Annotated in this window: 100 protein-coding genes, 2 tRNA genes and 1 pseudogene (1 of these 103 running past the window's edge); 42 read left to right on the forward strand and 61 right to left on the reverse strand. The window is 34.8% G+C overall.

Annotation, left to right across the window (positions count from 1 at the left end; genetic code table 11):
• Together QL232_RS12305 and QL232_RS12310 are read right to left on the reverse strand one after the other, a co-directional pair.
• A tRNA-Pro gene (locus QL232_RS12305) sits at nt 1-75 on the reverse strand.
• 6 nt (nt 76-81) lie between these two features.
• Nucleotides 82-166 (reverse strand) — tRNA-Ser (locus QL232_RS12310).
• Between the two features lie 245 nt (nt 167-411).
• On the opposite strand from QL232_RS12310, the gene QL232_RS12315 reads away from it, so the two are divergent.
• Complete coding sequence (locus QL232_RS12315) at nt 412-1386, forward strand: VWA domain-containing protein (protein WP_168881930.1); 975 nt, start codon at nt 412-414, stop codon at nt 1384-1386.
• Nucleotides 1387-1443: 57 nt separating this feature from the next.
• Here QL232_RS12315 and prmC read toward each other — a convergent pair whose 3' ends face one another.
• Nucleotides 1444-2274, reverse strand: a complete 831-nt coding sequence (gene prmC, locus QL232_RS12320) for a peptide chain release factor N(5)-glutamine methyltransferase (protein WP_281614346.1) — start codon at nt 2272-2274, stop codon at nt 1444-1446.
• A gap of 201 nt (nt 2275-2475) precedes the next feature.
• Between prmC and QL232_RS12325 the strand changes: the two genes are divergently transcribed.
• Nucleotides 2476-2964 carry a hypothetical protein gene (locus QL232_RS12325; RefSeq protein WP_168881928.1) on the forward strand — a complete coding sequence of 163 codons (489 nt, stop codon included), beginning with the start codon at nt 2476-2478 and terminating at the stop codon, nt 2962-2964.
• A 435-nt stretch (nt 2965-3399) separates the two neighbouring features.
• On the opposite strand, the gene QL232_RS12330 is transcribed toward QL232_RS12325, so the two are convergent.
• Complete coding sequence (locus QL232_RS12330; RefSeq protein WP_281614347.1) at nt 3400-4701, reverse strand: Y-family DNA polymerase; 1302 nt, start codon at nt 4699-4701, stop codon at nt 3400-3402.
• Nucleotides 4702-5337: 636 nt separating this feature from the next.
• Between QL232_RS12330 and QL232_RS12335 the strand changes: the two genes are divergently transcribed.
• The 3 genes from QL232_RS12335 to QL232_RS12345 all read left to right on the forward strand — a co-directional run bounded on the left by QL232_RS12335 (nt 5338) and on the right by QL232_RS12345 (nt 6529).
• On the forward strand, nt 5338-5703 hold the full coding sequence (locus QL232_RS12335; RefSeq protein WP_168881926.1) for a hypothetical protein: 366 nt from the start codon (nt 5338-5340) through the stop codon (nt 5701-5703).
• Between the two features lie 128 nt (nt 5704-5831).
• Nucleotides 5832-6332 carry a DinB family protein gene (locus tag QL232_RS12340; protein WP_168881925.1) on the forward strand — a complete coding sequence of 167 codons (501 nt, stop codon included), beginning with the start codon at nt 5832-5834 and terminating at the stop codon, nt 6330-6332.
• Nucleotides 6293-6529 carry a hypothetical protein gene (locus QL232_RS12345; RefSeq protein WP_168881924.1) on the forward strand — a complete coding sequence of 79 codons (237 nt, stop codon included), beginning with the start codon at nt 6293-6295 and terminating at the stop codon, nt 6527-6529. Before QL232_RS12340 ends, QL232_RS12345 begins: the two co-directional genes overlap by 40 nt.
• On the opposite strand, the gene QL232_RS12350 is transcribed toward QL232_RS12345, so the two are convergent.
• The 4 genes from QL232_RS12350 to QL232_RS12365 all read right to left on the reverse strand — a co-directional run bounded on the left by QL232_RS12350 (nt 6518) and on the right by QL232_RS12365 (nt 9943).
• Nucleotides 6518-7792, reverse strand: a complete 1275-nt coding sequence (locus tag QL232_RS12350; protein WP_281614348.1) for a SpoIIE family protein phosphatase — start codon at nt 7790-7792, stop codon at nt 6518-6520. The two genes, QL232_RS12345 and QL232_RS12350, sit on opposite strands and share 12 nt — an antisense overlap.
• A 255-nt stretch (nt 7793-8047) precedes the next feature.
• Nucleotides 8048-8344, reverse strand: a complete 297-nt coding sequence (locus tag QL232_RS12355) for a DUF6787 family protein (RefSeq protein WP_168881922.1) — start codon at nt 8342-8344, stop codon at nt 8048-8050.
• A 58-nt stretch (nt 8345-8402) separates the two neighbouring features.
• Nucleotides 8403-9200: a hypothetical protein gene (locus tag QL232_RS12360; RefSeq protein WP_168881921.1), complete on the reverse strand. Its 798-nt coding sequence runs from the start codon at nt 9198-9200 to the stop codon at nt 8403-8405.
• Nucleotides 9200-9943 carry a ThiF family adenylyltransferase gene (locus QL232_RS12365; protein WP_281614349.1) on the reverse strand — a complete coding sequence of 248 codons (744 nt, stop codon included), beginning with the start codon at nt 9941-9943 and terminating at the stop codon, nt 9200-9202. Before QL232_RS12365 ends, QL232_RS12360 begins: the two co-directional genes overlap by 1 nt.
• Nucleotides 9944-10210: 267 nt before the next feature.
• Here QL232_RS12365 and lepA point away from each other — a divergent pair, with 267 nt between their 5' ends.
• The gene (gene lepA / locus QL232_RS12370) at nt 10211-12004 is read left to right on the forward strand and encodes a translation elongation factor 4 (RefSeq protein WP_168882097.1); all 1794 of its coding nucleotides are present in this window, start codon (nt 10211-10213) and stop codon (nt 12002-12004) included.
• Nucleotides 12005-12080: 76 nt separating this feature from the next.
• On the opposite strand, the gene QL232_RS12375 is transcribed toward lepA, so the two are convergent.
• Both QL232_RS12375 and QL232_RS12380 read right to left on the reverse strand, forming a co-directional pair.
• On the reverse strand, nt 12081-12392 hold the full coding sequence (locus QL232_RS12375; RefSeq protein WP_168881919.1) for a hypothetical protein: 312 nt from the start codon (nt 12390-12392) through the stop codon (nt 12081-12083).
• Nucleotides 12393-12523: 131 nt separating this feature from the next.
• Nucleotides 12524-12892 carry a hypothetical protein gene (locus QL232_RS12380; protein ID WP_281614350.1) on the reverse strand — a complete coding sequence of 123 codons (369 nt, stop codon included), beginning with the start codon at nt 12890-12892 and terminating at the stop codon, nt 12524-12526.
• A 170-nt stretch (nt 12893-13062) separates the two neighbouring features.
• On the opposite strand from QL232_RS12380, the gene QL232_RS12385 reads away from it, so the two are divergent.
• Together QL232_RS12385 and QL232_RS12390 are read left to right on the forward strand one after the other, a co-directional pair.
• The gene (locus QL232_RS12385) at nt 13063-14685 is read left to right on the forward strand and encodes a glycosyltransferase family 39 protein (protein ID WP_281614351.1); all 1623 of its coding nucleotides are present in this window, start codon (nt 13063-13065) and stop codon (nt 14683-14685) included.
• A gap of 9 nt (nt 14686-14694) precedes the next feature.
• On the forward strand, nt 14695-15267 hold the full coding sequence (locus QL232_RS12390) for a phosphatase PAP2 family protein (RefSeq protein ID WP_168881916.1): 573 nt from the start codon (nt 14695-14697) through the stop codon (nt 15265-15267).
• Here the strand turns inward: QL232_RS12390 and QL232_RS12395 are convergent.
• From QL232_RS12395 to QL232_RS12455, 13 genes are all read right to left on the reverse strand, one after another.
• Complete coding sequence (locus tag QL232_RS12395) at nt 15264-16115, reverse strand: hypothetical protein (RefSeq protein WP_281614352.1); 852 nt, start codon at nt 16113-16115, stop codon at nt 15264-15266. The genes QL232_RS12390 and QL232_RS12395 overlap by 4 nt on opposite strands.
• Nucleotides 16090-16893 (reverse strand): EI24 domain-containing protein, encoded by an 804-nt coding sequence (locus QL232_RS12400; RefSeq protein ID WP_281614353.1) that lies wholly within the window; start codon nt 16891-16893, stop codon nt 16090-16092. Before QL232_RS12400 ends, QL232_RS12395 begins: the two co-directional genes overlap by 26 nt.
• 5 nt (nt 16894-16898) lie before the next feature.
• Nucleotides 16899-17498: a YigZ family protein gene (locus tag QL232_RS12405; RefSeq protein WP_168881913.1), complete on the reverse strand. Its 600-nt coding sequence runs from the start codon at nt 17496-17498 to the stop codon at nt 16899-16901.
• A 4-nt stretch (nt 17499-17502) separates the two neighbouring features.
• Entirely contained in the window at nt 17503-18336 is an 834-nt protein-coding gene (locus tag QL232_RS12410) for an alpha/beta fold hydrolase (protein ID WP_281614354.1), read from the reverse strand.
• 413 nt (nt 18337-18749) lie between these two features.
• A complete protein-coding gene (locus QL232_RS12415) occupies nt 18750-20618 on the reverse strand; it encodes a DNA topoisomerase IV subunit B (RefSeq protein ID WP_168881911.1) in 1869 nt (622 codons plus the stop codon).
• Nucleotides 20619-20770: 152 nt separating this feature from the next.
• Nucleotides 20771-21277, reverse strand: coding sequence for an NlpC/P60 family protein (locus QL232_RS12420; protein WP_168881910.1), 507 nt, complete (start codon nt 21275-21277; stop codon nt 20771-20773).
• A 48-nt stretch (nt 21278-21325) separates the two neighbouring features.
• A complete protein-coding gene (locus tag QL232_RS12425) occupies nt 21326-21952 on the reverse strand; it encodes an NlpC/P60 family protein (RefSeq protein WP_168881909.1) in 627 nt (208 codons plus the stop codon).
• A gap of 284 nt (nt 21953-22236) precedes the next feature.
• The gene (gene rnc, locus QL232_RS12430; protein WP_168881908.1) at nt 22237-22980 is read right to left on the reverse strand and encodes a ribonuclease III; all 744 of its coding nucleotides are present in this window, start codon (nt 22978-22980) and stop codon (nt 22237-22239) included.
• A gap of 211 nt (nt 22981-23191) precedes the next feature.
• Nucleotides 23192-24445: a beta-ketoacyl-ACP synthase II gene (gene fabF / locus QL232_RS12435; protein ID WP_168881907.1), complete on the reverse strand. Its 1254-nt coding sequence runs from the start codon at nt 24443-24445 to the stop codon at nt 23192-23194.
• A 125-nt stretch (nt 24446-24570) separates the two neighbouring features.
• A complete protein-coding gene (locus QL232_RS12440; protein ID WP_168881906.1) occupies nt 24571-24807 on the reverse strand; it encodes an acyl carrier protein in 237 nt (78 codons plus the stop codon).
• A 136-nt stretch (nt 24808-24943) separates the two neighbouring features.
• Nucleotides 24944-25369, reverse strand: coding sequence for a hypothetical protein (locus tag QL232_RS12445; RefSeq protein WP_168881905.1), 426 nt, complete (start codon nt 25367-25369; stop codon nt 24944-24946).
• A 16-nt stretch (nt 25370-25385) separates the two neighbouring features.
• The gene (locus tag QL232_RS12450; protein ID WP_168881904.1) at nt 25386-25793 is read right to left on the reverse strand and encodes a phage holin family protein; all 408 of its coding nucleotides are present in this window, start codon (nt 25791-25793) and stop codon (nt 25386-25388) included.
• A gap of 113 nt (nt 25794-25906) precedes the next feature.
• Nucleotides 25907-26374 carry a hypothetical protein gene (locus QL232_RS12455; protein ID WP_281614355.1) on the reverse strand — a complete coding sequence of 156 codons (468 nt, stop codon included), beginning with the start codon at nt 26372-26374 and terminating at the stop codon, nt 25907-25909.
• 62 nt (nt 26375-26436) lie between these two features.
• Here QL232_RS12455 and QL232_RS12460 point away from each other — a divergent pair, with 62 nt between their 5' ends.
• The 3 genes from QL232_RS12460 to QL232_RS12470 all read left to right on the forward strand — a co-directional run bounded on the left by QL232_RS12460 (nt 26437) and on the right by QL232_RS12470 (nt 32665).
• Nucleotides 26437-29976 (forward strand): caspase family protein, encoded by a 3540-nt coding sequence (locus QL232_RS12460; protein WP_281614356.1) that lies wholly within the window; start codon nt 26437-26439, stop codon nt 29974-29976.
• Between the two features lie 101 nt (nt 29977-30077).
• The gene (locus QL232_RS12465; RefSeq protein WP_281614357.1) at nt 30078-32048 is read left to right on the forward strand and encodes a 1-acyl-sn-glycerol-3-phosphate acyltransferase; all 1971 of its coding nucleotides are present in this window, start codon (nt 30078-30080) and stop codon (nt 32046-32048) included.
• Nucleotides 32049-32050: 2 nt separating this feature from the next.
• A complete protein-coding gene (locus QL232_RS12470) occupies nt 32051-32665 on the forward strand; it encodes a GDSL-type esterase/lipase family protein (RefSeq protein WP_281614358.1) in 615 nt (204 codons plus the stop codon).
• Between the two features lie 40 nt (nt 32666-32705).
• Here the strand turns inward: QL232_RS12470 and metE are convergent, their stop codons facing one another.
• Nucleotides 32706-35021, reverse strand: a complete 2316-nt coding sequence (metE, locus tag QL232_RS12475) for a 5-methyltetrahydropteroyltriglutamate--homocysteine S-methyltransferase (RefSeq protein WP_281614359.1) — start codon at nt 35019-35021, stop codon at nt 32706-32708.
• Nucleotides 35022-35179: 158 nt separating this feature from the next.
• Here metE and QL232_RS12480 point away from each other — a divergent pair, with 158 nt between their 5' ends.
• The gene (locus QL232_RS12480; RefSeq protein ID WP_168881898.1) at nt 35180-35641 is read left to right on the forward strand and encodes an Lrp/AsnC family transcriptional regulator; all 462 of its coding nucleotides are present in this window, start codon (nt 35180-35182) and stop codon (nt 35639-35641) included.
• A gap of 49 nt (nt 35642-35690) precedes the next feature.
• On the opposite strand, the gene QL232_RS12485 is transcribed toward QL232_RS12480, so the two are convergent.
• The 3 genes from QL232_RS12485 to QL232_RS12495 all read right to left on the reverse strand — a co-directional run bounded on the left by QL232_RS12485 (nt 35691) and on the right by QL232_RS12495 (nt 37405).
• A complete protein-coding gene (locus QL232_RS12485; RefSeq protein ID WP_281614360.1) occupies nt 35691-35993 on the reverse strand; it encodes a hypothetical protein in 303 nt (100 codons plus the stop codon).
• Nucleotides 35994-36111: 118 nt separating this feature from the next.
• Complete coding sequence (locus tag QL232_RS12490; protein ID WP_281614361.1) at nt 36112-36261, reverse strand: DUF2256 domain-containing protein; 150 nt, start codon at nt 36259-36261, stop codon at nt 36112-36114.
• A 10-nt stretch (nt 36262-36271) separates the two neighbouring features.
• Complete coding sequence (locus tag QL232_RS12495) at nt 36272-37405, reverse strand: FAD-binding domain-containing protein (protein ID WP_281614362.1); 1134 nt, start codon at nt 37403-37405, stop codon at nt 36272-36274.
• Between the two features lie 175 nt (nt 37406-37580).
• Here QL232_RS12495 and QL232_RS12500 point away from each other — a divergent pair, with 175 nt between their 5' ends.
• The 7 genes from QL232_RS12500 to QL232_RS12530 all read left to right on the forward strand — a co-directional run bounded on the left by QL232_RS12500 (nt 37581) and on the right by QL232_RS12530 (nt 58504).
• Nucleotides 37581-38393 (forward strand): hypothetical protein, encoded by an 813-nt coding sequence (locus QL232_RS12500; protein ID WP_281614363.1) that lies wholly within the window; start codon nt 37581-37583, stop codon nt 38391-38393.
• An 89-nt stretch (nt 38394-38482) separates the two neighbouring features.
• On the forward strand, nt 38483-39103 hold the full coding sequence (locus QL232_RS12505) for a TerD family protein (RefSeq protein ID WP_281614364.1): 621 nt from the start codon (nt 38483-38485) through the stop codon (nt 39101-39103).
• A 272-nt stretch (nt 39104-39375) separates the two neighbouring features.
• The gene (locus tag QL232_RS12510; RefSeq protein WP_281614365.1) at nt 39376-39939 is read left to right on the forward strand and encodes a TerD family protein; all 564 of its coding nucleotides are present in this window, start codon (nt 39376-39378) and stop codon (nt 39937-39939) included.
• 669 nt (nt 39940-40608) lie between these two features.
• A complete protein-coding gene (locus QL232_RS12515; RefSeq protein ID WP_281614366.1) occupies nt 40609-48744 on the forward strand; it encodes a type I polyketide synthase in 8136 nt (2711 codons plus the stop codon).
• A gap of 181 nt (nt 48745-48925) precedes the next feature.
• Complete coding sequence (locus tag QL232_RS12520) at nt 48926-55861, forward strand: beta-ketoacyl synthase N-terminal-like domain-containing protein (protein ID WP_281614367.1); 6936 nt, start codon at nt 48926-48928, stop codon at nt 55859-55861.
• A 204-nt stretch (nt 55862-56065) separates the two neighbouring features.
• Entirely contained in the window at nt 56066-57697 is a 1632-nt protein-coding gene (locus QL232_RS12525; protein ID WP_281614368.1) for a PfaD family polyunsaturated fatty acid/polyketide biosynthesis protein, read from the forward strand.
• Nucleotides 57698-57856: 159 nt separating this feature from the next.
• Entirely contained in the window at nt 57857-58504 is a 648-nt protein-coding gene (locus tag QL232_RS12530; protein WP_281614369.1) for a hypothetical protein, read from the forward strand.
• A gap of 102 nt (nt 58505-58606) precedes the next feature.
• On the opposite strand, the gene QL232_RS12535 is transcribed toward QL232_RS12530, so the two are convergent.
• Complete coding sequence (locus QL232_RS12535; protein WP_281614370.1) at nt 58607-59161, reverse strand: transposase; 555 nt, start codon at nt 59159-59161, stop codon at nt 58607-58609.
• 211 nt (nt 59162-59372) lie between these two features.
• On the opposite strand from QL232_RS12535, the gene QL232_RS12540 reads away from it, so the two are divergent.
• Complete coding sequence (locus tag QL232_RS12540; protein ID WP_281614371.1) at nt 59373-59771, forward strand: hypothetical protein; 399 nt, start codon at nt 59373-59375, stop codon at nt 59769-59771.
• 444 nt (nt 59772-60215) lie between these two features.
• Here the strand turns inward: QL232_RS12540 and QL232_RS12545 are convergent, their stop codons facing one another.
• From QL232_RS12545 to QL232_RS12560, 4 genes and pseudogenes are all read right to left on the reverse strand, one after another.
• The gene (locus QL232_RS12545) at nt 60216-60368 is read right to left on the reverse strand and encodes a DUF3817 domain-containing protein (RefSeq protein WP_348646745.1); all 153 of its coding nucleotides are present in this window, start codon (nt 60366-60368) and stop codon (nt 60216-60218) included.
• Nucleotides 60347-60508, reverse strand: a complete 162-nt coding sequence (locus QL232_RS12550; RefSeq protein ID WP_281614372.1) for a DUF3817 domain-containing protein — start codon at nt 60506-60508, stop codon at nt 60347-60349. Before QL232_RS12550 ends, QL232_RS12545 begins: the two co-directional genes overlap by 22 nt.
• 284 nt (nt 60509-60792) lie before the next feature.
• Complete coding sequence (locus tag QL232_RS12555; protein WP_281614373.1) at nt 60793-61332, reverse strand: hypothetical protein; 540 nt, start codon at nt 61330-61332, stop codon at nt 60793-60795.
• 105 nt (nt 61333-61437) lie between these two features.
• Nucleotides 61438-61677, reverse strand: a pseudogene (locus QL232_RS12560) (prolyl oligopeptidase family serine peptidase); the annotation flags it as partial.
• A gap of 246 nt (nt 61678-61923) precedes the next feature.
• On the opposite strand from QL232_RS12560, the gene QL232_RS12565 reads away from it, so the two are divergent.
• Both QL232_RS12565 and QL232_RS12570 read left to right on the forward strand, forming a co-directional pair.
• A complete protein-coding gene (locus tag QL232_RS12565; protein WP_281614374.1) occupies nt 61924-62760 on the forward strand; it encodes an AraC family transcriptional regulator in 837 nt (278 codons plus the stop codon).
• A 98-nt stretch (nt 62761-62858) separates the two neighbouring features.
• A complete protein-coding gene (locus QL232_RS12570) occupies nt 62859-63323 on the forward strand; it encodes an SRPBCC family protein (RefSeq protein ID WP_281614375.1) in 465 nt (154 codons plus the stop codon).
• A 360-nt stretch (nt 63324-63683) separates the two neighbouring features.
• Here QL232_RS12570 and QL232_RS12575 read toward each other — a convergent pair whose 3' ends face one another.
• Complete coding sequence (locus tag QL232_RS12575; protein ID WP_281614376.1) at nt 63684-64238, reverse strand: transposase; 555 nt, start codon at nt 64236-64238, stop codon at nt 63684-63686.
• A 283-nt stretch (nt 64239-64521) separates the two neighbouring features.
• Nucleotides 64522-65409, reverse strand: a complete 888-nt coding sequence (locus QL232_RS12580; RefSeq protein ID WP_281614377.1) for a LysR family transcriptional regulator — start codon at nt 65407-65409, stop codon at nt 64522-64524.
• 114 nt (nt 65410-65523) lie between these two features.
• Here QL232_RS12580 and QL232_RS12585 point away from each other — a divergent pair, with 114 nt between their 5' ends.
• Nucleotides 65524-66258 (forward strand): SDR family oxidoreductase, encoded by a 735-nt coding sequence (locus tag QL232_RS12585; RefSeq protein WP_281614378.1) that lies wholly within the window; start codon nt 65524-65526, stop codon nt 66256-66258.
• Between the two features lie 149 nt (nt 66259-66407).
• Here the strand turns inward: QL232_RS12585 and QL232_RS12590 are convergent, their stop codons facing one another.
• From QL232_RS12590 to QL232_RS12600, 3 genes are all read right to left on the reverse strand, one after another.
• Nucleotides 66408-66698 (reverse strand): DUF3817 domain-containing protein, encoded by a 291-nt coding sequence (locus QL232_RS12590; protein WP_168881884.1) that lies wholly within the window; start codon nt 66696-66698, stop codon nt 66408-66410.
• A 200-nt stretch (nt 66699-66898) separates the two neighbouring features.
• Entirely contained in the window at nt 66899-67558 is a 660-nt protein-coding gene (locus QL232_RS12595) for a hypothetical protein (RefSeq protein ID WP_281614379.1), read from the reverse strand.
• Nucleotides 67558-68070, reverse strand: a complete 513-nt coding sequence (locus QL232_RS12600) for a sigma-70 family RNA polymerase sigma factor (protein ID WP_281614380.1) — start codon at nt 68068-68070, stop codon at nt 67558-67560. Before QL232_RS12600 ends, QL232_RS12595 begins: the two co-directional genes overlap by 1 nt.
• Nucleotides 68071-68410: 340 nt before the next feature.
• On the opposite strand from QL232_RS12600, the gene QL232_RS12605 reads away from it, so the two are divergent.
• The 3 genes from QL232_RS12605 (at nt 68411) to QL232_RS12615 (ending at nt 72788) form a co-directional block, all read left to right on the forward strand.
• Nucleotides 68411-69841: an MATE family efflux transporter gene (locus QL232_RS12605; protein ID WP_281614381.1), complete on the forward strand. Its 1431-nt coding sequence runs from the start codon at nt 68411-68413 to the stop codon at nt 69839-69841.
• Between the two features lie 197 nt (nt 69842-70038).
• Nucleotides 70039-71187, forward strand: coding sequence for a toxin-antitoxin system YwqK family antitoxin (locus QL232_RS12610; protein ID WP_281614382.1), 1149 nt, complete (start codon nt 70039-70041; stop codon nt 71185-71187).
• A gap of 245 nt (nt 71188-71432) precedes the next feature.
• Nucleotides 71433-72788, forward strand: a complete 1356-nt coding sequence (locus QL232_RS12615) for a hypothetical protein (protein WP_281614383.1) — start codon at nt 71433-71435, stop codon at nt 72786-72788.
• A 17-nt stretch (nt 72789-72805) separates the two neighbouring features.
• Here the strand turns inward: QL232_RS12615 and QL232_RS12620 are convergent, their stop codons facing one another.
• Nucleotides 72806-72958, reverse strand: a complete 153-nt coding sequence (locus tag QL232_RS12620; RefSeq protein ID WP_281614384.1) for a hypothetical protein — start codon at nt 72956-72958, stop codon at nt 72806-72808.
• A 162-nt stretch (nt 72959-73120) separates the two neighbouring features.
• Between QL232_RS12620 and QL232_RS12625 the strand changes: the two genes are divergently transcribed.
• Complete coding sequence (locus QL232_RS12625; protein ID WP_281614385.1) at nt 73121-73822, forward strand: hypothetical protein; 702 nt, start codon at nt 73121-73123, stop codon at nt 73820-73822.
• A gap of 7 nt (nt 73823-73829) precedes the next feature.
• On the opposite strand, the gene QL232_RS12630 is transcribed toward QL232_RS12625, so the two are convergent.
• Together QL232_RS12630 and QL232_RS12635 are read right to left on the reverse strand one after the other, a co-directional pair.
• Complete coding sequence (locus QL232_RS12630; protein ID WP_281614386.1) at nt 73830-74213, reverse strand: nucleoside 2-deoxyribosyltransferase; 384 nt, start codon at nt 74211-74213, stop codon at nt 73830-73832.
• A 182-nt stretch (nt 74214-74395) separates the two neighbouring features.
• Entirely contained in the window at nt 74396-75253 is an 858-nt protein-coding gene (locus QL232_RS12635) for a hypothetical protein (protein ID WP_281614387.1), read from the reverse strand.
• A 259-nt stretch (nt 75254-75512) separates the two neighbouring features.
• Here QL232_RS12635 and QL232_RS12640 point away from each other — a divergent pair, with 259 nt between their 5' ends.
• Complete coding sequence (locus QL232_RS12640) at nt 75513-75908, forward strand: hypothetical protein (RefSeq protein WP_281614388.1); 396 nt, start codon at nt 75513-75515, stop codon at nt 75906-75908.
• Nucleotides 75909-75990: 82 nt separating this feature from the next.
• Here the strand turns inward: QL232_RS12640 and QL232_RS12645 are convergent, their stop codons facing one another.
• The 5 genes from QL232_RS12645 to QL232_RS12665 all read right to left on the reverse strand — a co-directional run bounded on the left by QL232_RS12645 (nt 75991) and on the right by QL232_RS12665 (nt 82243).
• Nucleotides 75991-76869, reverse strand: coding sequence for a pirin family protein (locus QL232_RS12645; RefSeq protein WP_281614389.1), 879 nt, complete (start codon nt 76867-76869; stop codon nt 75991-75993).
• A 91-nt stretch (nt 76870-76960) separates the two neighbouring features.
• Nucleotides 76961-77818, reverse strand: coding sequence for a helix-turn-helix domain-containing protein (locus QL232_RS12650; RefSeq protein WP_281614390.1), 858 nt, complete (start codon nt 77816-77818; stop codon nt 76961-76963).
• Between the two features lie 76 nt (nt 77819-77894).
• The gene (locus QL232_RS12655; protein ID WP_281614391.1) at nt 77895-80543 is read right to left on the reverse strand and encodes a glycoside hydrolase family 19 protein; all 2649 of its coding nucleotides are present in this window, start codon (nt 80541-80543) and stop codon (nt 77895-77897) included.
• 149 nt (nt 80544-80692) lie between these two features.
• Entirely contained in the window at nt 80693-81610 is a 918-nt protein-coding gene (locus QL232_RS12660; protein ID WP_281614392.1) for a zinc-dependent peptidase, read from the reverse strand.
• A gap of 117 nt (nt 81611-81727) precedes the next feature.
• Complete coding sequence (locus tag QL232_RS12665) at nt 81728-82243, reverse strand: hypothetical protein (RefSeq protein ID WP_281614393.1); 516 nt, start codon at nt 82241-82243, stop codon at nt 81728-81730.
• Between the two features lie 182 nt (nt 82244-82425).
• On the opposite strand from QL232_RS12665, the gene QL232_RS12670 reads away from it, so the two are divergent.
• The 3 genes from QL232_RS12670 (at nt 82426) to QL232_RS12680 (ending at nt 85546) form a co-directional block, all read left to right on the forward strand.
• Complete coding sequence (locus tag QL232_RS12670) at nt 82426-83136, forward strand: Crp/Fnr family transcriptional regulator (protein ID WP_168881869.1); 711 nt, start codon at nt 82426-82428, stop codon at nt 83134-83136.
• 145 nt (nt 83137-83281) lie between these two features.
• On the forward strand, nt 83282-83953 hold the full coding sequence (locus QL232_RS12675; RefSeq protein WP_168881868.1) for a recombinase family protein: 672 nt from the start codon (nt 83282-83284) through the stop codon (nt 83951-83953).
• A 189-nt stretch (nt 83954-84142) separates the two neighbouring features.
• The gene (locus QL232_RS12680; RefSeq protein WP_281614394.1) at nt 84143-85546 is read left to right on the forward strand and encodes an MFS transporter; all 1404 of its coding nucleotides are present in this window, start codon (nt 84143-84145) and stop codon (nt 85544-85546) included.
• 557 nt (nt 85547-86103) lie between these two features.
• On the opposite strand, the gene QL232_RS12685 is transcribed toward QL232_RS12680, so the two are convergent.
• Both QL232_RS12685 and QL232_RS12690 read right to left on the reverse strand, forming a co-directional pair.
• Nucleotides 86104-87588 (reverse strand): Do family serine endopeptidase, encoded by a 1485-nt coding sequence (locus QL232_RS12685; RefSeq protein WP_348646740.1) that lies wholly within the window; start codon nt 87586-87588, stop codon nt 86104-86106.
• 222 nt (nt 87589-87810) lie between these two features.
• Nucleotides 87811-87969, reverse strand: coding sequence for a hypothetical protein (locus tag QL232_RS12690; RefSeq protein WP_168881866.1), 159 nt, complete (start codon nt 87967-87969; stop codon nt 87811-87813).
• 204 nt (nt 87970-88173) lie between these two features.
• On the opposite strand from QL232_RS12690, the gene QL232_RS12695 reads away from it, so the two are divergent.
• Nucleotides 88174-88503: a thioredoxin family protein gene (locus tag QL232_RS12695; protein WP_281614395.1), complete on the forward strand. Its 330-nt coding sequence runs from the start codon at nt 88174-88176 to the stop codon at nt 88501-88503.
• Nucleotides 88496-88636, forward strand: coding sequence for a hypothetical protein (locus QL232_RS12700; protein WP_168881864.1), 141 nt, complete (start codon nt 88496-88498; stop codon nt 88634-88636). The genes QL232_RS12695 and QL232_RS12700 overlap by 8 nt, the downstream gene beginning before the upstream one ends.
• A gap of 27 nt (nt 88637-88663) precedes the next feature.
• Here QL232_RS12700 and QL232_RS12705 read toward each other — a convergent pair whose 3' ends face one another.
• The 6 genes from QL232_RS12705 to QL232_RS12730 all read right to left on the reverse strand — a co-directional run bounded on the left by QL232_RS12705 (nt 88664) and on the right by QL232_RS12730 (nt 98804).
• Entirely contained in the window at nt 88664-90094 is a 1431-nt protein-coding gene (locus QL232_RS12705; protein ID WP_281614396.1) for a PepSY domain-containing protein, read from the reverse strand.
• Between the two features lie 2 nt (nt 90095-90096).
• Nucleotides 90097-92391 carry a TonB-dependent receptor gene (locus tag QL232_RS12710; RefSeq protein WP_281614397.1) on the reverse strand — a complete coding sequence of 765 codons (2295 nt, stop codon included), beginning with the start codon at nt 92389-92391 and terminating at the stop codon, nt 90097-90099.
• A gap of 230 nt (nt 92392-92621) precedes the next feature.
• A complete protein-coding gene (locus QL232_RS12715) occupies nt 92622-93017 on the reverse strand; it encodes a hypothetical protein (protein ID WP_281614398.1) in 396 nt (131 codons plus the stop codon).
• Between the two features lie 214 nt (nt 93018-93231).
• Entirely contained in the window at nt 93232-93516 is a 285-nt protein-coding gene (locus tag QL232_RS12720; RefSeq protein WP_168881860.1) for a hypothetical protein, read from the reverse strand.
• Nucleotides 93517-93680: 164 nt separating this feature from the next.
• A complete protein-coding gene (locus QL232_RS12725) occupies nt 93681-94460 on the reverse strand; it encodes a porin family protein (protein ID WP_281614399.1) in 780 nt (259 codons plus the stop codon).
• A 330-nt stretch (nt 94461-94790) separates the two neighbouring features.
• Nucleotides 94791-98804 (reverse strand): AAA domain-containing protein, encoded by a 4014-nt coding sequence (locus QL232_RS12730; protein WP_281614400.1) that lies wholly within the window; start codon nt 98802-98804, stop codon nt 94791-94793.
• Nucleotides 98805-98949: 145 nt separating this feature from the next.
• Between QL232_RS12730 and QL232_RS12735 the strand changes: the two genes are divergently transcribed.
• Complete coding sequence (locus QL232_RS12735) at nt 98950-99984, forward strand: FAD:protein FMN transferase (RefSeq protein ID WP_281614401.1); 1035 nt, start codon at nt 98950-98952, stop codon at nt 99982-99984.
• A gap of 122 nt (nt 99985-100106) precedes the next feature.
• Here the strand turns inward: QL232_RS12735 and QL232_RS12740 are convergent, their stop codons facing one another.
• Nucleotides 100107-100514, reverse strand: coding sequence for a DoxX family membrane protein (locus tag QL232_RS12740; RefSeq protein WP_168881856.1), 408 nt, complete (start codon nt 100512-100514; stop codon nt 100107-100109).
• 268 nt (nt 100515-100782) lie between these two features.
• On the opposite strand from QL232_RS12740, the gene QL232_RS12745 reads away from it, so the two are divergent.
• Nucleotides 100783-100962 carry a hypothetical protein gene (locus QL232_RS12745; protein WP_281614402.1) on the forward strand — a complete coding sequence of 60 codons (180 nt, stop codon included), beginning with the start codon at nt 100783-100785 and terminating at the stop codon, nt 100960-100962.
• Here QL232_RS12745 and QL232_RS12750 read toward each other — a convergent pair.
• Nucleotides 100959-102014 (reverse strand): MBL fold metallo-hydrolase, encoded by a 1056-nt coding sequence (locus QL232_RS12750; protein ID WP_168881854.1) that lies wholly within the window; start codon nt 102012-102014, stop codon nt 100959-100961. The genes QL232_RS12745 and QL232_RS12750 overlap by 4 nt on opposite strands.
• 39 nt (nt 102015-102053) lie before the next feature.
• The gene (locus QL232_RS12755; protein ID WP_281614403.1) at nt 102054-102974 is read right to left on the reverse strand and encodes an oxidoreductase; all 921 of its coding nucleotides are present in this window, start codon (nt 102972-102974) and stop codon (nt 102054-102056) included.
• Nucleotides 102975-103182: 208 nt separating this feature from the next.
• On the opposite strand from QL232_RS12755, the gene QL232_RS12760 reads away from it, so the two are divergent.
• Nucleotides 103183-104370 (forward strand): phosphoglycerate kinase, encoded by a 1188-nt coding sequence (locus QL232_RS12760; RefSeq protein WP_168881852.1) that lies wholly within the window; start codon nt 103183-103185, stop codon nt 104368-104370.
• A 63-nt stretch (nt 104371-104433) separates the two neighbouring features.
• Here the strand turns inward: QL232_RS12760 and QL232_RS12765 are convergent, their stop codons facing one another.
• Both QL232_RS12765 and QL232_RS12770 read right to left on the reverse strand, forming a co-directional pair.
• Complete coding sequence (locus QL232_RS12765) at nt 104434-104919, reverse strand: GNAT family N-acetyltransferase (protein WP_281614404.1); 486 nt, start codon at nt 104917-104919, stop codon at nt 104434-104436.
• Nucleotides 104897-105376: a YciI family protein gene (locus QL232_RS12770; RefSeq protein WP_281614405.1), complete on the reverse strand. Its 480-nt coding sequence runs from the start codon at nt 105374-105376 to the stop codon at nt 104897-104899. Before QL232_RS12770 ends, QL232_RS12765 begins: the two co-directional genes overlap by 23 nt.
• A gap of 203 nt (nt 105377-105579) precedes the next feature.
• Between QL232_RS12770 and QL232_RS12775 the strand changes: the two genes are divergently transcribed.
• Nucleotides 105580-106122, forward strand: a complete 543-nt coding sequence (locus QL232_RS12775; protein WP_168881849.1) for a DUF308 domain-containing protein — start codon at nt 105580-105582, stop codon at nt 106120-106122.
• A 60-nt stretch (nt 106123-106182) separates the two neighbouring features.
• Here the strand turns inward: QL232_RS12775 and QL232_RS12780 are convergent, their stop codons facing one another.
• Nucleotides 106183-106311, reverse strand: a complete 129-nt coding sequence (locus tag QL232_RS12780; protein ID WP_262889525.1) for a hypothetical protein — start codon at nt 106309-106311, stop codon at nt 106183-106185.
• A gap of 259 nt (nt 106312-106570) precedes the next feature.
• Here QL232_RS12780 and QL232_RS12785 point away from each other — a divergent pair, with 259 nt between their 5' ends.
• Entirely contained in the window at nt 106571-107182 is a 612-nt protein-coding gene (locus QL232_RS12785; RefSeq protein WP_281614406.1) for a response regulator transcription factor, read from the forward strand.
• 37 nt (nt 107183-107219) lie between these two features.
• A complete protein-coding gene (locus tag QL232_RS12790; RefSeq protein WP_281614407.1) occupies nt 107220-109049 on the forward strand; it encodes a 7TM diverse intracellular signaling domain-containing protein in 1830 nt (609 codons plus the stop codon).
• Here the strand turns inward: QL232_RS12790 and QL232_RS12795 are convergent, their stop codons facing one another.
• On the reverse strand, nt 109050-110255 hold the full coding sequence (locus tag QL232_RS12795; protein ID WP_281614408.1) for a DEAD/DEAH box helicase: 1206 nt from the start codon (nt 110253-110255) through the stop codon (nt 109050-109052). It lies immediately after the preceding gene.
• Nucleotides 110256-111054: 799 nt separating this feature from the next.
• On the opposite strand from QL232_RS12795, the gene htpG reads away from it, so the two are divergent.
• The 3 genes from htpG to QL232_RS12810 all read left to right on the forward strand — a co-directional run bounded on the left by htpG (nt 111055) and on the right by QL232_RS12810 (nt 114111).
• A complete protein-coding gene (gene htpG, locus QL232_RS12800) occupies nt 111055-112929 on the forward strand; it encodes a molecular chaperone HtpG (protein WP_281614409.1) in 1875 nt (624 codons plus the stop codon).
• Between the two features lie 183 nt (nt 112930-113112).
• Nucleotides 113113-113607 (forward strand): TlpA disulfide reductase family protein, encoded by a 495-nt coding sequence (locus tag QL232_RS12805; protein ID WP_168881844.1) that lies wholly within the window; start codon nt 113113-113115, stop codon nt 113605-113607.
• Nucleotides 113608-113694: 87 nt separating this feature from the next.
• Nucleotides 113695-114111 carry a secondary thiamine-phosphate synthase enzyme YjbQ gene (locus QL232_RS12810; protein WP_211093228.1) on the forward strand — a complete coding sequence of 139 codons (417 nt, stop codon included), beginning with the start codon at nt 113695-113697 and terminating at the stop codon, nt 114109-114111.
• Here QL232_RS12810 and QL232_RS12815 read toward each other — a convergent pair.
• A protein-coding gene (locus QL232_RS12815; RefSeq protein WP_281614410.1) for a DUF748 domain-containing protein crosses the window boundary here: on the reverse strand, nt 114098-115343 show its 3' portion. It continues 443 nt past the right edge of the window; only the last 1246 of its 1689 coding nucleotides appear in the window; the start codon falls outside the window, past its right edge — the gene reads right to left on this strand; the stop codon is at nt 114098-114100. The genes QL232_RS12810 and QL232_RS12815 overlap by 14 nt on opposite strands.

Raw genomic sequence — 115343 nt, forward strand, 5'->3', positions numbered from 1 at the left:
TCGGGATGGCAGGATTCGAACCTGCGACCCCCTGGTCCCAAACCAGGTACACTAACCGGACTGTGCTACATCCCGAACTTGCGGAGAGTATGGGATTCGAACCCATGCATCGGTTTCCCGATGACGGTTTAGCAAACCGCTCCATTAACCACTCTGGCAACTCTCCTGGCACAACTTAGGCCGTCATTTCTGACTGCCTTTCTGTTTAATGCGATGCAAATATGTTCGATGAGGTCGATTAATCCAAATCGTTTTAAATAAAAAAGTGTTAATTAAATTTATGTTTTATGCATTGTATTGATTGTCAATTATAAAAAACTTCAATTTTTTTTAGCATTTTCCTTTACATCAATAAATCTTTTAAATTAGCATACATTTTTACTGAAACAGGGTAAACACTTTATAACAAACATGACATTTGCAGGAGAGCTCAGTAGTGTAGAATTGCTTTTAATTGCAGTTTTTATCGTGCTTTATGGATTGTATCTGGTTCGAATCATCAGAGCTAGAAAATCTTTTAGAGCAAAAGGCGGCGCCACTTTATATAAATTGATCTTAAGATCGCTTTATTTTTCATTATTCATTTTTGCTCTTTTAGGTCCATCCTTTGGAGAGATGAAAAAAGAAGTAAAAGCGATTAGCAAGGATATTTACATATGTGTTGATTTATCTAAGTCGATGGATGCTGTAGATGTAAAGCCTTCGAGGTTGGCCAAATTAAAATTTGAATTAAAGCAGATCGTTAAGTCATTCAATTCCGATCGTATCGGTTTAATTGTATTTACCAGCGACGCTTTTTTACAATGTCCATTGACATACGATGGTAATGCACTCAATATGTTTATTGAAACAATGAGTACATCACTTATCTCGAATACAGGCACTGACTTCGCTCCACCACTTGAAATGGCAATTACTAAACTTAATGATGCAGAAGAAGGACTTCCAAGTGCTAAAAAAGCATCGAAAGTAATTATCTTAATTAGCGATGGAGAGGATCATGGTAAAAATACCAATGATGCGGTGTACAACATCAAAGAAGAAGGCGTTCGTCTATTTACTTTGGGGATTGGTACAGAAGAAGGAAGTAAGATTCCTGCAGGTTACCGCTTTAAGAGAGATAAAATGGGAAATGATGTAATTACGAAACTCAACTCAGCTTCTTTAAAAGAATTAGCTAAAGAAACTGATGGTAAATATTTTGAGATTAGTGATAAGCAGAATGATATAAACCGTTTGATTTCGTCGATTAATGATATCGAAGGAGAGCTAAAAAGTTCTAGAATGGCCGATGTGGGTGCCAATAAATATTATTACTTTTTATTAGTTGGCTTATTATTGCTTGCATTGGATGTGATGCTGGCTGTAAGAGTGATTAAAATATAACCTAAGAGAAGGATAAAAAAAGGGTAAGCTTTTCAATTGAAGCTTACCCTTTTTTTATTACAGAATACCTTTTACTATTCTATCTTTTCCTTGGAAGTCTTTGATAATTTCGATGTTTTTAAATCCATCTTTTTTCATCAAGTCTGCGGTTTCTTTACCGAACTGCTCATTGATTTCGAAATATAGCTTTCCTCCCTCTGTAAGTTTTTGTGATGCTAACATTGAAATCCGTCTATAAAAAATCAAAGGATTGTCATCTTCTACATAAAGGGCTAATTCTGGTTCGAACTCTACTACATTTTTATCCATCACCTCTTTTTCTTTATAAGTAACATACGGTGGGTTACTTACGATAATATCTAATGGATCAAATGAGCTTAGGTCTTGTTCTAGAATGTCTAGTAATTGAAATTTTGTAGTGCTATTTAAGCTATGGGCGTTTTCTTTTGCCTTAGTTAAAGCAGATTCGCTCACGTCTATACCGAACGTAGTGATGTCGCTTTCAAGCCCTATTGTAATAGGAATACACCCCGAACCTGTGCCAATATCTAACAACTGACCGGATTTATTTTCTTGTAAGATCAGATGAACTAATTCTTCAGTTTCAGACCTAGGAATCAAAGTGTCTTTATTCAGTTGAAATACCCGCCCATAAAAGTCCCCTTCTCCAATTATATACTGTATTGGCTCATGTTTTTGAAGTCTTTCAAGGTCTTGTTGAAATAGTTCTTTATTAAAATCGATGGCCTCTTTTTGTAGAATCACATCAGTACGGCTTAGCTGAAGCCTTTTTTCTAACCATAAATAAGCAATGCTATTTGCTTCATTCTCATCATATACTGTTTCAAGTGATGTATATATTAATTGATGTATTTCTTTCGCGGTCATTCTTTTTTCTTTACTGTTGATGTTCCAATCCCCTATACAATGCTAGTTGTAGCAAAGTACAATAATGATGTTTTTAACAAAAATATTCTTTAGTAATGGTGTTTTTTTACATAAATTAAATGATATTTGAAACAATGTTTCATTTAATCTAATGAAAAGATACAATAAGACAATACGATTATCTAATATACCTAATTGATTATGTTAAAAGTAAGAAAAAACGCTGCTCCTACTAAGGATGCTATGATTGAAATGTCAATTCAATACATTCTTGATGGTGGCGAGTGGTCGTTAAGAAAACTAGCAAGCCACTGTGGTACTACAACTAAAGTTTTTTATACTAGATTCGACGGAGAATACGGCCTTGTTGATTCTATTGTAAAACTTATTGGTGAGAAAAAAGCGAAACAATATAGAGAATTGGATCAGACTATTGAGTCATTCTACCGTTTTGAAATCGACTTTTTTTATGAGTACTCTACAATTATCCAATTTTTAGAATCGAAGGGTAGAGGTGGAAACCCTTTTATGCTTTATGTAAGGGATGCTTATATGAGCCTTTTTGATAATGATACTAATAAGATGATTTTTGCCGGTACTGTAATGCTCGGTGTACAATCTATGCTGTCTAAAGATATTGATGTTGATCACGATCTCATCGTCAACTATATGACAAAAGGTTTAGCGTAATAGCTCTCTAAAAAAATAGGTATAAAAAAAGAAAAAGGTCGTGCTCATAGAGCAGGACCTTTAACAACTTAGCTAAAAACTAAAACCAATTAAAAATGAGTTCTTTATAAATATCCTTTCAATTTCTTGAAAGTACGTTTATGACTTGTTTCATATTGTACCTATCTAACTAGATTAATCTCCTTTTTGTTCCGTTTTTATCAAAACATTAGAAGCTATTAACCACTTCTTTGATAAGTACATCACAAAAGTGAGAAAAATCCTATGAAAAACAATGATTTTATACGAAAAAAAAGGAGGTATGTGATATTTCTGCGTTTTTTTAAGATTATCACAGCATATTATTGGGTAATTAAGCTTTTATCACTCTAATTTTTAACTAAAATTTTACAGGTAGATGTACTTTGTTATTCTGATTAAACCGAAGTAATTCAATTATCTAACAGACAGTAATTCATCGATTTTTGTTGTAAAACCTGCCGATTTGTGCTCCTGCTTCATGTCAAACGCATTTCTGCTTTCTATACGCTGAGAACCAAAGACTACTGTATTTTTTCCCATTTTTCGGTTAAGCTTGTCAAGTGTGTCTAACAATTTACTTCGCCGTGTAAGAATTTCCTCAGAACAGTAATTTTCTATAGATAACTGGCGAGAATAATTAGGAGTAATGTCCATAATATAGATACCAGCCTTTTTATAATTGTGTTTTTCGAAAAAAATCGACTTTAAAAGTGGGATAGCTACTTTTATCAATAAAGCGGTATCGTCTGTGGGTATATCGAGTTTTATACTTTTACTTCCGTAATAGGGATGTTGCTCCCTATGTTTGTCTGTTGATACAAAAACGGAGATGCGTTGGGTACAAGAGTTTTGTTTACGCAGCTTTTCCGCCACCAAGGCGACAAAGCCAGAGAAAATTTCTTTTAGCTTATCCCAATCATTGACAGGTTTAGAAAATGTCCTGGCTGTACCGATCCCTTTTTTAGCGGCGACTTTAGCAGAAAATTCATTACATCGTACCCCTTGAAGTTCCTTATAGATACGCCATACTGGAATATGCCATTGATTTTTGATTTTCCCTTCAGGAAGATCCATAAAGCTACCGATAGTTCGTACATTATATTCTTTTAGAGATAAGGTATGTTGCCGGCCAATCCCCCAAAGCTCGTCGACACTCCAATGAGCAATGTACTGTTTGTCTTTGTAATAATTCTCAAACTCACATACTCCATTAAAGCGATCGTCTTTTTTAGCAACATGATTGGCCAGTTTTGCAAGTGTTTTGGTAGTACCAATACCCACAGCGACAGGAATTCCCGTTTCTTCCCAGATACGATGACGTATAAGTTGTCCGATTTCCTCGCTGTTCTCTGTAGCTGTTAAATCTAAGAAAGCCTCATCAATGGAGTAGACTTCAATTGCATGAGCGTACTCTTTAAGGATGCTCATTACTCGTTTAGAAAGGCTGGCATATAATGCATAGTTAGACGAAAAGACAGATACCTGATGTTTATGAATGATATTTTTGACCTTAAAGAAAGGTGTTCCCATTTTTAGTCCAAGCTTCTTTGCTTCTTTACTACCGGCGACAACGCATCCATCGTTATTAGAAAGTACTACTACAGGTAGGTGAGAAAGGTCGGGACGGAAAACTTTTTCACAGGAAGCATAAAAACTATTACAATCCACAAGAGCATATTTACGTTGTGCTCTTCCTAGGGTATCTACTTTTGTCATTTCTTACTATCAAACATATTCTGAAAAAAAACTCAAAAAGGTAGGGAGGGGTGTATTTACCTATTTTGATAATTATTTAAACAAAAATATGTATTATAGTTTAAAAAAACATCATAGACCGGAATTTAATGTTTAAAATATTGTCAATTTTATAATCTATTTGTGAAATGTTATAGTGTTGCTTTTATTTTATGTAATCAATTTAAATTTTAACAAATTTTTAAATACTGAAAAGTAGGGAGAGTTATAATTGAGGTGTATAAGTTATGTAATCAGATAGAAATAGTACTCAATTAAGTTTGAGTTGTAAAAATATTAGAGATGAGATAATGTAGTAATTATCTCTATCCAAAGAGTATAGCAATGAGAAATAGTTAGTTTTTGGGTTGGAAAAGAGCTTTGCCTTGTGGAGCTCTTTTTTTTATTCCCTATTTTATCGGTTAAAAAAGTAAGACAACATATACTATGTTCTGAAATTCGGAGTTAATACAATAGAAACTGCGAAAAATAATACTTTTATATTGCATTGTTAATACAGATTAATAAACCGAACAGAAAACGATGAGATCAAGTTTAACTAATAGAAAGAAGATCAATCAGTCTTACAAATTATTGTTGCTTAAAAATTCTAATACTATGAATATCTCATCATCCTTTCTTGTTGAAGTTCTGAAAGAAAAATTCACAGAATATAGTCAAACAGCAGATTTAGTTGAAGGTCTAAAATTAGCTCAGGTAGCTCATGAGGGTCTTTCGTACGATGATCAGGAAGAGTTGAAGAAATATATCAAGGACAATAAGTTTCCACATTTAGATGCTATTATTGAAGAAATGGAGCGTCGAGTGACATTAAAAAGTAAATTGGCAGAATTACAACAAGAGTTGGATCGATTAGTCAATATACAGTTTAATAAAGACTTAGATTACGATGTAGAAAACGAAATAAACTTATTTATGGATAGGATCATTTTACTAGAAACATGCAAGATGAATGAAAACTAGTGAATTGATATTCAGTTAAAAAGCCTTCATTATTTTTGATAATGAAGGCTTTTTTATGTCCTAAAAAATTAGATGTAGAAAATAATTTTTGTACTTTAGACACTTGTAAAGTATAACCTCTATATCTTATGTTTAACACATCTAGAAAGCTGCGTAAACGCTTTATTTCTTTAGTAGAAAGTATGTCTATTGAAGATCTTAACTACATCCCAGAAGGCTACAATAATAATATTATCTGGAACTTTGGCCATAATATTGTTACCCATCAATTATTGTGTTACAACAAGTCCGGGCTTACCCCAAGAATCGACGAAAAATGGATCAAACTATTCAGGAAAGGTAGCAAACCCGAAAGAGACCTTACCGAAGATGAGATCCACGAACTAAAGAAACTCTCGATTACATTGCTTGAAAAACTGGATGAAGACCTTGTAAAAGGCGTTTTTAGAAAGTATGAAAAGTACGTATCTGGACTTGGAGTGACGATTACTACAGTTTCAGAAGCGATCAAATTTAATAATGTACATGAAGGTGTACATATTGGATATGCTTTAGGGATGAAACGCGTTATTGAGCATCAAAGAAAATCATGGGAAAATCAAACTCCGACAATAGCTATCGCCCAATAAGTTGTACAGTGTACGACCATTATGAAATATGGGCCATGAGAGGAACTCTATTGGCTATCTCGTACAACAACCACTCTGTGCAAACGAAAATCCATACCTTAAAAGTAGTGGATAAAGTGGAATATGCTGTTTTGGACAACGGTGATACAGTGCGTTTGGATGAAATCGATAAAATAGCACCTGTATCAGAATCTTAAACCCATAACCAACACATCATCAACTTGGAAGGATGCTTTTGATGGGGTGTCCTTCCATTGTTTGAATTCTTGTTCAAGCATTATTTTTTGTTCATAGCAAGACTTGTGAGAAATGTCTTGAAGCAAAGTTCTAAACTGAGCAGCTTTATATTTTTTATTCTTTTCCCCACCAAACTGATCTTCAAAGCCATCAGAATACATATATACAAGCATATCTTTTTCGATATTGACGGTATTGTTATGGCATTTTTCATGAAGGTCGATATCTCCACCTATATAGTATCTACTGCCTCTGAAGAATTCAACTTTCTCATTTTTTATGATTAACAAAGGACTTTTGGCTCCTGCAAATGTGAGTGTATTCTTTGTGGTATCAAGTGGTACACAGATGATTGATAAAGCCATGCCATCATTGTTGTGCTCTGTGTTTTTAAGTAAGTGATTGATCTCTCTGTGCAGTCTTTCGATAATCACTTTAGGGTTATCCACTTTTTCTGTATTGACAATTCTGTCTAGTAGGGAGATACCTAACATACTCATTAACGCCCCTGGCACACCATGCCCAGTACAGTCTCCTGTAGCAATTACTTGATACTCTTGAGTGGTTCCATGCCAATGAAAATCACCACTTACAAGGTGTTTGGGTCTATTGTAAAGGAAAGCGTCTTTTATTCTGGGTAGTGTTAGGGATTGAAAGGACGGTAAAAGAGCACTTTGGATATTGAAGGCATACTTTAAACTGTCTTCAATTTCATGAAACTGAGAAGAAAGAAGGTTTTTCTGCTGCTCAATTTTAAAATTTTGTGTAACGAGTGTCTTGTTCTGATTCAGAGTGATGTCGTATAGCTTTTGATTTCTATTTCTTTCATTTTCTAGCAAACAATAGTTGACAAACCCTTGATAATGATTCTTGTTTTTAATGATAAAAATAAAAATCATCGCAATATGAATGGCTATGAAATTAGGCAGCAACGAAAAGGTCGAGAAGATATGAAAGTTCACCTCTAGCAATGTAGAAAAGGTGAAAAGTCCTCCGAGGATAATACTAGTAATAACGGCAGATGGTAATACGCTATATGTAAAGAAAACCATCTCCATCGCAGTGATAATGTAAAGACCAGCTTCAAATAGAGGGTGATTATATGCAAGGAAAGTGATAGCATATAAGCTATAAATAATAGAAGTTATAGTAATACTGTAAAAGTATTGCCAATATCTGTGGGTACTATTTCTGAATTTAGGAATCCATGATAATAGAATCATAAAAATAGATAATAGTATAGAGGGGCTTCTTACAGCGCTAAAGTTTATTGGATTAGAAAAGCTGCTATAATCATTGTAGACAAAAAATGATATTATTAGTATGTAAATACTAAAGAAGTATGGTGATGCAGATTTAATTTTATGGATACACTCTAAACGGTATTTATGAAGAATGTATTTATGGTTGTTGTTATACTGATGGGTAATATTGAAAATCACAATAAAAAGAATAAGGGTAAAGGAGGCAAAGTTGATTTATTTTTTTCCAATCATTCGTCTAAACATTCGTTTTTCAAATTCCCAGAAAAACTTGAATTGACCAAGTAATGTTCCCCAAATAAGTAGAAGTACCTGATAGCATGGAAGTCCTATAAAAAAGAAGGCTAAAATACGAACCCAAGTAGCACTTTCACTAGTAATCCCGAAGATTGGATATACATAAGGTTTGATAGTGTACATAAACGTAGTCCCTGTTAGTGCAAAGACTAAGAGGATGATGATAACATCTGTGTTACTCTTAACATTCCAACGTTTTTTTAGCTTATTTATCATTAACGAATAATCTAGTACAAATGCAATATAAGTTATCTTCCTATCTTTAGTAAGAGAATTACTTTATTTTGTACCTCAAGAATTTTAAATATATCCAAACTTTAAGGAATGATCGTAGTGAAAATTCTCCAATTTGAATAACGTCCTCTTGTTTTTTATAATTTATCCAAAGTTTACAAAATAGATTATACTTTAAGCTATCTGCTTTTGGAATTGAATCAAATGATGTATTAAATCCCATTTCTTGTGAAGATGATCTCAAGATAAAGCGCTTCTCATCAACAGTTATTGTCTCATTTTTTGGAAAAAACACATTAATATATTCCTTTTTTAAAGTTCTCAATATTGACCTATAATGTTTGTTAGGGGTTCTAAGGTTTGCATTAGGAGATGGCCAAATATTTTTTCCTCCAAACTTAGAAAACGATTCAACTATAGACGGAGTACTTGTTATGTTAGTAGAAAAAAAGGAACGAACTTTTAGATGCTTGTAAACAAAAAAAGCATTTCCAGCGCCTAAAATAGAAATTGCATTATTTCCTAAATAATTGCGATTCATTACGATAAGACCTGCATGAAAAATATAAGTATCGTTGATTGGAGATTTTAATACAGGACAAAAAATAAATCCATTATACTTTTCTTTATAAGAAGTTAATGCAATAACCATATGTTTCGTCATTTCTCTAAATTGTTCAAGAGAATTGTTGACTGAAATTAAAGCATGGTTAATTCTGTCATTATTTATATAAGTAATATTTTTTTGTAGTTGTTCTAATTCGATGTCATTTAGATACTGACCAGGGAATAAAAAACGCTCTACTATGACTTTGCCATATGATTCTGTCTTTTGCATTATTTTATAATCGATAATGGGTCAAATGATATTGTATCAGGGAATGTTTTGATATTTTCTCCTAATAATATAGAAACGATTGTTGTTGTAATTAATATGGAACAACTTAAAGAGGCAGAATGTAACTGAGGGTCATGTTCAGGTGGAGAAGTTTTATACTCATTAAATTTAATCAGCATTTTTTCACTAAAGGAATTATTGATGACAACATCGTTGAGTATCATCATTTTTATTTTATTATGATCGGATGACTTATAATAATCATCCCAAGAAGGACTTGATTGTGTATTTAAGATTAAGCAACCTCCAAATCCTAAGTTAATGGGAAAGAGTTCATATTTTTTATACTTTTTACATAGAGTGTGGCATTCTAAAAATGCCGGTTGATCAAAATCAATTGTATTAATTACAAAATCAACAGTTGATATTAAAGCTTGGAGATCAGTTTTGACCAGAAACTTATTTACTATTTTAAGCTTGAGTTTTGGGTTAATGCTCAAAAGTCTTTTTTCCAGTGAATTAACCTTTTGTTCATTTAAATCATTTGATGTAAAGTTCTGACGATTAAGGTTTGATAATTCTACTATATCACCATCTGCAATAATTAGGTTACAAACACCTAAACGTACAAGGCTTTCTGCAACGACACTTCCCATACCTACTCCACAAAGTAAGATGTCAATTTGTGATAATTTTTTTTGTATTTCTTCTGGGATAAAGAAACTATTTCTACTGAAGTCCATAGGTGATTTGTATAAAATGAATAGTTTGTTAAAAGTTGATATAATAATAAAATAACACGAAAAAATACAAAACAGAAAATTTTTTTAATGTAAAATTAAATCAGTTTCACATAATAATGTAAGGTGAAGGTATGTTCAATTGATCTTTTCCCATATTTTTGTGATTATTTTTTCAGACACTGTATAATTTCGTTAATAGTTTTGTTAGATATATACAGAGTCATAGAGAGTTAGAGAAATACACGTAACTTTGTCATTATGGACAAGATGGAGAATATTCGCAACTTTTCGATTATTGCACATATCGACCATGGTAAGTCAACATTAGCCGATCGTCTTTTAGAGTCGACGCAAACTGTTGCACAAAGGGATATGCAAAGTCAGTTGCTAGATAATATGGATTTGGAGCGTGAACGAGGTATCACTATCAAGTCGCACGCTATTCAGATGAACTACCTTCATGAAGGTGAAGAGTATGTTTTAAACTTGATTGATACACCTGGTCACGTTGACTTTTCATACGAGGTGTCAAGATCAATTGCAGCCTGTGAAGGAGCGTTACTAATTGTCGATGCTTCTCAAGGTATCGAAGCACAAACAATTTCGAACCTTTACTTGGCGATGGAACATGACTTGGAAATTATTCCAGTGATGAATAAAATTGACTTACCACATGCCAACCCTGAAGTGGTAGCGGATCAAATCATGGACCTTTTAGGTTGTGAGAGAGAAGATATCATTGAAGCGTCAGGTAAGACAGGTTTAGGTGTGGAGAATATTCTTGCAGGAATTGTAAATAGAATCCCTGCTCCAGAAGGAGATCCAAAAGAACCATTACAAGCACTAATCTTTGATTCAGTGTATAACTCATTCAGAGGTGTAGAAGTATACTACCGTATTTTGAATGGTACATTGAAAAAAGGTGACCTTGTAAAGTTTGTCAATACAGGAAAAGAGTATAAAGCTGATGAAATCGGTGTACTTAAGTTAGAGCAAGAATCTAGAAAAAGTATCTCCGCTGGTAACGTAGGCTATATCATTTCTGGTATTAAAGAAGCAAAAGAAGTAAAAGTAGGTGATACAATTACTTTAACAGAACGCCCTTGTGAAGAAGCAATTCAAGGTTTTGAAGATGTGAAGCCAATGGTATTCGCTGGTATTTACCCTGTAGATACAACAGAATACGAAGACTTGAGAGCATCTCTTGAAAAATTACAACTGAATGATGCATCACTAGTATGGGAGCCGGAAACATCGGTTGCCTTAGGTTTTGGTTTCCGTTGTGGTTTCCTAGGTATGCTTCACTTAGAAATTGTACAAGAGCGTTTAGAGCGTGAATTCAATATGACGGTGATTACTACTGCTCCATCAGTACAATACCATGCATATATGAACAATGCTACTAAAGATGAAGTGGTTGTAAATGCCCCTTCTGATATGCCAGATCCATCTAAATTAGATAGAATCGAAGAGCCATATATCAAGGCGAACATTATATCTAAGGCAGAGTACGTAGGCCCAATTATGAGCTTATGTATGGAAAAAAGAGGAGAATTGAAGAATCAAGTATACTTAACAACAGATAGAGTAGAGTTGATCTTTGAAATTCCTTTATCAGAAATTGTATTTGACTTCTTTGATAAGTTAAAGACAATTTCTAGAGGATACGCTTCACTTGATTATGAATTGATCGGTTTCCGTCCATCTAAATTAGTGAAATTGGATATTCTGCTGAACAATGATCCTGTAGATGCATTCTCTGCAATTGTTCATAGAGACGGTGCTTATGATCGTGGTAAGAAGATTTGTGAGAAACTACGTGAAGTAATTTCTCGTCAGCAATTCGAGATTCCAATTCAAGCAGCTATCGGAACAAAAATTATCGCCAGAGAAACAATTAAAGCTTTACGTAAGAACGTAATCGCAAAATGTTATGGTGGTGATATCTCTCGTAAGCGTAAGCTATTAGAGAAACAGAAAAAAGGTAAGAAACGTATGCGTCAGTTGGGTAACGTAGAAGTAACTCAAGAGGCGTTTATGTCAGTATTGAAGGTAGACTAATTTTACCGGAGAGTATATAACAAGAAAGCGATAGGAGAATTTAATCTTCTATCGCTTTTTGTTTTCTACTGATGATTTATCTTAATTTCTTTAAGAAAGAAATACCGTATTGAGTACGCATTCTTTCCAGTAGCCATTTTCTTGCTTCAATATTGTCATTTCCTCCTACCAAGTGATAATAGAGCCAATCCTCGGTATGAATATGACAAAATTTGTAGGTTCTACACATCGGTTTTTCATCGTAATTGTTGATGAAATAGTAGACATGCATATATAAAACACCCTTTATTTCATCTTTTCCATCGTGAATTAAACTAAACTCAACTCGGTTAACTTTTACCTCTCTATTTCCGCTTTCTTCTGTAGAAATAAAGTCTGTAACTTTCATAAAATAGTTTTCTAAAAGTATTTGAATCAAGAAGTTACATAATTTATTTTAATTCTCAAGGAAAAAAATAAAGTAATATTCTTGAATAGAAATACCTGAAGATCAAATTGTAATACTTTATGAAAATTGTACTATTTCACTTCTGGTGTAATAAATAAAACGGTCACAGAGTCTTCTTCAATAGGTACAATATATGTTTGATCTACCACGCCAATGCTTGGAGTATTGATGATCTCGGGGTCTGGAGTTTCATGAATTACTAAGTTTCCTATCACTTCATTAAAATTGATGCCCTCTTGACCTGGTTTTACAATAAGTTCTGCCGCAGCTGATTGATGTGAAACTCTTAATACTGCTGAATCTAAACCGGCAAGGTTGGCAGCAGACCAATCAAAGTTTACGCGTACTGTTCTTGGAGGGGTAGAGTTGACGTCATCAACGCAGGATACAAGAATACTTGTGATAAAAAACAGGAACAGAAATTTGACAGTAGATTTCATATGGGCTAGAAGTTTATTAATGAAAGTATTAAGAATTTAAGAAATTCATTAAGGTAACTTACGGATATAATGATGCAATGTTGACTATAGAAACATTTTTTAAGCTTTGTTGTTTTCGAAAAATTCAAAAAGTTCATGTGCATTGGCGAATAAAAAATTAGATTTGCAGCATGGAAACAAAAAGTATTACAGAAAGTAGAGCTACTAGCATTGTTCTTCGTTTGATTGTTATTAGTTCTATAGTCCGAGGATTTATTGGAGGGACTATGGAATTTAGTAATGATGAGGTGTATTATTGGACATACGCTTTATATCCTGAATTGAGTCATTTTGATCATCCTCCAATGGTAGGTTGGGTGATTCAACTTTTTACATTCAATTTAGCATTGCCCTACGAATTTTTTATGCGATTAGGAGGGGTTGTGTTTGCAGGGATAAATACATTTTTAGCATTTAAAATCGCATCCAGGTTAAAAGATAATATTGCAGGTATATATGCTGCTTTTTTATATACATCATCTATTTATGCATCGATTTTGGCAGGGATATTTATTATTCCTGATACTCCACAGACCTTGTTTTGGATGTTGAGCTTGTATTTTCTGATGGAATCTTTACCAAAAGAGAAAATTGATAGTAAGGCAAGATTAAACTTGGTTTTAGGTGGTTTGATGATCGGTTTGGCAGGTTTGTCGAAATATCATGGAGCCTTTATCGGAATAGGTGTTGCTTTATATGCAATCATTGCAGATAGAAGATGGTTGAAAGATTGGAGCTTGTGGGCTGCGGGGTTAGTCGCCGTTTTATGCATGACTCCTGTTTTGTTGTGGAACTATGGTAATGATTTTATCAGTTTTACTTTCCATACAGAAAGAGTAACGCCTGCTTTGGAAGTAAGATTAGACTACTTTTTTACTGAAGTAGGTGGACAAATCGCATACAATAATCCTTGGAACTGGTACTTGATTATCGCTGCATTGGTGGGTATTTTCAAAGGGAAGAAGGTGATGGAGAAGAAACAATTGCAAGTATTGTTATATAATGGTTTGCCATTGATTCTGGTATTTACATCTTTCGCAATTTTCAGAAGAACACTTCCCCATTGGACAGGCCCTGGGTATTTACCATTAATCATCATTGCTGCAGTTTATTGGAGAGTGAAATTGATCGATTCAAAAGCGAAAAATGCTTGGAGACTTTGGAAACCAAGACGAATTGTCGGTTCAACTACCTTCTTAACCGTTTTATTAGCCATTGCATATTGGTTGATAAATTATAGTCCGATTCAATTAGGTAAAAATGATATCAATAAGCCGGAAGTATTTGGTGAGTATGACTTCACACAAGATATGTACGGTTGGAGGCAGATAAATAAGAAAATTATTCCAATTATTGATAAAGATGTAGAAGCCGGAAATATGCCTAAGGATGCCAAATTCGTAGGCTTCGAATGGTTCCCAGGTACACATATAGATTTTTATATTGCCTACCCTAATCATCATAAAATGATCATGATGGGCAATTGGGATCAGATTCATAAATATGCCTGGATCAATGAAGATAGAGGCGGATTGGAAAAGGGAGAAGATGTTTACTTTATCAATGTGACGAACTGGGAGAGAGACGTTCACAAACAGTTTGGTAACTATTTTGAAAAAATTGAAGAAGTAGATCGAGTAGAAGTAACAAGAAGTGGAGTATTGATGCGTTATGCATATCTCTATAGATTGAGAGGATATAAAGGAAATTACGACTTCCCGAATCCTCATGAAAAGAAACATAAACTCAAATAGATATTAGATATGCAGCCTTTTGAATGGGAAAGAGAACTATTCCTTTTTCTAAATGGACATCATAATGAAGCATCAGACGCTTTTTTTTGGTGGTTAACAACACCAGTTAATTCTTGGCCTTTGTACGTATTTCTTATAGGTTTTTCTTATTGGAAATTTGGCTGGAAAAACACTCTAATGACGTTGATAGGTGTAGGAATAGCTATTGGTTTAGCAGATGTGATTGCTTCACAAATCTTCAAGCCATTAGTCAATAGGCCAAGACCTTCGCATGATAGTGCAATAGCAGATTTGGTCCATACATTACATGGTTATAGAGGTGGACCATTAGGATTTGTCTCCTCACATGCCTCTACTTCTATGGCAATTGCCTTGTTTTTCTTTCTGGAATGGAAGAATAAAGTAAAGGGAGCTGCTTTATTATTTATCTGGACAGCGTTGTATTCTTACAGCAGAATTGCCGTAGGTGTACATTTTGTTGGAGATATTTTAGGTGGATGGATAGTAGGTATTCTTGCCGTATACTTATCAAGACTTATTTTGAGAGAAGTCACAAAAAGGTATCCCCAGCTAAAAACTTAGAAAGGAGAGCTATCTCCCACATACGATATAGAATGAATGATCTGATGGAATGCACTATCCTGAATCGAATAAATCATCGAGATGGTTTTAGGGTAAGTGTATTCATTTAGGATTGATCGGAATTCTATTTTTGTACTGTCATTTCTCGTGAAATATCGGTTGACATCATTTACAGAATGTGTTGATGTAGATAGTTCGTTTGTCAGACGATAATCCTCAATTTCATTAAGTATCAGAATAGATGATAAAGGTAAAAATGTCGCAAAGATAGAAGTACCGTAATTACTGTAGGAGTAGACACTTCTTAAGTCTGGAGCATTATCCAAATCATCAATAATTTCTAGAAAAATTGTTTTCTGGGCTAAATTACCGTCTTCATAAGTATAAAAGGTAGTAGTGTTAGTGCCCAAATTCTGAACACTATAAAGAAGATCTGAGTTACTATGGTAGGCAACATTCATATAGGGTTTGCCATCTTTTAAAACCAACGATCTTTTGTCTGTGACTTTGGTAAAAGAGTAATTGTGCAGGATAGTTCCTTGAACATTACTTACCTCTATATAATCTAATAAGTCATTGTCATCATAAGAGAAGAGCATAAAAGAAGAAGAATCGTTGATGAAGTTCTGCCCAACAGATAGTAGCTTATTACTATCATAAGTATAGAAAATAGCTCGTAATGCATCTCCGTCAGGATCTGCAAGATTGTATTCTAATTCTATCGAAGACACAATCTGTTCCACTAATTCACCAGTACCAGGAGTGTCATCTTCTTCAAAAGCACCACATGATGATAGTATAAATAGAACGGATAATAGGCAATTATATGTCGTTTTTGAAAGTCTCATAAACTTCTAATTCTTTTAATATTAACCCACCAGCAACGATGCTTAATGCAGGAGATAAAACTCCTCCAATGATAGGTACCATAGCAATTAAGCTTCCTCCAAGACCTGTACAGATCGATACTTTCTTATGAGAACGTATAAATCGCTTACTTTGATCTACTTTGATGTTCCAATTCTCAAAATAGTTATCTAAAACGTCAAAACCCAAATAATAGGCATTGATCGATATAGATATGACAACTACTAACGGACCAATGACAGGGATAAAAGAAAAAGGAAGGAGGATCAAAGAATAGATAATACTCTTGAAAGCATTAGGAATTGTGATTTCAAAAAACATGTTCATCATTCGTTTGAGATTCATGCTTGAGGTCGCATCAGGTTCAAACAAAATGGTATTCACTTTCTCTGTCAAACTATCCAGAATAGGAAAGGTAATGGTGTTGAGAATTACAGGGAAAACAAGAAACCCAGAAATAAGTATAGGAACTTCAATCAAGAAAAATAACGACCAATAAACTAAAGAGTCGGCAATAGAAGGAAAAGAAGAAGCCACCCATTCTTTAAATGAAATGACCATACTAAACTGTTCAACTGCTTGTATAGTTTGATGGCTCAGGTATAAACCACCACTGATAATCAGAAAACTTAAAAGAAGAGCAAAAAAACTGATGTAGATATAATACTTTGTCAGTTGATGTTCTTTGATAAACTGAAATGCTTTTGAATAATTCTTTAAGCTTAAAGATACCGTTTTATAGTAGTTTAATGGTTTCATATAGTTTACAATTCTGAAAAGATAAGTTCGTTAACGTCTTCTAGTTTTTCTTTCACCTGAGGAAATAAACTTTCCCTAACTAAAAATTCAATATGGCAAAGTTCATCAAAAGATTGTTGTCCAAAGTCTAATTCATATTGCTTGGCAACTTTCATTACATCATTCATTTCGGGGTAGGCAAATGTAATTTTAATCTTGCGTTGTACGAACTTTTCCTCAATGTCTGCAAGTTCTAGAGCTTCGGCAGCCGATGTTTTGTAGGCATGAATTAGACCAGGAACTCCTAGTTTAGTCCCTCCAAAATAACGAATGACAACAACTAAGGTATCAGTGACATTGCTAGAACGTAGTTGACCTAAAATAGGTAGACCTGCAGACCCACTAGGTTCTCCATCATCATTGGCCCTATACTTTGCTTTATCAGCACCTAGAATGTAAGCGTAGCACCAATGTCTAGCATCATAATATTCTTTACGGTAGCCTTTGACAATAGCTTTAGCTTCTTCCTCTGTAGTAACATGGTGTGCTAGAGCAATAAACTTACTACCTTTTTCTTTGTAAAGGCCTTCGCTGGTACCTTTGATCGTTAAGTATGCGTCTTCCATAAATCTATTTTCCGAAATGCTCTAATACTTTATTGATAGCTACTTGTAAATGTTCAGGTAGGTTTTCTTCCGCCCATGGATGTTTGGATCCAAAGGTATGAGAAGCTCCTTCTATCACTACAGTTTCGGCATTGGGTTGAAAAGCTTTTAGCATATCTAAACTTTGGACAGGAACGGTTTCATCCTGATCTCCATGTATTAATAAGATAGGTGTTACAACTTTACTGATATTTTCGCCGATCGATAAGCGACCTTTATTAGCATTAAAGTCTTCTACTGCTTGGTAAAAAAGAGGAAGTTCTTCTTGTGTTCTTCCATTAACAACATGAATAACACCTTCTGATTTCCATTGTTGCATTACTTCTTCAGAAAAAGAATCAACTCTCGGGATAGAGGCTAAAGTAGCTACTTTTTTGATACGTTGATCTTCGGCAGTTTTCAATAGAGAAACTCCGCCACCTCTACTGTGCCCTAAGAGATATAAAGCATTTGTATCTACACACGATAAAGGACAGCTTTCATGATGAAGCCAATCGATAAGTACACCTAGGTCGTCTAATTCTTTACTGAAATTATTGTTACCAAAAGCAGTATGATCTACTACTTCGTAAGGCATATCGAGAGTTGTTCCATCGCTATGGAAGTTTAATTTAATGCAGCAGTATCCTTGTTGAGCAAAAGTATCAGCTATTAAATTAAAAGCACCCCAATCTTTGAAGCCTTTAAAACCATGTACAAGAATAACAGTAGGGAGTTTTCCTTCATTTATCCATCGAGCATCTGCTAAAAATCGTTGTTGATTATAGTTAGATGGTAATACAAATTCTATCTTTTTCATAAGTATAAAATTATGAAATAAATATTGAAGTCGAGAGTGTGGCCTCAAAATTACAAGTAGAAATTCATAAATAAATGCTTATGAAAAATGTACATTTTCGGACAAAGTGATTGGTAATGATACAGTGGTAAAACAGTGTTTGGAGTGATGAATATTTGTAAATATCTGAATATTAAATATTTGTTTTATTTAGACCAAACCTTGTATAAATAGGTAGTATAGTGTCATGAAAAAAAGTAGTATTAGTAATAAAAAGTTAAGCGAGCTTAACTCTCTAAAGATTTTAAATAGTTACACGTTAGTTATAGAGGGAAGACAGGATGTTTCATCTTACTCTTCTTAGTCCTAAAAAAAGAGGTAGTTCATTTCATTGAAATGACTACCTCTTTTTCTTTATATCATAGAAATGAAATTTAAGCTTCTGCTTCTTCTATTTCATCTTTTTCAACTCTTAAATTGTTGATGATAAATTTCTGACGATCCATAGTGTTTTTACCCATATAGTAAGTCAGAAGTTCTTTGATATTACTGTCTTGGCTTAGAATAACAGGATCCAAACGGATATCTTCACCAATAAAGCCAGCAAATTCATCAGGAGAGATCTCACCTAGACCCTTAAATCGAGTAATCTCAGGCTTATTTCCTAATGCATTAATTGCTTTGTTCTTTTCCTCTTCAGAATAACAATAGATCGTTTTCTTCTTATTTCTTACTCTGAATAAAGGTGTTTCAAGAATATAAACATGTCCTTTTTCCACCAAATCAGGGAAGAATTGTAAGAAGAAAGTTAGAATAAGCAGACGGATGTGCATACCATCTACATCGGCATCGGTAGCGATAACAATTCTATTGTAACGAAGGCCGTCGATTCCATCTTCAATATTCAGTGCATGTTGAAGCAAGTTGAACTCTTCGTTTTCATACACCACTTTCTTCGTTAGACCAAAAGAGTTTAAAGGCTTACCTCTAAGGCTGAATACAGCCTGACTCTGAACATTTCTCGATTTTGTGATACTACCAGATGCAGAATCACCCTCGGTAATAAATAGAGTGGTATTTCTTTTATTTTCTTCTTCACCTTTTTTGTCGTTGAAGTGAAGTCGACAATCTCTTAGTTTTTTATTATGAAGGTTGGCTTTCTTTGCTCTTTCATTTGCAATTTTCTTTACACCAGCGATTTCTTTACGCTCGCGTTCAGATTGCTGAATACGTTTCAAGATGGCTTGAGCTACTTCTGTATTTTTATGTAAGAAGTCGTCCAGTTCTTTGTGTACATATTCGTTGACAAAAGTACGAAGAGTAGGACCATCAGGAGCAATATGAGTAGAACCAAGTTTAGTTTTCGTTTGTGATTCGAAAACAGGCTCTTGAACTCTTACAGAAACAGCTGCAATAATAGATGCTCTAACATCCGTTGCATCAAAGTTTTTCCCGAAGAAGTCTCTTACTGTTTTTACGATCGCCTCTCTAAAAGCAGATAAGTGAGTACCACCTTGCGTTGTGTTTTGACCATTAACGAAAGAGTGATAGTTTTCTCCATATTGGTTGGCATGAGTAAATGCAAATTCGATATCATTACTCTTAAAGTGAATGATAGGATATCTGATTTGCTCAGCATTTGTTTTTCTTTCTAGAAGGTCTTTTAAACCATTTTTAGAAAAGAATGACTTTTGATTTAGTTTTAGAGTAAGTCCTGCATTTAAGTAGGCATAGTTCCAAAATAAATCATCTAAATAATCAGGAAGGAATCGATAGTTTTTAAAAATGGAAGCATCCGGTTTAAAGTAGATCGTTGTTCCATTTTTTTCATTAGAAGAAGCTACAGGGAAATCATTAATTAATTTACCTGCTTCAAATTCTGCTACTTTCTTTTCTCCTTCTCTTACAGATTGAACTCTAAAAAAGTTAGATAATGCGTTAACAGCTTTTGTACCAACACCATTAAGACCTACAGATTTTTGGAAAGCATTAGAGTCATATTTTGCACCTGTATTGATTTTAGATACACAGTCTACTACTTTTCCTAATGGAATACCACGACCGTAATCTTTAACCAAAACAGAACCATCCTCCACACTTACATCGATCTGTTTACCGAATCCCATCATGTGTTCGTCGATACTGTTATCGACAACTTCTTTTACTAGTACATAAATACCATCATCAGGAGCAGATCCGTCTCCCAATTTACCGATATACATACCAGGGCGAAGTCGTATATGTTCTCGAGGGTCTAGCGATTTAATGCTACTCTCGTCGTAATTATGCTTATTTTCTGCCATAGTTTGTTATCCTTACTACACAATAATAGCTTTAAAATTAAACAAAATAAACTCTCGACGGTTAAAATGTCTTATTATTTAGCATAATGGTGTAAGAATTAGAATCTAAATTTTGATTCGTAATTACTTTTCACCAATTGAAAAGAAATAGATTATCCTACTCTTTTGATAACGACTAACCTGTCTTTCCAGTAAGGAGAAAAAGCAGTTTCTTTTACACCATCTTTTGAAGAAGTATAGATAAAGTTAAATCCTTGAGCTGTCTTTTTTGTAACGATACCACAAAGACTTACTTGTTTTCCGCCTTTATTTTGAGCAAAAAATACAAGGTCTCCAGAAGAAACTTGATCCATTACCACTTGCTGCCCCTGACGAGATTGTTCTTGTGCAATTCTAGCTAATTTAACACCTGCAGCTTTCCAAGATAACATTGTTAATGCACTTGCATCTACTCCTTCTTTATCAACGCCTGCACTTTTGTATGGAGTACCGATATAATCTTTGGCAGTAGAAACAGCTAACGCAGCTTTTTCTGTTTGAGCCATTGAAGACCCAGAGTTTGATGAAGTTTCGTTTGTTTTTTGGTTATCTCCACATGAGAAAATTACAAGACTAAAAAATAACCCAATGATTGCTTTTAATATGGTTGTCTTTTGCATAAAAAATAAATGATATGTTGTTGTTTTGTTTTAAAAAGAGAGGGGCGATTAATCTACTCTACGCCCTAATTTGTAATATTTTTTCCAATATACTTCTGAGATTTCATCTTCTCTTACACCATGGCTACTAGCATGGATAAAGTAGTTTTTTCCATTGACCACTTTAGAAATCATTCCAACATGTTTGATGCTATTTGTACCTGGACCTGAAAAAAAGACAAGGTCTCCAGGCTTTAAGCTGGCAAAAGGAACGTACTTTCCTGTTTTTGCTTGTTGTTGAGATGTTCTTGGTAACTCTACATTGGCTGCTTGCCATGAAACTAACATAAGTCCACTGCAATCCATGCCTTTTTTAGTTGTACCTCCAATTTGATACCTAACACCTTTGTAAGAATGAGCTGTTTTTAATGCTACCTCGGCTTTACCTTTTGCAGATAATGTTTTTACAATATCATCGGTAGTTGTCATCGTAGGTACATTGTCTTCTGTAGTTACAGATGCAGTATTTGTGTTGGCATTAGATTGATATCCAATTTCCTGTAACTGCTTTTGTTCTACATCTTGTATTCTATCTTGACGGGTAGTGTAAGTATATTGTTTTCCAAATTGGCATGATTGAAAAAACAGGGTGAAAAATCCTAAGGTAAGAGTAATATAGAGTTTGTTGATTTTCATATTGATCTTTGAATAAAAACTGAATTTTTTCTCGAAAGAAGCTCAATAAATGTACAAAAAATGAACTACAAGTGTCAAATCTCATGTGATGAAACTCTCTGTTTAATGCCATTTTAAGTAGATATAGTAGTATTATGTTGCTTTCTTTCTAGATAGTATTCTTCGTTTCCAATATAAATATTGAAAGCTGGAATGGGATGATTAAAGCAAAAATAATGACAAAATAAAAAGCCCTCTTAGATTATCTTGATCTAAAAGGGCCTTTTTACTCATTTAGAGTGCCACTAAATTAGGGTTAGCGATTCGCAAGTTTTACGGGCAGCGTCTTGCTCGGCTTTTTTCTTACTATAACCGGCTCCTTCTGCTTGCACTTCTCCGTCAATTGTTAAGTTCACTTTGAACTGCTTTCCGTCTTTTCCTCCTTGCTTAGAAACAGTGAAATCAACTGCTTTACTGTTTTTCTGAGCCCATTCGATAATGAGGCTTTTAAAATTGGTAGTAGTGACAATCAACTCTTCAATATCATAATGTCTCATTAGAAGTTTATGAATAATGAAGCGTCTTGTAAAATGAAAACCTCTATCTAAATAGATAGCACCAATAAAAGCTTCCATCGCATCTCCATAAATTGATTTATGGCTAAGAGCGGAATTTTTTCTTCCTTCAAATGCAACCATTTGACTTAACCCAATCTTAACAGCTAATCGGTTTAAAGATTCTCTGTTTACAATTCTGGAGCGGATTTCAGTTAGAAACCCTTCATCTTTATAAGGGTATCTTTTAAAGAGGTATTCGGCAACGACAGCCCCTAGTACTGCATCGCCAAGGTATTCCAATCGTTCATTGGATTCCTTAAACCCTTTTACTGAATTGTTCTCAAAAGCAACAGAAGTATGTTGCATTGCGAGATGATACAGCTTGATGTTGTAAGGTTTTTTACCTGTGATTTGTCGAACCACATGATCCAATTCTTTTTCCTTTTCATTATACGAAGAGACCCATCGTTTAAAGATTTTTCCTAAAATCATAAACAGATGTGTTCTTTGTCTCGATACATCTCGAGGAATAAAATTGATACTTCAAAAATGTAAAAAATATCTAAACTTTCAGTGTTTTTTCGAATAAATCTTTCATTCAAAAATAGTTGAAATACAATTATTAAGATTTTTGTACAAATTTAAAGGTAAAAAAAACCCGTTAGAAGTTGATTCTAACGGGTTGATCTATGTAAAGTCTAATTTACTCAGCGTACTTTTTGAATACCATTGAGAAGTTGTGACCACCAAATCCGAACGTATTAGACAAAGCGATATTTACATCACGCTTTTGTGCCTCATTGAACGTACAGTTTAATTTAGGATCAAGGTTCTCGTCAGGAGTTTCAAAGTTGATTGTTGGAGGAATAACACCTCTTTCAACTGACATTAGACAAGCTAATGCTTCAACTGCACCGGCAGCACCTAAAAGGTGACCAGTCATTGATTTTGTTGAAGAAATATTTACATCATAAGCTGCTTCACCAAATACTTTCTTGATTGCATTGATCTCGCCAATATCACCAAGTGGAGTAGATGTTCCGTGAACGTTGATGTAATCTACATCTTCTGGAGTAATTCCTGCATCTTTAAGTGCTTCAGCCATTACTCTGCTTGAACCTTCACCTTCTGGGTGAGGAGCAGTCATATGGTAAGCATCAGCAGTCATACCACCACCAATTACTTCAGCGTAGATTTTAGCACCTCTTGCTTTCGCATGCTCTAATTCTTCGAAGATAAATGCACCTGCACCTTCTCCAAGAACAAAACCATCTCTTGTAGCATCAAATGGTCTTGAAGCTGTTTCAGGAGAGTCGTTACGAGTAGATAATGCTCTTAAAGCATTAAAACCACCAATACCAGCCTCACATACAGCGGCTTCAGATCCACCTGTTACAAACAAGTCAGAAATACCAAAACGGATGTAATTGAATGCGTCTACCATTGCGTTTGTTGCCGAAGCACAAGCAGAAACGGTAGTGAAGTTAGGTCCTTTTAATCCCCATGTCATAGAAATATGGCCAGGAATTAAATCTGGGATCATTTTAGGAATGAAGAAAGGATTGAATCTAGGAGTACCGTCGCCAGTAGCGAAAGTAGAAACTTCGTCTTGTAAAGACTTAAGTCCACCGATACCTGAACCCCAAATTACACCAAAACGCTCTCTGTCTACTGCTTCAAGATCGATTTTAGAATCTTCTATAGCTTGTTTAGCAGTGGCAACACCGTATTGGCTTACAAGGTCCATTTTACGAACCTCCTTTCTGTTAATATAATCAGTTGCTACGAAGTCTTTTACTTCGCAAGCAAATTGTGTTTTGAATTTTGAAGCGTCGAATTTAGTGATAGGGGCAGCACCGCTAACACCTTTCTCTAGATTGTTCCAGTATTCTTCGACACTATTACCTAGTGGTGTGATTGCACCAATACCAGTAATAACAACTCTTCTCGGTTTCATGGAAATTTATCTTTTGGAATAGCCCAAAAATAAACAAACCTGACAGATTTAGCATCCTTTTTTCGAGGCGCTTGCTCTATCAGGTTCGCTAGCGTTTGATTCGCTTATTTTAAAGGGAGTGTAAACTAGTTTACGTTCTCCTCAAGGTATGCGATCGCGTGACCTACAGTTGTGATGCTTTCTGCTTTGTCATCAGGAATAGAAGTGTTGAATTCCTTTTCGAATTCCATGATTAACTCAACAGTGTCAAGTGAGTCTGCACCTAAGTCGTTTGTGAAGCTAGCTTCAGGAGTTACATCTGATTCTTCAACGCCTAGCTTATCAACGATAATTTGTTTTACTTTTTCTGCAATTTCGGACATCTTAATAACTTTTAGTTGACCAATTGAGTTGCAAAGAAATGAATAAGAATCTATAAGTCCAAATATTCAACCGAGAAACACCCCGATTATATTATGTATGCATACTTAAAGAAACTTAATTAACTGATAGTCAGTTTCATTTTTTGCCCCTTCTTTCCTTTCTGGTTTGTAAATAATTTATTAGTTCTTCTTTAGCGACGCCCATTAGGAATACCATTGCTTCATCTCGAAGCATTTTACCAAATGACGGAACTTTGCTGTTTTTGATCTTTACGTCCCCTCCGGCAGCATTTTGGGCATTGGCTTTTGCTAATTTTTTAAGGTATTTCTTCTGGCTACGTTTATTACCAACTTTAAAAGCCCAATTCGAAAGATTGTAGGTAATAACCAATGCTGCACCATATGTAAGTACTTTCTTCACATCAGTACGCATGCCCGAAACAGTCTCAGAGGCAACATCTACTAAGTCGTCTCTATATTTTTTTGTGTCCTTTTTTAATTGAGCTTTCTCCTCATTGAGGCGATCTCTGATTTCGTTGGATTTATTTAGTATATCACTCATATCTTTGGGAAATTGACTAATCGTTCTCTTCGTTAATACTGTCTACTGCTTGATCAATCCATATAAGGAATTGATTTCTAAGCTTCTTGGCGTTTTTAATGACAACACCAAATAGAGCTATACAGAATACACCAACAATACTAAAACCTGCAAATGAAGGCCAAGAGAATATATAATTTACAAATAAAGCAAATGCTAATGCGAAGAAACTAAAAGCAAGTGTTAAAAAGGTCAATAAGATGACGGCCATCGCTAAAATTGCCAACATACCTGAAAGACCAGTTTTTAACTGAATAGTAAATAATTTCGCATACGTTTCAATCAGTTTCACAATAGACTGAATCACTTTGTCAAAGCGTTCTTTCTGAAACTGTTGTTCTTCTTCCGTAAAAATTCGACTTCTTAAAGATTTCCTTCCTGACATATCTTTTGTGGCCTTTCTAATTTTAGATAAAAAAATGAGAGGTTGATGTTTCTATTGTCAAAAATAGAAACTTCTAATTAAGATGAATAGGCTTGAAAGCATATTTATTCAAATTATTTTATCACAATAAAGTGATTCCGCTGTGGATGAAGGGGTGAACTTTCAATTTTCTTTCGGTTGTAAAATAGAATATTGATGAGTTCTGTTTGGTCTTCTAATGTATTTTTCTTTACTGAGATCGTGTCTATAATATCTTCATACTGTATGTAATACGTTTCCGTAGGATCGTTGATTTCTGACGTGAATATTCCTTTATAAGGAACTTTGCTTTTTAATGAATCACTAGAGACAATGTCATATTGAATATACTGTTTCTCCTTATTCTCCTTAATTCTGAAAATAGATAGATGTGAAATATGATTATTCTTTACCTCTTTTAATAAATTTTCGCCAAATTGATCATATAATTCAATTAAGATGTGGTCATCTACAAATGGAGCAGGTTCTTTATAAGAAAAGCTACAAGCATCCAAACAGATTAAGAACAGAGATAAAGGAATCGTATACAATAGTTTCTTCATATGTAGGTGATGGGTATTACATCAATATACAAAATCTTCGGTATTCAAAGGACAAACTTGCAGTGAGAAAAACATTTTTTCTATATATCGTTTTATTGTTTTCAATCTCCCAACTTGCTACAGCACAGCGTAAACTCCATCTTACTTTGTCACAAGGGCATGTGGGTGAAGTCGTTGATATGGCTTTATCAAATGATGCTAGGTTATTAGCAACAGTAGGAGAAGGTGGCGCTTTGAAAATATGGAACATCAATGAAAAGAGATTATTGGACACGTTTTACCCTCATACCTATGGGGTAGCGACTTTATGCTTTTCAGAAGATGCAAACTATATGGCTACGGCCGGAAAGGACCACTCTATAAAGGTATGGGACTTAAGTACCGGTGAAATGGTCTTTAATTACGATAACCTGCATGACGATGTTTTTAAAATGGAGTTTGTGCAGGAGTACTTACTCTTTATCACTAACGGTGGAGCGATCTATCGATTTGATTGGAATAATCAGGGTGATGCACCGGATGGTCAGGCAGTAAAGTCAGATTTTGGGAATTTTTCTGCAATCAAATATAACCCTCATGTAAAATGGTTAACTGCCGGTTATATGAACGGTAGTATATTGACTTGGAGAGGTTTTGATAAAGAAAATATTAGAAAGCAGTTACATACAGACTGGGTATCTGCCATCGATTTTATTGAAGAGGACTCATTAATTGTTACAGGATCATGGGATAAAACGATTAAAATTTGGGATATCAACAGCGATTCTATCCGTTCAGAATTGGCGTCGCCAGATGGGTTGCCTATCGTCGATTTAGTATATACGTCTTATTTCAAAATTCTATGTGTAAAAACGAAAAGTAACAAAATATACTTTTATGAAGTAAAAGGTGGTGTGATCAATCCGACGCCTGCAGGAGTGCGAGATGATTTTCTTTCAATGAAGTTTACTCAAGATGCTCGGCATGCAGCATTTACCCATAGTGATGGCTCTTTTTCAGTCTGGTCTCTTGAAAAACAAGGGAAATCAGTAGAAGATATTCGTTGGAAACCTATGAAAGGATACCCTGTTGATGGCTTTCTAAATGGTTTAAATGGAGCACTGACGTTTCTGACTTCTAACGGAAATATCCATTTATGGATTCCCAAAAAAAGAACAGTATCTATTGTAAAAAAAGCACATAGAGGAACGGGGGTAGCGTTGACATTTTCAGTAGAAAATGATGCTTATTTCACTTGTGGTACAGATAGTTTAATCAAACGCTGGGACCGTAAAGGAAACCTAGTAGATAGTGTGAAAATAAACTCAGTACCGACTTCAATAGCAGAAATACCTACGCGAGAAGAAATAGTTTTTGCAGATGAATCAGGGGATGTGTATTTATGGAATTCTGCAAAGGAAATTCTAGAGAAAGTATATGGACACCAAAGAGAAGTAATTAAAGTAGTTAATTCTAGAGATGGTAAATTATTAGCCTCGATCTGTAGTGATAGGACTTTGATTGTTTATGATATTGATGCCCATAAAGTTATTTTCGAGACTAAAATCCGAGATATATCATTGTATGATCTTAGCTTTTCAAGCAATGCCTCTAATTTATTGGTTTCGGGTAAGCATAATCTATTTCTATACGATATCGATAACTGGCAACTGAAAAAACAGAAAGAGTACAATGAAGGGGCTAATATTATTAAGAACTACCCTCATAATAATGGTTGGGTGATTAGTGATCTATCAGGTACAATTACCTTATGGGATAATCAGTTAGAGGAAGTATTAAATAAGTTCGATCAAAATTCGACACCTATAATAGAACTTTTACCCTATGATGATCAACCGTCACTATTTGCAATCAGAAGAAATATGACTTTTGAAATCTGGCAGACACAATTGGATGAACAGTTAGGAAAAGTAGCTGTAACAGAATCTGGTGATTGGGTATTAGAGCATAAATCAGGATTGTTTGATGTAGGCGATCTCAATATGGATAATATCTATTATGTATATGGAGAGGAAACTATCGATTTTGAACAACTAAGAGAAAAGTATTGGGAACCTGGTTTGGCTATTCAGCTTTTAGAAGGGAAATCACTTAGAAAAGTACCTCCTTTGAAAAGTGTAGATCTGTTTCCTAAAACAACAATTCAAGAATTGGAAAACTACTTTTGGATTGAAGTCATTGATAGAGGAGGTGGAGTTGGTACTATTAGCTTATATGTCAATAATAAAGAGGTGATTCATGATTTAGAAAAATCTGCTCAGAAAGCGTTTCTAAATGATGAATTGTACTATAAAGTAAAATCAGAAGATATAGCGAAGCATTTTATCAAGGGTAAAGAAAACAAGATAAAAGTAATCGCAACTAATTCTCAAGGAACGTTATCAGGAAGAGGGTTAACCTTAAATCATAAAGATGATACAGGGTTGGAAGAAAGAGAACCAACAATGTATGGTGTAATGGTGGGTGTTTCTGATTATAGAGGCAGATTAATGGACCTTAAATATGCGGCCGATGATGCCTCAGCAATAGCTACTTCATTGGAACTGGGTAGTGAGAAGTTGTTTGGAGTTAAAAACACCAACATTCAATTACTTACAACGGACAGTGATTCTTTACAGCCAACTAAAGAAAATATTAAAAATGCATTTAAGAAAATATCGGAAGAAGCATCAGCCTCGGATATTTTATTTGTGTTTTTGGCAGGACATGGAGCGGTACAGAAAAATCATAATGGAAAAGATGACTTTCACTTTCTAACGAAAGATATGATCAATAGTGATCTAACGGACCCAAATGTAAAAGAAAACTATACCATCAATGGAACAGAATTGATGCAATGGATACAAGATATACCTATTTCTAAACAGGTTTTTGTGATTGATGCTTGTCATGCTGGTTCTTTTTCTACGGAGTTGATTACTTCGAGAAATGATAACGAAGAAGGGATGAAAAAAAGAGCATTAGAAAGAGTGAGATCAAGAACAGGAATGTTTATGTTATCTGGAGCTTCTTCTGATAAAGTAAGTTATGAATCCAGCTTTTTGGAACACGGTCTTTTAACCTATTCATTATTAGATTATCTGAAAAGTGGAGACTTAAAAAATGGAAGGTTTATCGATGTTCAGGAGTTGTTTACTTATGCTGTAGAAACTGTACCGGAACTCGCTTCAGAAATGCAAGGAGAGCAACAGCCAGAATATAGAATGCCTTTAGGAGCTGGCAGTTTTTATATCGGCGAACTGGACGAGGAAGATAGGGATAACATTTCTTTATCATCACAAAAGTACCTGATCTCAGATATAGATTTGGAAGATGGAGGAACATGGGCAGATCAATTAGAGTTAAGTAAAGCACTTATTCAGCGATTAAATATAGAAAGCGAGTTGAAATCGTTGAATTTCAAATTTAGAAAAGGAGCCCAAGGTACTTCTACTTATAAATTAAGAGGAAAGTACAAGGTGGTAAAGAATACCATTACAGTAAAACTTCATTTGATCCATGAGAAAGAAGTGATTCAAAAGTGGCAAGTGAAGTCAAAAAATACAGAAGAATGTTTAAGAGAAATGATTCAACTTTTAGAAAACCATTTCTCAGAAAACTAGTCTAAAGGTAAGGTTAAGTGTATTTTGTCCTTTTGTTTATATGAAGTGAAGTGAATAACTTAAAGTTTCTAAAAACAACTAATCAACTATTTATACTGCAAATGACACTGACCAAGACTTTACATAATTTACCGTTTGCTGACAGATTAACTCAAAAAGATTTAGGACTTCTAGCCCAATTGGCTGAGCTAAAAAGCTACCAAAATGGAGAGGTCATTACCTTACAATTTGCGACTGCTGAAAAATTTTCAGTACTCTTTAGTGGTGCTGTAACTTATCATTTAAATGTCGGTGACCAAAGAGGGGCATTGGAAGTAGGGAAGAGCAAAGAAAAATGGACTCCGATTGGTTGGTCAGGATTTAGAGAACCTTATCGTTTTGCGACAACAGCAATAGCATCTGGAGAGACGAAAGTAATCCAGTGGGATAATAAAGAACTAAGAGCATTATTTGATCAACACCCTGAGATTGGGATGCATGTTTTGTCAAGTAGCTTAATGCTAAGCACAAGTTTGTTGAGTGATGCTAGAGAAGCATGGATGTCAGGTGCAGTGCCTTTAAATGCATCTGATTATCAAAATGCCATGTCCTATACTTCTTTTCAGGACAAAGGCCCTCATGAAAGTACTATGGATTTTTTCCGTCAAAGTGCATTTTTCAATCCGTTTGCCGATTGGCACCTTACCAAATTGGCTGAAGTAAGTAAAACAATACATTACCAAGCAGGTAGTAAATTGCTTTGCAAGGGGCAATTTTCAGATAAGTTTATGGTCTTAAAGAGTGGTAAGGTTGCGCTTAATTATGTGACCCAAAAAGGAGAATCGTTTACTTCAGATATTTTACAAGAAAGAGGTCAAGTGATCCTATGGAGTGGGGCCAGTTATGATCCTATTCCTAATAATATGGAGTTGATCGTATTGGAGTCTGTTGAAGTATTGGAGATCAATAGAATTGACTTATTAGTATTGTATAAAGAGTTTCCGACATTAGGAATGGTCTTTATGTACCGCTTACTGTGGTTGCTGGGTAGTGCATTGAAAGCGATTAGGGCACAGGTAATTACACAGACTTTTGACAGAGAATTATTAACGATACAGACGATGATCGAACAAGCAGGAGCCCAGATCTCAGTTTGTTCGGATTTATATAAATTACCTATTCTTTTAGCTGAGAAAGTAACTCAGGGAGATGCTTTTGATTTAATAGATAGATTAGCAGAAGAAGGAGAGAATATTGAGAAGAATTTAGCGAATCTATTTAGAAAGATCACAATGCCTTTAAGAAGAGAATTCTTATTTCTTGAGGGATTAAGAAGAATGACAGATCATGTGATTACAGCTCCCAAAGACATTTCGTCGGCCGAGTTGAGAAATCAATGTTCACAACTTTTTGAAAGAGCCGTATCATATGTAGATATTAAGATTGATGGACTAGAGAATATTCCGAAATCATCAGGCAATATTTTTATTTATAATCACTTACTCAATCATCCATATTATACTCTTCCCAATAGTTTTCAGATTACTTTGGATAGTCATTTTATTTCTATGCTATTGTATAAGTTTTATAAAGACTCAGGATTGAGAGTAGTGAGAATAGGAAAAGGGCCGGAGTATGGACACCAGGATTATTATAATAAATTAGGTCATCTTGGAGTAAAAACACAAGATTCTGATCCTACTCAACAAACTGCCGAGGAACGAAGACAAGTACGTAATGAGTTCTTTAAAGAAGCAGGGGACAAGTTGAGATCAGGAATGAATTTGATATTAAGTCCTGAAGGTACAAGTAGAGAAACGCAGCAATCTCCTGTAGATTTTAAGCCTGGAGCATTTATAATCGCTGAAAAATCACAAATAGATCCTTTAATTGTTCCAGTTGCTATTGCCTTTTTTGATAAGAGAATCAGTAAAACTAAATTGGGAGTCGTTATTAAAAAACCTTTTAGACTTTCAGAAGTAATAGATAAAGAGAAACCTTTTAAAGAGGAATTAAGATCTTTTTTAGAAAGGTATTCTAAAGAATATAGAACATACGTAGAAGAAGCTATAGAATTAGCAGAAAAACAATAGGCATGACAGCAGAAGAATTTCAGTTTTATAAAGAAGAAGGATTGCCGGAATTGGCAGAAAACATTGACAAACAACCTAAGATAGAACAACCCATAGTTTTTTATGGAAGTTCGTCTTTCCGATTATGGTCTAAAGTTAGAGAAGACCTACAATGCGATCAAATCTTAAATATGGGATTTGGTGGTTCTACCTTAGAAGCTTGTGCCTATTATTTTGAGGAGTTATTTGAGCAAATAAAAACACCCCAAAAGGTCTTTATCTATGCAGGCGATAATGATCTAGGCGGAGGAAAACAAGCAGAGGATATACTGTCTTATTACAATGATTTATATTCCAAAATAAGAAGTAGATATGGTAATGAGTTACCAATCATGTATTTATCAATAAAGCCGAGTCCAAGTAAAGACCATATTCAAGGTGAAATTGAAAAATCAAATGATTTGGTGAAGGAGAAGATTGTAGAACATGAAAATGTAACTTATATAGATATCTACCATCCAATGCTTGATGCAGAAGGAAAAAGTAGACCTGACCTTTTCGAAGAAGATATGTTGCATATGCGACCAGAAGGATATCAGATTTGGATTGATACCATTCAAGAATCGAAGGTTTTATAATAAAAAAACGGACATGAAAATACATCATGTCCGTTTTTGTTTATACTGCGATTTCAAATAATTCTCTTGCTTTTTGTGTGGCTTCAACCATCACTTCCAATGCTGCTTTTGTTTCTTTCCAGCCTCTTGTTTTTAGTCCACAATCTGGGTTGACCCAAAGTTGATCAACAGGAATTCGCCTTTTTGCTTTATTGATGAAATCGATAATATCATATTTTGAAGGAACATTAGGCGAGTGAATATCATACACTCCAGGCCCAATTTCATTCGGGTACCTGAAATCAGAAAAAGCATCAAGCAATTTCATCTGAGCCCTCGAACATTCTATCGTAATTACATCAGCATCCAAATTAGCGATATGCTGAATGATATCATTAAACTGAGAGTAGCACATGTGTGTGTGAATTTGTGTCGAATCGTTTACTCCACAACTAGAAATTCTAAAGGCATTTACTGCCCAAGTTAGGTATTCTTCCCATGCATCTTTTCTGAGCGGTAACCCTTCTCTTAAAGCAGGTTCATCAATCTGAATGACTTTAATTCCTGCCGCTTCAAGGTCAAGAACTTCATCTCTAATCGCTAAGCTGATTTGTTTACATGTTGTTTTTCTAGGTTGATCATCTCTTACAAACGACCATTGTAAGATTGTAATGGGTCCAGTCAACATTCCTTTTACTGGCTTATTAGTGAGAGATTGGGCGTAGGAGGTCCACTCAACTGTCATTGGCTTTTTTCTAGAAACATCACCAAAGATGATTGGAGGTTTTACACACCTCGAACCATAACTTTGCACCCATCCAAAGTTACTAAAAGTAACTCCTTCTAGTTGTTCCCCGAAGTATTCTACCATGTCATTCCTTTCAAATTCACCATGAACTAATACATCCATGTCAATCTGTTCTTGAAATAGAATAGCTTCTTTAATTTGCTCTTTTAAGAAAGTGTCGTATTCATTTTTGGTGATTTTACCTTTGATAAAAAGGTTGCGTTGCTGTCTCACCTCTTTAGTTTGAGGAAATGACCCTATTGTAGTAGTAGGTAGTAGTGGTAACTGCAGTATATTTTTCTGTATTTCTTTTCTTTCTTTAAAAGGACTCGATCGAAGTGCATCAGTGTCTATCAAGGTGTCCACTCTATTTTTTACTTCTTGATGATGCACCTGATCAGAATCCTTTCTAGATTGAATGATTTCTTGATTTTTAATAAATAATGGATGGGTGTAAATATTTCCACTTTCAACAATTTCTTGTAGCTCTTTCAGTTCTTGTAATTTTTGTTTTGCAAAGCTTAACCAAGGAACTATAGATTGATTTATTTTGGTAGATGTTTCTTCTAGTTCCAAATCATAAGGAACATGTAATAACGAGCAAGATGTACTGATTTCAATTCTTTCCTTACCAACAACATCTATTGCAGAGGAAATAAACTGAAGGGATTTCTTAAAATCATTCTTCCAGATATTTCTTCCATCAACAACTCCTAACGACAGCGTTAAACTATTGTTTAAGTATTGTGATGATAAGACATCTTTTAATTGTTCTCCACAACGAGTTAAATCTAAATGAAGTGAGCTAAGTGGTAATTGAAGAATAGTTGGTAGGTAATCGCCATAGCAATCGAAAAAATTAACAACGCACACATTAACTTCTGGAGCTCTTTTTTTGAACTCATTATAGACCGTTTTTAAGGCAAAATTGATTTCCTCATTATAATCTTTTGCTAAAATTGGTTCATGAAACTGAACTTCAGTAGCACCTAAGTCACATAATTTATTTAAAAGTTTGATGTACTCTTCTTTCAGTTGGTGGATGAGTTCAAGTCTATGGAATCCTTGCTCTTTTTCTTTCCCTAATAATAGAAAACTTAATGGTCCAACAAGAGTCACCTTAGTATCTATTCCTAGGGCTTTAGCTTCGGCGTATTCTTGGACTGCTTTGGGGCTTTCTGAGAGTTTGAAATATGTTTTCTTATAGAATTCTGGTACGATATAATGATAATTGGTATCAAACCATTTGGTCATTGACATAGCGTTGATATTCAATTTATTATCCTGGTATCCTCTTGCTAAGGCAAAATACTTTTGTAATGGACTAAGGTGATGAATAGGCTGAAAACGCTTGGGAATACAGTTAAAGTCAACGATCAAATCTAGAACTTGATCATAGAAAGAAAAGTCGTTGGAGGTAGGTTGCTCCACAAGGTTTTCCTTCTGAATGTTCCAATGTTCTGCTTTTAATTCAGAAGCGACGGTTTGAAGTTCCTGTTCATTAATTTTCCCAGCCCAAAATTGCTCATTTGCTTTCTTAAGCTCTCTTTTTTTACCGATTCTAGGGTAACCTAATGTTGTGATTTTCATAGTATAATTAGTTTTAAACTGAGAGCAAAGTTATATTTGCAAAACTTTAAAACTGTTATCTCATATAACATTCAGAAATCAAAACTTATTTGGCGGGGACGAAGGGAAAATTAATCTTAATTTGCTCAAAATAACCACCCATAAAAGAAAAAATAACTATGAACGAACTAGACCAGATGGACTTAAAAATCCTGAGATTACTCCAATCTGATGCTAACATTACTAACAAAGAAATCGCAAGACGAGTACATTTATCTACGACACCTGTATATGAAAGAATCAAAAAACTAGAGAAGGGCGGATTTATTCAGAAATATGTTGCTGTATTAGATAAAGAAAAGCTGGATAAAGGATTGATCGTATTTTGTAATGTGACTTTAAAAGAGCATACAAAAAACATTGGACATCAATTTGTCAATGAAATTACTTCCTTGGATGAGGTAGTGGAGTGTTACAACATTTCCGGAGATTTCGATTTTCTATTAAAAGTAATAGTACAAGATATGAAGGCATATCAGGATTTTGTCTTGAATAAATTAGGAGAGATAAAAAACATTGGTAGTGCACACAGTACATTTGTGATGAGCGAAATAAAGCAATCATTTAATGTGCCGATATAAAAAATAAAAAAAGGATAGCTTAATGCTATCCTTTCTTTTTGTACAATGACTATTCTCCCTTGTTAAAGTAGTTAGGATTTTGTTGTAGAAATGTTTCCGCATCTTCTGGAGACATTCTGAATTTCTTCATAAGCTTTTCCATATCAGCAGTAATCACTTTCTTCGGAGCAGCTTTTCTTCTAGCAGATGTAGCTCTTTTCTTTGTCTCCTTGTTTTTCTTTTCTCTAGCAACAGATTCTTCAACTTCAGAGGTTACTACAGATCCACCACTTCCATCACATCTAACTAAATGTGATACAAATTCTGAATCTGGGATTCTACCCTTACATCTTGGACAGGTTCTCGTAGACATACTTAAGAATTAATGATTTGATGAGTGTCTGCAAATATAAGTGATATTTTAAGGAAAATACGCCTCAAAATCTTCAACTTTAGAATCATTCAATAAATTGATTTTTATATACAATTTTTTAGATCTCAATTTTGATTTTTGATCTATTGGACCTACATCTTTTGCTACAGTATTGCACCTCATCCCAAATGCTTTTCCATTTTTTTCTCCATGAGAAAGGACGGCCACAAACTTTGCAAACTTTAGAAGGTAGATGTTGTTTTTTCATGTTGGAACGATTAAACCAAAACTTGCATTTCTTTTCTTACCTTTTTCCAGAATTTAAAGAAAGATGTGTGATAACCTTTTACCGAAGAAATCCATTCTCTTTGTTCTTCGACTCCTTCATATAAATTCGCTAGTGGGTGTTCTTTATAATAAACAGTACTTTCACCAAGTAAAGGTTTTAATTCTCTAAATTCACCTACGAATATTTGAATCCCTTGTATGTTCTTGCTAAGATTCAAAATGAAGTCCATGACTTTATTGCTTATAGGATACTCGTTAAAATGAGAAGGTTCAAGAAGTAGGATCCTATTGGCAGAAATATGATTGTTCCATTTAGGATCCAGTTGGTAGCTATTGTATATTAAAGTAGGAAGGCTTTGGTCTATTATTATTTCATCACTGTCTGGTAATTCAGTATGTAATTCGAGTGACTGACTTTCCTTTAGAGACTGAGGAATTTCAATGTCATTCAAATGATCATAAGTAGTATCTAAGTAAGTGTTTAACTGATCGGAATGTGTATACTTATTAATATTGGATTGGTTAGCAAAATACTTTTTATTAGCATTGGCCCCAGCAACCCATTGCCAGCTTAAAGCATTACTTGCCCAATCTCCATCTAATAAATGATAGTACATCCATTTTGCTGGTAACCACCAGTGAGACTGGCTTATATTACAGGTAACCATTGCAATATACATACGCATATGGTTGTGCATGTACCCAGTGTTATATAACTCTTCTACTCCTTTATCAAGTGCATGGATTCCACTATTTGGAGTAACAATATTTTTTGGAATTCCATAGTGAGCAACATTTTCCTGGGCTCTTTTTAGGTCTTTATTAATTTGATCATTTTTCTCTATCCAGATCAATTGCCAATAGTCTCTCCATGCTAACTCTTGGATAAACTTTTCGATGTGATAAAAGTCGTACCCTTTTTTCATCATTAACTCAAAGACGTATTTTGTAGATATCACTCCTCTGGAAATGTATGGAGATAAATAAGAAACATGCCCGTCGATATAATTTCTTGTCGCTCCGTATTTTACAGGAGAAAATCGCTCAATTCGTTCAATGATCTCTTCGTATGTGGTTGGAAATAGCATTACAAATAGTGATTTTATTTTTCTTAACCTTTTCATTATTAATTAGTTGATCACTATTTTGTTTATAAAAATGGAAGAAATTGAAACATTATTATTAAATCAACGTCTTTTATTCTTAAACATTAATTAATCATGAAGTATATAAACACTAAATGAAAAATGAGTTTATAAAGTCAAACTAATCATTAGCTATAAAATGTATCAATAAAAAATGTGGAAGTCGATTAGGAGTATTTTAACCAATCACAAACTAGAGGATAAAAAAGTACTAGAGGAATTGGTTTATCAACTGAAACAGCAAAAGTTTAAAAAAGATAAGCAGTTAAAGGAGATAAAATACAACCACAAATTAATTCTTGATAAAGTCCCTGTTATTCAAAAACAGATAACTAAAGAGACTTTTGAATTAAAATCAAGGTTATCAAATAATGATCGATCTTCAGTACTTTTGATACAGGATAACATTGCTAGACTTAATAAAGAAAAGGAAAGTTATGATCAGTTAAGTGATCAGTTACAACATGAGATTACTGTTGTAGAAAGGCAAGTTTTCATTTTGAAACTGCAGATTGAAAAGATCGATTTTCAGGTTCTTCTATTAAGAAATAAAACAGATGATAGTTTTGATTTAGATGACTTTATGGGTGCTGTACAGGATATCGAACTTATGGATTATAACCATGATCTGACGTCCTTGGAAATTGACTTGGCATTAGAAAATTCGCCACAAGAAGAAAAGAATGAATCTAAAATTTCAGATTTCTTCGAAAAAGATACAGCTAACAAGGAGCACATGACTTCAATGAAGGATGAAGTAGAGTTAAAGCAAAAGCTTCAAAACTTCTTTAATACAGAGAGTGAAAAAGAAGATATAAAACATATTAAACTAAATAAACGTATTGCAGACTTCTTCCATCAAGAAGGAGAAAGCAAGTCAAATGATATAGAAAACAAAATAGACTCTTTTTTTAAGAACAAATCTTCGGACCAACAATCCAAGATTGATTCGTTCTTTAAAAAATAGGTCCAATTCATTGCGGAAAAACTAATTATAAACTCTTGTTACAGGGTTTAACGATTTAATTTTTTTTACTTACTTATAATACATCAATAATGAGCGTTACACTCACAAAAAAAACTGGCATTTCTCTTAAAAAAGGTAGTAGCATTTCTCTTATTAAAGATGAAGGGAACGCCATTGACTACTTAAGAGTTGGAGTAAACTGGGGAGCAATTGAAAAGAAAACATTTTTTGGTTTATTGAATACAAACTTACCTGTAGATCTTGATGCTAGTGTTACAGCATTTGATCATAATATGAAGGAAGTTTACACAGTATATTACAATAAACTAAGATCTACAGATGGTGCAATTATCCATTCTGGAGATGATTTAGATGGTGATATCGGAGGAGATGATGGTTACGATAATGAAACAATTCAATTAGAATTGGATAGAATAAACAAGAATGTCAGCCAAGTATTTTTATACTTGAATTCTTATCAAAAACAGGATTTTGCAGATATTCCATTTTCACAAGTGAGAATTTATTCAAGAGAAGATCAGATAGCTCACTTCGATCTATCGTCCACGAAAGAATATGCAGGACGTGTTTCTATGTTAATGGGGAGGTTGTATAAAATAGGCCATAATTGGAAGTTTGAGGCGATCGGACAACCTATTGCAGCTTTGGATATCAATGAGACAATTCAGCATATTCAAAGAAACTATTAAATAGATTTATTCTCATTTTGGGCTGAAAAACAATTCCCCTGAATGAAAAGTTATAATTATACGATGTTAATAAATTAAGATTCCAAGTTATCAAATTGTAGATAATGGAAAATTATTGAGTTGGAATAAAAATTATTTAATTTCGTTTGACATTTTAAATCAATTACTGAAAAGTTAAGCGACCAAATTCTATTAAATAACTGGTATGGTAGAATGGTTTTGCAATTACATTAATAATTACATCAACAAACATCTTATTTCACATTAGTATTATGGCTATCAATCTAAAAAAAGGGTCACAATTTAACCTGACCAAGGAGAATACCTCTTTAGACAAAATAATGGTGGGTCTTGGTTGGGACATGCATCTTATTAAAACGATAGACTTAGATGCATCTGTTTTTATGGTAGGACCAGATGGTAAGTTGCCTGCAGATGAGTTTTTTATCTTTTTCAATAATTTAAAATCACCCGACGGTAGTGTAGAACATACGGGTGATAACCGTACAGGTAAAGGAGATGGTGATGATGAAATGATATTGGCCAACCTATCAAGTATTTCAGAAGAAGTGACTGAGTTGATTTTTGTAGTATCAATTCATAATGCAGAAATTTTACATCAACACTTCGGAATGTTGGAAAACGCTTACATAAGAATCGTTGATATCGATACACAAAGAGAAATCTTAAAATATAAACTCGAAAGTAAAAACTTCAAAGGTGTAACGGATATGGAGTTTGGTCGATTAGTAAAAAGAGGAAACGATTGGACTTTCCATGCTTCAGGTAATGGAACAAAAATCGGTTTACAAGGATACGTTGATCAATACGCTTAAGAAGAAAATGTATTTATAAAGTGAAGCCAACTGAGTTGATCTCGGTTGGCTTTTTTTATTTCTTGAATTTTTTTCATGCATTAAATACATAAAAATAACCTCATTTTATATGTTCTGAATCTATTTATTTAAGAAGAGTATAAGACAAGTAAAAGTTAGACCAATTCATGATATTATAAGTATGTAGTTACTGTACCTATTAACATTTTATGCAGTTGAAAAAGAGGTCTCTTAAAACTAAAGCGGCACTGAAATCTATTTTGCTATACATATTTCCTGAGGATTATGCTATTCCATATTATCAGGGCATTTTTCTAAAATGTGACAAATTGAAATTATTTTCACATTTTTTAATTATTACCCTACTAATGTTAAAATAAAGGTATGAATGAATACTCACTTCTATAATGCATTTTGTAATAAATATTTATTGCATTTTTCCAATACATGAATGAAAGGTTATTCATTTTTTAATAATATCTAATTTTTATTTTTTTCGAAAAGTCTGTCACAAATTTGAAAAATGACTTGTTATACAAGCGAATTTCGAAATAACTGCGTAGTCAAATTGAACAAATAACAACAACTGATAGAGTGTATTTCGAACATACTTTAGAAAACTAATGAACCTTACAGTGTGAAAATTGTAAGATTCCAAGAATAAAAGATATGACAGACACAAACCAACTGCTCAAAGAAACACCGATTGCCATTGTAGGTATGGCATCAGTTTTTGCAGACTCTGAGAACCTAGAGAAGTATTGGGAAAACATCATCCAAGGTGTAGATTGTATCAAGGAAGTTCCTGACGATCGTTGGAAAATTGATGACTATTATGATCCCAACCCATTAGCAGAAGATAAAACTTACTGTAAAGTAGGTGGCTTCGTTCCAAAAATCGATTTCAATCCAATGGAGTTTGGTTTACCGCCAAACATTTTAGAAGTAACAGATGCTTCACAACTATTGGGTCTTGCTGTTGCTAAAGACGCTTTAATCGATTCAGGTTATGCTCCAGGTTCTGATGCTTTAAAAGCAGAATTAAGAGAAAGAACAGGTGTTATTCTTGGCGTTGGCGGTGGTCAAAAGCTAATTATTCCTTTGACAGCTCGTTTACAGTATCCTGTATGGAGAAGAGCGTTAGAGTCAATGGGAATGCCAGAAGAGCAAATCGCAGTAGCTATTGAGAAAATGAAGGCAGCATTTGTGCCTTGGACAGAAAACTCATTCCCAGGTTTATTGGGTAACGTAATTTCTGGTCGTATCGCCAACCGTTTCGACTTTGGTGGTATCAACTCAGTAGTAGATGCAGCTTGTGCAGCTTCTTTATCTGCTATTAAAATGGCAGTAGCTGAATTGGTAGAAAAAAGAGCTGACATGATGATTACAGGTGGTGTTGATACAGACAACTCACCATTTATGTACATGTCATTCTCAAAAACTCCTGCATTCTCTCGTAAAGGTAGCATCCGTCCATTCGACCAAGATGGTGACGGTATGTTGATCGGTGAAGGTGTGGGTATGATGGTCATGAAGCGTTTAGAAGATGCTGAACGTGACGGAGACAAAATCTATGCTGTTGTAAACGGTATCGGTGGTTCTTCAGATGGTCGTTATAAGTCAGTATATGCCCCTCGTCCTTCAGGTCAAGCTTTAGCGATGAGAAGAGCATATGAGGAAGCAGGTTATGATCCATCAACAGTTGGTTTAATTGAGGCACACGGTACAGGTACTAACGCAGGTGATGCATCAGAAGGTGTATCAATGGGTATGGTATTCGGTGACGATGGTGTGAAAACAAATCATATCGCCTTAGGTTCTGTAAAGTCTCAAATTGGTCATACAAAAGCAGCAGCAGGTGCAGCAGGTATGATTAAAGCTGCTTTAGCCTTACACCACAAAATCCTTCCAGGTACAATCAATATCACAAAGCCGAACCCGAAATTAGAAGTTGAGAAGAAAGCATTCTATATCAACTCTGAGACTCGTCCTTGGTTCCAAAAGGATTCTGCTACTCCGCTTAGAGCAGGTGTATCAGCATTCGGTTTTGGTGGTGTCAACCTTCACTTCTCTCTAGAAGAGTACAAAGGTCAATCAATCGAGAAAAATAGAGTTCACAACATCCACAGACAATGGTTACTTTCTGAAGTGTCATCATCTGCTTTGGTTGCATTGGCTCAAAAACATATTGCAGGTCTTACAGGTGCAGATGCTAAAGCTTACTACAAAGAAGTATCAGCGACAGCATTCGCAGAAAACGTTCCTGCTAACCAGCCAAGAGTTGGTTTCGTTGCTTCATCAATTGAAGAGGCTACGAAAAAATTAGAAGCTTTTGTTGCAGCATTATCGAAAGATGCTAACGCAGCAGAGTGGAAAAACCCAATCTTAAATGTTTGGTATAGAAACGCCGCTTATAACGGTAAGGACAATGTTGCTGCTTTATTCGCAGGACAAGGTTCTCAATATACTAACATGGGTAACGAGATCGCTTGGTCATTCCCTCAAGTTCGTGAAGTATTCGCGAAAGTGAATGGAGAATTCGAAGCGAGCAACAAAAAACCTTTAACTGAGACTGTATATCCGATTCCTGTATTCAGTGATGAGGAGCGTAAACAACAACAAGCGGTACTTACTCAAACTGAAAATGCTCAGCCAGCAATTGGTGCATTGAGTGTAGGTATGTATCACATTTTACAAAACGCAGGCTTCAAAGCAAACTATTTTGCTGGTCACTCTTATGGTGAACTTTCAGCATTATATGCATCAGGTGCTATTGACTTAGCGACGTTCATCAAACTTTCGAAAGAAAGAGGACAAGCAATGTCAGCACAAGCAGGTGTAGATGCAGGTACAATGATGGCTGTGAAAGGTGATGTAGTAGCTGTTCAACCTTACATTGGTAAATACCAAAATGTACAAGTTGCTAACATCAACTCAGGTACCCAAACGATCTTAGGTGGTGCGAAGAACGAATTGGAAGCACTAAAAACGGAATTAAAAGCAGCAGGCTTATTAGCGACTATCCTACCAGTTTCTGCAGCATTCCATACACCTTACGTAGGTCATGCGTCTAAGCCTTTCGCTGAAGTATTAGATCACACAAATATCGCTGCTCCTCAAGGAAAGCTTTATTCAAATACTTTAGGTTCTGCTTACCCTGCACAACCACAGTTCATCAAAGAAACTCTAAAGAGACACATCTTAAGTCCAGTTAAATTCAAAGAACAAATCGAGAAAATGTACCAAGAAGGTGCAAGAGTGTTCGTTGAATTTGGACCAAAGAATATTCTATCCAACTTAACTTCTGAAATCTTAGCAGGTCAAGATCACCAAGTGATTGCATTGAACCCTAATCCTAAGAAAAACTCAGACGTTCAGTTGAGAGAGGCAGCTATCCAATTGGCTGTAATGGGTATCCAAATCCAAAACTTTGACCCTTATGCTAGACCAGTTCAAGCAGGTGGAGCGAAGTCGAAAATGAATGTTCAGATTTCAGGTACAAACTACTTGACTGATGGCTTCAAGAAGAGATACCAAGATATATTAGCGAAGGGAGGAAAAGTGCTTTCGCAAAAAGCACCGTTAGTTGAGGAAATCGAGACGGTGATTGCTGAGACAACAGACATGTCTCAAATTATTGAAGAAAAATTACGTCAGAAACAAAATTCAGCTTCTATGGCAGAGAAGGCAGTATTGGATCAAATCCAAGCAGATATTCAGCGTTTAACTGAACAACAAACTAGAATTGAGCAAATGTTGGCATCGTTGTTCAACATGCAAACAAATAATCAATTAGCTTCAGCAGCAGCTCCTGCTACAGAGCAGTTACAAGCTCCAGTTGAAGTGCCAACTCCAGCGCCAGTAGCTGAAACTCCAGCTCCAGCTCCTACAGCGGCTCCAGTAGCAGCAGCTCCTGCACCAGCTCAAGGTGGTGTGTCAAATGCAGAAATCGAAGCATCTTTATTAGAAGTAATCGCTGAGAAGACAGGTTACCCTTCTGAGATGTTAGAAATGAGCATGGATATGGAAGCTGACTTAGGAATTGACTCAATCAAGCGTGTTGAAATCTTCGGTGCGATGACTGAGGCAAATCCATCAGTTCAAGGAGTAGATCCACAAGAATTAGCAGAGTTAAGAACATTAGCTCAAATTGCTGAATATATTTCTGGTAAAGCAGGTGCAACATCAGCTCCAGCGGCAGCTCCTGCACCAGCAGCGGCTCCAGTAGCAGCAGCACCAGTTCAAGAAACTGCAGCTCCAGCAGCTCAAGGAGGCGTAACCAACGCAGAAATCGAAGCATCACTTTTAGAAGTAATCGCAGAGAAAACAGGTTACCCATCAGAAATGTTGGAAATGGGTATGGACATGGAAGCTGATTTAGGAATTGACTCAATCAAGCGTGTTGAAATCTTCGGTGCGATGACAGAGGCTAATCCATCAGTTCAAGGTGTAGATCCACAAGAATTAGCAGAGTTAAGAACATTAGCTCAAATTGCTGAATACATTTCAGGAAAAGCAGGTGTAACTTCAGCACCAGCGGCAGCTCCTGCACCAGCAGCGGCTCCAGTAGCAGCAGCACCGGTTCAAGAAACAGCAGCTCCAGCAGCTCAAGGAGGCGTAACCAACGCAGAAATCGAAGCATCACTTTTAGAAGTAATCGCTGAGAAGACAGGTTACCCAGCAGAGATGTTAGAAATGGGAATGGACATGGAAGCTGATTTAGGAATTGACTCAATCAAGCGTGTTGAAATCTTCGGTGCGATGACTGAGGCTAACCCATCAGTTCAAGGCGTAGATCCACAAGAATTAGCAGAGTTAAGAACATTAGCTCAAATTGCTGAATATATTTCAGGTAAAGCAGGTGCAACATCAGCACCGGCAGCAGCTCCTAATCAAGCTCCAGTCGCAGTGGTTGAGACGCAAAAGGTTGCGGCTGTTCAAGAAACTGCAGCTCCAGTAGCTCAAGGTGGCGTAACAAACGCAGAAATCGAAGCATCACTTTTAGAAGTAATCGCTGAGAAGACAGGTTACCCAGCAGAGATGTTAGAAATGGGAATGGACATGGAAGCTGATTTAGGAATTGACTCAATCAAGCGTGTTGAAATCTTCGGTGCGATGACTGAGGCTAACCCATCAGTTCAAGGCGTAGATCCACAAGAATTAGCAGAGTTAAGAACATTAGCTCAAATTGCTGAATATATTTCAGGTAAAGCAGGTGCAACATCAGCACCGGCAGCAGCTCCTAATCAAGCTCCAGTCGCAGTGGTTGAGACGCAAAAGGTTGCGGCTGTTCAAGAAACTGCAGCTCCAGTAGCTCAAGGTGGCGTAACAAACGCAGAAATCGAAGCATCACTTTTAGAAGTAATCGCTGAGAAGACAGGTTACCCAGCAGAGATGTTAGAAATGGGAATGGACATGGAAGCTGATTTAGGAATTGACTCAATCAAGCGTGTTGAAATCTTCGGTGCGATGACTGAGGCTAACCCATCAGTTCAAGGCGTAGATCCACAAGAATTAGCAGAGTTAAGAACATTAGCTCAAATTGCTGAATACATTTCAGGAAAAGCAGGTGCAACATCAGCACCGGCAGCAGCTCCTGCACCAGCGGCAGCTCCAGTAGCAGCAGCACCGGTTCAAGAAACTGCAGCTCCAGCAGCTCAAGGTGGCGTAACCAATGCAGAAATCGAAGCATCACTTTTAGAAGTAATCGCAGAGAAGACAGGTTACCCAGCAGAGATGTTAGAAATGGGTATGGACATGGAAGCTGATTTAGGAATTGACTCAATCAAGCGTGTTGAAATCTTCGGTGCGATGACTGAGGCTAATCCATCAGTTCAAGGTGTAGATCCACAAGAATTAGCAGAGTTAAGAACATTAGCTCAAATTGCTGAATACATTTCAGGAAAAGCAGGTGCAACATCAGCACCGGCAGCAGCTCCTGCACCAGCGGCGGCTCCAGTAGCAGCAGCACCAGCTCAAGGTGGTGTAACAAATGCAGAAATCGAAGCATCACTTTTAGAAGTAATCGCAGAGAAGACAGGTTACCCAGCAGAGATGTTAGAAATGGGAATGGATATGGAAGCTGATTTAGGAATTGACTCAATCAAGCGTGTTGAGATCTTCGGTGCAATGACTGAAGCAAATCCATCAGTTCAAGGAGTAGATCCTCAAGAATTAGCCGAGTTGAGAACGCTAGCTCAGATTGCTGAGTACATCTCATCGAAGGCGGGAGCGTCCACCCCCAGTGTAGAGGCGAATACTAATTCGTCAATCGAAAAAAAAAAGTCTACTAACCAAGTAGAAGAATCAACAGTTGCAGAAGATCATACTTCATTCCTTTCAGGAAACTATGATCGCGTAGCGCGCTACGATGTACAGTTGAAATATATTCCCGAGCCAGATCAATTGGTAATCGAGAAAAATGCAGATGCATGGACAGTCATTACAAATGATGGCTCGGGATTAACAGTTTCTTTAGCACAAGAATTATTGGCTGAAGGAAGAAAAGTAGCTGTATTGACAATGCCAGCTTCATTGGTTCGTCAATCGGCAGTGACTTTACCAAACGAGGTAAAGGAGATTGCTCTAGCTGAAATTTCTGATGATGCGATCAAAGCAGCATTAGCTCAAATCGGTGGAGTAGATCAATTTATTAATGTACATCCTCACTTTAGATTCCCGTTAGGTCAATGGGGTATGCATTTCGACAAAGAAAAAGAATTGTTGAAAGCGGCTTACTTATTGGCGAAGCACTTAAAACCTACTTTAAATGAATATGCTTCTAAATCAACTAGAGCTTCATTCATGACGGTAACACGTTTAGAAGGTGCTTTCGGAACGAAGAACCCTGGTAATGTTTCAGTAATTGGAGGTGGATACTTCGGATTAACGAAATCATTAAACTTAGAATGGACAAACGTATTCTGTAGAGGTGTAGACCTTTCTCCTCAATTGAAGGCGGAAGTAGCAGCGAAGAAAATCGTAGCGGAATTAAATGACGCTGACGTTTCTACTACTGAAACTTCTTACAACGATGAAGGAAAACGTTTCACTCTAGCAGCAGTCGAGCAAGCACATACAGCAGGTACAATGCGTACTTCAGGTATCACTTCTCAAAACGTATTCTTAGTAACAGGTGGTGCCAAAGGTGTAACGGCGGATTGTGTTAGAGCAATGGCGAAAACATACAAGTCTAAGTTTATCTTAGTAGGTCGTTCGGCATTGACAACAGAAGAACCAACATGGGCACAAGGTGTAGCGGAAGAGCCAATCTTGAAAAGAAATGCCATGATGTTCTTGAAGGAAAGCGGTGAGAAACCACTTCCTAAGACAGTTAACAGAATGGTAGGTGCGGTACTTTCTCAAAGAGAAATCCAAGAGAACTTAGCGTACATTCAAAGTGTTGGAGCGGAAGCACATTACACTGCGGCAGATGTTACGGATGCTGAAAAATTAAAAGCAGCTGTAGCGCCAATCGTTGCGAAAACAGGAGCAATTACAGGAATCATCCACGGTGCAGGTCGTTTAGCAGACAAACTGATAGAAAACAAAACAGCAACAGACTTCGATAACGTTTATGATGTGAAGATCTCTGGTTTATTAGCAGCCGTAGCCGCTGGTAGTATCCACGACATCCAACACGTTGTATTGTTCTCTTCTGTAGCCGGTTTCTACGGTAACGTTGGTCAAACAGACTATGCAATTGCCAACGAGGTATTGAACAGAGTAGCACACTTATTCAAGAAAAACCATCCAGACGTACATGTTGCTTCTATCAACTGGGGTGCATGGGATGCAGGTATGGTAAGCGGAGAATTAAAGAAATTATTCGAAGCGCATGGTGTTTCTCTAGTTCCTTCTGATGAAGGTCCTGTAGCAATGGTGGATCAATTAAGTGATGCTTTTAAAGCACAACCTCAAGTGATTTTAGGTGGTACTTTACCACTTGCGAAAGCAGATATTACAGGTGATTTGAAAAGCTTTACGATTAAGAGAAATATGACGGAAGAGAAGAATCCTTTCCTTCAACATCATATGATCCAAGGTAATGCAGTATTACCCATCGTAAATGCTTCTACTTGGATGGTACAAACAGCGACGGATTTATATCCTGGTTTCAATGTACTAAGAGTAGATAACGCGAAGCTTTTCAAAGGAATCGTATTTGATGGTACTCAGGCGGAAGACTACACAATTAAAGTAACAGAAACGTCAAAATCAGAAAATACTGTAACGTTGACAGTGAACGTTTCTAGTGAAAATGGAGGTAAACTTCCGCTGAACCATTACCAAACGCAAATCACTTTAACTTCTGAACCAGTAGAGGCTCCTGTATTAGCATTGCCAAACAGTACTAATACACCAGCGGTTGCCGATGCTTCTTCAGTATATACAGACGGAACACTTTTCCACGGTGCCGATTTCAACGGAATCAAAACGATTCTTGAAATGGACGAGAAAAACATGATTTTCTTATGTGAGCATGAAGGTGTAACAGAAGAACGTCAAGGTCAAGTACCAGTAAAAAAAGTGAATCCTTACTTAATGGATATCATGTATCAAGGAGCAGTCGTTTGGGTACGTCGCTTCCACGGTGCAGCAAGCTTACCATTAAGCACTGATTACGTTGAGATCTTCGATGCTTTACCATTCGGTAAGCCATTCTATGTGAAGATCGAGGTGAAAAAAGCAGATGACTTCTCAATGGTTTCAGATATCACAGCTTATGATGCTGAAACTGGAAAAGTTTATATGAAAAGTTATGGAGCGGCAATGACAATTAGCCGTGAATTAACTTGGTCGTAAGGCCACACACATCAAACTATAATGGTTCAGGTCTTTCGTTAGACCTGGACCATCTAAGTGATGAAGTAGAATATTTCATCATTGGTCTAAGTGAAAATCTTAGACACCAAAATTGAAAGTAGCAGTCAAATGCATTTCAATTTTACTTCTCTTATAACAAAGAGATAAAATAAGATATAGAATGAGTAAAAAAGACAAAATAGCGGTCATTGGTATGGGAGGACTCTTTCCAGGGTCAGCCACTCTCGATACTTTCTGGAATAACCTTCTAGAAAACAAAGACCTCGTAACTTTATCTGATGAAGTGACTTTCGGACAAGATCCCGAACGTCTTTATCATACAGAAAAAGGTAAACTAGACAAATGCTATGCGATTCGCGGTGGTTATGTTCGCAACTTCGAATTTGATCCATCAGACTATAAAATCCAGAAAGACCTATTAGCCAAACAAGACGATCAATTTAAATGGTCGTTATATGTTGCTCAACAAGCCTTAAAAGATAGTGGTTATTGGCAAAACACACAGGACAAAAACTGTGGTGTTATTGTGGGTAACTTATCTTTCCCAACGCGTCGTTCTCGCCAAATCTTTGCACCAATTTATGCAGATATGGCAGGGAAAGTATTCACTGAACTAACAGGAGAGGAAGTAAAAGTTCCTTTCGCGAATACGAATTACGATGCAAATATTCATGAGACATTATTGACGAATTCACCTTCTGCCTTGATCGCTCAAGCGGTAGGATTGACTTCGACCAACTATTCATTAGACGCTGCTTGTGCCTCTAGTTTATATGCAATTAAATTAGCTATTGATGAATTACAATTGGGTAAAGCTGACATGATGTTAGCGGGTGCCGTAAGTGGTGCTGATCCATTGTTTATTCACATGGGGTTCTCTTATTTCCATGCGTATGCCCGCATGAATGAAAAGTCAGCTCCTTTGGATAATACATCCGGAGGATTGACTTCATCTGAAGGTGCAGGTATGGTTGTGTTAAAGCGATTAAGCGATGCGAAAAGAGACGGTGATAAGATTTTAGCCGTTATCGATGGTGTTGGTTTATCGAATGATGGTAAAGGTAAATTCCTTTTAAGTCCAAACCCTAAAGGACAAAAACTTTCTTTCGAGAGAGCTTACAAAGGAACTGACCTAACACCAGCTGAAATTGATTACTTAGAATGTCATGCAACAGGTACGCCTCTTGGTGATACGACTGAGATTAATTCAATTAGCGATTTCTTTGCACAAGAAGAAGTTAGACCTCCATTCTTAGGGTCTGTAAAATCAAACATGGGACACTTGCTAACAGCTGCCGGTATGACGGGTATGTTGAAGGTGATCCTTGCGATGCAAAAGAAATTTATTCCAGCGACTATCAAAATTGATGGAGCTGTACATTCTAACGATCAGAAGGTAGGAAGAGACCAAATGATGTTAGAAAATAAAGAATGGCCACAAAAAGGAGAGTTACCGCATGCAGGTATCAATGCTTTCGGTTTTGGTGGTACAAATGCCCATATGATCTTATCGGCTTACGATGAGAAAGTAGAGGTGGCAAAAGAACAGATTACATCACCCAAACAACCTCTTTCAATTGTTGGTATGGATCTTCACTTCGGTGGATGTGCCAGCTTGGAAGATTTTTATTTATCTCTTTATCAGGGTCAACAATTCTTCAAAAACCTACCGGCTAACCGTTGGAAAGGAATGGAAGAGTTGGAGACTTTGAAGAAAGGGCTTGGGTTAGAAGATATAAAACGCTTGAAAGGAGCGTGGTTGGAAGAATTTGACTTGGATATTCTTCGTTTCAAAATCCAACCGAAAGAAGCGGAACGTTTAACGTTACAGCAGACTTTAATGCTTACTGTAGCTGATAGAGCATTGCATGATGCAGGCTTAAAAGAGCTAGAAGGTAAGGGAGCAAACATTGCCGTATTGACAGCAATGGAATCTGAATTAGAAATCCATCACCGTATGGGACGTTGGGATCTAATTTGGCAAGTAGAGAAAGCATTAGAAATGGCAGGTCTAGACATGGATGTGCAGAAGAAAGATTCACTTTCTGATGTTTTAAAGAACTCTGTATTCCAAGCTTTCGAAGATCACTCTCCATCAGAACATACTGGATTTATCGGTAACATTATTTCGAGTAGAGTTTCTGCACTTTGGGATTTCACTGGCCCTTCATTCACTATTTCATCGAACGAAAATGCGGTATATAAAGCATTGGACGTTGCGAGAAATATGCTGGCTTTAGGTGAAGTGGATGCCGTAGTTGTAGGTGCGATCGACTTAGCCGGAAGTATGGAAGGTGTATTGAGCCGTCATGTTTTAAATCCTGTAAATACAGGAGATACTTCATTCGGTTGGAATACAGAAACGAATGGATGGAACATTGGTGAAGGTGCAGGTGCAATTGTAATCAAGAGAGCGGAAGATGCGAAAAATGATCGCGTGTATGCTCAAATTGATGATGTAGCGATTGTACAATCTGACTTATCTTCATTGAACGGTGAAATCAATAGTCAAGCGGTAGCGAAGGGTGCAGAAGAGTTATTACAAAGTAATGGTTTGGATGCTTCTGATATCGGATTATTGGAAGTATCGGCATCAGGTATTGCTTCTGAAGATAAAGCGGAAATTGAAGGTTTGACTTCAGTGTACCAATCAAAAGAAGAGAAATTAACTTGTGCCTTAGGTTCTGCGAAAGCAACTGTAGGTCATACATTCTCTGCTTCGGGTATCGCTTCTATCATCCGTTCAGCTTTAGCTTTATACCACAGATTTATTCCTGCTACTCCACAGTGGTCAGGTCCTAAGTTTGAGGAGAAATTTAAAAACACACCTTTCTACGTTCCTCAGGTTTCATCTCCTTGGGTAATTGAAGAAGGAAAAGATACATTAAGAGCGGCGATTTCAGGTTTAGCGACAGATGGTTCTTCGGCACATGTTTTAATGTCTGAAGCTTCTCATCCGAAGTTAGATGATCGTAGCCCTTACTTAGCCAAAGGAGGAGAGCGTTTATTCCCACTTTCTATTGAAAGACCAGCGGCAATCAACGAACAACTTTTAGGTATTTTGACTGATGTAGAAACATTAGGTTTCAATGAAACATCAGACAAACTTTGTGAAGCCTTTAACCCTGCAGCACCAATTAAGCCTATTTTCGTAGCGAAAAACGAAAAAGAATTAATGCGTGATGTAGCGTTCTTCCAAGCACATATGAAAGATGCTTACAAAGGAAAGAAAGCTTTACAAATGCCAACGGGTAGCTACTACAATCCTAACCCAATTGCGAAGGATGGTAAAGTAGCGATGATGTACCCTGGTTCTGGTGCGGCATACCAAGGTTTTGGTGCTTCTTTATTACAGATGTTCCCTAGCTTGTATGATCACATCAAAAATTCTGTAAATCATCCGAACAGAGCGTTCTTTACAGAATATTTATACCCTAGAACATTGAAAAAGCCAACGGCTGAAGAAGTGAAAAAACAAGAGGAAAATCTTGGTACAAATGCACTTCCAGTAATGGCGATCGGTGTTGCCTTTGCTTCAGCTTACACTACACTTTTACAAGATGTATTAAAAGTGAAAGCAGACTCGTTAGCGGGTTACAGCATGGGCGAAACTTCAAGTTTATGGTATTCTCAAGGTTTCTGGGATGCACATTTAGTAGATGAGAAATTCTTAGAGTCGAATATCTTCTCTGAAATTGTAGGTGGTGATATGACTATTCTTGGTGAAGAATGGGGCATGGATGCTGCCACTGCAAAATCGAAATGGAGAAGCCGTTTGATTACCTTAAATGCTAAAACTTTAGGGTATGCTACTTTAGAAGATTGGTTCAGAGGTGAAGTAGAAGGAAAGTACGAAAGAGTGTACTTGACATTCATCAATACAGATTCTGAAATCATTATGTCGGGTGATAATGACATCTTGGAAGAAATCATGCAGAAGCATGCTCTTTCATCGGTGACATTAACCATCAACAACTGTGTACATCATCCGTTTATCAGTCGCGTAACGGAAGAGTTTATCACTATGCATCACCTTCCATTACAGAAGGCGATTCCACAGACGGTATACTCTGGTGTAACACAAAAGCCTTTAGCTTTAAATGAGGATGACATCGCTAAGAATGCGAAAGATGTATGCTGTGAGGAAGTGAATCTTCCAAAGCTGATCAGAAGCATGAAAGAAGATGGTCACAAATTGTTTATTGAAGTAGGAGCGAATGCAACGCTTTCTAGATGGATCGGTGAGATCTTGAAAGGTGAGGAGTTTGCAACGATTGCAACAGACCGTAAAGGTTCTGATTCCTTAAAGAGCTTTATGGGAATGGTGGCTCAGTTATTAGGTCAGGGTGTAGAACTAGACTTAGAAGCTATCATTGCAAAGACTTCTGCGAAAGGTATTCAAAGAAAGAAAATCTATAAAACATTACATACTGGAGGTAACCGTTTTGAAGAATTCGCATTTACTGCGGAAAACAAAGCAGCCTTCATTAATTCTACAAACAGAGTCAACACAGCAGAGCCTGTAATAGCAGGAGAAGAGTTTGACATGTTTGCTTTAACAGAAAAAGAAGAAGAACAAACAACAACCAAAGATATGGATAAGAATTCAGCCTTAGATGTGATTGAAAATAAGGTGAAACAAAAGATTGCTGAGAATGGCTTAGCGCTTTATGATTTCGATGCACCTGATTACAAAGCAAGCAAGAAAGATGCGATCTGGAACGAACAAGATCTATTGACTTTCGCTACTGGTAAAATCTCAGATGTATTCGGTCCTGAGTACTCTATCATCGACACTTACCCTTGTCGTGTAATGTTACCAATGCCTCCATACTTATTGGTGAGCCGTGTAACGAAATTGAATGCAAAGACAAATGAGTACAAGCCTTCAAGCTTAACAACAGAGTACGATATCCCTTACAACTCTTGGTTCGCAACTGACGGACAAATTCCTTGGGCTGTAGCGGTAGAGTCAGGTCAGTGTGACTTATTATTAATTTCATATTTAGGGATTGACTTCCAAAACAAAGGTGAGTACAAATACCGTCTATTAGACTGTACACTTACTTTCTTGGACGACCTTCCTTTCGAAGGACAAACGTTACGTTATGACATCAGCATCGATAGCTATGTACGTAATGGTAACAACCTTTTATTCTTCTTCCGTTACGACTGCTATGTTGAGGACAGAATGGTACTGAAAATGCGTGGTGGTTGTGCTGGTTTCTTCAACGAAGCGGATCTTGCAGAAGGTCAAGGTGTAGTGTACAAGCCAGAGGAGTTAGAAGAAAGAAACAACCGTAAGAAGCAATTCTTCGAGCCATTATTACACTGTGATAAAACTACTTTCAACCAAGAGGAACTTTTAGCGTTAACTCAAGGTGATTTAGAAGGTGTATTTGGTTCGGATTACAATACATTAGGTAGAAACAAATCATTACGTCTTCCTCCAAAAGACATCTTAATGTTAGACCGTATCACTAAGTTGGATATCAAAGGCGGTCATGCTGGTCTAGGATGGATTGAAGCTGAGAAAGACTTGAAGGCAGACGATTGGTACTTCCCTTGTCACTTCAGAGATGACGAAGTTTTAGCAGGTTCATTACAAGCTGAAGGCGGTGGACAGTTATTACGTTTCTTAATGTTATACATGGGTATGCAGCGTTTAACAAAAGACGCTCGTTTCCAACCTGTATTAGATATCCCTCAAAAAGTAAGATGTCGTAAAGAGGTAAATGCTAAAGATGGTAAGCTAATTTACCGTATGGATGTGAAGGAAGTAGGTTTAGTTCCTGAGCCATATGTAGTAGCAGACTTAGAAATTATCTATGACGGATTGTCGTCTGTATACTTCGAAAACTTGGGTCTTCGTTTACAAGAAAAAGACAACCCTCAATATAAAAAGGACTTAGCGAACACTAATCATGGTGTGTATGTGAAGCCAGTGAACAAGCCAGTTCTATTAGACGAAGGTGACATCACTCAATTCGCATTAGGTCCAGTTTATAAGTGTTTCGGTGATGAGTACAAAGTATTCGAAGGACGTTCGTTATCGCGTCAGCCAAACACTGACCTACAAGTAATCTCTAGAGTTTTATCAATCAGCAATGAGAGACATGACTTTAGTAACAACCCTACAATCATCTCTGAATATGATGTTCCTGTAGATGCATGGTACTTCAAGCAAAATGCTTCTCCAGTAATGCCTTACTCAGTATTGATGGAAGTTGCCTTACAACCATGTGGTTTCTTAGGTGCTTACTTAGGTTCTACTTTATCAGTGCCAGACAAAGACTTATTCTTCCGTAACCTTGACGGTGATGGTGAGATGTTAGTTGACATTGATCTAAGAGGAAAAACAATCACGAACAAAGTCGTAATGACGTCGCATACGAACCTTGCAGGTACAGTATTACAACGTTATACATTCGAACTTTCAGTAGATGGAACAGTATTCTATGTAGGTCAATCTTCATTCGGATTCTTTACAGTAGCTGACCTTTCTAGCCAAGCAGGTCTTGACTCAGGTGAAAAAGTAGCAGCATGGAAAGACGTTACTGACTATGACAAGTCGAAAGCAATCACTTTCAACTTAGATTCATTGTTCGGTAAAATGAAGTTGTACAAGTCTACAAACCCAGCTTCTCCAAGATTACACTTAGCAGAAGATCAACTGAACTTGTTAGACAGTGCTACAATCATCAAAGAAGGTGGTAAATACGGTAAGGGTTATATCCATGCCACTCGTGCTATCGAAAACTACGATTGGTTCTTCACTTGTCACTTCTACCAAGATCCTGTAATGCCAGGTTCATTAGGTGTTGAAGCAATTCACCAAGCCGTTCAAGTTTGGGCGTTGCAAAACAACTTAGGTGAAGGCATGACAAATGTTGGTTTCAACCACCATGCACCAAACAAAACAGTTTGGAAATATAGAGGTCAGATTCTTCAAGGTGACCCAACAATGAACTTGGATTGCCATATCAAAGAAGTAACAAAGGAAAACGGTAAAGTTGTAATCCTTGTAGATGCGAACCTTTGGAAAGGTGATTTAAGAATCTATGAAATTACTGACCTTTCATTAGTGATCAGCTAATTTCTGAATCGAATAGATTCAATGTCGCAAGTGTTAAGCCGAAAGGCGTCACTTGTGATTCAAAATTGGTGAAGTCTCCCGACTTCGAACCTGACTTTGGTTTACTTCGAAGTCAGGAGACTTCGCCAATGACTTAGTTCCAAGTGACGCTAACGCTTAACACTTGAAACATTTTGATAACACTTAATTATTCATTCAAATAAGATGAATACAACATTGATTAAAAATAGCGGCTTAAAATCGACAGCTAAATCTACTTCAAAGTGGTTTGGTGCTTCAAGCTTTGCAAAATATACAACGGAGGAGATCAAGCAGCAGTTTGAGAAATTAGACAAACAGCTTTTTGTGATCAGAAACCAAGAAGGTACAGTAGGTGTAGCGGATGGAATGGGAACAGCCACTTCATCGGATTTACAGTCTGCTGAATTATTAGCGAACATTCCAGCTTATGCTCCAGAAGCATTGGGTGATCCTTCATTCAGAGCGGCGTATGGTTTGAAATATAACTATATGGGCGGTGCCATGGCGAATGGTATTTCTTCGGAAGACCTAGTGATTGCTTTAGGTAAAGCAGGTATGTTATGTTCATTTGGTGCAGGTGGATTGATTCCTGCAAGAATTGAGCAGGCAATCGATAAGATTCAAGCGGCATTACCCAACGGACCTTATGCATTCAACTTAATTCACTCACCCAACGAGGTGGCTTTAGAGCGTGAAGCTTGTGAGTTGTTCTTAAAGCGTGGTGTGAAAGTGATTGAAGCGTCTGCATTTATGGACTTAACACCATTTGTAGTGAAGTTCAGAGCGGCAGGGTTACGCAAAAATGCGGATGGATCTATCCATATGGAAAACAAGATCATCGCTAAAGTATCTCGTTTAGAAGTAGCGGAGAAATTCATGCGTCCAGCACCAAAGTCGATCTTAGACAAGTTGGTAGCAGAAGGTCAGATTACTGCTGAGCAAGCGACATTGGCATTATCTGTACCAATGGCAGACGACATTACTGTAGAAGCGGATTCGGGTGGACATACAGACAATAGACCGTTGGTATCTTTATTACCGTCAGTGTTATTGTTAAGAAACAGAATCCAAGAAGAATTGAACTACCCTGAGCAAGTACGTGTAGGTGCTGCAGGTGGTATCTCAACGCCTCAATCTGTATTAGCGGCTTTCGCTATGGGTGCGGCGTTTGTAGTAACAGGTTCAATCAACCAAGCATGTTTAGAGTCAGGTGCATCAGACCACTCTCGTAAGGTGTTAGCACAAGCGGGAATGACAGACATCATGATGGCACCAGCATCAGATATGTTTGAGTTGGGAGTGAAATTACAAGTGTTGAAAAAGGGAACATTGTTCGCTTTAAGAGCACAAAAATTATATGATACGTACATCGCTTATGACGGCATCGATGCGATTCCTGAAAAAGAGCGTACAACGTTAGAAAAGACAGTCTTCCAAGATTCATTAGAGAACATCTGGAAGATGTGTATTGAGTTTTTCCAAGAGCGTGATCCAGAGCAAATCACAAGATCAGAAAACAATCCAAAGCGTAAGATGGCATTGATCTTCCGTTGGTACTTAGGTCTTTCTTCTTCATGGGCTAACCGTGGAGTGAAAGGTAGAGAGTTGGATTACCAAATCTGGTGTGGTCCTGCAATGGGTGCATTCAACGAGTGGGTAAAAGGTACTCCTCTTGAAAACTGGGAAAACCGTAAAGCAGTAGACGTTGCTCATGCATTGTTCAACGGCGCTGCCTACTTGTACAGATTGCAATACTTAGAAATGCAAGGCGTACAAATCGACGGCAAATTCAAAGCAGCAAGTGTGAAATATTAAGCTTCACGCTTAGCTGTTCATTCATATCTTATTTATTCTGATTGACCCCATAGCTTTTAGTTATGGGGTCTTTTTTTATATTGATTTAAAAAACTTCTCTTCATTTAATTATATTTTTGTGTAACAGAAAATATATTACTTATTGAAAATCTTAATTTCATGAATTTCTTATTACTTAAATCAGGTGGTGATTATATAGAAGACATGTATAAGAAGGGTTATTTACGGTTTACTCATATAAATAAATTTAGAAAATATGAAAAAGATAAAGCTAAACGGAATGATCGTAGAGAGGGAAATCTAACAAATTATCAACTGAAATATATTGAGATTCTACATCCAACAACTGAAAAAATAATTCTTCGAGGTGATATTGATATGCCCGATTTTAATGGTCAGATCAATAATCAAGAGACATCTAAGAATTTATATATATGTAGTCTAAGTATAATAGAAATTAATCAAGAAAACCCTGATGAACCTCAGTTAGTATCATTGAGTTCAACAATTAAACAGTTTGGGAAGAGGAATATTTTGATTTATCGCATGGATATTTTTTACGAGGAACTTAAGAGGTTACAAATTGAAGGTTTAGATATTGAAGGTAAAAAGGTTGAATACTATAATCACAAGACTTATGATGGAGATTTAAGTTATTTCCATAAAGAAATTGAATATAAATATCAGAAAGAATATAGATTAGTAATTTATTCTACGGAAGATTTAGGTGAAACTTTTGATTTGTCAATACCAAATTTTGATTCTTTTTCTGGCTTAGATATTAATTTAAAGATTAAGACAGTTTGAAGTAATCCCCCTTGCCCCTTCTGTTCGTTGTGTTAAGCCGATAGGCATCACTACGAACTAGCCCATGTTTTAAGTTTAAAACTTAAAACAAAACTAAAATATTCATCCCAAAATATCGACTTCTATAAGATTATATTTCATACCATGATAGTTAGAAGCACTAGAATAGAGGTAGTCTTTTGAGTCTTGAACAATTCCTGCTTTGATAGGATTGTCATGCGTGTAATCTAAACGTTGTTGTAGTTTTTCAGATGTATCCAAAAGAATAGGATGATTATGCTGTTGCCAAAATTGATACTTTTTATTCCTAGTATTTTTCTGACCAGCTCTTTGAAACATCCAAAGCATCCATTCTTTTCTACTTTCAACAGTATTGTTCTGAATGCTTTTAATAATGGATTTAGAGGTGTACTTTTTGAAATCTCTTAGAATGTCAGAAATGTTTATATGTAACCTTTTTGAAATAATAAGATGAATGTGATTACTCATTATCACATATGCATGAATATTCAGCCCTTTTTCCTTTTGGCAATATTTTAGACTGTCAAGAATGATATTACGATATTCTTCTCTGGTAAATACGTCTATCCAATAAACCACAGAAATAGAGACAAAATAAGTTGCTTCTTGATCGTAGAAGATATGTTTTCTAGCCATGATGAATCGTTTTAGTTAGTTCTTTATTTTTTGAAGTTAGTGATAATGGAGAAGGTAATGAAATGTTTTTGGTTTTAAGTCGCAGACTTAAATGAATGTGGAAGTTCTTAGTGACGCCTGTCGGCTTAACACAAAGAACAGTGGGGAGATGATTATCAATATTAATGAATTCAAATTGTTTTTATATTTTAGATTATAGTAAAAGAGAAGAATGATGAACAAACAAATTACCGTATTTGATAAAGAATATATTTTAAAGAAATCTCCTGAAGGTGAATTTGTCACTTTTATTAGTGACTTAGAAGTTGAAATCATTATTTCGGAATCCTTATTAAAAAGATTAAAAGAAATTCAAGGCCACTTATCTAAGTTAGATAAGAATCTAATTAATAAAAATATATTATTGTCTTTTGATTCAATCGCGTATTTATCTACTTTTTCAAACTTTTATAAAGGGAGAAAAATGAAACTTAATTTTAGTGATATCTCTTTTGATGAAGAGTTGAATACAATTTATTGTTTTACATGTGACCTTTCTGAAGGATATTACACTTGGTATACAAAATTTTCTCATAGTTTAATTATGGGAGTTTGGTATGAGGTTTCCTAATAATTGAACCAAACAGAGAGTATATTATGGTCACTTAATTTGCTTAACACAAAGAATAGAAAGATATATAAATTATTAATCCACTCCATCTCCTGCATAACAAACCCTTCTTTCAAAGCAGCCTGTCTATCGTAAAAATGAGGAGTGTAACTCGGGTCAATACTCATGCCTACAAAATGTTTTCTTGAAGGGGAAAAGACGATACTGATATCATTTCATTTTTGATCGGGTTTGTGGGTATTTGTTATAAGTCACAGACTATAACAAAAGGGGAGTTCTCAGTGACGCCTTTCGGCTTGACACTAAAAACAGTGGAGGTAGTATTAGCTTTCAATTTTATTAGAATCACTCACTGTTTGAAATGTTAAGCGGTAGCGTCATTTCGAACTTAGATATTGTTATAGTCTGTGACTTATAACAATACATAAGTTGAATAACTAAAATCTAGTTATCATAATCTTTAAATATCTTCTTGTCTGCCACAAAAGTCCCAAATGGAATCAATGATGCTGCAAATGCCCAAGCACTATTTTTGAAACCCCATTTTATAGTGAAGTGAATGTATAAGACTATGGCTACATATAGAGAATAAATAATACGCCATGTCCCATTCCAATAATTTTATTTGACTCATGTATATCTGTGATGTATTTCAAAGGCATTGAAACAAACAGAATTAATAGGAAAGAAATCCCTTCTAAAAGTGCTATTAATCGCATTAATTTTATTCCTGACATATTTTTAGTGGTTTAAAAGTTTGTTGTTGTTGTGGCAAATTTAGGATTATATTCTTTGTTAGTTTGGAATTGTAATAAGTCAGGTACTATAACTATAATCAAGTTCGAAATAATACTTCAATTTAACATTTCGAATAGTGAAGATTTGAGAGCATTATACAGTTACCTAAATAAATACTGTTTTGATCTAATACGAAGATGCTGTAAAGGGCGTCTCTACTAGGTTTTAGATATTCCATAAATTAAAAGAGATACCTTTATTAGATATCTCTTCTTATATTTTATTATTTCACTTCTTTATTCGTTGATGAATGTTCTTCCTTTAATTGACGAAAACGTTCGCAATAGATTTTTAAAAAAGTGGAATTTAAAGTCATGTTATTCTTATGATTATTTAAATATGATTTTCTCATTTTTCGATCAATGATTTCATATGTATACACTTTTATATATCGATCTTCATAACTTTTTCTAGAGTCATTGTAAACTCTCATCGAAGTATAATTTGTTTTTACAACGAATTTGTAACGATACTTATCTTTATCTTGGTACTTATTAGATCGTATATTTTTGTCATGGATAAATTCGTATTCTCCAGGATAGAACTCCTCAATTACTTTTCTGATGTGTTTGTCCAGCTTTTTTTGTTCAGTTAATACAAATAGCATACAGTCGTTTTCTTTTCCATAGTCTGGAGGTATTGTATTGGCTTCAATAGAGATATTATCATGAACTTCTTGTTTGTTGGTAGTGTATAGTTTACTTATACAACTTTGAGATAAAATAGTTGTGAGTAGTAAAAAATAGCGAATAAATTTTGTCATTTTGCTTAAAGTTTAAATATAAAAAATGATAATGTTTGTAGAGCTAATGTTAGCTAAAGCTTTTATAAAAAGAGACACCCTCATCAGATACCCTTTCTATTTAGATTACTTATTTTCTTTAAGTACTTTTTTATTTTTTACATGCTTTTCTAACCATTGATCTTGTTCCCATAAAAGATGTAAGATACTTTCTTTAGAACGGTAACCATAGCTTTCTTTCGGTAACATCACCAATTGAACTGTTGCTCCTAAACCTTTTAAGGCACTGAAGTAACACTCACTTTGAATAGGTTAAGTACCTGAATTGTTATCCGCTTCACCATGTACAATTAATAAAGGTTGCTTAAAAAGTATCTCATTATAATCAAATTGGTAATTTATTTATTAAAAAAGCCCTTATTAATGCGAAGTTCTCTGTTTTAAGTAAGCCTGACAATAATACTATTTATCTATTAGTATAACAAGAGGTGTTTTAGTAGAATAAATTGATGTATAATGAAAAACTAAATAATGTTTTCTTTATTCCTTTTGTAAATACTATTTTGACCTTTTTAGAAAAGTTCTTTTTACAAAGTCTATTTAAATTGGAGTATGAAACAGTTGGAAGATATCAAGCTATATGGGGAGCCATTTGTACAAATAGCGACTTTTAAGGAGGATTTTCGATTAACACCTAAAATGACACATGATGCTTGTTTAGCGTATGTGAAGGCAGGGAAATATGAAATATTTTCAGCATCAGAACATATTTCAGCTACTTATAATGAAAGTATTTTAATGAAATGTGGGAATTATATTGCCGATTTTCAACAAGACCCTGAAGAGAAGTTTTTTAGAAATATTGTTTTTCATCTTTATCCTGAATCCATAAAGAGGGTATTTAACGATGAAGACCTTAGTTTTTTGATGAATAAGGCATCTACATCTGAAAAAGGGGAAGCGGTAAAGATTACAGATAACGCTTTGTTGGATAGTTTTGTAGAGTCATTGAAGCCTTATTTTGAGCAACCTCAATTAGCTACTGAGCAGTTGATGGAATTAAAACTGAAGGAGTTGATTTATATTCTATGTGAAACGGGTAAGGGAAATACCATACATTATATTTTAGGTACTTTATTTCAACCTGAACAAATCAATTTTAAGAATACAGTAGAAGCTAATTTGTTTAATAATCTAACAATTAGTGAATTAGCCCATCTAACAACAAGAAGTGAAAGTACTTTTAAACGTGATTTTAAAAAAATATATGGTGTAAGTCCAGCTAAATATATCAAAACCAAACGCTTAGAGAAGGCAGAGAAAATATTAAGAACTTCAGATCAGTCGATTAGTAGTGTTGCATGGGATTGTGGTTTCGAAAATGTGGCTCACTTCAGTAACTCTTTCCGCTTACAATATGGTCATTCTCCAAGGTCGTATCGCAAATGACCTAAATAGAAAACTTTTTGAGCGTTGTTGAAAAATTATTCTAGCCTCGAATCCTCAATTTTGTCTTGTCCTAATTACTTAATTAAAACAAAAAAGAAATGGAAAAGATGAAGGAAATCACAAAAGCAACGCAAGTAATCAATGATTCAGCAGACAATGTTTGGGAACGTCTAAGAAAACTAGATGGGGTAGAAGAATTTCTTCCTGAAGTGGTCAGTAAGTCATGGTTGATAGATGACCAATCGCCAGGAGTGGGAACCAAAAGGTCTTGCTCATTAAATGTGATGCCCGAAGATGCTGCACCAACAGTAGAAGAAGTGATTGCATTTGACGATAAAAATCGCACTTATTCTTACCGATTGGAAGATGGTGCAATGCCCGTCAAAAACATGGTAAATACTTTTACAGTAAAAGATCTTGGGTATAAAAGGTGTGAACTGTCATGGCAAGCAACAATAGAATCATTTATTGAAAACCCACAGATGTCTGAAAAGGAATTCAATGAATTTGTAGTAGGAAATGGTGTAATGCTGATGAATAATATTTCTAGTTTACATCAGTAAATAAAAAAAGAGCGAAGTAGTGGTGCTTCGCTCTTTTTTTATTGGTTTGTGGTTTTTTGTTATAAGTCACAGACTATAACAAAAGGGTAGTTCTCAGTGACGCCTTTCGGCTTGACACTAAAAACAGAGGTGGTAATAATAGTTTTCAATTTTATCACAATCACTAATTGTTTTGTTATAAGTCACAGACTATAACAAAAGGTTAGTTCTCAGTGACGCCTTTTGGCTTGACACCAAGAACAGAGGTGGTAGTAGCTTTTCAATTTTATTACTATTTCTCACTGTTTGAAATGTTAAGCGGTAGCGTCATTTCGAACTTGGATATTGTTATAGTCTGTGACTTATAACAATGAAGAATAATTACCCCAATACATCTACTTCCAATAAATTATACTTCATTCCATGATAATTAGACGCACTTGAATACAGATAATCTTTTGCATCTTGTACTATTCCTGCTTTGATAGGATTGTCATGAATATAGCCCAATCGCTGTAAAAGTTTTTCAGAAGTATCTAGAATAATGGGTTGGTTGTGTTGTTGCCAGAATTGGAAATCTCTGTTTTTAGGATTTTTCTGTCCGGCTCTCTGAAACATCCAAAGCATCCATTCTCTTCGACTTTCTTTAGTGTTTTCCTCAATACTTTTTACAATATTCTTAGCGGTGTGTTTTTTGAAATCTCTCAATATATCAGACAGATTCTTATTACGCCCTTTTGTGATGATCATATGAATATGATTACTCATTATCACATAGGCATGAATTTTTAAGTCTTTGTGTTCTTGACAATATTTGAAGCTATCTAGGATGATATTACGGTATTCTTCTCTTGTGAATACATCTATCCAATAAACTACTGTCATTGTTACGAAATAGGTTGCTTCTTGATCGTAGAAGGAGTGAGCTCTAGCCATGATGAATCGTTTTAGTTAGTTTTTTATTTATCGAAGTTAGTGATAAGGGAGGTGGTAATGAAATGTTTTTTTGTTATAAGTCACAGACTATAACAAAAGGGTAGTTCTCAGTGACGCCTTTCGGCTTAACACTAAGAACAGGGGTGGTAGTAGTTGTCAATTTTATCACAATCCCTCACTGTTTGAAATGTTAAGCGGTAGCGTCATTTCGAACTTGGTTATTGTTATAGTCTGTGACTTATAACAATGAGATCCCACTAACATATCCACTACCGAAAAAGAATCAATTCTGAAAAATAGACTTCAAAATAGTAAAGAAAGGTTCTTGTTTTTTATGTGCAATTAGATAGTAATCTCTGATTGGATAATCATTGGGTTCCCAAATTAATTGTAGTTGTTTCTGATCTAAAAATTCTTGTGCATTATGTTTTAATGTTATGGCTACTCCTTCGATTTCGGTTAATTCTTGTAACATAAAATATTCATTTGGGATGATATAGTTTGTGAAAATCTTCGGTCGCTTTTTGTTAAAGCAATGCATCCATAACAACTTAATAAATGGATTTGTAGACATGTGTGAAAACCAAACTTGACCTTCTAACCACTTTTGAATTTTGTTCAATTCATTTGCACGAATGAAACCTTTGAGGTTATGGGTATCAATGTTTGGATGCCCAACCACTATTAACTGTGATTGCATAATTCTTTCAGACAATACATCAAACGTTTGTATATCCTCTTTAATTACAGCAGCATCAATCTGTTGATTATTGACCATGTCAAATAACTTTTGATTATCAGCTTCAAAATGTACGGTCAAGTGCTTGAAAGTTTCTAATAAGTCCTTTGAAACAAAGCTTTTATAAAGGTTTTCGTTAAGACCGAAAGTATATTGTTTGTCCTCTTTTTTGACTGATTTGCTATAGCTTGCCTCAACTTTTTCCAGCGTATCTAAAGATTCAATAATCAAATTATTCAGAAACTTCGCATGATCTGTTGGTACAACTCCTTTTGATTTTCGAGTAAATAATTTATGCCCAACAGCAGCCTCCAACATATTCATTTGATTGCTGACGGTGGGTTGCGTTAAAAATAATTCTTCAGCAGCTTTAGAGTAACTCTGATGTTTATACACTGCTTTGAAAGTTCTATACCATTCTAAATTAACCATAGTGATATTAATTTATTTATATCATGACTAAAATTAAACGATTTCATTTTATATCACAAGCCCTCTACATTTGTTACATCATCATTCAATCATTAAATATTAAACTTTAGAAAAATGAAAAGAATAGCATTAGTAACAGGAGCGAACAAAGGATTAGGTTTTGAAACTGCTCGTCAATTAGGGGCAAAAGGTATCAAAGTATTGATGGCTTCAAGAGACAAATCAAAAGGAGAAACTGCAGTTGAAAAACTGAAATCTGAAGGTTTGGATGTCGAGCTGGTCCAATTGGAAGCGACCAATAGCTCTGAAATCAAAACGCTAAAAGGCTATATTGAAAGTCAGTATGGAAAGCTTGATATCTTGGTAAATAATGCAGGTATTATGCATCAGGATGAGCCATTAGGAACGAACACATCCGAAAATATTTCTTCAAGTACTTTACAAAATACATTTGATGTCAATTTCTTCAGTGTAGTGAATTTAACACAGGAATTGTTACCATTACTGAAGAAAAGTGATGCAGGAAGGGTTGTCAACCTATCAAGTATTTTGGGATCTAATACCGTACAAAGCGATACCGAATCTCCTTATTATAGTGTAAAGCCGTTTGCATATGATGCTTCAAAAGCCGCTCTTAATTCATTTACAGTTCATTTGGCAGCCGCTTTAGAAGGGACAAATGTAAAAGTAAATTCAGCACACCCAGGATGGGTAAAAACTGATCTTGGTACAGACGGTGCACCAATGGAAGTAGTAGATGGAGCGAAAACATCAGTAGGTCTTTCTCTTGAAGAAGAAACAGACTTTAACGGTAAATTTATTCATATGGGTGAAGAAGTCGCTTGGTAATTTTTATTATACCCTAAGCCAGTTTTGAATGTTGGCTTAGGGTATATTTTTTCTGAGTTTGATAACTAAAATCTCCATTGTTGATCTTGTTTGCGGGTATTTGTTATAGTCTGTGACTTATAACAACACCTAAGTTGAATAACTAAAGTCTAGTTATCATAACCTTTAAATATCTTCTTATCTGCCACAAAAGTTCCAAATGGAATCAGTGATGCTGCAAATGCCCAAGCACTATTTTTGAAGCCCCATTTTATAGTGAAGTGAATGTATAAGACAATGGCTACATATAGAATAAATAATACGCCATGCCCCATTCCAATAATTTTATTTGGCTCATGTATATCTGCAATGTATTTCAATGGCATTGAAACAAACAGAATTAATAGGAAAGAGATCCCTTCTAGAAGACCTATAAAACGAATTGCTTTTATTCCTGACATATTTTTTAGTGGTTAAATAAGTTTGTTGTGGTGAGGGCAAATTTAGGGATAATTTGTGATTATATTCTTTGTTAGTCTTAACAATACTTCCCCTCATCAGCCCAGGACTTAAGTCCTGGGCTGATGAGGGGGAAATAAATCTATTTCAACTCCCAATTCATAAAAAAGGAGCATTATTTTTCACTGTAAGATGTAAATATTTACTTCTCAAACTCCTCAATTTCGTTTATAGCTTCCAAAGCCTCCATTGTTTTAGAGCCAGTAAATACTTTGATTGTCGTTCTTACCCATTTAATATGTAAATTTTTGTGTGATAACTTATTAAAGGCCCATACAATTGGGATAACCAAAAGGAAATTGGCGATGAAATATCTTTGTACGAAACCTGGCTCTAAATAAGGATATAGATCCACTCCAAGGATGACATCAATACCTACAATTGCATAAGCCCACCAAACAGGAGTAGAAAGGAATATCAATTTTATAAATAATAAATCATGTGCATTAACAAGCTCCATTTTTTTCCTGATTTCAACAATAGGTTTTGAGAAATCAATTTGTCGTAGGAGCAGAACTTGGCCTATGCTTCCCACAAGAGCAACTATTGCAAATAGGTGTACAATAATTCCGCTGATAACTAAATGTGTTTGCCCCCAATGGTTAGCAATATATCCGCCCAATAATAGCACAATGATACTAAAAGTTGCTACTTCAATACTTCTAAATCTTACGATACGATCTCTATTTTTTTTAGATTTATCAAGTGGCAATGAATCGATTACAGCGTCATTTACCTGAAGCATTTTATCCAGCTTTGAATCGTATGCGGCGAATAATTTTTTTAGTTCTATATCTTCCATTATCTATTATTTTTTTGAAACTCTTTCTTTAATTTTAATTTAAGTCTACTGATTTTTGTCGCTACATTAGTTTTTGAGATACCTAAAATCTCTGCGATTTCAACGTACGACTTCTCTTCCAAATACAACAGCATCAGAGCTTTATTTAATTCATCTAAATCATTAATGAATTGTTGTAACAACTTTATATTGTTGTCTAACTCCGTCTCGTCTTCATTCTCATCAACGACACTGTAAATAGATTCTACGCTAGAAAAATCATTATTGGCTAGCCATTTCTTTTCCTTCCTGTAAAATGAAATAGCTACATTTAGTGCAATCCGATACATCCAAGTAGAGTATTTATATTCTGGGTTATACTTATCAAAAGCATTCCATAATTGAATGATGATTTCCTGCTCCAAATCTTTTCGATCTTCAATATCCTGACAATAAGAATTCACAATCTTGTAAATGATTTTTTTGTGTGAATTGATTGTCGATATGAATTTATTTTTTCTGTTTGTCTCCATTCAATTCGTTTTAGTTGAATGTGATTTTATTGTTTTCATGGTCTGAACTTTTAATGTTTATCTTATTATTCGCAGGGTTTTCTAAAAGTCACACTTTTCCTTAAATATTTTTTTGATGGGGTACTTCTTCTCGGAATAAGACTGTTCCTTTAGCTAATAATAGTTAAGCCGATCAGTCAAATTTTTTCCAACTATTGACAGTAATTTTAAAACTCCTATATTCGCGCCATCAAAATCTAGAATAGACCAAAAATAGCTTTAAATCAGAGTGTTAGGGTTTTGAGTTTAGCCCATTAAAATCTCAAATTTTTGCTTTAATAACCATTTTATCAATACAAAAATGTCAACAGGTGCAGTAGGAATACCTAAAGCTACTATGAACACTAAGAGTGCGTTCAGAAAGCAGTTTTATCGTTTTGCTTTGCCATCGGCATTAGGCATGCTTGTCAACTCGTTATATGTGGTGGCAGATGGAATTTTTATCGCTAGAGGAATTGGAACTGAAGCCATCGCTGCAGTCAATGTAGGGTATCCAGTGATCAACCTGTTAGCCGCAATGGGTTTAATGTTTGGTGTAGGTGGGGCTACATTGGTGGCACTTCATCCGCATGAACAAGATAAGAAAAACCGCATTTTTACTTATACATTATTACTCAACCTTGCTGTATATGGTGTGGTTGCTAGTATCGTTTTTTTATTCCCAAATGAAATACTTTATGCATTTGGGGCTACAGAACGGTTGTTACCTTTGGTCAAGGATTATTTATACCCTTGCCTTTTAGCAGCATTCTTTTTGATGATTTCCTTTTCACTCAATGCATTTGTAAGAAATGATAATGCACCTAAAAAGGCCATGTACTCTTTAGTACTCGGTGCAGTAACCAACGTGATTTTGGACTACTTCTTTATCTTCCAATTGAATATGGGGATCAAAGGAGGTGCCTATGCTACTGCAATTGCACAAGTGGTTTCTGCTTTATACTTAGCGACTCACTTCTTTACATCTTCTTTTCAATTGACATTAAAAGGAAAAGGCATCGATTGGAAATCGATCTACAGAATCAGTAGTCTTGGTTTTTCTTCTTTTATCTTGGAAGCAGCTGTAATGGTAATTACAGTTTTAGTCAATTTAGCGTTGATCAAAACAGAAGGAGAAACTGGTGTTGCTGCGTTTGGGATTATCGCTTATGTTTTTGTGATTCCTCGTATGTTCTTTATCGGATTAGCTCAGGGTATCCAACCACTTGTGAGTAAATACTTTGGCTTAAAAGAATATAAGAGAGTGATAGAGATCTATAGATATGGACAAAAAGTTGCTTTTACATTGACGCTTGTCGTGTTGCTGTTAACTGTCTTTTATGCTGAATATATTGTTGGCGTATTTACTGGGGAGGAAGCTATTATTCCTTATACAGCCAACGGTCTTTTATTATACACAAGTGCAGTTGTTTTTGTAGGAGCCAACTTTATGAACATCTCCTATTTACAAGCAATGAATAGAGCTAGTTTAGCTAATGCGATTTCAATTTGTAGAGGAATTGTATTTATGGCCATTAGTATTTCTGTCCTTCCCAAATTTTGGGGAGTTAATGGTATATGGTTGGCGTTGCCTTTGGCAGATGTGCTTACTTTCTTACTGACCATTGTTTTGTTCAAGGCATTGAAGATTAATGATAAGTTGGTCTTACCAATAGTAGATGCTGCGAACATTCAAATTCCACAACCAGATTTTGAAGGGTTGAAATTTCCTAGAAGAACAAAAATGTTTTAAGTAATCAAAGGTTTGTAAAATGTTATTGATGCGTTTTACAAACCTTTTTTATATCCAATACTCTGATAAATATCTGTATTAAGGTAGTGCATGTTAGTTTTCCATTTTATTGGAATGTTTTTTCAACGATGAGATGTTTTGATATTGATGTTAAAGCGATAAATTTAATTATTCATCACCCTCAATACTTTTCTTATATGTGTTTTCAAAACAAATTCATTGGTTTTGCCTTTCTAGTTTTTTCTTTATTGTCTATTACCACTTACGGACAGTTTGTTCAAGTTAGTTTAGAGGAACAGGTCAATTATATCGGAGGAAAACTGTTGAAATCAAAGGGAAATCTTTTGAACGGTCAAAAGCATGGGGAGTGGACGTATTACTTTAAATCTACTCAATACAATCACTTGGTTTATCGTATTGAAAACTATGATAGAGGAGTAAAACATGGTGTTTTTAAAAAATTCACCAATGAAGGAATTGTCATTTCAGAGAAAGAATATGATCATGATCAATTATCAGGAGATCATAAAAAGTATTATGATGATGGTACATTAAGGTACATGAGGCATTATGAAAATGGTATTCCTGAAGGGAAAAGCTACTACTATTTCGAAGATGGAAAAGTAGAAGAACAATCGTACTTTAAAAATGGAAAGTTAGAAGGGGAGTATGTAAAATACTACAGTGATGAAAACCCCAAAGAGAAGATAAATTATAAAAATGGACTCAAAGATGGAAAGTATTTCTACTACAATAAAAACAACCAATTATTTGTAGAAAGGAAGTACAAGGAAGGAAAAAGAATGGGAACGGAATTAACGTATTATGACAATGGACAGTTGCAAGAGAGTGTACGTTATGAAGATCAAAAGAAAGTAGGGAAGTACGAAGAGTTTCATAATAATGGGAAAGTAAAAACACTATGTTTTTATAAAGAAGGATACATTGAAGGGGCATATCAATCATTCTATGATAATGGATTTAAAGATGTAGCATGTGAGTATCAAAAGGGTAAACTCGAAGGAAAATATATTGAGTATTCTGAGGAAACGGAGAACAAAGTGTACAGTGAGAAATTTTATAAGAATGGTGTATTAGATGGACAGGAAGTCTTTTACTTTGATAATACCAATACTTTAGAAACACTGATCACTTATTCAAAAGGTCTGAAAAATGGAGATAGCAAGAAATGGTATCCTTCTGGTCAATTAAAAATCCATAGAATCTATCACAACAATAACTTAGTTTACCATTCTTCTTACAACGAAAATGGAGTATTATTAAAAGAAGGTAAACTAGATAGTAATACGAATAAAATGATTTATAAATCTGGAGAAGATTTGTAGGAATCTAACTAGATGAATAGTTAAAATTGATTTACATGAAATCGAAATAATAGATAGTCACGATCCAAACTATAAAAAATAATAATTCTTGATAACAGAATAACATACTGCATATTTCAGTGTGTGGTATGTTATAAATCAAGAAGTATACACTGTGAAATAACGATCAATTAAATTTATTGTATTACTTAATACATGTGTATATTTGCTGCATATCTAATTTTATTGAACTAACTCAGACTAAAATGACAAAGCAGATATTTGTATTACTAGTGATCGTATTCTCTTCATGTATATCATCATCTCAGAAGAACTTTAAGAAAACAGCATCTCTAAAAGGAGAAGTGGTTAAAATCATAGAAAAAAAATACGATACCAAGCTGAAAAAAGGGGTTTTTAGAATTGTCTACCAAGCAGACTTATCTCAAGATATCTATCATTATAACCAAGCGAATAGTATCACTCATACTCAATTTCTAGATTATAAAGGTAAAGAGATGTGGCGTTATGAAAATTCTTTCGACAAGAATGGAAATATCATATCGTCCTCAGTTTTTATGAAAAATGAATTAAATAATACCTTCGAAAATAAGTTTGTTGATGGTGAAAATATAGAGAGTGTATACCTTGATGCGGATGGTAAGAAATTATACACAACTTTGAAAGAGTATGAAGGTAAAGCACTCAGTAAAAAGACAAAGGTTAGCATTGATGGTGAAGTATTGTTGATTACTGAATATGATAATAAAGATGGGGTGGCAAAATCCATCACAGAAAAACTACCCAATGGAAAGGTAAAGCGTTTTACAAAGTATGAGTACAACCGTTTGGGAGATCTGACGAAGGAAGAAGTTGTCATAGAAGATTTCAATCAAAAAGAGAACGGCATAAGATATTTTGAATACGAATATGATCAGAATGGAAATTGGACCAAGAAGTTTTATTATAACGATGAAAGTGTATTAGAGGATGTTTCCATTAGAAATATATTTTATTCAGACGATCAAAAACTAAAACTATCGAAATCATTACTTCTTGGAGAATGGTTTGTATTTGGAAGAAAAGTACAAAGCTTCGTCTTTAATGAGGACAATACATTTCAACTAATACATGAAAATAGATCTAAGGCTTCAGGTATTTGGTCTTTTGATGCAAAGAAAAGTAATATCACCTTAACACAAGAAAGTGAAAAAGACGAATTGGTACTGAATTGCTTTTGGGCCGGAGGCTTATTACACCTTTATCCAGAAGACATTACTGACCAAGTGATGCAATTAGAAAGACGTACTCCTAATATCGATCAAAAGTTTACCCAAAAGGTGGCAGAAAAACCATTTCTAGGTAAATGGCAGGTCGTAGGAGAAGACGAAATGTATATTGAATTCACACCTGAGAATCACTTCTTGACTACTCAAAAATACAAAACTCCAAAGAAAGGAACATGGGAAATTAATATCGATAATCTTTTGATTTCATTCACTGAGAACGGAAAAGAGGAGTCAAAGAAATACCATTACTTCTTCGAAGAGGGGCAACTTAAATTTTATAACTATTCATTAGAAGTAGTCCAAACCTTGAATTTTGTAGGGAATGAAATTTAACAATAGGAAAGCTTAAACTATTTAAACAAGTGGCTTTTCGCCTCATTTTGTCCTTGATTAAATGCCTCTATTAGTCCTTCATAATTAGTAATCACTTCAAATACAAAAACAGAGCAAATGCCTAAGGCGAATAGTAGAAGATCCCTTTTGGTTAGTTTTATTTTGTTCATAGTTCACTTAATTATCAGTTTATTTGTATTACAATTTATGATATTAAATTGAAATATTAAAAGTGTGAGGTTACTTTGCTCTATTTTCCGCCTTAGAGTGGTTGGATTACAATACAGCTCTTCATTATTGAGGAATAATTAATAACTAAAAAACAAACTATCATGGTACAGAATTCTACAAATGAGGAAAAAGAAAATAACAATAATCATGAGCCAAAGATAGAGATGAGGCGTATAAGGCTAGTTCTTGGTTCTTTTGGATTACTACTTCCAGTATTATTATTTGTGGGAAACGGTAATCGTTTAATGCCTTCCATGAGTCATTTTTATTATACCCCTTCAGCCGTATTTTTAATTGGTATGGTGATGTCATTAGGAGTGGTATTAATCGCTTATAAAGGGTATAAGAAAACCGATAAAGAGTGGTTTAGTGATCATGCTATTACTTCGACGGCAGGTATTAGTGCTATTGTTTTGGTACTGTTTCCTGCTTATTCTATCAATGTATGTTCAGAAGTATCTTTTCATGGATATCCTGCCGATAATTATTTGTTTGGTTCAATGAGTGATAAGTTCGTGAATACCATTCATTTTTTCTCCTCTGCTTTGTTTGTGATTTTACTAGGAGTGATGAGCTTTTTTAAATTCCCAAAATCTAAAAAGAACGTTTGGATTTACAGAACTTGTGGTATACTGATCGGGTTGTCTGTTTTAGTTATTGGGGTATTGGAAATGGTTGAAAGCTTAAGGAAATATTTTCCCAACTATGTGTTTTGGCTAGAAACAGTAGCTGTTTGTTCATTTGCTATCGCGTGGTTAGTAAAGTCTAAGCCAATACAGACCTTTTTAAGTCTTTTCAAGTAAAGTAATTTTATACACCTAGGTCTTTAATTTCAATATCTTCAATATTGTCATATTCAATAATGTTGCTTGCACAGCCTGCTGCAGTTGTAGAATATTCACTTCCTTTCTTAGGGAGGTAAACAACGGGTATTCCTTTTGCATAAGCGTATCCTAATTCAATTCCTACTCCAATAGCTTTTGTAGTTAACTCTGCAATAAATAGGTCAGAGTTATCAATTTCTTGAAAAGCCGTTGCCATCATTTCTTTTTCCTGCTGTGGTTGAAAATGGTAATGGTCAACAAAGACAAAAAGATGGTAGTTGTGTTGTTTTAGAAGTAATGATAAAGTTTCAATTTCTTTATCAAACTTTTTTCTATTTGAAAAGCTGATGCCTAAGTATGCCTTTTTCATGATAATCTAAAGGTTTTATTATAGATGATGTAATGGTAAAATTAATACTTCGTACTAGAATTTGAGAAGGGTTATAAAAAATAAAAGAGGTGAGAATAAATATAAATTCTCACCTCTTTTGATGATTGCTTTTGTGCACTACATGATACGAAATAAAGCATGTAGCTCAACAATCTTATTGTTTATTCTTCCGTTTGATATTCAAATATTTTTTCATGCTCAATGATAAAATGATCACTCGAATGTGTTGCATTTCGTGAGTAACTATAGAAGTATGAAATAGGATACTCTTCTTTATCATATTCATATTGTAATGACGCACTTGATGTATACCCGTAGTCATCATTATAATAAGTCTCTAAGATCGTTAATGGATTATTTGTGGTTTTAAGGTTCTCTGTAGTATATCTAATTTCATTTAGATCTTTAAGGTAGGTATAAGGATTATGGTAGGTATCGTAAGTGATACTTACTTCCCTAACCAAGTATTCCTCCTCACCTGAGTACTCGTAATTTTTGATACTCGTAATGTTCCCATCTTTCCAAATATATGTTTCTTTCGTTATAGGTTTTTCTAAATCGTAATATGTTACCTTTTCAACAGGTTGACCATAAGTATTTAAAAAGATGTCAATCTTGTGGTTACCATAATCGTTGGTAACATATTCCGTAATGCTATTCTCACCATAAGATACCTTAACCTCTCGGATAGTATTTTTATGGGACTGATCTATATAAATTTGCTTCTGAATATAACTTATGATTTTTCCTTCTTCATCGTAGGTCATATTTGAAGTTTCGTTATAAAATCTTATTTCATCTTCATAGCCTGTTGAAAATCGATTAGATAGGATATTAGAAGGTTTTTTATTGGAGTTATACTCCACTGTTAGACGAGCTAGAATTCGACCTTTCGAATTATTTGTTGTGACTGTCTGTAGGTATTTGATTACAGGTTCTTGAGATATGAGTTCAGGCTCAGTATTATCACAAGAAAAAAATAACATACCGAAAAGTAAGCTAAAGATAAGTCGTTTCATTGTACAATAGTTTGCGAAGTTTTTTAGTAGTCCTTCAAAATTAATTACAAAAGAATAACATCAAAAGGAAAAAATAATAATAAGGCAGGGTAGCGTAAAAAAAAACAGTGTACACTATCTAGGTAAAACTTCCGTTCGTTGAAAAAAACGGCCCTTTCGTTTAAAAACAGTCCTTTCATTTACACCTTTTTCGGCGGTAATGTATCTATCTTTTTAGTAGAGGCTATAGGCCTAAAACATTAATCAATCGAAATATATTATGCATTTAAAAGTGAGCATCACTACTCTATTTCTTCTCGTTTTTTGTTATGTAAATGGACAAAATAATGACCGTAAACCAATGGGAACACCGGAAGAAATGGCAACGGAAACATTAGGAAAAATAGAGGAGGAGGTAGAACTGACCAATTACCAAAGAAAGGGAGTATACGATATTCATGTTGCATTTTTTACAGAAGCACAAGAAGCAATGAAACAACGCGACAAAGAAAAAATGGAAGAATTGGAAACGGTAAGGAATGAACAGGTAAAAGAACTTCTAGGAAAGAAATTATACCGAAAATATATTACTGTCATGGAAAGTAGTAAGCCACAGCGACCTTCAGGAGGAAGACCCGGTGGAAGGGGAGGAATGAGAGGAGGTCCTGGAATGTAGTACACCTATTGTCAATATCATATATTAGACAAGTCTTATTGTAGAGTAAACCCACCTGTTGTTAATAGGTGGGTTTCTATTTTTATACTTCCATTGGTACTTCCATCAATAAAACTTTAGCACCTTTATTGGCTTTCACTGTAAGTTTCTCCGTATCCCAAATACCAAATCCATCTCTTTTATTTAATTTCTGACCATTAATTTCTATATCACCTTCTAAAACAAAAGCATACACACCATTGGCTTTATCGTTAATAGAATATTCAATAGTGGTATCTTGATCAAAGGTCCCCATATTGAACCATGCATTTTGATGAATCCAAACCCCTTGATCTGCTTCATTGGGGGATAATATTTGGTTGAATTGATTTGGTTTCGAAATACCTTCTATAGATATCTGATCGTATCTTGGTGTTACTCCTTTTTGGTTGGGAAATACCCAGATTTGAAGAAACTCAACATTCTTATTTAAGTTCTTATTGTATTCTGAATGATAAATTCCTGTGCCAGCACTCATCACTTGAATTTCTCCTTCTTTAATGGTTGCTATATTTCCCATACTGTCTTTGTGCTCTAAATCACCAGACATAGGTATAGAAATAATTTCCATATTATCATGTGGGTGCGTACCGAAACCTTTTCCTTCAGCCACTTTATCGTCGTTTAATACGCGTAAAGCTCCAAAGTGTACTCTTTCTGGATTGTAATAATTGGCAAAGCTAAAGGTATGATGTGAATCTAACCATCCATGATTTGCATGACCTCTAGTATCGGCTTTGTGTAATACAGTATTCATTGTTTTATGTTCTTTATTTGGAATGTGATTAAAACCTACTTGCTTCATCAGTTGATCATAATCTGACTGCTTTAGTTTGATATTCTTTGCCTTTACCATTGCAGGAGAGACAATACCTAAAGCGGCAGATTTTAATGATGTTGAAAGGAATTTTTTTCGATTCATTTTCTTACTGATTTGATGTATTACAAAGTACGTACATACAACCAATGGAAGGAATATGAGAAAACGACAAGAACTTATGAAAATCCGTTATCTAGATATTTTTCTTGAATTGAGAGGGAGAAACACCTACACACTTCTTAAAAAATGCACTGAAATTGGCAGGTTCTGAGAAGCCCAATTGATGCCCTATTTCTTTATTACTTAAGTTAGAGAAATACAATAATCGTTTGGCAGCAATAATAATTCTACTTTGAATATGTTCTTTTGCCGATTTACCACTTTGTGATTTGACGACTTTATTTAGATGATCTGGAGAGATATGTAATACCTCTGCATAAGTACTTGTGTGATGCCACTCTTCGTAGTGCGTATTGATCAAGGCTTTAAATTCTCGAACAACATGGTTAGTATTTTGGATTTCTTCAGACGGAAGGTCACAAGTATTGTAACAGAGAATCAGGATTAATTTTAATAATGAACCTATGGCCTCTTCTTTAAATTGTAAGTCGGAGTGGAAAATTGAATAAATATCTTCTAGGTAGGATTGTATCTGTTGAAATCGCTCCTCTGTAGGGTATAGTGGAGGCGTTTCACTAAAATCATTGAACAGATTGAGATCTTGAATAAAGGAAACAGAGATATTATTGAGCATCAAAAAATCGGAAGTGAACACAAGGGCAAACCCTTCAGATTTCTCTTCTTCAATAATTTGATGTACCTGTCCAGGAGAGATAAAATAGATTTGATGACTTTCTAATGGATAGGATGTAAAGTCGATATTATGCTTTCCTTTTGCCTTTATTGTAAATATGAAAGTAAAGAAATCATGTCGATGGGGATCATCTACTTTACCATTTCTTTTCTCATAGATCTCCTCCATTTTGGAGATACCAAAATATGATTTATGATCATTTTTATTGACAGAGGCATAGGTTTTTACAGCTTTCATAAAATAAAAATATGACAATCTTTTGAATCATTCTACTGATTAAAGGATTGTCATATTTTTAATTGAAAAGAAGAGGTTACTTAATCAACTTTTGTGATAGTATACCTTCAGGTGTATCAATTTTTAAAATGAATACTCCAGAAGGAAGGTGTTGAAGATTCAGTTGATGGTTTTTCTCGGATGTTTCAAATACTAATGCCCCCGTCTCATTGAAAATTTTCAACCCACTCCATGAAATAGAAGAGTTGATGATAATATAGTCTGAGAATGGATTAGGATAGCAAAGAGCATCAACAGAACTTGTATTGAAAGTGATATTTCTTGCGTTTGAATTCCCACATGGACCAATAGTTTTCCACCAATGTTCAGCAGTTCCAGGAGTAACATTATATAAATTATTTACAGCTGCTTCATAAAGGATACCATTGTAACTTACAATGTCACCACTTTGATAAATAGTTGGGTAACCAGAATAAGTTGGTGTGTTATCACAAGTACTAGACACTTCTTCAGCTACAGTAATGATTACTGAAGAAACCCCTTGTCCACCCTCATTATCTGTTACAGTTGAAGAAATAGTAAATTCCCCAAATTGAGAGGGTGTAAATGAGAAATTAGAAGTAGTATAAACGGACCCGTCTACAGTTGTCGTATAATCAGTGATTTGTCCATCAGCATCAGCAGCTACAATTGAGACATTAATAGGCGACAGTGTGGATTGTATGATATCAGTACCTCCGTCAACGGTAATTGATACAGTAGGAAGTTGATTTTCATTGACTTCTTCCACAAAGGAAACAGTTATACTTGAAGTGGTAGATTGACCTTTTGAGTCAGTAGCAGTAGCTTCAAAAAGGTAATCACCATATCCATTAGGTGTAAAATTGAATGTTGTTGCCGTACTTACTTCTACTCCGTTTACATTGATAACAATACTAGGAGTTCCTTTGTCATCTTCAGCAGACAATTGAATACCGATTGATTGAAGCCCTACTATTTGAGTAGTATTAGATGGAGTAATAAACGATAAACTAGGAGGAGTATCAACATCGCCACCACTTGAAGAACAATTGCCAAGTAATGTCCAAGTGCTACTGTCTAAATCAGGCTGATTTCCAACCGACCACCATTTATTGAATACATAGATTTTTCCTTGAAAAACCACTTGCATACCATTGGTCTGATAAGTCTTAGAACTACTCCATTCTTCTATTCCTGTACAATCAAAAGTGAATCCAGGACATGTAGATTGTAGTTTCCAAACATTTGCTACACCCGGAACATCACTGCTTTTAGTTTCCCAACCTGCAGTATAGATAATTCCTTCATAGACTACTTCTTCATTGGCAGTATATACTTTTTCTTCCCATGGAGTACCACAGTTTTCTTTAGGATCAATTACCTCAAAACTATAGTTTAAAGTACTTTCTTCTCCGCTATTATCTACAGCTTTTATTAGGAGTGTATAAGTTTTATAAGCATTTGGAAGAAATGTGGTAGAAGTAGTATTAGTAGCAATGGTAGAACCATCGATTGCAATACTTGAAGCCGTTAAGTTTTGATTGTCTTTATCTAAAATAGAAACGTCTATTGCGATCGCAGAGAAATTCTCTTGTCTGATTTCTGTGGACGCAGGACTTAATAGGCTGATTCTTGGTTTGACGGGAGTAGGTTCTGGTTCTATACCTCCAAAAGGCTTTTGTGATGCACAACCACAAGCATTACAACTGGATTGTCCGTCTAAATCCGTTGAAACACCAAGAATTTGTGAATGACGTTCATAGTGTCCAATTCTGCTTAATACTTTACTTTTTTCAGTACCAGATCCACATTCTAGACCTCCATTAATGATATTAACAGTTACACCAAAACCAGGGTTACGATTGTTTTCTAAATCAAAAGAAGTGGGAATCCAATTTCCTACCATAACATCATGAGCGGAAGGCTTAGGAAATTGTGGTGTCATCCAAAACCAAATGGCTGTTTGAAAAGCTAATGCTCCATCTTGGATCACACTTTCAGGGTTGGCCAAAAGGATGTTTTTGTCTCCATATAAAAACTGACTGACCTGACCATAATTGTAATTCCAAGATAGTTGAATTGGGCCTCTGCCATGGTAAGATTTACCTGCTACGGCAGGGTAATCTGGATGATTTTGTGCGACATATCCAATCAAATCAGTACCTTCATAACTTACTTCTTCTCTAAAGTATAATCCCCAAGAGTATTTTCCTCCCGGAGCGGTATCCCATCCGCCTGTAGTTTCTTGTGATATATTCGCTAAGAAAGCAGAAAGTTCTCTTTTTTGTTGATCAGCAGATCCTTCAGCTAAAAAGTTACCATAGTCTACTTCTTGTTGAATAATACTCTTTTGACTATTCCAAGAGTCGTTAAACCCTTCATCTACACGGATTACTTTCTGTTCACCTGTAGTTTTATTTTCTCTGGTAACTCTATAAAGGTTTGTTCCCTCTCTTCGTTCCATATATACCTTAATGAGCTTCATTCGTTGAATTGCTTCTAAGAAGTTATCATAGGAATAGAAGTCGTTTTCAGGTAACAAAATATATCCACCATCTGGTGATGGTTCTGTTCCAAAACGGTATGGAAACAGTTCATTGTATTCTGCCTCAGTAAGAGGTGCTGTTTGAGCATTTACTTTTTGGGAACAGAGTAGTAGAAGTCCCAAAAAGAGAGAGGTAGTAATTGTCGATAAATAATTCATTTCAAAAAAATATTACTGAAAATAGATAGTAATGAGTGGTGACTCATGTTCAGCAAACATCTTTGAAAAATGAAGAATAATAAAAATTATATGGGGTACAATTAGGGTAACAATAAAGGAATTTTAGGGGTACAAAACTCTTATACAACTTAGTTATTCTCTGTCCCACAGCAGTTTTTGTACTTTTTACCACTACCACAAGGACAAGGATCATTTCTATTGATTTCAGTTTTTTTCTTATTCCTTTGATAATCTTTTTCCTGCTTGGCCATGTCTTGATTAAAAATCAATTCAAGCTTTTTATACAACTCAGGATGCTTCTTTTTTAGTAAGTTGGGACGTTCAAAGAAATACTCTGAAGTGACCGTTAAAAATTCTTTTTCATTGGTGGCTCCATAAGGGTTAATATCAGATTCTTTTTCTAATACCTTCTGAGTTTCTTTATGCATTAGTTTGATCCAAGGAAGTGTGTAACTTTTCTGAAGAAGTATTTCGGGAATACCGTCTGTTGATCCATCCGCCATATCTATCAAATGGACAAACTCATGAATACCAACATTCTTTTTATCATTGTCGTTTCGGAATCCTTCTCTTAATGCTCCTTTTGATAGCAACATTCTATTTTTTAATCTTCCTTCTCCTACCATTCCGAGTACATGTCCTTCTCCAAATTCTTTCACAAAGACTGTATCATTAAGATCAGATTCAAGAATGATCACTTCATTCAGATTAGGATATTCCCACTTCGGGTAGCCGAAAATGGGTATAATAGCACTACAACCTACTAATAAACGGTCTAGATCTTCAATCTCAGTTTCAATCGGAGTAATCTTAATATTATCTAGAAAGTGAAGTACTCTTTGTTCGAAGTTATCCTGTTTTTCCTTGGGCAATTCGTTATAATAAACAACATGCTCTTTTAAAATTGATCTCCATTCAGAAGAGAATTCTTTTCTGGTAAACTTCTTTTTATCACGATCTTTTCTCGAAGTCTTAATTAAATACCTAAAGATTTCGATGATGATAATAATGCTAAGCAGAGAGGCCACTAAAATTCCAATATTCATAAGCTGTAGTAGTAAAAGGTTTAGAAAGTAAAGGAGATAAATAGAAATTTGGTAAACATTCAAGATAATAAAAAAGCCTTCCATAAAGAAAGGCTTAAGGTCTCTAGCAAAATTGTTTTATTTCTTGAATTCAAGTCGGGTATCCGAAACGATGATCGAAGTAATCCCTGTTTGAACTCTCGTAATGTTAGTATTTATCGTTAAGACCATTTTATTTTCAGTAATCTTTTCTATTGTATATTCTTCAATGCCTTCTATTGTTGTGAGAATGAGTTTCTCCTCATCGATTAACCAACTACCATTAAAAGTCGAAGGAACATTCTTTAGTTTGGTTGTATTCTCAATGCCATTAATAAGACTAGTTACATCAATATTGGAAGTCCCTTTTGATGTTACAGAATTATCTTCCTTAAAGGTGGTTGTTACTCGGATATTATGGTGAGAATTTTTTGTCATAGTTTGTTCACTGGTACCGTTGATTTGAAAAGTATTCATCGTAGACGATTCCGCTGATACCAACTTCCATGCGCCAAGAATTAAAGAATGATTAGGGTGAATATCATCGTCTTCTGAACAAGATGATAGGAAGAATGCTAAGACAATAAGAGTAATGACAAATTTAGATTTTGACATAGTAAGTTTGCTTAAGTTACGATTATAAGATAGTGTTTGCTTTAGATTGATTATATAAAGATGTTCAATATTAATATATTTTCAAATCTTAAAGAATTATGTGTGCATAAAAATTGTCTTCTTTTATTTAAAATGTTAAATACGTATATTTACGTAATTAATTATCAAGACTTAACTAGCAAATGAATAATAAAGTTGATTGTCAAGCTTGCTCAAACGAGAATTGTATCATCAAACAAAACTGTCTGACTGAAGTAGCTAAACCGTTTTTGGAGAAAAAGCTAAACGTAAATGCAAGAAAAGGACAACCTTTTATTTTAGAAGGGGCTCCTGTACATGGATTATATTTTGTGCAAAAAGGCAAAGTAAAAGTTGGAAAAACGGGGATTAATGGCCGTGAACAAATAGTTAGATTATGTCATGATGGTGAAATTATTGGGCATAGAGGATTCGGCGTTGGTCAATTTTATCATATTAGTGCAGTGGCAATAGAAGATGTTGTATTGTGTAACTTCTCGAATGAAGTGATTAATGATATGTTGAAATCCATTCCAGAATTATCATACTCGATGATGCTCTTTTACGCGGAAGAACTAAATAGAAGCGAAAATAAAGTGAGGAAAATTGCTCAGATGACTGTACGCGAAAAAGTCATCGATGCTATACTATATATCAATAGAAAGTTTGGTATGACAAAATCTTTCTTAAATATTCAATTGTCTAGAAAAGAAATTGCTGATTTTGCAGGAACCACTGATGAACAAGTAATTAGAGTGATTTCATCTCTGAAAAAAGAAGGGATTGTCGTTGCTCAAGGCAAAAAGATCGGTATTGTAAAACTAGATAAGCTGAAAAGAGAAATCGCAGAACATAATTTCTTTATAGATAGTTGACTGACAGGTGTTTAATGTGATTTGATGAAAATGTAACACTTGAAATAGTGAAAAAATCAGAAAAAATCCGTAAAATGTGAAATCGAATAGCATACTCTAAAGTGTGTTTATTTTTTCGGCACTGAATCTTTATTTTTTAATCAGCATGTCAACTTTTACTTATCTAAGAGTATCTACAGTAGCTCAATCAAAGTTTCAACAACAGGCAAAGATCAAAGGAAAACCTTATATCGATAAATGTCCTGTTACACTTCCATTTGTAGAAAGACCTAGAGCAAAAGAATTGCTAGAGATTTTATCTGCAGAAGACACCTTATATATTGGAGATATAGATCGTTTAGGAGATAACCCTAAAGATATATTAGATGCCTTGAAAGCATTGTATGCGACAGAAGCAATCGTAAATATCTACAAATTTGAAACTACGGACGAAGAAGCAAGAGTAGGTATAAAGGCTGTGATTTCTGCTTTTGAAACAATGCTTCATATGAAGGAATACCAGGTACATGAAAAAACCGTTGAAGGTATTGCTAGAGCAAAAGCCGAGGGTAAATATAAAGGAGGTAAAAAAGGCCGTAAGATGAATTACGATCGTTGGTCTGATAGAAATAAGGATGTTATTGAAGGGCTTCAGAGTGGTTTAACAACAAAAGAGATTTCGGAACTAACAGGTGTTGGTAAAACACAAGTTTCTAGAGTGCGTAAACGTTTAAGAGAAATTGAAGCTGAAAAGAGAGAAGCACTTCAAGAGCAAACACAATCGCTACAAGATTCAATTGAAGAGTACCAATCTGAAAGAAATTTAATGGAAGTTTAAGTACCATTAATTATAAATAAGAAGACCATTTATACGTAGTAACGAGAGTTATTTACTTGTAAATGGTCTTTTTTTATACCCAAAATACGTATTTACGTAAAAAATAGGCCTAAAATGTTTTTAAAATAAGTAATAATACGTAGTATTGTATACGTAAAGAAAACAAAGCGTAGAGAAATACTTACAATTATGCAATCAATCACATCAAATGAAAAAGCTACAAAGATCAACTTGTTTGATTTCAGTAGTATACAAATGAGAACATTTCACCTTAGCTGGATCGCATTCTTTTTATGCTTCTTTGGTTGGTTCTCTCATGCACCATTAATGAAATCTACAATCGCTCCAGATTTAGATTTAACTAAAGCACAAACAACTTTAGCATTTATAGCATCTGTTGGTGTGACCATTTTTGCAAGATTAGGTATCGGAAACCTTTGTGATAAAATTGGACCAAGAAAAAGTTATGTATACTTATTAATCTTTGGTGCTTTTGCAGTAGCAGGTTCATCATTTGCAACGACATGGGAAACTTACTTACTTTCTCGCTTAGCTATTGGTGTAATCGGTGCTTCTTTCGTAATTACTCAATATCATACTTCAGTAATGTTCGCTCCAAACGTAATTGGTATTGCAAATGCAACTACTGCAGGATGGGGTAACTTAGGTGGTGGTGTTACTAACGCTACTATGCCATTAATTGCTTCAGGTGTTGCTGCATTTGGTTTAGCAGAAGCGACTGAATCATGGAGAATTGCTATGTACATTCCTGCTGCTATCATGTTATTAGTAGCATACTTATACTGGAAATATACAACTGACTGTCCAAAAGGTAACTATACAGATTTACCAGAAGAAAGACCTCAATCTAAAAAAGGAGAGAAGAGTTTATTCTTAACAGCAGCTTCAGATAAAAGAGTTTGGATTTTATTCCTTATGTATGCAGGATGTTTCGGTATGGAACTTTTTGTAACAGGAAAAGCCTCTACTTATTACCAAGAAAAATTTAGCTTAAGCCAAGAAGCTGCAGGTTTTGTAGTATTATTCTTTGGTGCAATGAACTTGTTTGCTCGTTCAACAGGTGGTTGGATTGCAGATAAATTTGCTAAAAACTCAGGTTTGAATGGTAGAGTGAAAATATTAGTATATGTGGTTATTGCTGAAGGTTTAGCCTTATTAATATTCTCTCAGATGAATGTATTAGGCTTGGCGATTGCAAGTATGGTATTCTTCTCATTATTTGTACAAATGGCGGAAGGAGCTACCTATTCTGTAGTACCATTTATCAACAGAAAAGCTTTAGGAGCAGTATCTGGTATTGTAGGTGCAGGTGGTAATGTGGGTGCGGTATTATATGCACAATACTTATTAAGAAGTGGATCTTCTTTACAAGATGCTTTCTTCGCGTTCGGATTCGTAGTTGCAGCAGTAGGTTTCTTAGGATTATTAATTAAGTTCTCTGAAGCAGATGAGGCAGCAGCTATTGAAGAACAAAAGAAATTAGAAGCTTTTGAAGCTTCTTTAAAAGAACAAGAACTAATAAACAAAAATAGAATAGACGACAACATGGAAGGGCCTGCAGTTGCATTGTAGGTTCAAAGTAAAATAGTGTTCCGAGTAAAAAAATACTCTTATAATTCCAAATAGCAGCTTCATCCTTTTAGGGTGGGGCTGCTTTTTTATATCGAAAATTTATAAGTGTAGTGATCCATAGAATACAAATGAGTATACTTCACTGGAAGTATCAATAATAATGAGATATTAAAGGGAGTAATAAAACAAAAAACAAACAGTCTTCTGGTTGTAGTAGTAGTGAATTTGCATCGATGTATTGTGCTCAAAAAAGTATAGACAAAAAAGAAGGGAACCCGCATCGCGAATACCCTTTCCCCATTACTTAAAGCAAACTATTGTGTCTTTTGTAAATCGATAACAATGTTCAATCATTGCTATCTATTACTAATGTTTTTGTCTTTCTGACTTACACTAATACAAACGTCAAAACCATGGTAAAAAGTTTCATTTGATTAGTTAACAAGTGAAAATAGTAGAAAATATTTTTATTTCCTAATTTTTTCTTATCAAAATTCAATTTTTATAACACTGTACACGTAAAAACGTGTACAGTGTGCAATTTAGTAACGGAATTCTTATAATCCAATTCCTACGTACTCTCTTTGACCATCAGGGTACATTCCTTCGATTAATATACCTCCACTTTTGCCTCTTAAGGCATTTCCAAGATCATCAAGATTTGTTACTTCTTCTCTATCTACACTGGTAATAATGAAACCTTCTCTAATACCAGCATTATATAATTTTCCGTTCGGTTGAAGCTTTGTTACTGCAAGTCCTCCATTTAATCCTAGAGCTGCAGCCTGCTTCTCAGAAATAGGTTTTACATCAGCACTAAGTGCTGCAATAGCTTCACTAGAATTCTTTGGAGCAGAAACAATCTCTGTAGTATTATTGGTGTTCTTCAGTTTTACATTGAAGTCTTTCTCTTTACCACTTCTGTTAACCGTTACTTTTACTTCATCACCCGGACGTTTACGAGCAATATATTCTTGCAATTCAGAAACACTTTCAATTTTCTCATCATTGATCTTAAGGATAATGTCTCCTGCTTCAATACCTGCTTCGTCTGCTGCACCTTGAGGATTTACATCCACGATAGCAACACCTGCAATGTCTTCGAGTTTTGCTTCTTCAGCAATTTTCTGATCGACATCTTGAATTTGAACACCAATTAGTGCTCTTTGAACCGCTCCATATTCTCTTAGGTCATCCATCACTTTCTTTACAAGTTCAGAAGGAACAGCAAACGAATATCCTGTAAAAGATCCTGTTTTAGAAGCAATCGCTGTATTTATACCAATTAATGCACCGTTTAGATCAACTAGTGCACCACCAGAGTTACCCGGGTTTACAGCTGCATCAGTTTGAATAAATGATTCAACAGATAAACCGGTCTTTGACCTAAGGATATTAATGTTTCTTGCCTTTGCACTGACAATACCTGCAGTAACTGTAGAAGTTAATTCATAAGGGTTGCCAACAGCAAGTACCCACTCACCAACTTTTACATTATCAGAATTTCCAAATGCTAAATAAGGAAGGGAATTATCAGTTTCTATTTTTAATAAAGCCAAATCTGTAGTAGGATCCGTTCCAATAAGGTTGGCAGTATAAGTATGTTTATCTTCTAATACGACCTCTATTTTTGACGCTCCATCTACAACATGGTTATTGGTTGCAATATATCCATCTGCTGATAGAATAACTCCAGAACCAGATCCCAGTTGACCTTCACCATTTCCTCCTCTTGGATCTCCAAAAAACTCATGGAAGAAACGAGGTGTATTTCTTGGAACCCTTGAGGATACATCAACATACGTTTTAATATGAACTACGGCTGGAGTAGCTTTTTCGGCAGCACTAACGAAATTCATCCCATCAGGAATGACATAGTCAGCTCGTTTTGGAGAATTTTCGTATTTGGTAAATGCAACAGGTTTGTTTTCCTCTTTTTGTTGTATATCCATTTGTGGAGCAATAAAGGTAGTATAAGCTCCCACGGAGATGACTCCACCTATAATTGAGGCCGCCATCATGGAAAAGAATTGTTTTTTCATGATATGATAGTCTAATATGTTTTTAATTCTGAAACTCTGAGAGAGACTAATTGTTCAAGTCTAGAGTTTCTATTTGTACACTAGTATGTACAAGTAAGACAAACTCCATACAAAAAAACAGTCTATTAAAATTTTTTATCAAAAAAGTGGAGGAGTGCAAACAAATCTAAATTACCGTAATAAAGTGAAGTATCATTCAAGAATGGTGATGGTCATCAATATTTATTCGATTTTATTCCACCACATTTGTAATGTCATAAGCAAGAAAGCTTTTAAAATTTTATTGTTTAAAAGCATCTTATGTGATTCAAATACTTGTAATAAAGTATTGTTATAGAACTGAGAGTTTCTGTCCTGTTCAGAGGGCAGATCAATTTTCATAGTGTTTAAAGTTTGGGTGTAAATTGAAACGGGGCTCGTCAATGACGGGCCTTGTTTTTTGTATTTAGTTTTTTTGACAGACAAGTTGACTCATTTATTTATGACAATATGACACAAATAGCTTTCATTGTTATCAGTTTTGAACAGAATTAACTTTAAGTATTGAATTTGTGTTTATTGAATTGTTACTTACCAACATAAAATATGTTTGAAATACCAAATACAGTAATGACTGTTCAAAATATAGATGAATTGAACTTGGCAATTCAGGAAAACAAAAAGGTAATTCTTGATTTCTCCACAGAATGGTGTCCGCCATGTAGAGTAATGAAAGGTACAATCAGTAATTTATCATTTGAGTTGGAAGGGGTTGCAAAAGTAATTAAGGTGGATCCAGAGAAATTGGAAACTGTAGCGAAGAATTACAATATCAAAGGAATACCTTATTTTATTGGTTTAGTTGATTCAAAAGAAACGGGAAGGGCACATGGTATCGTTCCTATTCAACAATTAAAAAGATTAATTCATGAGTAAATCGAAATTAATCAGACATATAAGAGAATGGTTAAAGAGAAAATACCAATCTCCAAAAACATCTTACAATAGTTGCTGTACCGCTTCTGTTGAGAGGTTTGAAAAAGAAAAAGATAAAAGCCGTACTTATTGATATATAAGTACGGCTTTTATCTTTTTATTAAGAGACTAATACTTTGTCTCTCTTTTTCCCTTTTCTTTTCTTAGACTTTGTGTTGAGATACATCCAGAACCCCAAAATACCTACCAAGAAATTACCTAAGGCAAAAAATGACATGATAGAATCTCTAATTGGTTTTCCTAGAAAATCAAAAACATGATATTTATGGAAATAGGCAAAAATAAATCCTGAGATAGCAGACTTATCTTCGATAATTGCTCCTACAAAACTTGTTTTGGTATCAATATACCACCTTGGGTTGCCTTCACCCTCAAATTGTACTTTTTGTACTGGAAGTAATTTGTTGATAAAGCCATACTCATTTGCAAACTTGTTTATCGGAGTGATATTTCTGATACTCTTTAATCCACTGTATTGTTGGGCCAAATGTACAGCATAGATACTATCCCCTTGTGAAAGCTCCTTCTGAGTTACTACATTATAGTACCTTTTTGAGATACTACGTCCTTTTTTATAATGTACTTGATAGTACACTTTATCTTTTAATTTTATAGGTTGAACATTCATCCATCCTTTAGGAATACTATCAAAGTCGAAAGTAAGTTCTTCTGACGTAAATGATGTTGGGCTAGAAAAACTAGTTTTATCGAGAGCATTGTATTTTGGTAACATGTGCATAAATGCACTGAAAGCAAATAGTAATAATGAAAAAGATAAACCAATACCTAATGAGCGGTGTAACCTTCGTTGCCAGGGAACCCTGGATGTCTGTTGACGCTGATAGGTTTTTCTAAATTTAGTATACACTAATATTCCAGATACACCTGCTAAAAAACAAATCGTAATAAATACTCCAAGAACAAATAGTCTAAATGTAGTATTGAAATCTAAGAAACTCCAACTATGAGCCCATAAGAAAAAAGCTTGATAACCACTTCTCAATGTATTTGTAGCATACGTCATCTGATCTGTGTGTGTATCAATAAATACTTTTAGTCCATCCATTCTTTGATACTCGACTTTATATACGGGAAGGATTCTTGCAATTTTTACATACTCATTATTGAACGTTTTCTGTTCAGTGATTGTAGCGATTTTGTCTTCACTCTCACCAGAATATAAGTTAGCAAGATAGGAGATATAAACATTTTCTCCATTTGGAAGAATATCACCATTTTTTGTATTTACATAAATGTTACCTTCTGACTTTTTGAATTGGTAATATAAGTTAGAGTCAATATTAACCAACCGGAAAGACTGTATGTCTTTCCAGTGATTAATTTTCATAATTGAATCTGCAGTAAATAGTAATTGATCTGCATCTTTTACCTCTTGATTTACCACCAAACGTTGATTTACTTTTGGTTTAAAATTAGACATAAGAGGGTGCATTACTCCACTTAGTGTCCATGCTAATAGAGGTAATAATGCGATAAGACTTAACTTTCGATGAAATTGATACAAAGTCATGATTATTTATTCTTACTGATTGTATAGCCGATACCTAATTGGAAAGTACGAGGGGCACCTAAATTATAATTTTCTCCCCAAGATGACTTGGAAACTCTAGTGGCGTACAGTTCATCGGTTAAGTTCATGATGTTAAACCATGTATCTAAGCCTTTAAATTGGTAACCAAATCGTAAGTTGAATACATGGTATCCATCGTACTTTTTCGTATTCTGATTATCCATATAGTACTCACTCACTTTTTGAAACTCTAATGATGTTCTAAATCCTTTTAGGAATCGAGGCTTAAACGTTAATTCCATGTTGGCAATCCAATTGGGAGCATTGGCCATTGTATTTCCTGAAAAGTCTTCTTTACCTGTATTAAATTCTTCAAAAGTATGCTCTGCATAGGTACCACCAACTCGAACAAAAAGTTGAGAAACGGGCTTAAAGTGTAAGGCCATTTCTACACCTTGATGGTTGGTAGAGCCAGCATTCTGATTTTCATAAGAACCATCTTCCTGAAGTACTGAAACGATTTCGTTTTTACCCGACATATTATAGTAAGCACCTTCCACATAGCCAAATCCACTTGGTAGGGTAGACCATGTTCCTACTTCAAAGTTATTGTAATAAGAAGGTTCCAATGTTGGAACTTTTACACCTCTGTATAATTCTGAAACTTGTGGAGGCATAAATCCTACACTATAGTTAGAGTAGAAACCTAGTCCATTAAGCATAGTGTAAGTAGCACCTACTCTTGGAGTAATGGCATTAAAATAATTGACTGAATTTGGCGCACCTGAAAAAGCTTCTTCACCCAAGTTATTCGTATAGTCATACTTGAAATGATCCGATCGAACTCCTGCCGTAATAAATAATCGATCGATAGGATTAACTTCTACTTGAGCATAAAGGCCAGTATTCAATAAATTAGTTTGGTAATCTGTAAGTATAGAATCCGTTGAAGTGTACCCTACATATCTACCATTTTCATCTCTTTGTACATCAATGTAGTTTGCCCAGAAAGTAGTTGGACTGTAATCTACACTTGCTCCAACTCTTATTGTTGTTTTTAATGAAGGAATCTTTTGGTTATGTTGTATAACAGCGCCATAACTTTGGAAAGCACTTTCATTTACTTCTCCCTTAGCAACACTTGGATTTCCCCAATCATTCTTAATTCTATAACTAGGAATTTGTCCTAATGTGTTCGTACGGAAAAAAGCTTTAGCGACTGTTTTACTGTTTTCAGACCAAGTTTTATCAGCAGTGAAAGTTGATCTCCACAATTCAATTTCTCTTTTAGTAAAGTTGTGTAATGAAGTGAAATCTCTATCATAAAAAGATGTACTGTCTAAAGAAGAGCCCATATCTGAATAATATTTCATATAAGTAGTATTAGATTTTAAGACTAAACTTTCGTTGACCTTGTATTGTAAAACAGCGGTAACGATAGTTTTATCAAAATCACTGTGATCTAAGTATCCGTTTTCTCTTTTTGCAGCATATCCTCCAATGCTAGCACCAAACTTACCATTTTTAGATGTTCCTTCAACTGTTGCGTCAATTCTTCTGTAACCATAAGAATCACCTCTTAATTGTACTTGGGCAGTAGGCACTAGTGATGGAGTTTTTGTAATAAGATTTATAGCACCTCCAATAGCTTCAGAACCATATAATGCTGAAGCAGGCCCTCGTATTACTTCAATATTTTGAGCGACTGCCATATTCATCTCATTCAAGGCATTATGATTAAAAATACCTGTAGGACGGATAGGTAAACCATCTTCTAAATATAAGAAAAGGCTTTTTGTTGATATCGGTTGACGAATAGCCATCATATGTTGTTCGCTACCAAGATCGGCCATTAATACACCTGGAACTTTATTGATGACCTGATCTAATGACTGTGCTTTTGTTTCATCAAGCATTGTCGTACCAATAGATGTAATAGCTATTGGTGCTTCCTCTCTTTTTTGAGCATCTCTACTGGCTGAAACAACAACTTGGTTAAGCACATAATCATCTTGAGATAAAGAGATGACAGGTTTGATTGAACTGGCTTTCATCGTTGTACTTAAATAACCTGAGTACTTGAATTCAATCATATCATTTTGATCTACACTGATGCTATAATTTCCTTCGTTATCAGTGATAGTATACTTATTATCTTTTTGATTGATAACAATGGCACCAACCAAAGCTTCTTTAGATAATTTGTCTTGAATTTTACCTGATAACTCTAAAGTTTGGGCATGAAGAGAAGGGATGCTCAAAATCAATAGAAGAGCTCCTAACAATTGCGATTTCATTAATATTTTTTATTTGGACATAACGTTGAGCTAACACTTTTGATAACACCAAAAAGGAGTGTTACCAATAGCCTAGTATTAATGTTATGCGATGATTTTTAAATTTTTGAATGTAACGACCTAGAGGTATAAAAAAGTTACCTCGAAAAAGTATTATTGAATGTCTTGACACAACAATACATCCATCAAAAAGAAATGATGTTTAAAAAAGTCGATAATTAGAAAAGCAATTATGCTATCGGAGGATGGAAGATTGAAGAAGTATAGTTTCCTTCCACTTTTTCGTCTATCAGCATTGGTAATTGATCGATAGAACGATGTACACTCTTTGTAGAAAACATAAAAATGGAAAGTGAAAGTGGTTCAGAAACTACTTCCTTGAGGTTGTTTTCTTTACTGCTACTTTCTGATTCTGGAGAAGTAGCATCAGCCAACTTAGACTTTAATTGACAGCGCCCACCACAAACCTGTGGAAGGTCTGTTCGGTTTTTATTCACGCACAAAACTTCGGCATAGAAATCCTTACGCATATTATAATCCATCCAAATGAGTGGAGTAGATATGCATTGGATCAATACGATTGTTGCTAGAATAAATGTAACTGAGATGTTCAGTTTGTTCATCATTAGGGTGCTTATTTAAAGAGCTGTGCAAATATACAAACGTCCTTTAAATTCAATATACTTTGATGAATAATTTTTCATTGAAATACTATGTTTTCAATTTCGACTTTGTAGTAGGTGAAAATAATAATGTATAGAAGATAGTGGGGAGCACAAACAAAGAAGCCGTTTCTATAATTGATTACAGAAACGGCTTCTTATATTTTAATAAAGTCTTTTACTTTTTATTATTGATATATCTAGTAGAAATTAAATGACCACATTCTGTTTCGTGATAATTTACTCTTGCTTTATACTCAATTTTACCTTCTATGTGTGGGATTTTTTTTACTTCAATTTGACTGCCTTTGGGCATAAAACCTACTCGTTTCATTTTGCCATCCACGACCTTATATAAGGGTGTTTTAGCTTTGGTCGTAATTGTTTCTACTTCATCTGCAAAAGATGCAAATGACAGTGACATCATCAATATGGAAGTTAGTACAGTTATTATTCTTTTCATAAATGTTTACTTTCAGTTTAGTATGTATAAATTTTATAATTGGTTTGTAGCATTTATACTTTATACTACCTTTAGTCTATCAAAAAGGTTGCCTATTTAGTGGTAAAAAAACAAAAAAAGGAAGCCAAGACTGACTTCCTTTCAATTATCTACTTCAATTTGAATTATTTATGTCCCCACAAGGCATAAGTAGCCGTAAATTGAATGTTCATATTGTTCATATAGTCTTTTCCATTTAGGTCTGGATCAGGACTATTGTTGATGTCAGTTAACCCATAATTTACTCTGAAATCAAGACCAAATGGTGAATCTCCAAATTGGTAAGATGCACCAAATACTACTGAAATATCAATGTTTTTAAATTCTTGACCTTCTGCGACTGCTTGCATTTGCTCATCTGTGTAAGGAATCATCATTCCTGTTTGCTCATAGATTGCTTTTGCAGCTTCTGGTAGCATATGAGAAGCATCCTCACCATTAGCTGTCAATGTATATTCACCATCAGACCATTGTACATCCTGACCTAATTTAAAGCCAATCTGTCCACCACCAAATAGTTTAAAGTTACCATTCTCACCAAATGCATATTTTGCAACAATAGGAATATTGATATAGTGTAATTTAATATCAGTTCTACCTGTCATTTGGTAAGATACATCTAACATTTGGTCGGGAGTCATTGGTATTGATCCTGCCATAGTTTCATCTGTTAAACTATACACTCCTTGTTGAGCATAATTTACCTCAATTCCCAAACTGAATTTTTGATTCATTGGAACATCATAAGTGATACCTCCAACAAATCCATGAACTAACCCGCCATTCGGATCTTCTACTAATAACCCAGAAGAAGATAAACCACCTCTGACTCCTAAAACTCCTTGTGCGTAGATAGATAATGTACAACCAAAAAATACGGTAATTAGCGTTAAAAATTTTCTCATTTCTTATTTAAATAGGATTCTAAAATTAGGTAAGATTGAATCGTCAACGTTTTCGATAACACAAAGGTATAGGTGTTTCTTTTAGGGTAACAAATTTTGATATTTAATAAGGGTAAACACTAAAAATGTAGTTTTTTATGGTTAATGTTAAAATAAAAAAATGAGGTTTTTAATGCTGTTATAAAATATGAAATACATAAATACTATTCCATATAAATAATTAAATGTAAAATTATATTCTTTGAAATTATTTTCACGCAAAATAAATGAATGAATATTCATTTTGATAATTGTTGTATTTTTACTCAATTTGACATAAAAAAAGACCCACTAAGAGGGTCTTTCTTGATCAATATCTTCAACAAAAAGAGCAACGTTTTTCTTAAATTTCTTTTTGTTTTTCCAAAGGTTTCGACTGTAGAAACGATTAAATTTCCAATCCTTCTTTTTCAATTCGATAGGGAAATAACCATGAGCATCTTTCGCTGAAATAAACTGATGATAATTTTCATCATCTGTCATCAACAAAGCAGTAGGAACTGCATTTTGTACAACAGTTAATGAAGAGAAAGGAAGTTGTTCTGTCATATCCTCTTCTTTCTTAATTTTATCTTTTAGCGTTTTACCAAATTTCCAACTTTCATCAGAATATGGAGTAGGTCTATACCCTTGCTCACTCACTTCTTTTGCATAGTGAAGAAATTCTTTCAGTAACTTAGGGCCTTCATTCTTTACTTCCTCTGTTTTTAATTGATGGGGAAGAATGCTGCTAAATATATATTCTTTTTTTCTAGCTCTCGTAATGGCTACATTAAGCCTTTTTTCTCCTCCTTCTTGACTTAGAGCACCGAATTGTAAATTGAATTTTCCATTTTCATTAAAGGCATAAGTAACAGAAAGTAAGATATGATCTCTTTCATCTCCTTGAATATTCTCAATGTTTTTAACGATGGTATCCGAAGGCCAATTGACATTGATTCTATCCATGATCTCTTGAATCAATTCTTGTTGTTTATGATTGAAAGTGATAATACCAATGCTTTTTTCACCTTCATCTACGAGTCTCTTGGCATGTTTTACTACAGCCACAGCTTCTTCTTGGTTGACACCCTTCTTCCAAATTCCATTTTCTATATGATGAAACTCAATACCTCTATCATTGAACTTCACCTTATTGTAATAAGGTATAAAACGAAGTTTATTTTTATAGAAATACTTATTAGAGAAATCAATAAGATCAAACGATTCACTTCTGTAATGTCCCATCAGATAGTGTTCTGATAGATATTGCTTACCAAGATCCAGTAAACTATCGACTTCTAAGGCAGGGTCTAAATCGTATTCATCGTCTTCTTCCCACCTTGGCTTGTATAAGTCAAATGGAGGTAATTGTTGAGAATCGCCTAAGATAGCCACTTGTGCTCCTCTATACATAGCAGGAATTCCCTTCTCGGCAAAACACTGTGATGCTTCATCAAAAATAACAAGGTCAAAGAACGGAATCAGAGGGAAAATAGCTGATGCTGCCTCCGGAGAAGTTAACCAACAAGGAAGAAGGTCTAAGATTTCATCCTGGAACTTATGGAATGTTTTTCTTAAAGGCCAAATACTTCTTTTCTTATTTACTTGATGGTATAAGTCTCTATATGTGACTCTATTGTTTAATCGATTGTATTCTACTTTGTCGTACGTTCTTTCCTTTAATCGAACCAAAGTCATATCATTGGCAATAGATCTTTTTTCAAGAATAGCTTCCTGTAAGTTGCTTTCCAATTGTTCCATCGCACCATTGGATACAATTCTTAATACAGGGTGCTTGGTTTCAATATGGTACAACCAACTAATGTTAAGGCTATTTTCAAAATACTCGATCACTTCATCAATAGGGTATTTATGTACCCCATTCATATGCCCATCTATCAGTCGGAGTGCAGCCCATTCATGTGGCTCAAATGATTCCTTTAAGGTATCAAAGCGACAAATTTCATCGAAATCTTCTTCTAACGTTTCTTTTAGATGATCGAGCTCGATTTTATTATTTAGGATATCTTCAATTTCCAGTGGCGACAAGTATTTTTCCCATCGTTGTCTCGCTTCAGGAATTTTATTGATGACTTTGAAAAGTTGATCAATTTTAGTCCACAGTTCATCATAACTAAAATTATGTAGTTCGATAAATTGGACGCTAGAACGAAGAGAAGTATAAATTTTTCTTGCTTCAATTGCTTTAAGACCTGCTTTGAACCACTTGTCCCAAACACTTTCTTCAAATGCTTCTGGGAACTCTGTTAGCCATTGGTATTTACGCATCTCATTCTTATGATGCGTCAGGTTCATTCTATTTTCTAAACGATCTCTTAACTGTTGTAATCCCTTGACGGTATTTGGTAAGTTATTCCTTTCCAATAAGGCAATTACTTGTTTCTTATGTTTAGAGAATTGCCATTTAATAATCAGTAATGGATTACTTCTATCCGAAATAGCATCCGTTACCCATTCGATGGTATTACCTAGCTCATCTTCACTGACGGTTTTTTCGATGTCAGTCCCTTTGTATGAAAAAGCAGAAAGACACCCCTTTTTGTGATTATTCCAATCTTGTTGCGTCGGTACTCTCCCTCTTTTTTTGATGATGCTATTGAACATTTTATAGACATCAGGGTCGGAAATAATTTCCATAAATTTATTGACCTGTTCTTCCTGTCTTAAAATCCATAGGCATTCATCAAAAGACAATTCAACCTGAATATTGTCTTCTATCTTTTTTGCTACTTCGTCTCTGAAAGGAATTATTTCATCGATAACTTCTTTCATATGAACAATCGCACTACTATCAAAATGACTAAATGGAATTCTATCTTTCCATATGTAGTCTTCATGATCTAGTTTTTGTGCGAACCCTAAATAGGTTTTCAGACGTTTTTTGTAAAGTTCTAAGTCTGATAAATCAAATTCCTGATAACACCCTTTTAAATGTGTGTGCTCTGCTTTTAGGTTACATCTCAAATAAAGTTCTTTGGCAGAAATACCACATTCTTGTGTATCGTATAGTGCTTCTCTAAATTCTTCTAATTGTGTAAGAGAACTGTCGATTTGTTTAGACCTTAATGCAAAATTTCTTTCCAATTGCATTGCTCCAAGACTATTATTATCTTCACGGAATTTATCTAAAGCATCGATTTGATCTTTTATTTTTTGATAGATATACCCTCTGTCATATCGGTGGTCATGTACCATGGCACAGAACGACCCCAAGGCGATATCTTTCATCCTTTTATAGACAACATCTAAAGCGGCTCTTTTTTGTGATATCACCAATACATTTTTCCCTCTTGTAGTAAAGTCAGCGATCAGATTACAGATTAGCTGGGATTTACCACTACCTGGAGGGCCTTGTACCACAACAGACTGTCCACCTTTTATTTCTTTAACCACCTTTTCCTGTGAAGCATCCATAGGATAAGGCGATAATAGTTCTTCTTCTTGGTTGGCTTTTCCAACATAGGTTTCTTTTAGCCCAAGTTCATCTAAATGATCACCTGTTGTTCCAAAAAAGCCTTCTAAATCTTTAATCTCATTTTTATTGAGAAGGTTTTCATAATCAGGCATTAGGTAAGAATCCGATTGAGGGAAAATACCAATCAATGCTTCTGAAAATAACTTCATTTGCCCCTCACCATATTCCTCTTGGAAGTGTATTTTATTCAGTGGTTCAAATTCTTTGATAAACTCACCAAATGTATCTTGGTTAAAGTTTAATTCGAGATTGGATTCCTCTAAAGTATGATACAACATGGTAAGAAACTCTGTTGGATCTTTAGGGAAGTCTTCAAAAGTTAATTCCAGGAAGTCATCACTAAACTGTACATTATTGTGATGAGAAATGGCTAGCAAAAGTGTTTTATTGAAAGTGACTTCCGTATCCTCTCGGAGCTGTAAATACCAATTACCATTATCTACTATTAATCGAATTGGAAAGAAAAGTAGTGGACCTCTAAGATTACCTCCTGTCATTAACCTACCATGAACAAAAGGATACCCTAAAAATAGGTCATGTCTACCGCCTTCTTCCAAGACAAACTTTGCAGTTTTACCCACCTTTCGGATTTGTGAACTCATCTTATTGGCTTGAGTATCTCTACTATCCGCAACGGGGCATAATGGAATATTTTTCTTACCACGAATTACATCTTTAATAATATCATGAGAAGGAGAATGCATTAAATGATCTAAATGAGCAAGATCAACATACTGTCCGGTGTAAGCCTTGGGCAAATACAAGGACTTGTTTCTAGCAGATAGATTAGCAAGCCTTTTTTGGTAGGTTTTTAAGGTCTTTTGCACAGTTTACTTCCTTTTGTTGGTTTTAAACACTGAATCTTTCCAAAAAAATGTAAAACAATAGGTAGATAAGTGTACACTTACGCACCTTTGTAGATAATTGATTCAGAATATTGATCAAGATACGCATTGATAAATTAAAATCGTAATGGATAACAGGAAGAAAAATATTATTTATTCGATAATTCTAATAGTTTTTATCGGACTAACTTATTTATACAGAAGTTACAATCCTCCAGTAAATACACATTTCCATGTTCGAGGTGTTACTTTTGGTGTAGTTCCTTACAACGTTAAATATATAGATGAAGAAGGAAGAGCATTAGATCAAGAAATTAAAAATGTACTAGAGGATTTTAACCAGTCGTTATCCACATATATTCCATCTTCAGAGATTTCAAGGTTTAACTCAGGAATGTCTTTCACTTATGAGACAGATTTCTTTTATCCTGTGTTGGAAGATGCTAAAAAAGTTTACGAAGCCACCAACGGTTCTTTTGATCCTACAATTCAACCTTTAGTAAAGGCTTGGGGCTTTGGACCAGGTAAAACACCGACTATTAAAGATGATCAGGTAGATTCTATCAAGGCATATGTTGGTTTTGATAAGTATATCACATTTGATAAAAAGGAAGTAAAAAAGTCGAAGGCAGGAGTAGAGCTTGACTTTGGTGCAATTGCTAAAGGATATGCTGTAGACGTTGTTGCTAACCTATTAAAAGCACAAGGAATTAAAGACTTTATGGTTGAAATAGGAGGTGAGGTAGTTTGTAGTGGTGTAAATGAAAAGGACACTACTTGGAAGATCGGTATTGATAATCCAAAATTTAAAGAAGGTACAGGCGAAGCCATTTCCATTATTATTTCATTAGACAATAAAGCCTTAGCTACTTCTGGTAACTACAGAAACTTCTATGTAAAAGATGGAAAAAAATATGCACATACTTTGGATCCAAGAACAGGTTACCCTGTACAGCATTCGTTATTAAGTGCTTCAGTATTTTCATCTTCTTGTATGTCTTCTGATGCTTATGCGACTGCATTTATGGTAGCAGGTTTAGAAGAAGCAATTAAAGTAGTAGAAAGTGATGATGATTTAGAGGCCATCTTTATCTACGATGATGAGGGTACAATGAAAAATTATATATCCAAGGGAGCTGAAAAATTTATCATTCAGAAATAGAAAAAAAGACCGGGCATTGAAACAACGTCCGGTCTTTTTGTAGTAAGCAGAAATGAGTAAATATATATTAAAAGCAATTATTATTCTTTGTTAGATAAGGGTTCTTAGGTTACAGGAAAGAGTTAGTTATTAACTTTATAGGCAATCTGATTGAAATAAGGAATACTGTCTTTTTCGTTCCAAAAAACAATACCAGCACTTAATTCCGTAATTAAAGCCAATAAAAATAACGTTCCTCCATCACCGTTTACTTCTATACCTAATATGGTAAGGTGCATCATAATAGCTCCACCAATAATCCCTAAAGTGAGTACAGCTCCAAACCAAGTTGTACGAGGTATCAAAATAAGTATACTAGCTATTAATTCTAAAATGCCAATACTAATTCGTCCAAAAGGTTCTAATCCTACTGTTGTAAATATATAAACACTATCAGGGTGAGCTGTAAACTTAAATCTTAATGTTTGTATTAATATTATCGCTACTAAAAGCCTTAATCCGATTAACGCATATTTTTTTATGGTTTCCATCTTTTGATATTTTGATTGAGTAATAATTTCTATTACAAAGATGTAGGATAAGGTCTCCATGGTATGTGAACCACGTCACATTTGAGAAAAAATGTCAAAAAAAATCAATCGATTTTATGTATTTTATTGTAAATGAGGTTTTTATGAATCAATAAAGCCGTTTTTTAATAAAGTCTTAACAGTTTTTAATGATCTCAGTCACTTTTTAAGATTTACCGTTATAAAATTTACCTACACTTTATTATTCGTAATCACTTAACTTTTCACTATGCAGTTATTAGGTCAATTTAGAGGTATTCTTAGAACTTTATTCTTTTGGTTAAAATTAACGTTATCGTTAACAGCTAGTACTACGTTAGCAACAAATTCTAATAATGATGCTAACGCAGATGATAACTTTTACATTGGAAAAAATGTAGTTGAAATTTTTAATTACGTAGTTGATTAATCCAGGACAGTCCACCAATCATAGAGTTCATCATTTTTACCCATTTCAATGATCTTTCCAATCTTTGCAGTGAAAATAGGTTGATCTTTTTTACGAGATTCATCCACAAATCTTTCTATAGGATCTTTCCAAGTATGTAAGGCCAAAGTAAAACCTCCCCAGTGTACAGGAAAAGCTTTTTTTACTTGAGCATCTTTAGCTGCTTGAATGCTCTCTTCAGGAAACATATGGATTAAATGCCAATTTTCATTGTATTGACCATTTTCCATAAATCCCCAATCAAAAGGACCTAGTTTTTCACCAATTTCTTTAAAGTGCTTACCATAGCCACCGTCGCCACTCCAGTAAATTGAGTGGTTATTTGTTTTTATAACAAATCCACCCCAAAGAGATTTAGCCCTATCGTTGAGCCCTCTTCCAGAGAAATGTCGAGATGGAGTATATGTAATTTCAAAGTCTAAAATATTTAGTGTATCCCACCAATCTACTTCCGTAATTAGTTTTTCATCATGTCCCCAAGATACAAGGTGTCTTTTAATCCCTAGCCCTACTACGTATTTCTTCACTTTACCCTTTAGTTTCTCATAAGAGTCTAAATCCAAGTGATCGTAGTGGTCGTGCGTTTGTAATAGGATATCAATATCAGGTAATTCATCAATCACCTTTAAAGAGTCATTACTATACCTTTTGGTGTTTACAGGTCCAATTGGTGATGCGTTGGAACCTAACATAGGATCAATAAGTATATTCTTACCATTAAGTTGTAGTAATAAAACCGAGTGTCCATACCATATACATTTTGGATTATCGAGTTCTTGGTTATATACTTCTGGATTAAAAGGAAGAATACATAGGTTATTTTTTGGAGCCCTTCCCGCTCTATTGGTTAATTGCTTTTTGAGTAACCCTGGAATATTCCGAATGTTGATATTCATCATCGTTTCTTCTAGGTTCTCAAATTTATCATCTTTCCAGTTTGGTGACTTTTCCAGCTTTTCTTTCTCTTCTTCAGTAAACTTTCCACCAAATTGAGGGCTAAGTAGATGTAACATATTTAGAATTTTAGTTGAGGTAATGAATTTAATAAATATCTATTGACTCACTTTAGTTTCTTGAATCATTTTTTCGGTTTCTTCCCAAAGTCTCTGTGCTAAATCAATACGATGAGAATACTTTGTTGATTTTACTTTTACCGCTTTACTTCCTTTGATCTCCGTAAAACCATTAGGACCGGTATAATCACCTCCTTTTATATCTGCACCTAATGCAGCATAAACAGTAGGTAATGCACCCATTTTGGAAGAGTTGAGAAATGGTGCACCTATTTTCTCTACAATATTATTGATGAATTGTGGTGCATATTGTCCTAAATTTGTCATGGATCCACCGGGATGAGCCACTACTGCAATTGTACTTTTTCCTTCTTTTTCAAGTCTACGTTGTAACTCATACGTAAACATCACGCAGGCTAATTTGCTCAATGAGTAAGCTTCGAATTTTACATACCTTTTTTCGGCATTAAGATTATCAAAATCTAATTTTCCTTGGCGGTGAGCTAAACTTCCGAGATTCACTATTCTTGCCTCAGGAGTATTATTTAGCAGTGGTAACAGCAATTGAGTGAGATAAAAATGAGCAACATAATTTACCCCAAACTGACTTTCAAATCCTTCTTTCGTTCGTTGTAATGGCGGAATCATTAGACCAGCATTATTTATTAGAAGGTCTAACCGTTGATATTTCTGAGAAAATTGTTCAGTAAAAGTATGTACCGAATCGAGATCATTTAAATCTATTTTTAGGATATCTAAATCTGCTTTAGGGTAAGAGTTCTTGATATCCAATAATGCTGCTTCTGCTTTCTGTAAGTTTCGACAGGCAAGTACAACGGTAATATCTTTTTGAGCTAAATATCTGGCAGTTTCTAAACCTAATCCAATATTGGCCCCAGTAACAATTGCTACACGGCCTTTTTGAGATGGAATTTTTTGAAAATCGTTTAAGTTCATCATTTAAAATTGATTCATTTTGTTTGATTGGTCTATTCTGATTAACAATTTATAAAAAATATAGCCTAATAGAATCAAAATCGTCCTTTTTACGCTTTATCGAATAATTTTTTTCCTCTGATTTTAGTCATTTTTTTAATGAAAATATAAGTCTAGTTTGCATCCGCAATTTAAAAAATCACATTATATCTATTAAACGTAGTTTATTAATATGAAAACTATCGATAATTATAATTTCGAAGGTAAGAAAGCGGTTGTACGTGTTGACTTGAACGTACCTTTAAATCCAGATTTTTCAGTTCGTGACTTTACTCGTATCAACGCAGTAGTAGCTACAGTTAAGAAAATCGTTGCTGATGGTGGATCTGCTATCTTGATGTCTCATATGGGTCGTCCAAAAGATGGTTTTGAGGATAAGTTCTCGTTAAAGCACATCGTTGCTCCTTTATCTGAAAAATTAGGTATTGATGTAAAATTCGGTGGTGATCCAATTGGTGCTGAAGCTGACGAAATGGCTGCAAACTTGCAACCAGGCGAAGTAATGTTATTGGACAACTTACGTTTCTACAAAGAAGAGAAGAAAGGTGACGAGGAATTTGCTAAGAAACTAGCTTCTCGTGGTGATGTTTGGGTAATGGATGCTTTCGGTACTGCACATAGAGCTCACGCTTCTACAGCAGTTATCGCTAAATTCGTAAAAGATAAAGTATCTGGTTACGTAATGGGTAGAGAAGTAGAAAACGCTAAGAAAATTACTGAAAACCCTGCTCGTCCTTTCACTGCAATTATGGGTGGTGCTAAGGTATCAGATAAGATTTTATTAATTGAGCGTATCATGGATGTTGCTGATAATATTATTATCGGTGGTGGTATGGCTTATACTTTCTTCAAAGCACAAGGTGGTACTATCGGTAACTCTTTATGTGAAGAAGATAAATTAGACTTAGCTTTAGAATTGATCGAAAAAGCAAAAGCAAAAGGTGTAAACTTGTTATTACCAGTTGACTCAGTTTGTGGTGATAAATTCGGTGAAGATGCAGCTGTAGCTTCTTACGATTCTAATGCAATCGCAGACGGTTACATGGGTCTTGATATTGGACCAAAAGCGGCTGAGGAATTCTCAAAAATTATCAAAGAATCTAAGTCTGTTCTTTGGAACGGACCAATGGGTGTATCTGAATGGGCTAACTTTGCTAACGGTACTACTACTGTTGCAACTGCAGTGGCTGAAGCTACTGAAGCTGGTGCGTTCTCATTAATCGGTGGTGGTGATTCTGCTGCTGCTGTAAACACTTTAGGTTTCGGTGACAGAGTATCATACATCTCTACAGGTGGTGGTGCAATGTTAGAATTAATGGAAGGTAAAGTTCTTCCTGGTATCGCAGCTTTAGAGGACTAATCATTGATTAGTAATTAATATAAAATCCCTGTTTAGTACTTCTAAACAGGGATTTTTTTATGGCTAAGGATAATGAATTTTCACTGCTGATAAAGTAGGTATTTCCAAACGTACATCAGTGGCTATACGAAACCCATGTCTTAGATAAAATGCCAATGGAGATGCATATTTTTCTCCATCTAACCTATAATATCTTTCATGGTCAATTACCCAACCATTTAAAGGAGCAAATTGCTTCTTGGCTAATTTTATCAAGTCGCTCCCTAAACCTTTTCGTTTATATTCATTGTTGATAAGGATAGCAAACCACCTTTCACCATCTCTTTCAAAACTAAAGAACCAACCGATCACTTTATTTGTTGGAGTCTTTACAAGAATATGTTTTTTATGATGCAATGCAGTCAAATATTCCCTAATACCATCAAGCTCTTTATAAGCTAATTGCATAGGGTATACACTATTCCAAAGTTGGAATAAATCATTAATTTCAAAAGGGTTTAGTTGTTCTGATAGATAGAACATTAAATTATCTTTCTCCTTCAGTAACATTTTTCTTTTCTAGTTTTTTGTGAAGATCCGGGATTGCCATTACTGCAGCAGATCCGTACCACTCTTTTAAATCCATCACTAGACTACCTGCTTGAATTGCAGGGTCTGTTTTTGTTAATGCTTCTGCTTCTTCAATACTTTCCACATCAAATATATAGATTCCTCTAATATCACCATCTCCGAAAAAAGGTCCTGCGAGTACTAATTTTCCTTCTTCTGCCATTTTATTGATATTTTCTAAGTGAGCTTTCTGAAGTTGGAATGCTTCCTCTTTTGAGAGGTTCCTGTTCGGGCCTTTCTTTAAAAATGCCATTACAAACTTTTTCATACCGTAATCATCAGCACCATACTTTAATGCTAAACTTGCATCATAATCATTATGATTGTTTGGTGATGTAGGTGTTGTGCATCCAATAAAAAAAGTAGATAGTAATAACAGGAGAAGATTATTTTTCATAGTATGAAGTGATTGATGATCTATTCATTACAACAATGCGTAAGATCTAACAAATGCTTCACAATTTCAAATTAAAGTAAATGAGACAATTGAGAAGATATGTTTGACGTTAAACCTTTGTTAAAAGTCTTGAAAAAGAAACTAATCCAACCTACTTACGTTAATAAATAGGTAAAATCAATAAGAATTAAATGAAAGCGGTCATGTTCAAACAAAGCAGGTTCTTATCATCTTCTCGAAATGTTATTTCTATTGTAGGAATATCATACCTGATTATTGGTACCCTGTTGTTAGTGATACCTTTTAGCAAAGAGTTTTCTTTAACGCCAATATTTGCAAGTTTATTAATTCCTGCAGGTGCTATTGAACTTTATATAAATACTAAGTATAGAGATCAGATTTATAGTTGGGGTGTAAGTGCTTTGAATAGTCTCAATGATATATTTATGGGATTAGCTTTAATTATTGCAGCAGGTAATCGATTAACTTTATTGTATTTTACGGGATTCTGGCTGATGATAAAGGCTATTTACGGTCTGAGCTATGCCTTACAGATGAAGAAAGCATCAATGCTTAAGCATATCACTTTCGTTGTAGGCATTGTTGTTTTGTTTGTTGCCATGTTTCTAGTTGTCAATCAACTTTTCCCATACGATAAGGTGAGATCATTAATAGGGCTTACGATGTTATTATTGGGAACCCACCAATTATTAGGATTTAAGCTCGACGATATCAAGAATTATTAGTTTTATACTTAATATATTAGATGAAAAAAAAGTGACCGATGTACGCAACGGTCACTTTTTTTATTTGAATTTCTTTAAGATTGAGATGTATTGCTCTTTTGCCAAGTCCTTGTCAAAGTGCTCAAGGTTTTTAATAGCGTCATTAAACTTATTGATGTAATTGTTTTCTTTGTGTTTGTTTTTTTTCATATCCGTAGCTTTATTTATTCTTGTGCAATATAGGAAGCTGAAGAGAAAAATATGTTGCTGAATTGTGAATAGGTTTTAAGTAATTGTAAATGATTGTTCATTCGAATGATTAGTGTGTTTTTCATTGATTTACTAGAAATTGCACTTGAATAACATAGTGGTAAATAAAAAATAAGTATATTTACAGCTATTAACGAAAATCTATGTTACTACTATTATTTCTATTTCTATCTATTCTTCAACTTTCAAAAACATCAGCATGCCTACACCAAAAATTTTAATCGTTGATGATCACATTCTTTTTTCAATAGGTATAGAGCAATTTTTACAGAAAAGACTTAATGCTATTGTTGTGATTATAAACAATCCACTAGATGCTCTGAATGAACCATTGGATCAGTATGACATAGTGCTTGTTGATATGGATATGCCTCAGATGAAAGGGTATGAGTTTATCAAAAGAGCAAGGCAACAGTTCGAGAATCAGCGTTTTCTGATTGTTTCAATGCATAAGAAACAGTCGTTATTAAAGAAAGCGATGAATTCTAATGTCAATGGATATATCCTTAAAGATGACCATCCAGATAATTTTATAAATGCAATAAAAACGATTGTTGCAGGAGGCAAGTTTTTCTCACCAAGTTTAGAAATGCTTCTTCAACAACAAGATATACATCAATTGTTTCTCTCACCAAGAGAAGAAGAAGTATTGAGGTTACAGGCAACAGGTAAAAGTATGGCTGAAATCTCCGAACAGCTTTTTATCAGTCTTGAAACGGTAAAAACTCACATACGAAACATTAAAATTAAATTAGAGCTTGATAACAAAGCGGATGTAATTAAATATGCAATAGACAATCTATTAGTTTAAATAAACCAGCACTCCCCAAACCTAAATAATCTGATCAATGAGGAAAATACTTCATGTTTTTCTTTTAATTTTTTTTCTGCTAAAATATCAATCAATACCAGCAAAAACCATTTTAGTAGATACTGCAAAAACAACTGTAAACTGTACCAATGCTGTAGATATTTATCAAGATAAAGTACCGTTATTTATAGATAATGATCCTTTTTTTCTTGATGAATGGAATGATGTGCCCTTAGATGGCCTTTCAGAAGGACCTTTTAGTAAAGGGAATTGGCATCGACTAATATTGGAAAGTGAAGTGGATGTACAAAAACTGATGTATTTTAATTATGTGTTGATACCCAATATTCATATTTGGGTAAAAGAAGAAGGAAATAACTCTATTGAATATTTTTCATTTGGGACGAACTCAGATTATTACACCACAGAACAATCTAGAGATTATCGGGGGTATGTAGTTCCACTTTCTTTTAAAGCAAACAAGATCAAAGAAATATACTTCTTTATGGAAGGACATGGTTGGCCTACCCATTCAGATATCTATTTATATGATCCTGGAGTATATCGTAATAATTTCGAGAGAGATAATTATGTACTTACTATTTTAAGAGTAGTAGTGCTAACAATGCTTACCATTGGATTGGTAATAGGTATCATTAGTAGGCAAAATGTATTCTTATACTATGCTTTATCTTTTTATAGCGGGGTGCTCTTTGCAGAAGTAGAGTTGGGAATTTTTGTTAGGTTTTTAGATGTAAACTACCATCACTTAAGTTATTATATCCGACATTTTGCTAACATTGCTTACATTACTTCATTACTATACTTTTATAAGTATCTAATAGGAAATGATAATTCAAGTTTTAATGCAGTTTTAAAGTGGTTTGCACCATTCATCCATATATATTCTGTAGTTACATTCTTACTTTTCTTATTCTCAGACAATCCAACAATGATCGCTATTATTTTCCTATCGATCGTTGTCGTGTCATGGTTAAGCTTCTTGATCTGTTTTGTGTTGTTATTAAGGTCAGTTAGGAAGAATAATATCTATGCAAAATATGCGTTTTTCGTCTTGGTAAGCCGACTGATTGTTATTGCTATTTTTGTGTCATTACCTCATTTGGGCTTAATCGAAAGGTCAATCTATACAGACTATTTATATTACCTATTTATTGGTTATGAATCAGTATTCTATTTTATCATGCTGATGAAAAAGGTGATTAATATTTATGATGAAAGGATTGAACTGCTCTCAAAACAAAAACAATTAGAGAAAGCATATTCTGAAGCAGTACTTAAAGGCCAAGAAGATGAGCGTAACCGAATTGGTAGGGAGCTACATGATTATGTAGGAGGGAACCTTGCTTTGGTCAATAAGTCAGATCATCTTGATGGGGAGGAGGTTAAGAGTATAATTACTTCTACGATCAAGACCGTAAGGGAGATGAGTCATGGTCTAATCACACCAACATTTAATGATGTACAAAATTTTGAGGATGCCATTTTCGATTTATCATCAAAGTACAATTCAGATGATATGAGTGTATTTATCAAATTTGTAGATTGGCCTGACTCAAATAAAAAAGAGCTGTTGAACCATTGTTACAGAGTAGTACAGGAGTTACTTTATAATGCAGAGAAACATAGTGAAGCGAACTCTGTACATATACAGTTCTTTTCTGATAATAATATTGGAAGGATTTTCTATGAAGACAATGGAATAGGTTTCAATGTCAATGCTTCAAAGAATGGAGTCGGTTTGGCTAATATACGCTATAGGTCCAATGCCATGGGAGGAAAATCCATTATTGAATCTTCCTCATATGGTACTGTAATAAGGATAGAAGATATCCACTTGGATTAATTATCGTCTTGATGACCTTCTATTATTCTTTTGTTTCTTCTTGATCATTCTATTGCGGTCTTGCTCCGCCTCCATCATTGGATAGTCATGTTCTTTCACTTCTTCAATGGAGTGCTTAATTAGCTTCTCTATGTTTTTTAGACTATCTAATTCGGTTCCGTTTGCTATTGATATTGCTTGTCCAGATTTACCCGCTCTACCTGTTCGACCAATTCTATGAACGTAAGTTTCTGCAGCTGGTGGAATTTCATAGTTAATCACAAAATCTAAACTATCAATGTCAATTCCTCTAGCAGCGATATCAGTGGCTACCAAGATGTCAATCTTTTTCTTTTTAAAATAGGATAGCGCCTTTGTTCTTGCTTCCTGAGATTTATTACCATGAATTGCTAAACTTTTAATCCCAGCTTCACCTAAAGCCTTTACGATAAAGTTTGCTCCTCTCTTTGTATTAGTGAATATGAGTGCGTTGTTAATATTGTTATTCTTGATAACATCAATCAGTAGCCTTTTCTTATTTCTTTGATCGACGTAATAAATTTTTTCATCAATGGCTACAGCTGTTGAAGATACTGGTGAAACCTTAATTTCTTGTGGCTGATTTAATAACTTACTTGCTACATCAAGAATTTTATTCGGCATGGTAGCAGAAAACAATAAAGTTTGATGAGTAGGAGATAGATAGGACTCAATAGTGAAGATTTCTTTCACGAAGCCCATGTCTAGCATTTTGTCAGCTTCATCCAAGACAAAATGTTTTACTTGTGACAGTTTAATATGTCCTTTTTTTACAAGGTCAATTAATCGACCAGGAGTTGCTGTAATTATGTTTACACCTTTTTTTAGCCTTCGAATTTGTTTGTCAGCAGGAATGCCACCAAAAATGACTGCTTGTTTTAATGGAGTTTGATGGATGAGTCTTCCTATATTTTCAGAGATTTGAGTAGCCAACTCTCTTGTTGGAGTTAATATTAAGGTAGAAACGGTTTTATTATGTGTGGTGTGCTCCTGAAGTAATTGTTGAATGATAGGTAAACAAAAAGCTAAAGTTTTGCCTGTACCAGTTTGTGCACAACCAAGCACATCTCTATTCTCGAGGATTACAGGTATACTTTCCTTTTGTATAGGTGTGGGATCATTGTAGTCTAAAATGTAAAGCTTTTCTAGTAGATCCTCGTTATTTATTCCTATCTCTTCAAATGACATATCTCAAATTATTGTTTAATCGAACAAAAGTAAGTGATGGATTGTTTAAATCTTAGAATTTATTAGAACTTATAAATGACTTTAAGTTCTATTTAGAGAAAACACTATTAATTTTAATATCTTGATATAAGAAGATTAAATAACCCGATTATCAATTGAACTATCCCCAAAAAAATACGCATAAAAAAAGCTGTCGAAATATTCAACAGCCTTTCTATTATGATGTGTGACTACTTATACAAATTTGAAAGGTAAGATGTAATTACATCTTACGACATATGAAATCTCATTGAATACTATAAACCAATAGGGAATAACTCACACAAGAAACAGTGGAGTTTAGATTCATGTTTATACGTTTAGAATGACATAATATTAAAAAGTGACAGTCAAAACGGTTAGCCCATTAGATTACATTTAGTAAGAGAGTATTTCATTTAATATTAGTGGCCTAAATTAATTAGACAGATTATTTTAGTTTTATTTTTTATGACACAAAGTAACTATGGATAGATTAGCATAGCAGTATATCGTTGTTAGTATTGTGTTGTAAAAATAATTGACTGTCTAATTGACGCCAATAACATTTACACAAATCTATGATTTTTTTTTAATGAAAACCAAAAGTTTCATCCTAGAATATAATATGATTGTCATTCTACTGACAATTCGACAGAAATAGTGTCAAATAATCATATTTTATCGGATTGGAATACAATTTGGAAAAAGGCTTAACTGTAAAACAATTTTTTTAGTTGTTTTTTAAACTGATTTATAATTAAAAAAAGACATAGATAACATGGCGGCAAAAGGTTCTATTTCAGTGAATACTGAAAATATCTTTCCTATCATCAAAAAATTCTTGTATTCTGATCACGACATTTTCTTACGTGAATTAGTGGCGAATGCAGTTGATGCGACTCAAAAATTACAAAAACTTGCATCGATGGGTGAATTCAACGGAGAACTTGGTGATGTAACTATCCAAGTAGACGTTGATACTGAAAAGAAAACAATCTCTATCACTGACCGAGGTATCGGTATGAGTGAGGAAGAAGTTGAAAAATATATCAACCAAGTAGCATTTTCTGGTGCTACAGAATTCGTTGAGAAATTTAAAGATGTAGATACATCTACAATCATCGGTAAATTCGGTTTAGGTTTCTACTCAGCATTTATGGTTGCTGACAATGTAGAAGTAATCACTAAATCATTCAAAGATGAGCCTGCAGTAAAATGGACTTGTGATGGTTCTACTGAATATGAAATCACTACTTCAGATAAAGCAGAAAGAGGTACTACAATCGTTCTTCATGTAAATGAAGACTCTGAGGAGTTTGTGGACGAAGCTCGTTTACGTCAAATTTTAAACCGTTACTCTAAGTACATGCCAGTGCCAATTCAAGTTGGTGTTGATAAGCGTACTGAAAAAGAAGGTGAAGGTGATGACGCTAAAGACGTAGAAATTGTTGAGCCACACGTAATCAACAAAACTGAGCCACTTTGGGCTAAAGATCCTAAATCTTTAACTGACGAGGATTACTTAAACTTCTATAAGGAGTTATACCCAATGTCAGAAGAGCCAATGTTCTGGATTCACTTGAACGTTGACTTCCCATTCGAGTTAACTGGTATTCTTTACTTCCCTAAAGTAAAAGAAGATGTAACTCCTCATAAAGACAAGATTCAATTGTACTCTCGTCAGGTATTTATTACTGACAACGTAGAGGAAATCATGCCTGAGTTCTTACGCTTGATGCATGGTGTAATTGATTCTCCAGATATTCCATTAAACGTATCTCGTTCGTACTTACAATCTGACGCTAACGTGAAGAAGATTTCTTCTTATGTAACTCGTAAGGTGGCAGATAAGTTAAATAGCTTATACAAAAACGATCGTGAGAACTTCGAGAAGAAGTGGGAGTCTATCGGATTATTCGTAAAATACGGTATGATGACAGACGATAAATTCTTCGACAAAGCGAAGAAGTTCTGTTTATTGGAGACATTGGATGGTAAATTATACAACTTCGAAGAGTATAAAGAGCAAATCCAAGCGAATCAAAAAGATAAAAACGACAAGTTCGTATTCCTATATTCAACAGATCAAGGCACTCAAGATACTTATATCCAAGCTGCACAGAAAAAAGGATATAGCGTATTGAAAATGGATACTTTGATTGACGCTCACTTTATCAGCAATACAGAGCACAAGTTCGAGGACATCACTTGGAAGCGTATCGATTCTGATACTGTAAATAACTTAGTAGAAACTGATGATAAAAATGAGTCAGTTTTAACTGAAGAAGAGTCTAAGAAATTGGTTGATATCTTCAAGAGAGCATTAAACGACGATAAATTGGAGCCGAAAGTTGAAGCAATGACTGCTGATGAACTTCCAGTTATGATCACTAAGCCAGAGTTTATGCGTCGTATGGAAGAAATGGCTGCTATGCAAGGCGGCGGTATGGGAATGTTCGGTGGTTTCCCTGGTGGTGATACAATTACTATCAACGGTAACTCTGAGTTTGTTTCTCGTATCTTAAAAGAAGACAACGAAGGTGAACAAGATAAGTTAGTAAAACATGCTTATGATTTAGCAAAACTTTCTCAAGGTAACTTGAAGGGAGCTGACTTAACGGCATTCATCAACCGTTCATTGGATATCCTATAATTTGAATCATACCATTGATTTATACATTAAAGGTCGGTAAGATTATCTTGCCGGCCTTTCTTTTTCGGGAAGTTTTCTGATATATTCGGGAAAAATGTACTGTGAAAAATAGAAGAATTGTATCATTTTTGTCGTTATGTAAACAAAAGGAAAGTACAATTATTCATAAATCATCAATTTGACATGAAAAATAAATTATTCTCAATTTTAGCACTCATTATCTCAGTTACACTATTTAGTTTTACAAATACACCCAAAGGAGACGGTGACAAAGAGTCATTATATGTATTTAAAGATTTAGAAGGTAATACTGTAGACTTAACAGAATTTGAAGGTAAATACGTATATATTGATGTTTGGGCATCTTGGTGTGGACCTTGTTTAAGAGAAATCCCTTCGCTTCAAGAGATTGAGAAAAAGTATGAAGGAAAAGATATAGTATTTGTTTCACTATCTGTAGATCAAAGTACTGATGCTTGGAAAGCAATGGTAAAAAAGAAAGACTTACATGGAAATCAACTTCATTTAGGTACAAACTTTAAATTCACAGATAAGTTTAATATCACTTCTATTCCAAGATTCATCTTATTAGATAAAAAAGGAAAAGTAGAAAATGCTAATGCACCTCGTCCGTCAGAAGAGGCGTTAGTAGCATTGTTTAAAGATCTTGGTTTATAATCCTATAATAAATTAAGTATCATAAGAAGCCAATGGGTTGTAGAACCTGTTGGCTTTTTTAAATTTCAAGATCAAAATTTATTGATTATGGTTATTCAAAAGACAATACGTTTACGTCCTTACTCTAGAGGTTATCATATTATCACAGAAGATGTGTTTGAACACCTTCCTGAGTTGAGAGGTAAGTCAGGAATTCTTCAGGTATTTATCCAGCACACTTCAGCCTCTTTGACGATTAATGAAAATGCAGATCCGTCCGTTCGAGTAGACTTTGAGAGTCATTTTAATAAAGTATACCCAGAAAATGCACCTTATTATGAGCATACCTATGAAGGTCCTGATGATATGCCTGCACATCTAAAAGCATCAACACTAGGTGCGTCTGTAAGCATTCCTATTGGGAATGGAAGACCACTATTAGGTACATGGCAGGGGATTTACTTAGGTGAGCATAGAAATAGAGCTTCAGGAAGAAGTCTAGTACTTACTTTTATTGGTGAGTAGCGTGTTTTTTATGCTTCTTACTTGCTTTTTTTCTGTCTTTATATTTCTGTTTGGTTTTTTTTCGTTCTTCCTGAGGAATATGAGTATAGGTACCAACAACAGAAGTTTCTAGACCAGACATAATAGTATGAATGATATAATGAATGACAGATTTATATTGTACTCTTTTAAAGTATAGGGGAGCATGCCTTGCTTTGGGGCCAGGATTATTGTTTTTGTAAGCGACCATATTGTTGGCGGCAAAGTTGGCAATACTTTCTACAAAGTTAGATTTCTCATCATTCTTTCCTGTCAGCTTAATTTTTAGATCGTTATAATAAAAATCTAAGTTTCCACGACCTACCTGATCATAAAGATCGATATCAAAGTCAATAGATCTTGCTCTACCTTCTTGAAAAACAACTCCTGCATTATTATGGGTAAATGTATTGAAGTAAGACAATGGGAATCCATCAATATGCCCTTTTACATCCATAAGGTTTTTAGCAGTACTGTCGGTATGTAATGTACAGTCAATCCTTGTTGGTGTTTTACCAAAGAGCTTACACTTAAGGTGAAGGGCAATATTATCAATAGAATCTGTGTTGACAGTAGGGACGTCAATGGTAATATCTGTGAGTGTAATTTCACCTGGTAAGTTGGCATCCTTACTTTTCTCCTTATAAGTCAGTGAGCTATTCGTGACATTAAATTTATCTAAAGCAATCGTATAATTTAAGGCCTGTATAGATCGGTTGGGTAGATTTTTTACTACAGTAGTATCTTCAGGATAGTTTTTATCTCTATAGATTTGAGCTTGTAAGCTATCAATTTTTATGTCGTTAAGGTGAATTTTATTCTGATCGAAAAGTTCATCTGCATTAAAACCAATACCACTTACGTACCCGATGGATAAACTCATCATGTCGGTTTGTTTACCGACTGTCTCAAAGAAATTACGTTCAGATAATTGAGGTTTTACATCCAACCCTTTTAATTCAAAAATATTCTTTTCTTTTGAAATGACGATACTGTCAAATTTGTATTCATAGAGTTCATTGACACCCTTCATAAATGATGGACCACATTCAAAAGCCAATTCATCAACATTGATGATATTCTTTTCTTTGTCTTCATCATATATTAATTGTATACCAGATATATGAAGGTCTTGAGAAGTATGAAACACATGTTTGTGTACACCACTTTTTGTGATTTGATAGCCATTGAACTTCATATCTGTGAGGTTGATA

Source organism: Flammeovirga sp. SubArs3, from assembly GCF_947387565.1.
In the GTDB taxonomy this organism is placed as follows: Bacteria; Bacteroidota; Bacteroidia; order Cytophagales; family Flammeovirgaceae; genus Flammeovirga; species Flammeovirga agarivorans.

Excerpts from the sequence above, each read along its gene's own strand:
- QL232_RS12315 (WP_168881930.1), top strand. The coding sequence starts at position 412 with ATGACATTTGCAGGAGAGCTCAGTAGTGTAGAATTGCTTTTAATTGCA.
- prmC (WP_281614346.1), bottom strand. The coding sequence starts at position 2,274 with ATGACCGCGAAAGAAATACATCAATTAATATATACATCACTTGAAACA.
- QL232_RS12325 (WP_168881928.1), top strand. The coding sequence starts at position 2,476 with ATGTTAAAAGTAAGAAAAAACGCTGCTCCTACTAAGGATGCTATGATT.
- QL232_RS12330 (WP_281614347.1), bottom strand. The coding sequence starts at position 4,701 with ATGACAAAAGTAGATACCCTAGGAAGAGCACAACGTAAATATGCTCTT.
- QL232_RS12335 (WP_168881926.1), top strand. The coding sequence starts at position 5,338 with ATGAATATCTCATCATCCTTTCTTGTTGAAGTTCTGAAAGAAAAATTC.
- QL232_RS12340 (WP_168881925.1), top strand. The coding sequence starts at position 5,832 with ATGTTTAACACATCTAGAAAGCTGCGTAAACGCTTTATTTCTTTAGTA.
- QL232_RS12345 (WP_168881924.1), top strand. The coding sequence starts at position 6,293 with ATGGGAAAATCAAACTCCGACAATAGCTATCGCCCAATAAGTTGTACA.
- QL232_RS12350 (WP_281614348.1), bottom strand. The coding sequence starts at position 7,792 with ATGATTCTATTATCATGGATTCCTAAATTCAGAAATAGTACCCACAGA.
- QL232_RS12355 (WP_168881922.1), bottom strand. The coding sequence starts at position 8,344 with ATGATAAATAAGCTAAAAAAACGTTGGAATGTTAAGAGTAACACAGAT.
- QL232_RS12360 (WP_168881921.1), bottom strand. The coding sequence starts at position 9,200 with ATGCAAAAGACAGAATCATATGGCAAAGTCATAGTAGAGCGTTTTTTA.
- QL232_RS12365 (WP_281614349.1), bottom strand. The coding sequence starts at position 9,943 with ATGGACTTCAGTAGAAATAGTTTCTTTATCCCAGAAGAAATACAAAAA.
- lepA (WP_168882097.1), top strand. The coding sequence starts at position 10,211 with ATGGAGAATATTCGCAACTTTTCGATTATTGCACATATCGACCATGGT.
- QL232_RS12375 (WP_168881919.1), bottom strand. The coding sequence starts at position 12,392 with ATGAAAGTTACAGACTTTATTTCTACAGAAGAAAGCGGAAATAGAGAG.
- QL232_RS12380 (WP_281614350.1), bottom strand. The coding sequence starts at position 12,892 with ATGAAATCTACTGTCAAATTTCTGTTCCTGTTTTTTATCACAAGTATT.
- QL232_RS12385 (WP_281614351.1), top strand. The coding sequence starts at position 13,063 with ATGGAAACAAAAAGTATTACAGAAAGTAGAGCTACTAGCATTGTTCTT.
- QL232_RS12390 (WP_168881916.1), top strand. The coding sequence starts at position 14,695 with ATGCAGCCTTTTGAATGGGAAAGAGAACTATTCCTTTTTCTAAATGGA.
- QL232_RS12395 (WP_281614352.1), bottom strand. The coding sequence starts at position 16,115 with ATGAGACTTTCAAAAACGACATATAATTGCCTATTATCCGTTCTATTT.
- QL232_RS12400 (WP_281614353.1), bottom strand. The coding sequence starts at position 16,893 with ATGAAACCATTAAACTACTATAAAACGGTATCTTTAAGCTTAAAGAAT.
- QL232_RS12405 (WP_168881913.1), bottom strand. The coding sequence starts at position 17,498 with ATGGAAGACGCATACTTAACGATCAAAGGTACCAGCGAAGGCCTTTAC.
- QL232_RS12410 (WP_281614354.1), bottom strand. The coding sequence starts at position 18,336 with ATGAAAAAGATAGAATTTGTATTACCATCTAACTATAATCAACAACGA.
- QL232_RS12415 (WP_168881911.1), bottom strand. The coding sequence starts at position 20,618 with ATGGCAGAAAATAAGCATAATTACGACGAGAGTAGCATTAAATCGCTA.
- QL232_RS12420 (WP_168881910.1), bottom strand. The coding sequence starts at position 21,277 with ATGCAAAAGACAACCATATTAAAAGCAATCATTGGGTTATTTTTTAGT.
- QL232_RS12425 (WP_168881909.1), bottom strand. The coding sequence starts at position 21,952 with ATGAAAATCAACAAACTCTATATTACTCTTACCTTAGGATTTTTCACC.
- rnc (WP_168881908.1), bottom strand. The coding sequence starts at position 22,980 with ATGATTTTAGGAAAAATCTTTAAACGATGGGTCTCTTCGTATAATGAA.
- fabF (WP_168881907.1), bottom strand. The coding sequence starts at position 24,445 with ATGAAACCGAGAAGAGTTGTTATTACTGGTATTGGTGCAATCACACCA.
- QL232_RS12440 (WP_168881906.1), bottom strand. The coding sequence starts at position 24,807 with ATGTCCGAAATTGCAGAAAAAGTAAAACAAATTATCGTTGATAAGCTA.
- QL232_RS12445 (WP_168881905.1), bottom strand. The coding sequence starts at position 25,369 with ATGAGTGATATACTAAATAAATCCAACGAAATCAGAGATCGCCTCAAT.
- QL232_RS12450 (WP_168881904.1), bottom strand. The coding sequence starts at position 25,793 with ATGTCAGGAAGGAAATCTTTAAGAAGTCGAATTTTTACGGAAGAAGAA.
- QL232_RS12455 (WP_281614355.1), bottom strand. The coding sequence starts at position 26,374 with ATGAAGAAACTATTGTATACGATTCCTTTATCTCTGTTCTTAATCTGT.
- QL232_RS12465 (WP_281614357.1), top strand. The coding sequence starts at position 30,078 with ATGACACTGACCAAGACTTTACATAATTTACCGTTTGCTGACAGATTA.
- QL232_RS12470 (WP_281614358.1), top strand. The coding sequence starts at position 32,051 with ATGACAGCAGAAGAATTTCAGTTTTATAAAGAAGAAGGATTGCCGGAA.
- metE (WP_281614359.1), bottom strand. The coding sequence starts at position 35,021 with ATGAAAATCACAACATTAGGTTACCCTAGAATCGGTAAAAAAAGAGAG.
- QL232_RS12480 (WP_168881898.1), top strand. The coding sequence starts at position 35,180 with ATGAACGAACTAGACCAGATGGACTTAAAAATCCTGAGATTACTCCAA.
- QL232_RS12485 (WP_281614360.1), bottom strand. The coding sequence starts at position 35,993 with ATGTCTACGAGAACCTGTCCAAGATGTAAGGGTAGAATCCCAGATTCA.
- QL232_RS12490 (WP_281614361.1), bottom strand. The coding sequence starts at position 36,261 with ATGAAAAAACAACATCTACCTTCTAAAGTTTGCAAAGTTTGTGGCCGT.
- QL232_RS12495 (WP_281614362.1), bottom strand. The coding sequence starts at position 37,405 with ATGAAAAGGTTAAGAAAAATAAAATCACTATTTGTAATGCTATTTCCA.
- QL232_RS12500 (WP_281614363.1), top strand. The coding sequence starts at position 37,581 with ATGTGGAAGTCGATTAGGAGTATTTTAACCAATCACAAACTAGAGGAT.
- QL232_RS12505 (WP_281614364.1), top strand. The coding sequence starts at position 38,483 with ATGAGCGTTACACTCACAAAAAAAACTGGCATTTCTCTTAAAAAAGGT.
- QL232_RS12510 (WP_281614365.1), top strand. The coding sequence starts at position 39,376 with ATGGCTATCAATCTAAAAAAAGGGTCACAATTTAACCTGACCAAGGAG.
- QL232_RS12515 (WP_281614366.1), top strand. The coding sequence starts at position 40,609 with ATGACAGACACAAACCAACTGCTCAAAGAAACACCGATTGCCATTGTA.
- QL232_RS12520 (WP_281614367.1), top strand. The coding sequence starts at position 48,926 with ATGAGTAAAAAAGACAAAATAGCGGTCATTGGTATGGGAGGACTCTTT.
- QL232_RS12525 (WP_281614368.1), top strand. The coding sequence starts at position 56,066 with ATGAATACAACATTGATTAAAAATAGCGGCTTAAAATCGACAGCTAAA.
- QL232_RS12530 (WP_281614369.1), top strand. The coding sequence starts at position 57,857 with ATGAATTTCTTATTACTTAAATCAGGTGGTGATTATATAGAAGACATG.
- QL232_RS12535 (WP_281614370.1), bottom strand. The coding sequence starts at position 59,161 with ATGGCTAGAAAACATATCTTCTACGATCAAGAAGCAACTTATTTTGTC.
- QL232_RS12540 (WP_281614371.1), top strand. The coding sequence starts at position 59,373 with ATGATGAACAAACAAATTACCGTATTTGATAAAGAATATATTTTAAAG.
- QL232_RS12550 (WP_281614372.1), bottom strand. The coding sequence starts at position 60,508 with ATGTCAGGAATAAAATTAATGCGATTAATAGCACTTTTAGAAGGGATT.
- QL232_RS12555 (WP_281614373.1), bottom strand. The coding sequence starts at position 61,332 with ATGACAAAATTTATTCGCTATTTTTTACTACTCACAACTATTTTATCT.
- QL232_RS12565 (WP_281614374.1), top strand. The coding sequence starts at position 61,924 with ATGAAACAGTTGGAAGATATCAAGCTATATGGGGAGCCATTTGTACAA.
- QL232_RS12570 (WP_281614375.1), top strand. The coding sequence starts at position 62,859 with ATGGAAAAGATGAAGGAAATCACAAAAGCAACGCAAGTAATCAATGAT.
- QL232_RS12575 (WP_281614376.1), bottom strand. The coding sequence starts at position 64,238 with ATGGCTAGAGCTCACTCCTTCTACGATCAAGAAGCAACCTATTTCGTA.
- QL232_RS12580 (WP_281614377.1), bottom strand. The coding sequence starts at position 65,409 with ATGGTTAATTTAGAATGGTATAGAACTTTCAAAGCAGTGTATAAACAT.
- QL232_RS12585 (WP_281614378.1), top strand. The coding sequence starts at position 65,524 with ATGAAAAGAATAGCATTAGTAACAGGAGCGAACAAAGGATTAGGTTTT.
- QL232_RS12590 (WP_168881884.1), bottom strand. The coding sequence starts at position 66,698 with ATGTCAGGAATAAAAGCAATTCGTTTTATAGGTCTTCTAGAAGGGATC.
- QL232_RS12595 (WP_281614379.1), bottom strand. The coding sequence starts at position 67,558 with ATGGAAGATATAGAACTAAAAAAATTATTCGCCGCATACGATTCAAAG.
- QL232_RS12600 (WP_281614380.1), bottom strand. The coding sequence starts at position 68,070 with ATGGAGACAAACAGAAAAAATAAATTCATATCGACAATCAATTCACAC.
- QL232_RS12605 (WP_281614381.1), top strand. The coding sequence starts at position 68,411 with ATGTCAACAGGTGCAGTAGGAATACCTAAAGCTACTATGAACACTAAG.
- QL232_RS12610 (WP_281614382.1), top strand. The coding sequence starts at position 70,039 with ATGTGTTTTCAAAACAAATTCATTGGTTTTGCCTTTCTAGTTTTTTCT.
- QL232_RS12615 (WP_281614383.1), top strand. The coding sequence starts at position 71,433 with ATGACAAAGCAGATATTTGTATTACTAGTGATCGTATTCTCTTCATGT.
- QL232_RS12620 (WP_281614384.1), bottom strand. The coding sequence starts at position 72,958 with ATGAACAAAATAAAACTAACCAAAAGGGATCTTCTACTATTCGCCTTA.
- QL232_RS12625 (WP_281614385.1), top strand. The coding sequence starts at position 73,121 with ATGGTACAGAATTCTACAAATGAGGAAAAAGAAAATAACAATAATCAT.
- QL232_RS12630 (WP_281614386.1), bottom strand. The coding sequence starts at position 74,213 with ATGAAAAAGGCATACTTAGGCATCAGCTTTTCAAATAGAAAAAAGTTT.
- QL232_RS12635 (WP_281614387.1), bottom strand. The coding sequence starts at position 75,253 with ATGAAACGACTTATCTTTAGCTTACTTTTCGGTATGTTATTTTTTTCT.
- QL232_RS12640 (WP_281614388.1), top strand. The coding sequence starts at position 75,513 with ATGCATTTAAAAGTGAGCATCACTACTCTATTTCTTCTCGTTTTTTGT.
- QL232_RS12645 (WP_281614389.1), bottom strand. The coding sequence starts at position 76,869 with ATGAATCGAAAAAAATTCCTTTCAACATCATTAAAATCTGCCGCTTTA.
- QL232_RS12650 (WP_281614390.1), bottom strand. The coding sequence starts at position 77,818 with ATGAAAGCTGTAAAAACCTATGCCTCTGTCAATAAAAATGATCATAAA.
- QL232_RS12655 (WP_281614391.1), bottom strand. The coding sequence starts at position 80,543 with ATGAATTATTTATCGACAATTACTACCTCTCTCTTTTTGGGACTTCTA.
- QL232_RS12660 (WP_281614392.1), bottom strand. The coding sequence starts at position 81,610 with ATGAATATTGGAATTTTAGTGGCCTCTCTGCTTAGCATTATTATCATC.
- QL232_RS12665 (WP_281614393.1), bottom strand. The coding sequence starts at position 82,243 with ATGTCAAAATCTAAATTTGTCATTACTCTTATTGTCTTAGCATTCTTC.
- QL232_RS12670 (WP_168881869.1), top strand. The coding sequence starts at position 82,426 with ATGAATAATAAAGTTGATTGTCAAGCTTGCTCAAACGAGAATTGTATC.
- QL232_RS12675 (WP_168881868.1), top strand. The coding sequence starts at position 83,282 with ATGTCAACTTTTACTTATCTAAGAGTATCTACAGTAGCTCAATCAAAG.
- QL232_RS12680 (WP_281614394.1), top strand. The coding sequence starts at position 84,143 with ATGCAATCAATCACATCAAATGAAAAAGCTACAAAGATCAACTTGTTT.
- QL232_RS12685 (WP_348646740.1), bottom strand. The coding sequence starts at position 87,588 with ATGAAAAAACAATTCTTTTCCATGATGGCGGCCTCAATTATAGGTGGA.
- QL232_RS12690 (WP_168881866.1), bottom strand. The coding sequence starts at position 87,969 with ATGAAAATTGATCTGCCCTCTGAACAGGACAGAAACTCTCAGTTCTAT.
- QL232_RS12695 (WP_281614395.1), top strand. The coding sequence starts at position 88,174 with ATGTTTGAAATACCAAATACAGTAATGACTGTTCAAAATATAGATGAA.
- QL232_RS12700 (WP_168881864.1), top strand. The coding sequence starts at position 88,496 with ATGAGTAAATCGAAATTAATCAGACATATAAGAGAATGGTTAAAGAGA.
- QL232_RS12705 (WP_281614396.1), bottom strand. The coding sequence starts at position 90,094 with ATGACTTTGTATCAATTTCATCGAAAGTTAAGTCTTATCGCATTATTA.
- QL232_RS12710 (WP_281614397.1), bottom strand. The coding sequence starts at position 92,391 with ATGAAATCGCAATTGTTAGGAGCTCTTCTATTGATTTTGAGCATCCCT.
- QL232_RS12715 (WP_281614398.1), bottom strand. The coding sequence starts at position 93,017 with ATGATGAACAAACTGAACATCTCAGTTACATTTATTCTAGCAACAATC.
- QL232_RS12720 (WP_168881860.1), bottom strand. The coding sequence starts at position 93,516 with ATGAAAAGAATAATAACTGTACTAACTTCCATATTGATGATGTCACTG.
- QL232_RS12725 (WP_281614399.1), bottom strand. The coding sequence starts at position 94,460 with ATGAGAAAATTTTTAACGCTAATTACCGTATTTTTTGGTTGTACATTA.
- QL232_RS12735 (WP_281614401.1), top strand. The coding sequence starts at position 98,950 with ATGGATAACAGGAAGAAAAATATTATTTATTCGATAATTCTAATAGTT.
- QL232_RS12740 (WP_168881856.1), bottom strand. The coding sequence starts at position 100,514 with ATGGAAACCATAAAAAAATATGCGTTAATCGGATTAAGGCTTTTAGTA.
- QL232_RS12745 (WP_281614402.1), top strand. The coding sequence starts at position 100,783 with ATGCAGTTATTAGGTCAATTTAGAGGTATTCTTAGAACTTTATTCTTT.
- QL232_RS12750 (WP_168881854.1), bottom strand. The coding sequence starts at position 102,014 with ATGTTACATCTACTTAGCCCTCAATTTGGTGGAAAGTTTACTGAAGAA.
- QL232_RS12755 (WP_281614403.1), bottom strand. The coding sequence starts at position 102,974 with ATGATGAACTTAAACGATTTTCAAAAAATTCCATCTCAAAAAGGCCGT.
- QL232_RS12760 (WP_168881852.1), top strand. The coding sequence starts at position 103,183 with ATGAAAACTATCGATAATTATAATTTCGAAGGTAAGAAAGCGGTTGTA.
- QL232_RS12765 (WP_281614404.1), bottom strand. The coding sequence starts at position 104,919 with ATGTTACTGAAGGAGAAAGATAATTTAATGTTCTATCTATCAGAACAA.
- QL232_RS12770 (WP_281614405.1), bottom strand. The coding sequence starts at position 105,376 with ATGAAAAATAATCTTCTCCTGTTATTACTATCTACTTTTTTTATTGGA.
- QL232_RS12775 (WP_168881849.1), top strand. The coding sequence starts at position 105,580 with ATGTTCAAACAAAGCAGGTTCTTATCATCTTCTCGAAATGTTATTTCT.
- QL232_RS12780 (WP_262889525.1), bottom strand. The coding sequence starts at position 106,311 with ATGAAAAAAAACAAACACAAAGAAAACAATTACATCAATAAGTTTAAT.
- QL232_RS12785 (WP_281614406.1), top strand. The coding sequence starts at position 106,571 with ATGCCTACACCAAAAATTTTAATCGTTGATGATCACATTCTTTTTTCA.
- QL232_RS12790 (WP_281614407.1), top strand. The coding sequence starts at position 107,220 with ATGAGGAAAATACTTCATGTTTTTCTTTTAATTTTTTTTCTGCTAAAA.
- QL232_RS12795 (WP_281614408.1), bottom strand. The coding sequence starts at position 110,255 with ATGTCATTTGAAGAGATAGGAATAAATAACGAGGATCTACTAGAAAAG.
- htpG (WP_281614409.1), top strand. The coding sequence starts at position 111,055 with ATGGCGGCAAAAGGTTCTATTTCAGTGAATACTGAAAATATCTTTCCT.
- QL232_RS12805 (WP_168881844.1), top strand. The coding sequence starts at position 113,113 with ATGAAAAATAAATTATTCTCAATTTTAGCACTCATTATCTCAGTTACA.
- QL232_RS12810 (WP_211093228.1), top strand. The coding sequence starts at position 113,695 with ATGGTTATTCAAAAGACAATACGTTTACGTCCTTACTCTAGAGGTTAT.